The following is a 98,965-nucleotide window of genomic DNA, read 5'->3' as shown; positions in this document are numbered from 1 at the left end:
GTATCCATCCGGTGTGAGCCGCGGCGGTCTCGGTTTGCTGTGTTATCCTGACCGCGTGGAGATCGATAACGACAAGATCGATGATGCTGTCCTGGCACTTTTGTGGTTGACGCTGCACGGCAATCGGCGTGCCTGGAAGAGTTTTGACTGGGAAGTGACCGACCGTTTGCATCGGAAGGGAATGATCACTGACCCGGCGAACAAGGCAAAATCGGTGATGCTAACGGATGAGGGTCATCGGCGATCGGAAGACCTTTTCCGGGAGCTGTTTACGCGGCCGACGCCATGATCTCCTGACGGGGTGGCCAGTTCCAGGGCAGGAGTTCGTGGAGCCGAGTTTGGGGGATGTCGGCGATGCGCGCGAGGACGTCGGCGAGCCAGGCCTGCGGATCGATATCGTTCAGCTTGGCCGTCGCAATCAGCGTCAGCATGAAGGCGCAGCGATCGGCGCCGCGATCGGAACCGGCAAAGAGCCATGACTTGCGGCCGAGAGCCAGGCCGCGGATCGCGCGTTCCGCCGCGTTGTTCGTCAGGCAGATCCGGCCGTCGATGGTGAAGCGGGCAAAGCTGTCCCAGCGTGTCAGCATGTAGTCCATGGCCTTGGCGACCGGCGCGTGGCGCGACAGGCGCGCCCGCTCGATGCGCATCCAGTCCTCCAGATCGGCCAGAACGGCCACGCTTCGCTCCTGCCGGACAGCCAGGCGCTCTTTGGCAGGGCAGCCGTTCACCTCGCGTTCGATGTCGAACAGCGCGTCAATGCGCTTGACCGCTTCCAGTGCCAGCGGCGAGATCGGCGCTGCGTTCTTTCCTCGCCGGGCGCTTTTGGCGATGTCGGCGAGTTCGAAGAACTTCCGTCTCGAATGAGCCCAACAGAGCGCTTCCGTCACCGGAGTGGGACTTCGGCTTGCCTCATAAAGCCGGCCATAGCCGGGATAGGCGTCGGCCTGGAGGATCCCGCCATAGCCGGTGAGATGGCGTTCGGGATGCTCGGCCGTGCGGTCGCGCGAGGCGTAAAACAGGGCCGCCGGCGGTGCCTGTCCGCCGAAAGGCCGATCGTCGCGAACATAGACCCAGACCCGACCGGTCGCTGTCTTGCCCTTGGCCAGGATCGGCACGGTGGTATCGTCGCCATGCAGCCGCTCGGCGGCAAGAATGTGCCGCTCGATGAGGTCGTGAAGCGGGCGCAGGGCATCGACGCAAGCGCCGACCTGATCGGCGAGCGTCGACAGGCTGAGGTCGATCCCCTCGCGGGCGTAGCGGTCGGACTGGCGGTTCAGCGGCTGATGTTGCCCGAACTTCTCGAACAGGATCATCGCCAGGAGGTTTGGTCCGAGGAAGCCCCGCGGCGTCGTGTGGAACGGCGCTGGCGGCTGGGTGATCGTCTCGCACTCCCGGCAGGTGAACTTCTCGCGGACGGTCTGGATCACCTTCCATTGGCGTGGGATCACCTCCAGCGTCTCGGTGACGTCCTCGCCGAGCTTCGACAGCTTTGCCGAGCCGCAGCACGGACACGAAGTTGGCGCCTCGATCACCACCCGCTCCCTCGGCAGATGCTCGGGGAAAGGCTTCTTCGAGGGGCGCTTGCGGTTGAAGGCCTGAACGTTCGTCGTCTTCGCCGCGGCCCGTTCGGCGGCAAGCTCGTCCTCGGTGGCAGTGGCCTGGGCATCCTCGAGCTGCATCTCGAGCTGGTCGAGGAGACGGGCCTTGCGCTCCGAACGCGTCCCATAGAGTTCGCGCTTGAGCTTCTCGATCTCAAGCGTCAGATGCGCGATCAGGGCTTCGGCGTCCGAGGCCTTCGCCTTTCTGCGGGCCACTTCGGCTTCCGCCCGATCGGCACGCCGTTCGGCCGCCGCGAGGGCGGCCTTCAAAGCGGCGATATCATCTGGCGCGGCGGCCATGGCGGAAAATCCGAAGCAGTTCGTGACAAAGCCGATTCTGCCACAGACCCCCTGCAACACAAGGAGTTTATGCTATCCGACCGCGCTCGGGCGCCAGGTTCTCTGGGGATGGCGCCAGTCGATCCCTTCAAGCAGGTAGCCGAGCTGCGCCGGTGAGATCGTCACCGTTCCGTCGGCCGGTGACGGCCAGATAAAGCGCCCCCGTTCGAGCCGCTTCGTGAACAGACAGGCGCCCTGTCCGTCGTGCCAGATCACCTTGATCAGATCGCCGCGGCGACCGCGAAAGACCACGACATGGCCGTCGTTTGGATCCCGCTTCAGCGTCTCCTGGACCAACAGCGACAATCCGGGAAAGCCCTTGCGCATGTCGGTATGGCCAGTCGCCAGCCATACCCGAACGCCGCTCGGAACCGGGATCATCGACGACGGTCCACGACATCGAGAATGCGGCCGAGCGCCTCAACATCGATACCTGCGTCAACACGGATCGTGCGACCGCCGGAAAGCTCGATCTCGATCCGGTCCGACGCACGGCGCCGTCCCGTCTTCGCCCGTGCCGGAAAGTCGTGAGACGGTGCGGACGTCGGCGTCGGAATGGCAACTGTCACCGGAACCAACGCAGGCGGTTGAGGCCTCCGCGTCTCACAGAGCTGCTTTCTCCACCGAAATAGCTGGCTCGTATGGAGACCCGCCGAACGAGCCACTTGCGATGCCGTCACACCGGGCTCGAACGATGCCGCGACCAGCCGCTCCTTCTCCTCACGGCTCCAACGACGGCGGCTTCCGCCCCCGCCGGTAATCACCTCGAACTTTGCTATCGTCATAGTGCTGCTCCTAGGATTATTCCTAGGACTTCACCGATACGGCGAACGCTGTGAAGGCGGTACACCGCGTGGGCTTACACTATCCCGGTACTGGCAATGGCTGCACCGTCGGCATGAGGTTGAGGCGAATGTTTGGAAGGGGGTTGTACTCCCAGAGCCGAGGGTATCGGACGTCGAGAAGGAGCGGCCATTCACCGAGGCCGAGCTGCAGACGCTGCTGTCGGGGCCAGCCACCGAACGGATGCACGATCTGATGCGGATGGGCGCACTAACCGGCAGCCGCATCGACCCGATAGTTTGTCTCCGCGTCAAAGACTGTGAGAACGATACGTTTCGGTTCAAACCGCAGAAAAGGGAACCCGGACCGCGACTATGCCCCATTCACCCCGACCTGCAACGTATCGTGGCTCGGAGGTGTGAGGGAAAGCACCCCGATGATGATCTTTTCCCTGAATGGCCGTATCTGAACTCCAAGGATGGCCAGCGAGAAAAGTCATCAAAGGCATCTGAGGAGTTCACACGCTATCGGCGACGTGTGGGAGTGGATGACGTGATACCGGGCAATCGACGCGCTCGGGTGAACTTCCACTCATTCCGTCGATGGTTTGCGACAGAAGCTGAACGTGCGGACCAACCTCCCCACATCATCTCAGCCGTTATCGGTCATAGGGACGGACGCGCCGGGACGACGCTTAGCGTCTACTCATCTGGCCCAAAGCTTGAACAAGCACGGCGGTGCGTCGAGGCAGTGCGGTTGCCCAGCTCGTAAAAACCTCCGATAGCCTCCACGAAAGGCGCTTCAGGCCTGTGCCGTTGCAAGGGCATGTTCATTCTGAACACTAAAGGCTCGAACCGCCTAACCTGCAGGGCTTTGCCGGCCGGTAGCTAGGGCTCAGAAGGGGTCTTCCTCCCACCCGACCGTCTCCTTCATCCGGCTGACGATGCCTTCAGCCTCACGGATGATCGTCTCTCGATCCTCTGGATCACTGGTGGCTTGAAAAGCCGTAGTGAGCCGCTCCATACCATCCCTCGCCGAGGCGATCTGGGAAGAGACCTTCGGAGCTGGCTCGAGACCGCCACGGCCACCCGGTCCACCGGACATCTTCCCGGCTACCTGGGGAAAGTCCTTGCGCATCCAGTTGTAGATCGTGCCGACGGGCTTCCCGATGTCGCTTGAGATGTCGCGGTAAGACTTGTAGCGCCGCTTCGGCGTCCTGTGGTTTCCAGCTTTCACGTACGCGCGGAACACTTGCCGCATCTCCGTGGGTTTCAGCGGGACCCCATGCGTCAGGTTCGCCTGCGCTGCCATCCAAAGGGCCTGCGTGCGGGTCACATGCCGCACGTCAGCTTGCACCTGATGCCGCCCTAGGTTCTCTAGAGCCTGCAGCCGGTGCCAGCCGTCAACGAGCAGGAACGTCTCATCTACGCGAGCGACCACCACTGGAGGCATATCGCGATCCAGCTTGTACTGCTCAGAGTACCGCTTCACAGCCCCAGCATCGAGCTTTCGGCGCATCTGGAACTGCGGGTCTCGCACGATCTCAGCGATGCTCAGCTCAGTCACGATCGCCTCCTCATGCCGCGCCATCACTTCAGCTCCTCAAGGGCATCTCGAAGTTCCTTCTGCCGGCACTGCAGGGCCTCGAGGTCGCGTTCCTCTAACTCTGCAAGCCGAAGCCCGGCCATCCCGAAGGCCTCCACGATCCACACCCGCAAAACCGACGATGCCTGAGGGGATAGCTCGCGATACACATGACGGACCTTCCCGGCGTTCTGATCCCACCGTCGGCCGGCGCTGACACCCGCGACGCCTCGCACCCGCCGCACGAGCTGGGTCCAAAACGCCCGATCCGAGCGGAACCGGTGCGGCTCCATCTCCTGCATGACGAACATCGCGAGCGCGGCATCGATGATGTCCCGAGCTGCGGCCCCGTCGGCTAGACGTATCAGCTCTGTAGCGGCCCTCAGCTCGCTTCGGTTCACGGGCCGGCCGTCCGCAGCCTTACTCAAGATCGCCCGTGAGTGGGCTTCTATGGCCTCCCATCGGACCTCTAGCTGGCCCCAGATCGGGTTCTCGGGGTTCTTCTCCCGCCTAGCCGCGACACGGCGCAGATACGGGGCGAAGTCCGCCTTCCCGATACCACGCTGATCAACGCTGCCATGGCGGCGCAGGCGCGTCTTATGGGTGGGGCAGTAGGCACTGTAGCGTGATGCTGTTTCGTTCGTACATCCAATCACTCGACACGTCCGAGGCATGCTTCTCCATCAAGTTTAGCAACCGTCCCCAGAGGAACAGGAACGCTTTCATTCTTACATCAGCCAACCAACCCAGGAAGCGGTGAGAACGCCATCACACCGACCTCTCCGGAAGTCGATATGTAGTGGCTTTCGGCGGCTGCCCTTACCCCATCGTTCACCCGTCGCACAAATGAGGCCGGCGCTTCATAGAACCCGTTCTCCGCCTTATGAGCTATGACCACGCAAGTGGTTGGTGAGATCGGCATGGTCAACTCTATCGTTGGCGAGGCTGGTGCAATTCCCCAGAATGACCCCCGGGGCCTGGCCGGGTCGTAGAGAAGTACTGGATTATCTGACGTGATATATTGCATACCGGACGGCGCTCGCAGGAAGGAGAAGTTTCGATCTGCGTATATGGGAGTTAGAATGTCGATCGCAGTGGGGAGCAGTACATCCAAGGGCTGATCGACTACTGCCTGAAGCTCGTCGATGCCAATGGCGCTGCTATCGGCGCTGGAAATGCCTGTGGCCATTCCATCATGGTAACCACCATCCCGTACCCGCTCCTCAAGGCGTCTCGCCCTGCCTAGTAACTGTCCGAATTGACGCTGATGGTGGTCCTTTTGCCGAGCGGTCCGGTTCATCATCGCTACTACAAACGCACTAAGGTATACTTTTTCTTCCGCCGTGATCAAAAGACCCGGTGCGATAAAACGACGGCGTACTAGCTCGAACTTCGTCTCAAGCTGGGACAAGCCATGTTCTAAGTGCAGTAACCGCTCATCTCCTACCATCACCGTGTACATGTCCGTCTGCGTGAAGACGTTTCCGGGAGACCGACGCTCGGGCTGGCTTCCGACCTTTTTCCAGACCCACACATACGGTTCCCAGCCCTTAGGCGTCTGTGGATCACACCAAGCAGCAAGATACGACCGCGGTATAACATGCTGCTTTTTATGTGTATTCCTCGCCATTTTGTCCCCCAGCCTCAACAGAATTGCCACTAGCTCGCATCCGGAACTGTCTCTCGGCAATCACCTTCTGCACAGTCGCTTTCGAGAAACCGACCTTCGCCGCAATCTGTCGAATGCTGTTACCCTCCTCACGCAACCCCATGATGGACGCACGGATCTCGCCAGTAAGCTTGGGCGGACGGCCGCCGATCCGGCCTTCGGCCTTCGCCCTCGCGATGCCTTCCATCTGCCGCTCCTTCCTGATCTCCGTCTCGAACTCAGCGATCAACGCGAGGATGCCCATGACGAGCTTGCCGGTGCGCGTGGTCGTATCAACGGCGCTATCGTCCAACACCTTGAAGGCGACGCCTTTCGCTTGAAGCTCCGTCACGGTGCGATAGAGATCGGCGGTGGATCGGGCCAGCCTGTCGAGCTTGGTGACGAGGAGCGTGTCGCCCTCTCGAACGAACTCAAGGCACCGGGCCAACTCGGGGCGCTCGCTATCGAGGCCGGACCGCTTCTCGTGGAAGACCTTCTCAGCACCCGCCTCCTTCAGGCGATCCACCTGCGTCTGGTAGTCCTGTTGGCCGGTGGAGACGCGAGCGTAGGCAACAACGGTCATGTCCGGTATCCTCTTAGACGTTGGTGGACACACGGTTAATGGACGCGAAGTGTACGGTCAAGAGGGGTGGGCCAGAAAGGTATACGTTTGTGGACAAAGCGGTCGCTCAGGGAAGCTCGTGACTGGAAGGGTAGCGCTCAGGTGGACGGCGTTCTATCGTCCACAACCTAACCCGGCAGGAAACGATGCACTACGATCTGATCTCTGAAGACGACTATGCAACACTTCCAGATGACCCAGAGCTGAAGTTCGTGGCGGTGGAGGCTGTCTGTCGTCGAAACATGAACAGGCTGATCGACCAAGACACACAGGTCGAATTCGACCACCTAGTCCGAGCCCAGTACATGACGATTGTAGCTGCAGCTGCTGAAGAGCTTGGGATAGCGCGTGTGGAGTTCCCGGACTACGCCGACGAACCGGCGACCGAGTTCAATCGTTTCCTTCGAGCAACAAGCGCAGCTGTCGCCCGAATTCGACTGAAGTCAGGCGGAAGGAACGACCCGCTTTCCGTACGGCTCGCCACTGTGACACGCGGGAAGATTGAACGTGAGATCCAAAGACTGCGGAACATGATCGACGAGAGCGACCTCCCGAAGGCGCGTAAGGCTGCTCTACAAGGGAAGCTTGATGATCTATCTTCGGAGTTGCGCAATCAACGCGTCGGCTTCGGCAAGACGCTTGCCATCCTTGCCCACGTCGGAGCGCTGATGGTGGGGACGGTTGCCGTCTTCGCTGACGCACCAGATGCGATAGCAACGATCACCAAGCTCCTCGGCGACGACAAGATCGCGGAAGATGCTGAGGCTCAGCGGCTTGGGGCTCCCCCAGTCCAGCAGGCTCTTCCCGCGCCCGCCAAGAGGCAGGAACTGGATGACGAGATACCTTTCTGAAGAAGATGGCGCGGTTTGTGTGCGAAGTCACGCAACGGCTGATCGGCTAAACGTCCCCCCCAAGGGGGAACTCTTGCGCGTTCGTATATATGAAATGGGGGCTCGTGAGTTCACCCCAAACGTTCGCACCTCAGTGAGACCGGTTCGCGATGCGCCGTCTTGAGAAAGGTACGCAGCGTGGGTACGAACCTGGGTACGAAAAAAGCGCTAGAGGGCATCTAAGATGCTGAACTCTCACGCCTTTTGCCTATGACGGAGAGATTGGTGGAGCCAAGCGGGATCGAACCGCTGACCTCTACAATGCCATTGTAGCGCTCTCCCAGCTGAGCTATGGCCCCACGCCGCCGGTTGACCGGCGAATGTCGGAGCCCGTCTGGTGGTCGGGCTCGCGTTGTGTGGGCGGGGTTTAATCAAGCCCGCCGCGAGGGTCAAGTGGTTTTCCCTCGTCAGGATGCGATGCCGGCAAATTTTCCGGAACCGCCTGTTTTCGCAACGGTCCCGCCGGCCGGTCGGCCGACGGTTGTGCGCCTTGAAGACCGGATCAGTCCTCGTCGTCGTCGCGACCGCCGCCGATGATGTCGGAGACGTCGTCGTCGTCATCCTCGTCGTCCGGCAGATAGGCGGCGTCGTCGTCGTCGTCGTCGGTGGCGTCTTCGTCGTCGGTCTCGTCGACATCCGGCTTGGCCTTGGCGGTGCCGGCGCCCTCTTCTTCCTCGACGTCGTTGAGCGACACGGTGTTGTCGGTCTGCTCGATCTCCACCGTATCGTCCTCATCCTCCTCTTCCTCGTCGGCCGCCTGCTTGGCGGCCGCTGCCTTGGCCTTCGCCTTGGCGGCAGCGGCGGAGGAGCGCGAAACCTCGACGGTCTCGAAGAACGACAGCGGATAGGTCTTGCCGGTGAAGGGCGAGACGATCGGATCGCGGTTCAGGTCGTAGAACTTCTTCCCGGTCTCGGGATCGGTCCGCTTGGTACCAAGTTCGGGTTTCGCCATTATCGCCTCGTGATGATCGGGATGGTCGCCTGACGCGTCCAACTGGTTGATCGGGGTCCGGGTTGCATGCGGCGGTCGATGTCCGCCGATCCGCGGCCCAGGCCGGAACAGGCAGACCGGGCCGCCGAGCGCTGCGACGAAGCCGCCGGCCCCGCCGCGGCAAGCCCGTGACGCGGCCGGTATCTGGCGCTTTCGCGACGCTGTGCCGGTCCGTTGAAAATCGGTTGGTCCCATACGGCCTAGACCGGCCCTTGTCAAAGCCCGATTCGGGCGACAGAAAGGGCCGCCGTCCCGGCCGCCGATTTCCACCCCGGCAGGCGGGACGACAGGGTGGCCGCCGCGCGGCCCCGATGCCGCCGACCGGGCCCTTCGCCCGCCGCGCCACGACGCCAGGCCACCCGTGCGGGGCCAGAGAGAACCGGGAAGAACGTCACATGCATGGAAGCGCAGCCAACCCCCGGCCGATCGCCGCTCGCCATTCGGCCGCGCTGACCGGCACGGTCACGGTTCCCGGCGACAAGTCGATCTCGCATCGCGCCTTCCTGTTCGGCGGCATCGCAGCCGGAACAACCCGCGTCACCGGGCTTCTGGAAGGCGAGGACGTGATCGCCACCGGCAATGCCATGCGCGCGATGGGCGCGCAGATCCGCAAGGAGGGCGAGACCTGGGTGGTCGAGGGCGTCGGCAATGGCTGCCTCCTGGAGCCCGAGGGCATCATCGATTTCGGCAATGCCGGCACCGGCGTGCGCCTGACCATGGGGCTGGTCGGCTCCTATGATTTCGGCGCCACCTTCGTCGGCGACGCCTCGCTCTCCAAGCGCCCGATGGGCCGGGTCCTGGATCCGCTGCGGCTGATGGGCACCCAGGTCGTGGCGCGTTCGGGCGACCGTCTGCCGCTGTCGCTGCACGGGCCGCGCGTCGCCGCGCCGATCGAGTACCGGGTGCCGATGGCGTCGGCGCAGGTCAAATCGGCCGTGCTGCTCGCCGGCCTCAACGCACCCGGCATCACCACCGTCGTCGAACCGGTGATGACACGCGACCACACCGAGAAGATGCTGCAGGGCTTCGGCGCCGCGCTGGAAGTGGAGACCGACGCCGAGGGCGTGCGCCATATCCGGCTCGAGGGTCAGGGCGACCTCAAGGGCGTCGCCGACTTCACCGTGCCGGGCGATCCGTCCTCGGCGGGCTTCCCGGTCGTCGCCGCGCTGATCGTGCCGGGCTCCGACGTGACGGTGGAGAACGTCCTGATGAACCCGACCCGCAGCGGCCTCGTCGAGACGCTGATCGAGATGGGCGGGTCGATCGAGATCCTGAACCGGCGCGTGGCCGGCGGCGAGGACGTCGCCGATTTGCGCGTGCGCCATTCGGAGCTGACGGCGGTCGAGGTGCCGGCCGAGCGCGCGCCGTCGATGATCGACGAATATCCGGTGCTGGCCATGGCCGCCGCCTTCGCCAGGGGCACCACGGTCATGCGCGGCCTCGACGAGCTGCGGGTCAAGGAGAGCGACCGCCTCGCCGCCGTTGCCGCCGGGCTCGCCGTCAACGGCATCGTCCACGAGGAGGGCGCCGACTGGCTGACCGTGACCGGCAATCCGGACGGCCGCGGCCCGGACGGCGCCTATGGCGGCGGCACGGTGGCCACCCATCTCGACCACCGCATCGCCATGAGCTTCCTGGTGCTGGGCATGGCCTGCGAGCGCGCCGTCACCGTCGATGACGGCCGGATGATCGCGACCAGCTTCCCGGCGTTCCAGGCGATGATGGCCGGCCTCGGCGCCGATCTGTCCGACGGAGCATGATTTGACGGCGTTTCTGGCGCTCCTGTTCTTCTCGCCGCTGGCCTTCATCTACGGGCGTTATCGCGCCCGCCAGCTGCGGGCCGCGCCGGGAACCCTGAAGGGCCGCCTCGCCGCACTGCTTCCCATGCCGCTCTTCGTCGCCGGCTGCGTCGTCCTGGCCGTCCTCCATGCCAATGCGCCGCTCGGCGCGGGCGACGCGGTGCTGGCCACCGGCAACGGCGTCATCGACTTCGTCATCGGCGCAGCCCGCAAGATCGGCGAACTGGCGCTGATCCTGTTCATGGTGGCGATCCCCTATCTCCTCGGCGCGGTGATCGCCGCCGTGCTGCTGGTTCTCGACGCCCGCGGTGTCACCACCCTTGCCACTCCGACGCCCGAACCGGATGCGTCGGCCAATACGGATTGACCCCATGACCACGGCGCTCACCATCGCGATCGACGGCCCTGCGGCGGCCGGCAAGGGCACGCTGGCCAAGCGCGTCGCGGCGCATTACGGCCTGCCCTATCTCGACACCGGGCTGCTCTACCGCGCCGTCGGCAAGCTCGCCGACGATCGCGGCGTCGATCTCGACGATGCGCAAGCGACCGGCGCGATCGCCACGGAGCTCGACACCAGCCATCTCGACGACGGATCGCTGCGCGGCCGCGAGGCCGGTGAACTCGCCTCGCGCGTCGCCGTGCACGGCGCGGTCCGCACGGCGCTCACCGAATTCCAGCGCAGCTTCGCCGCCCGCGCCGAGGGTGCGGTGCTGGATGGCCGCGACATCGGCACGGTGATCTGCCCGCAGGCGCGGGTGAAGATCTTCGTCACGGCTTCCGCCGAGGTGAGGGCGCGCCGGCGCACTGACGAACTCGCCGCCAAGGGCCGCGACGTGGATTACGAGCGGATTCTCGCCGAAGTGCGCGAGCGGGACGCCCGCGATGCCGGCCGTGCCATCGCGCCGCTGCGGCCGGCGCCCGATGCACACTTGCTGGACACCAGCGAATTGGGTATAGAAGCGGCGTTCCAGGCGGCCTGCGCGGTCATCGATCGCGCCCTGGCCTGACGGAACGGAGTTTGCGGGGCGGGTTCAGAACTGGACCACGTCCTTTTCGGCTATCGGCCTGCGCGTATCTGCCGGCCCTGCCCAGAGCTTCGATATCACCTGTCCGGCCGCGGTCCCGCGCGCCGCACGAATGCCGACCCGCCTAGAGGCGGTCGTCCTTCGGGCCCCTCCCCGCCGTCAACGCCGGGATGGGCCGGACCGCGATCCCGGACGTTTGCAACGTCTGACCCGGGGCCTCGCCCCACGGCGCGCTGCTCTCTCGACCAGACCGAGAGAGTCCCCAAGGAGTAGGAATGTCCAACGTATCCCCGCGCGAAGATTTCGCCTCACTGCTCGAAGCCTCGTTCCATGAGCAGGACGTCGCCGAAGGCATGGTCGTCAAGGGCACCGTCGTCGCGATCGAGAAAGACATGGCCGTCATCGACGCCGGCCTGAAGGTCGAGGGTCGTGTCGCCCTCAAGGAATTCGGCGCCAAGGGCGCAGACGGTGGTCTCCAGGTCGGCGACGTCGTCGAGATCTATGTCGAGCGCATCGAGAACGCCCTCGGCGAAGCCGTCCTGTCGCGCGACAAGGCGCGCCGCGAGGAGAGCTGGGTTCGCCTCGAGGAGAAGTTCAACAACAACGAGAAGGTCGAAGGCCAGATCTTCAACCAGGTCAAGGGCGGCTTCACGGTCGACCTCGACGGGGCCGTGGCCTTCCTGCCGCGCTCGCAGGTCGACATCCGTCCGATCCGCGACGTCGGCCCGCTGATGAACACGCCGCAGCCGTTCCAGATCCTGAAGATGGACAAGCGTCGCGGCAACATCGTCGTGTCGCGCCGGACCGTGCTCGAAGAGAGCCGTGCGGAGCAGCGTTCGGAGATCGTCCAGAACCTCGAAGAGGGTCAGGTCGTCGACGGTATCGTCAAGAACATCACCGATTACGGCGCCTTCGTCGACCTTGGTGGCATCGACGGTCTGCTGCATGTGACCGACATGGCATGGCGCCGCGTCAACCATCCGACCGAGATCCTGCAGATCGGTCAGACGGTGAAGGTCCAGATCATCCGCATCAACCAGGAGACGCATCGCATCTCGCTGGGCATGAAGCAGCTCGAGGCCGATCCCTGGGATGGCATCGGCGTCAAGTACCCGATGGGCGTCAAGGTCACCGGCCGCGTCACGAACATCACCGACTACGGTGCGTTCGTCGAGCTGGAGCCGGGCATCGAAGGCCTCATCCACGTCTCCGAGATGTCCTGGACGAAGAAGAACGTCCATCCGGGCAAGATCCTCTCCACCTCCCAGGAGGTCGAGGTCGTCGTTCTCGAGGTCGACCCGAACAAGCGCCGCATCTCGCTGGGTCTCAAGCAGACGCTCGCCAATCCGTGGGAGAGCTTCCGCGACCAGTTCCCGATCGGCACGATCGTCGAGGGCGAGGTCAAGAACAAGACCGAGTTCGGCCTGTTCATCGGTCTGGACGGCGACGTGGACGGCATGGTCCACCTGTCGGATCTCGACTGGAACCGTCCGGGCGAGCAGGTCATCGAGGAGTTCAACAAGGGCGACCTCGTCAAGGCCCAGGTGCTCGACGTCGACATCGACAAGGAGCGCATCTCGCTCGGCATGAAGCAGGTCGGTGGCGATCCGTTCGTCGAGGCGGCTGAAGCCGGTGACGTGCGTCGCGGCGCCGTGGTCACCTGCGAGGTCACGGAAGTGAAGGATGGCGGCCTGGAAGTGAAGATCGTCGATACCGATCTGACCTCCTTCATCCGTCGCTCCGACATCGCCCGCGATCGCGACGAGCAGCGCCCCGAGCGTTACTCGGTCGGCCAGAAGATCGACGCCCGCGTCACGCAGTTCGACAAGAAGGCGCGCCGCGTCGGCGTGTCGATCAAGGCGCTGCAGATCGCCGAAGAGAAGGAAGCCGTCGCACAGTTCGGTTCGTCCGACTCCGGCGCGTCGCTGGGCGACATCCTCGGCGCGGCCCTGAAGGGTCGTGGCGACGAAGAATAGGCCCTAGGGCCTTCGCATTCCGCGCCGCTTCAGGTGGCGCGGAATGTTTCACGTGAATCAAAAAGGCCCGCGGCGAGAGCTCTCCGCGGGCCTTTTCTCGTCAGCTTCTCCAGACACAGAGCGCACCGCCATGCAGCTTCCCGACGGCTTCACCGCCATCCCGCCCGGCAAGATCGCCGCCATCGCCACGGTGCTGGAGATGACCGCGCCGCCGGCCGGGCTCGAGCCGCTGCCGGGCGAGGCGAACTGGCAGTTCCAGCGCGTCACCGAGCCCGATCCGGCCTGGTACGAGGCGCTGTATCGCCGCATCGGCGGCAATCATCTGTGGTATTCGCGGCTGGCGCTGACCGCAGAAGAGCTGGCCGCGACGATCCGGCATCCGGATGTGGCGATCCACACGCTCGACGTGGACGGGGTGCCGCAGGGGCTGGTGGAGCTGGATTTCCGCGAGGACGGCGCCTGCGAGCTGGTGTTCTTCGGCGTGACCGAGGTGCTGATCGGCACCCGCGCGGCGCGCTTCATGATGGGCCGCGCCATCGCCGCCGCCTTCGCCCGGTCGATCGACAAGCTCTGGCTGCACACCAACACGATGGACCATCCCAAGGCGATGGCCTTCTACCGGCGCTCGGGTTTCACGCCGGTGCGCCAGATGGTGGAGGTCGCCGACGATCCGCGCCTCATTGGCCTGTTCGACCGGCAGGCGGCACCGCATTTCCCGATGATCGGAGAGCGCGCGGCGGACTGATCCGCGATTGCTTTGCCGGCGCTGGTCGCCGGCGTATCATGGCTGGCGGGTATAAAAGGGGGACGCCTCGCGACGCCCCCGAATTGTCATGCGGTCTCGTCGAGGCTTTCGACGACGACATTGTCGTTGGTGTAGATGCAGATCTCGCCGGCGATCTTCATGGCGCGGCGGGCGATCTCCTCGGCGTCGTAATCCGTATCCGCAAGCGCCCGCGCCGCGGCCAGCGCGTAATTGCCCCCCGAGCCGATGGCGATCACACCGTGCTCGGGCTCGAGAACGTCGCCATTGCCGGTGAGCGTCAGCGTCACCTGCCGGTCGGCGACGATCATCATCGCCTCCAGACGGCGCAGATAGCGGTCCGTGCGCCAGTCCTTGGCGAGTTCAACGCAGGCGCGCATGAGCTGGTCGGGATATTGCTCGAGCTTGGCCTCCAGCCGCTCCAAGAGGGTGAAGGCGTCGGCGGTCGCGCCCGCGAAGCCGGCGATGACATCGCCCTTCTTGCCGATCCGGCGCACCTTGCGGGCATTGCCCTTCATCACCGTATTGCCGAGCGACACCTGCCCGTCGCCGGCGATGACCACCTTGCCGCCCTTGCGCACGGTGACGATGGTGGTGCCGTAGATCGTGGCGGGGTCGTGGTTTTCCATGCTCATCGCACTGTCCTTTTCCATCCAGCAGGCCGCTGCGCCGTTCGAGGCCGCAGGAACCGCCGATCCGGGCCCCATGTGGGCCTTCGGGCCGGCCTTGCCAAGGAAGCGGCCTGCGAGGTGACATCTGCCATGGGGCGGTGGTAAGAGCGCCGGGACATTCCCCGCGAAGGTGACAGCGATGGGCCAGACTGCCGGGCGGCGTGATGCCGTCGTCGAGAGACAGACCAACGAGACCGCGATCCGCGTGCGCGTCGACCTTGACGGCAGCGGCCGTTCGACCATCGATACCGGCGTCGGCTTCTTCGACCACATGCTCGAACAGCTGTCGCGGCATTCGCTGATCGACATGGACATCTCGGCCAAGGGCGATCACCACATCGACGACCACCACACGGTCGAGGACACCGGCATCGCGCTTGGCCAGGCGATCCGGCAGGCTCTGGGCGAGCGCCGCGGCATCCGTCGCTACGCCTCGCTCGACCTTGCCATGGACGAGTGCCTGACCCGCGCTGCGATCGACGTGTCGGGCCGGCCGTTCCTCGTCTTCAAGGCCGAGTTCTCGCGCCACAAGATCGGCAGCTTCGACACCGAGCTGGTGCAGGAATTCTTCCAGGCGCTGGCGCAGAATGCCGGCGTGACGCTGCATCTGACCAATCTCTATGGCAGCAACGCCCACCATGTCGCCGAGACCTGCTTCAAGGCGGTGGCACGGGTGCTGGGCGACGCCGTGGCGATCGATCCGCGCCAGGCCGACCTCGTGCCCTCCACCAAGGGCACGCTGGCGTGACCGGGCGGGCGGCGGGACGGCCATGGGCCTGAAGCGCTTCATCGCCTTCGAGCCCGGCGAGACCGCCGCCGGGGCGCGCTCCGACGGCGTGGTCTTCGTGCGCGACGGCTTCTCCTTCTGGGCGTTCCTGTTCACCGTCCTGTGGCTGTGGCGGTACCGGCTCTGGCTGGAAGGTCTCGCGACGCTGCTCGTGCTCGTCGCCATCAGCCTGTGGGGCGAGGCCAGCGGCCATTCCTTCGCGGCCTCGCTTCTGCAGCTTCTCGTCGGCCTTCTCGTCGCGCTGGAGGGCCCGAGCCTGCGCGCCTGGCGCTATCGCCGCAAGGGATGGCGCGAGAGCGCCGCCTTCCTGGCCAGCGACCGGGCCGAAGCCGAGCTCACCTATTTTTCCACGGCCGGACGGCCCGCCGATCCCGCGAGCGCCACCGCGCCGTGGCCGGCGCCGGGGCCGATGTCGCGCCGACGCGGAACCTCGACCCGCAGCGCCGGGTTCTTCGGTGCCATGGAGCAACGATAGACACATGCAGACCGTCGCCATCGTCGATTACGGTTCGGGCAATCTGCGCTCGGCCACCAAGGCCTTCGAGCGCGCCGCCCGAGAGAGCAATGCCAATGCCGAGATCGTCCTCACCGACGATCCGCAGGTGGTGCTGGCCGCCGACCGCATCGTCCTGCCGGGCGTGGGCGCCTATGCCGATTGCCGTGCCGGCCTCGATGCCGTCCCCGGCATGACCGAGGCGCTGCGCGAAGCCGTCGAGACCAGGGCCCGGCCCTTTCTCGGCATCTGCGTCGGCATGCAGCTGATGTCGTCCTATGGCCGCGAGAAGGCGGTCACGGAAGGCCTCGGCTGGATCCCGGGCGACGTCGTGCGGATCGAGCCGGCGGACCCGACGCTGAAGGTGCCGCAGATCGGCTGGAACACCATTCACGTGAATCACGACCACGCGCTGCTGGCTGGCATCCCCACCGAGGAAGGCGGGCTGCACGCCTATTTCGTGCATTCCTACCATCTGGTGGCGCGTAACCCGGACGACGTCGTCGCCACTGCCGATTACGGCGGTCCGGTCACGGCGATCGTCGCCAATGGCAACAAGGCCGGCACCCAGTTCCATCCGGAAAAGAGCCAGACGCTGGGCCTCGGCCTGATCGCCAATTTCCTGTCGTGGAACCCCTGATCCGGCCGCACGCGGCCACCTGAAAGCCTGGACGCCATGCCCATTCTCTTCCCCGCCATCGACCTCAAGGACGGCGCCTGCGTGCGCCTGAAGCTCGGCCTGATGGACCAGGCGACGGTCTACAATGCCGACCCGGCCGCCCAGGCGCGCGAGTTCCGTGACGCCGGCTTCGACCATCTGCATGTGGTCGACCTCAACGGCGCCTTTGCCGGCCGCGCGATCAACGACGCCGCCGTCGACGCCATTCTGGCGGCAGTCGGCTCGCAGATGAAGGTGCAGCTTGGCGGTGGCATCCGCTCCATGGAGGATATCGAGCGCTGGCTGGACAAGGGCCTGGCCCGGGTCATCCTCGGCACGGTCGCCGTGCGCGATCCCGACCTCGTCCGCGCGGCGGCCCGGCGGTTCCCCGGCCAGATCGCCGTTGGCATCGACGCCAAGGGCGGCAAGGTCGCCGTCGAGGGCTGGGCCGAGACCTCCGAGCTGACCGTGGTCGATCTCGCCCGCCAGTTCGAGGATGCCGGCGTGGCGGCGGTCATCTACACCGATGTCGATCGCGACGGCATCCTGACCGGCATCAACTGGGACGCCACCATCGATCTGGCCGAACAGGTCTCGATCCCGGTGATCGCGTCCGGCGGCCTCGCCTCGCTGGCCGATGTCGTGCGCCTGACCATGCCCGACGCCAGACGCCTCGAAGGCGCGATCTCCGGCCGGGCGCTCTATGACGGCCGCATCGACCCGAAGGAAGCGCTGGACGTCCTGTCCGGCAAGGGCTGAGCCAAGAGGCTGCCGTGAGGCGTCAAACACCGTGGCGGTCTTCATCGCCGTGCGGGTCCGGGTTATGATGCGCGTATGAACATCCATGCCGGTGCCATCAGGACGGCCGATGATTTCCTGCGCTGGAACGAAGGGCGCGAGGGAAAGCGTGAATTCGTGCGGGGAAGGATCGTCGAGATGATGGTCAACGTCTCCCGCAACCACGCGAAGCTCGCTGCGAGGCTGACGGCAATTCTCATCGGCGCACTGGACGAGACCGCCTACGATATCGGCACGGCGGATTTCGCCATCCGCACGCCGGGCGGCATCCGCTATCCCGATGTCTTCGTCGACCGGGCCGGCGGCAGCGGCCAGGATCTCGCCGCGCGCGAACCCGTCTTCCTGGCGGAGATTCTTTCGCCATCGTCGCTGGCGGTCGATTTCGGCGAGAAGGCGGAGGAATACACGGCCATCCCCTCGCTCGCCCATTATCTCGTCCTGTCCCAGGACGAGGCGCGGGTCTGGCTCTGGCGTCGCGGTGACGACGGCGCCTTCCAGCGGCCGGAAATGACGGTCGGCAGCGCGGCGGAGGTTGCCCTTGACGGGCTTGGAATCACGCTGGCTCTTGCCCACCTCTATCGCGGCATCGCATAAGGCGGAAAATTCGCCGTTTCCGCCCATCCGGACATTGCCCGTGCCCTCCCGACCCATCCCCTGCCCCGCCGACGAGAAGGCCACCCTTCCATGAGCCTCAAGGCACGCATCATTCCCTGCCTCGACGTCAAGGACGGCCGGGTGGTCAAGGGCGTCAATTTCGAGGGTCTGGTCGACGCCGGCGATCCGGTGGAGGCGGCGCGGGCCTATGACAGCGCCGGGGCCGACGAGCTCTGCTTCCTCGACATCACCGCCTCGTCGGACGACCGCGACACGATCTTCGACGTCGTCGCGCGCACCGCCGAGCAGTGCTTCATGCCGGTGACCGTCGGCGGCGGCGTGCGCACGGTCGCCGACGTTCGCAAGCTGCTCCTGGCCGGTGCCGACAAGGTGTCGATCAACACCGCGGCGGTGAAGCGGCCGGAATTCGTCGCGGAAGCCGCCGACAAGTTCGGCGACCAGTGCATCGTCGTCGCCATCGACGCGCGCCGGGTGGCCGAGGAGGGCGCCGCGCCGCGCTGGGAGATCTTCACCCATGGCGGCCGCACCGCCACCGGCATCGACGCCGTCGACTTCGCCCGCCAGGTCGTGGGGCTGGGCGCAGGCGAGATCCTGCTCACCTCCATGGACAAGGACGGCACCAAGTCCGGGTTCGACATCGAGCTGACCCGGGCGGTCGCCGATGCCGTCCACGTGCCGGTGATCGCGTCGGGCGGCGTCGGCACGCTGGATCATCTCGTTGCCGGCGTGCGCGACGGCCATGCGACGGCGGTTCTGGCCGCCTCGATTTTTCACTTCGGCACTTATACGATCGCGGAAGCCAAGGCCCATATGGCCGCCGCCGGCATCCCGATGCGGCTCGACCCGCCGGACTGACCGAAGCCTCGGCGGATCCGCGCAGCGAGCGCCGGCCTACGAAAGGGCATCATGACCGATTTCACGCTTGCCGACCTGGAGACCATCGTCGCCGCCCGCGCGACCTCCGACGACGCCGGCTCCTACACCGCGTCGCTCGCGGCCAAGGGCATTGGCCATGTCGCCAAGAAGCTCGGCGAGGAAGCGACGGAGACGGTGATCGCTGCCGTCTCCCAGGATGATGCGCGGGTGACCAGCGAGGCCGCCGACCTTCTCTACCACCTGCTCGTGACGCTGCATCTGCGCCACGTGCCGGTATCGGCGGTGATGGCCGAGCTCGGCAGGCGCACGGCCCAGACCGGCCTGCAGGAAAAGGCGGGGCGGCCCGACAGTTCGGCCGGATGATGGACCAGCTCGCCCCGTCGCGTTTCTCGCCCTACCGCATCTTTCCGGCGGCCGAATGGGCGAAGTTTCGCGCCGACGCGCCGCTGACGCTGACCGCCGATGAAGTTCGCCGGCTCCGCTCGATCGGCGACCCCGTCGATCTCGACGAAGTCGCGCGGATCTACCTTGCCGTCTCGCGCCTGCTCTATGCCCATGTCGAGGCCTCGCAGCTGCTGTTCGGGCAGCGCCAGAGCTTTCTCGCCGAGGATTCGGGGCAGAAGACGCCGTTCATCATCGGCATCGCCGGCTCGGTCGCGGTCGGCAAGTCGACCACGGCGCGCGTCCTGAAGGAGCTGCTCGCCCGCTGGCCGTCCTCGCCCAAGGTGGACCTGATCACCACCGACGGGTTTCTCTACCCGAACGCGGTGCTGCAGGCCGAGGGGCTGATGCAGCGCAAGGGGTTTCCCGAGAGCTACGACATCGGCGCGATCCTGCGCTTCCTGTCGGAGATCAAGGCCGGCGTGCCGCGGGTCGAGGCGCCGGTCTATTCGCATTTCTACTATGACGTGGTGCCGGGCCAGAGGGTCACCATCGACCGGCCGGACATCCTGATCTTCGAGGGTCTCAACGTCCTGCAGGTGCGCGACATGCCGGCCGACGGCACGGCGGTGCCCTTCGTGTCGGACTTCTTCGATCATTCGATCTACATCGATGCCGACGAGGCCGACATCAAGCGCTGGTACATCGAGCGCTTCATGCGGCTGCGCGAGACGGCGTTCCGCGAGACCGGCTCGTTCTTCCACCGCTACTCGCAGATCTCGCCCGAGGAAGCGCTGACCATCGCCCAGGGCCTATGGTCGAACATCAACGAGATCAATCTCCACGCCAACATCCTGCCGACGCGGCCGCGCGCCGACCTGATCCTGCGCAAGGGGCCGGATCACCTCATCGAGCAGGTCGCGCTGCGCAAGCTCTGAGCCGGGCGCAGGCTCGCGGCATTCGGTTGGCTTGACTGCCGGCCGCGTAGCGCGTCGGACGGGCGCGGAGGCCGCAACCTTGCGCATATCTTCCGTTACGTTATCCTGCCTCTTTCCTCGTGCCGCTGCGCCGGCCCGTTCGCCGGTCCTCAGCAGGACGCCGATCGAGGTGGGACCGATGAAGTTCCGGCCGATAAAGTTCCGACGGCTGCAGGATCGCATTCTCGTCCGCCCCGTGGCGCCACCCGAGCAATCGTCCGGCCGCGTCCTGCCGGATAGTGCAGCGAACAAGCCGACCGAAGGGGAGATCGTCGCTGTGGGCCCCGGACGGCGGCGCAAGGGGCGGATCGCTTCGATGAACATGGCGGTGGGGGACCATGTGCTCTTCGCGCCAACGGCCGGCAGGCAGCGCAAGGTATCGGGCCAGGATCTCCTGGTTGTCCGCATGTCGGAGCTTCTCGGCGTGATGAACCGTTCCGCCCTTCCCGGCGAGCCGACCACGGGTCCGGCCCCGCCGACGCGTAAAGCGGAGCCGGATAAGGGGCCGGGGGATCGCGCGCGCGGCGTTGCGGGCAGGGTGCGGCGGCAGGTCGGCCCGCCGGGGCACGATCAGATGGAGCGGATGGGGCTGCCCGGTGAGCCGACGATCGGGCCGGGCCGGCCGCGGCCCGGCTCCGACGAGCCCGACGATACCTTCTAGTCCGCCGGGAGCCGCAGCATGGTCGCCAATCTCGCCAAGCTGGCCGATCGATCGTTCATTGTCGGCTTCCTGTTTCCGGCGCTGGTCTTCTACAGTTGCGCGCTGCTGCTGATCGTCGAACCGGTCAATCCGGCGCTCTACACGACACTGACCGAGTCCGTGACGCTGGGCGACGTTCTCTACAATGCCCTGCTCGTCTGGACGCTGGCGATCTTCCTGATGCTCGGCAACGATCCTCTCTACAAGCTGCTCGAGGGCTACTGGCCTCCCGTGTCCTGGATCAAGCCACTGAAGGCGCGTGAAGAACGGAAGCTCGACGCCATCGACAGCGAGATCGCGGCCCTGCGGGCCCGGTGGATCGCCGAGGGCGATGCCTTTCCCGCAAGTGATATCGCGCGCTACACCGAACTCATCAGGCAGCGGGTGGACCGGTACCCGGAGAAACCCGAATCCGTCCTGCCGACCCGCTTCGGCAACGCCATCCGGGCCTTCGAGACCTATTCGAGCGCCGTCTACCGGGTCGATTCGATCCCGCTCTGGATTCACCTCTCGACGGTCTTCTCGGATGATTTTCGCGAGGCGGTCGAGGATGTCCGCACGGCGGTGAACTGCGCGATGAATTTCGTCTTCCTGGCAGGCCTTCTGGCCATCGGCCTGATCGTCGTCTTCGCCATGAGCTTCGACTATGCGCTGCGGATTTCGCAGGTCCGCCCGTTTCTGGACTCCGGCGAGTACGGGCTGCTTCTGGCGGCGGTTGTGAGCCTCGGCGTCGCCTGGGGAAGCTATGAACTCGCCATCGATCGGGCCGTGGGATGGGGCCGTGTGGTGCGGGCCGGCTTCGACTGCTATCTGCCGGCGCTGGCAAAGCAGCTCGGCTACAAGCTGCCGGACGACCCGGCGGTCCAGGGGGAGTTCTGGGAAGCCGTCAGCCGCCGGGCGATCTACAACCAGACATTCCCGCCAGAGCTGCTTGCCAAGTTGCAGCCGCCCGAAGCCGGGAAGACCGAGCCGGCGGAATGATCAGGTGCCCGCATGGGCCGTCACGCGGCGCAGGGTCAGGTTGATCCGGCCGCCCTTCTTCAGGAGCGTCGAGGTCGCGGGGTAGATCCGGTCGACGCCGTGATAGGCCAGACGCCCCTCGCCGCCGAGCACGACCACGTCGCCCGAATGCAGCCGGATCGAGGTCGTGCGGCCGCCGCGGGTGGTCTCGCCGACACGGAACAGGCAGTCGTCGCCGAGCGAGACGGAGACGACCGGTGCCGACAGATCGGTCTCGTCCTTGTCCTGGTGCAGGCCCATCTTGGCGGTGTCCTCGTAGAAATTCACGAGGCAGGCCTGCGGCGGATGATCGAAGGCGGCGAGGTCCTGCCAGATCTCCAGAAGCTCCGGGGGGATCGCCGGCCAGGGCGTGCCGGTCACCGGATGCGTGGGCTGGTAGCGATAGCCGGACCGGTCGGTCACCCAGCCCAGATCGCCGCAATTGGTCATGCGCACCGACAGGGGCTTTCCGGTCCGCGGCATTTCCGGCCGGTACAGCGGCGCGGCGGCCACCACCTCGCGCACCGCATCGACCAGCGCGACCTGTTCGCCGCGGGAGAGATGGCCCGGAATGTGCCGGACGCCTTTGGGCAGGACGTTCATGGGCGGTCATCTAGAGCAGCGTCGAAGATTCCCAGCTCCGACGCTCGAACGGACCCTGAACGAGCACAGCTGACGTGCTGCAGGCTGCTTCAGGACAGATAGCCGAGCTGGGCGGCGAGGGCGACCGCGTGGGTGCGGTTGGAGGCGTCGAGCTTGCGCTGGGCGGCCGTCAGATATTGCGAGATGGTGTATTCGGACAGGCTCAGGATGATGCCGATTTCGGATGACGTCTTGCCGAGCATGGCGAGCTTCAGGCAGTCGCGCTCGCGCACCGACAGGGGATTGTTGCGCCGGTTCTCCTCGAAGCGCGCCGCCGCCAGCATGCCGAACAGGGCGAAGGCGAAGAGATGCAGCTCGCGGATCGCCTCCGCCGGGAGGGCGCAGCTGCGTCCGGCGAAGGACAGGGCACCGTTGAAGGCGGTGAGCCCGTGCACCGGGAAGAAGGCGCCGGCGAGGTACTCCGCTTCCAGCAGCATGCGGGCCGCCGGCGAGGGATCGGGTTCATCGGCGCCGTAGAGCGTGTCGATGTCCCAGACGAAGGGCATGGGATCGGTCTTCAGGGCGCCGACGACCAGCTTGGAGCGGTGCAGGCCGAGCTGTTCATAGGCCTGGCCGAAGCTCTCCGACCAGTTGGACAGGAGAAGCCGCGTCGCCGTCCCGCCATCGTCCGTCGAGGGGACCGACAGAACCGCGGCATGGGAGAAGCCGAAATCCGTCGCCACGTCGCCGAGAAGCTGGGTCAGCGCGATTTCGTCCCAGGGCGGTGCGAGCCGGTTGAGACGGTCGAGCGCGCCGCTCATGGGGGCGCCCGGCACGGCCGCGCCGACATCCGCCTGGCCGCTTGCGCCGGGCAGTCTGTCGCTCAGGGCCGGGGCGCCCGCGGGGGCGCTCGTCGAACCGTTCGAAGATGGCATGATGGCACAGCCTCTCGCGATCTCTGAGATCCGCCTCGCGCGCCTCCGCCGCGAATCGGACAAGGCTCATACTGGCCCCTCCGGGCCGAGGATTGAAGTCTTGACATGACGATCGGATGGTTTGCGTTTCCGGCTGCCGCGGGCGACCCGTCGCCAAGGGTGGCAGGATGGCGCCGCCACCCCCATCTAGCGGCGAGTTGCCATGGTGGCCGGCCCGGCCGACCCCCATCGATGCCAGCGTGTGTCGGCGCGGCCCGCCGGCCTGGAAAGAGATATCCATGACAGATTTTTCCCCCCGCGAGATCGTCTCCGAGCTCGACCGCCACATCATCGGCCAGAAGGACGCCAAGCGCGCCGTTGCCGTCGCGCTGCGCAATCGCTGGCGGCGCCAGCAGCTGGAGGGGAGCCTGCGCGAAGAGGTGATGCCCAAGAACATCCTGATGATCGGACCCACCGGCGTCGGCAAGACCGAGATCTCGCGCCGCCTGGCGCGGCTCGCCGGCGCACCCTTCATCAAGGTCGAGGCCACCAAGTTCACCGAGGTCGGCTATGTCGGCCGCGACGTCGAGCAGATCATCCGCGATCTCGTCGAGATCGGCATCGGGCTGGTGCGCGAGAAGAAGCGCGAAGAGGTGAAGGCCAAGGCCCATCAGGGCGCCGAAGAACGGGTGCTGGACGCCCTGGTCGGCAAGACCGCCTCGCCGGCCACCCGCGATTCCTTCCGCAAGAAGCTGCGTTCGGGCGAGCTCGACGACAAGGAGATCGACGTCGAGGTCTCCGACACGTCCAACCCGATGGGCGGCATGGACATTCCCGGCATGCCGGGCGCCAATATCGGCGTCCTCAACCTGTCGGAGATGTTCGGCAAGATGGGCCAGCGCACCAAGCAGCGCCGGACGTCGGTGCGCGAGAGCTACGATCTGCTGATCGGCGAGGAATCCGACAAGCTGCTGGATCAGGAACAGCTGGTGCGCGAGGCGATCTCGTCGGTCGAGAACAACGGCATCGTCTTCCTCGACGAGATCGACAAGGTCGCCAACAAGGAAGGCCAGAGCGGCGCCGGCGTCTCGCGCGAGGGCGTGCAGCGCGACCTGCTGCCGCTGGTCGAGGGCACCACGGTGGCGACCAAGCACGGCTCGGTGAAGACCGACCACATCCTGTTCATCGCCTCGGGCGCCTTCCACGTATCGAAGCCGTCGGACCTCCTGCCGGAGCTGCAGGGCCGGCTGCCGATCCGCGTCGAGCTGCGGGCGCTGACCCGGGAGGATTTCCGCCGCATCCTGACCGAGACCGAAGCCTCGCTGATCAAGCAGTATATCGCCCTGATGAAGACCGAGAATGTCGATCTGATCATCACCGACGATGCGATCGACGCGCTGGCGGACACGGCGGTGACGCTGAACGGCTCGATCGAGAATATCGGCGCGCGGCGGCTGCAGACGGTGATGGAGCGCGTCCTCGACGACATCTCCTTCGAGGCGCCGGACAAGTCCGGCGAGAGCTACACGGTCGATGCCGCCTATGTGCACAAGGCGCTGGACGGCATTGCCGGCGACACCGACCTGTCGCGCTTCATTCTCTGAGGCGCGCTGCCCTCAGGCGGCGGCACGGTCCGGCAGGCGGGGACAGAACGCCTGGCTGCGCATCGTGCCGTCGCGGCGGATGGTCAGGACCGTGTCCGCGGCGACCATCGTCCAGCGCTCGGCGTCGTCGCAGGGCTCGGAGGCAATGACGACGCCCTCGCCTTCCCTGCGCCAGTAAAGCGAGGGCGGCGGGCCGTCGCTGGCCCAACGATAGGCCCAGAGTGTTTCGCCATCGGTGTGGATCGCGGCGAAGCGGATTGGTGCCGCCTCGCCGGTTCGTGCGGCTGTCGCCTCGATCTCGGCGAGCGTCGCGGCAATGGCGCCGACCGGATCGGCGGCGAGACCCCGCCCGAGAGCCGACAGGAAGATCGCCTCGGAATCGCTGGTGCCCCGCCGCCGCGGATAGAGCGCGTCCGGGATCAGGGCGTCGATCTGGCGGCGCAGACGGGCATAGCCGCCGACCTGGCCATTGTGCAGGAACAGGTGCCGGCCGTCGGCGAAGGGATGGCAATTGGCCGTCGAGACCTCGCCATAGGTCGCCGAGCGCACATGGGCGACGAAGAGCGGCGCGCGGATCTGACGGCACAGGGACACGAGATTGGCGTCCGACCAGGCCGGCAGGATGGCGCGATAAACGCCGGGCTCCGGCCGCTCGCCATACCAGCCGATGCCGCAGCCATCGCCGTTGACGACGGTCTTGGCCTCACGGGCGGCCAGCGACTGCGAGATCAGCGAGGCACGCGGCTCGATCAGCAGGCGATCGAGAAAGACCGGCGGACCGGCATAGGCGAGAAGGCGGCACATCGGACGGCGACACCACTGGACATGGGACGCCGCAGCAGCGCCCTTGCCCGCAGTCTCCGGCCAGTATGGTAAACAAAGGCTTAAGTCCGACACCTGCCCTGTTTCACGTGAGTCTCCCGTCCGTGCCGGCGTTCAGCGACGGCGGCGACGGGCCCGCAGGGCTTCTTCGGCCCGGGTGGCAGCCTCTTCCAGCTCGGCACGCAGGCGCTTCAGATCCGCTTCGGGCAGGATGGCGATGGTTTCGGCCAGCCGGTTGGCAAGCGCTGTCGCGTCGGGGCCAAGGCCGGCGGTCTCGACGGTCACCTTGGGATGCGAGAGTTCGGCGAGACGCTCCAGCTCCTCCGCATCGTCCCAGATGACGTTGAGGTAGCCGATGATCCGCTGCAGGAGATCCCAGGTCGGTCGGCCGCGACGGCCGTGCTCCAGCGCCGAGAGATAGGCGCTGGAGACCCCCAGCGCCGCCGCCATCTGGCTCTGGGTGACGCCGCGCTCCTTGCGGAATGCCCGGACCTTTTCGCCGAACGGGGTCATCCGAACCGCCTGACGCGCACATAGAGCGCCCCGTCGCCGCCATGATGGCGCTCGGCGCTGTCGAAGCCGGAGACGAGCGGGCGGAACTCCGGGCTGCCGAACCACATGGGCACGACCCGGCGCAGGACGCCGCGGGAGCCGAAATGTCCGCCCGATCCGCCTCGCCCGGTGATCACCAGCACATGGCGCAGGCCCATGGCCTGGGACTGGCGCAGGAAGCCGACCAGCGCGTCATGGGCGACGCCCTGGGTCATCTCGTGCAGGTCGATCCGCGCCTCGATGGGCAGTCGCCCCTTGGAGATCTTGCGACGGGTCGGACGTTCGATCGGGTGCTGCGTAAGTCGCGACTGCGGCGCCGGCTGCTGGATCGGCGCCGGCAGGGCGGGCGCCGCCGCCTTCGACCCCTTGCGACCGACCGGTGGCGGCGCAGACGCGGGTTGTGGCGCGTCCTCGGGCGGCATCTGCGGATGCGACTTGCCCTTCAGCGGCACCGCCGAGCGGGCGACGCTCGCCCACAGGCGCGCGTCCTCGACGCTGAGCGTGCGATGACGGCGCTTCATCGGGCGAGGCGTGCCGCCAGCGCCGGCGGCACGAGAATGGTGAAGTCGGCAGCATGGCGGATTCGCCCGGCGATCCGGCCGGCCGCGTCGCCCGAGCCGACGAAGATGTCGGCGCGGGCCGGGCCAAGAATGGCCGAGCCGGTGTCCTGCGCCACCATCAGGCGGCGGAACGGTGCGCCGTCCATGACAAGATCCGGCGCCGCGATGAAATAGGGCACGCCGAAGGTCGCGAGTTCGCGGTCGACGGCGATGGAGGCCAGCGGCGTCAGCGGCACCTTGGCGGCGCCGACGGGACCGAGCTCCGGGTCCTCCACCGGCGTCTCGCGGAAAAAGATGAAGGAGCGGTTGCGGTCGAACAGGCTGCGCACGCGGTCCGGATGCGCCGCCAGCCACGCCCGGATGCCGTCCATGTCGGCTTCGGCGAGGGTCAGTTCGCCCTCGTCCACCAGGATGCGGCCGATGGCGGTGAAGCGGTGCCCGGTCTTGGCGGCATAGCCGACGCGGACCTGCCGGCCATCATCATAGGCAAGGCGCGCCGAGCCCTGGATATGGATGAAGAACGCGTCGACCGGATCGGCCAGCCAGGCAATCTCGAGGCCCATCCCATCCAGCGAACCTGCCTCGATGGCGGCGCGGTCGGCATATTCCTCCAGAAGGCCGCAGGGCTTGCGGCGCGCAAAGCGGAAATAGGGATCGAGCCCGGGTGGCCGCGAGACGTCGTCGATCTTCACCAGATCCGGCGGCGGCGCATACAGGGGAAAGCGATAGCGCTCGGTGCGCACCGGCGAGCCGGCGACGACAGGCTCGTAATAGCCGGTGACGAAGCCGGACAGCGCCATGTCGGCGTCGTCGGGACGGATATGCAGCGGCTCGAAATGGCGTTCGAAGAAGGTGCGGGCCTCGACCTGGCCGAGCGCACCGGCCGGCTGCAGCGCGGCGCGGGCGGCCTCGGCAAAGGCCTCGGCGTCGATCCCGAGCGAACCGGTGGGAAAGCTGCCCTGTTCGAGCCGGGCGGCGCCGGCGCGAAAGGCCGACAGCGCCGCTGCATGATCAGCGCCGTCCCAGCCTTCCAGATCGGACCATTGCCGGCGAACGAATGCCGTCATCGTCGCCGCTCCGGCTCACGCGTCTTCGGACTCGGTCCCGGCCAGCTTCCAGTTCGGATCGCGCGAGCGCGTGTCGCGGGCGAAGGTCCACACGTCCTTGACCTCGACCACCGTTTCCGGATCGCCGTCGACAACGGTGTCGTCGGGCTTGACGACGGCCGAGATGATCTGCGCGACGATGCGCACGGTGACCATCGCCTCACGGTCCTTCTGCTCGGCGGAGACGATGGTGGCATCGTCGATACCGACGAAGGAGAACTGCATGCGCTCTTCGCGCTGCTCGCGCTCGCTGATCGCCTGCTCGAAGCCCTGGTAGACATCCGGCGACAACAGGTTCTTCAGGAGCTTGCGGTCGCCATCGGCAAAGCCGGTCACGATCATTTCATAGGCGACCTTGGCGCCGTCGAGGAATTCCTTCGGATCGAAGGAAGGATCGGCGTCGCGGATCCGGCGCAGCTCGGCATTGACCGGGGTGCCCGGCTTGGCGACCTTGTCGATCGACTCGTAGGGCGTGGCCGCCGGGGCCGCCTCGCCTTCGATCTCGGTGCCGCCGCGGCGGTTGGGCAGCGTCACGACATTGTCGTTGCGGGCCGCGTCGTCGCGCGGCGCATCCCGGCGCGAATAGGGGTCGAAGGGCGGGCGCTCGTTGCCCGTACGCTTGCCCAGAACGCTTCGCAGCTGAAACAGGACGATCGCCGCAACAATGATAAAGAAGATCGTCCCAAAACTCATTGCGCGTCGTCACCCCTAATGGCCGGTCAAGTCATTCGCCGTCATATAGAGACGAGGGGCGGCGCATTCAAATTTGTTTCCACAGTTCCTATGTCCCGAGGCGGCGGCCAAACCGCACATGTCCGGCCACGGGCCCGCAAAGGCGGGTTTCGGCCATCGAACGGCCGCGCAAGGAGAAGACGGACCATGCCCTTCGCCCTGATACCCTTTCTGCTGCTCGCCATCCCGATCCTGGAGATCGCGGTGTTCATCCTGGTAGGCAACGCCATCGGGCTGTGGCCGACGCTGGGTCTCGTCATCCTGACCGCCGTGATCGGCTCGATCCTCTTGAAACAGCAGGGCATCTCGACGCTGGCCCGCATCCAGGCGGAAATCGGCGCCGGCCGGGTGCCGGGCCGCGATCTTGTCAGCGGCGTGATGATCGCCATGGCCGGCGTCCTTCTGCTGACCCCGGGCCTCGTCACCGACGCGCTCGGCTTCCTGCTGTTCGTGCCGGGCGTCCGCTCGCGCATCTTCGACTTCCTGAAGTCCCGCGTCGTCGTCGTCGGCCAGAACAGCTTCCGGTCCGGCATGGGCGGGCAGCCGCGCCGCGAACCGCCTTACTCGGCGGGTCCCGACGTCGTCGATCTGTCGGGCGAGGAGTTTCGCCGCGGGCCCGATCCGGCGTCGCCCTGGCACGAGCCGGAGGATGGCGACGGCGAGACCAATGGCCGCCGCCTGCATTGAGCGGGTGGCGCGGTGCCGGGCCGCTCGCGCCCGGCCGCGGATCGTCTTGTTCTGATGCCCCCCGCGTGATAGCGCTCGCCCCCGTGTTTTTCCTGCCGGACGGACCGTCGGCCCCTCCGGCTCTTCACCCGGCACGAGCGCGCGAACAGGCGCCGGCCCTGCCGGGTCATCAGCGATACGGGAGCAGACCATGTCCGAGACCAACGATCTGAATGCGACGAATGGCGGCAATGGCGCCGGCGGCGACGAGAACGCCAACCCGCCCCGCATCAACATCCTGACGCAGTATATTCGCGACCTTTCCTTCGAGAGCCCGAATGCACCGGGCGTCCTGCGCGGCCAGACCAAGGCGCCGAACATCAATATCGGCGTCAATGTCGGTGCCAACCCGATCCAGGGTTCGGACGGCGACTACGACGTGCGCCTGACGCTGAACGCCAAGGCCGGCGAAGGCGAAGAGATGATGTTCGCCGTCGAGCTGGAATATGGCGGCGTCTTCAAGCTGCAGAACTTCCCGCAGGAGCATCTCCTGCCGGTGCTGTTCATCGAGTGCCCGCGCCTGCTGTTCCCCTTCGCGCGCCAGGTGATGGCCGACATCACCCGCAATGGCGGCTTCCCGCCGCTGATGATCGACCCGATCGACTTCGCCCAGCTGTTCCAGCAGCGCATGGCCGAAGAGCGCGCCCGCCAGCAGGTTCAGCCGAGCTAAGCTGCGGTTTCAGAACGCAAGACAGCGCCGGCAGCCCATCGGGTTTGCCGGCGTTTTTCATGGCAGCGCTTTCGAAGGAATGCGGCCGGGCTCAGCCCGCGGACGCCTCGGCCTCCGGCCGTTCCAGATAGTTCCACCAGATCGCCTCGTCGCCAAGGGTCGAGACGAAGGCACGGTGCCGGGCGATCTCGTCCTGCGACAGGCGCGGCGGCAGCGGCACGGGCCGCGGCGCGATCCGCCAGACATTGCCGTCGGCGTCCTCGTGGGCATCTTCCTCGACCGCCAGGCCCAGTGCCGCCTGCCGGCCGCCGATCAGCTCGATATAGACTTCCGCCAGAAGCTCGGAATCGAGCAGGGCGCCATGCTTGTCGCGGCGCGAGGTATCGACCGAAAAGCGCGAGCAGAGCGCGTCCAGCGTTGCCGGCGCCATGGGGAACTTGCGCCGCGCCATGGGCAGGGTGTCGATCACGACGCTCGGGTCGATCGGCGGCTGGTCGATGCGCTTCAGTTCGGCATTGAGGAAACGCACGTCGAAGGCGGCGTTATGGGCGATCAGCTTGGCGCCGGAAAAGAACTCCAGGAACTCGTCGGCGATCTCGGAGAACAGCGGCTTGTCGGCCAGGAAGTCGTCGGAAATGCCGTGCACGTCGAAGGCGGCCGGATCGACCTTGCGCCCGGCCGGACGGATGAAGGCGTGGTAGTTCTTGCCGGTCGGAATATGGTTCCACAATTCCACCCCGCCGATCTCGATGACCCGCTCGACATCCGGATCGAGGCCGGTGGTTTCGGTATCGAAGACGATTTCGCGCATGAAGGCTCCCGCTGACCGCCCCTTTTCCGTGACTGGAAGAGCCGAGACAAGAGCTCACCGGCATCCGTTCGAAGTATCCCCGAGCTTCGCTGTATGTTCACTTTTCGTTCTTACTAGGCGAAGTCTATGCCGAACGTGCCGAGGCGATCCTCGGCATCGGTCTGCGCGTCGACCGGCCCTCGCAAGACCCGCGCAAGTCGCAGCGTCTTAGCGTCAGTTGCGAAATGCAATCAGGGGAGAACGGGCATTGGATGTGGCAGTCAGCCTGCACGCGGTCATTTTCGGGGTCGTCGCCTCGCTCGCGCTCCTCTGCGGTCTGATCTATCTGGGCCTGCGCGGCCAGTCGGCGCTGGTGTGGCTCGCTGCTGGCCTCGCCTGCGGCGCCGTTGAAACCGTCGTCCTGGGGATCGATGGCGGCTCGCTTGCCGCCATGGCGGCGGTGACAATGCTGATCCCGGCCGCCTATCTCTGTGTCACCCAATCGGTCCGGCGGGCGCTCGGCCTTGGCCTGTCGCCCCGGCCCCTGTGGATGGCGACCGCCGGCCTGACGGCGATGTCGCTCTTGCTCCTCGCCGGGAATGCCACCCCGATCCTTCAAACCCTGCCCTTCCAGTTCGCGGCACTGCTGGCGCTGGGCGACGCGATCCTCTGCCTCTGGCGCCTCAAGGGCCGCGGCGTCGTCGAGACCGGCCTCCTCGTCGCGCTTGCGGGGATGGCTGTCCTCTTGATCGTGCGGATGCCGCTGTTCCCGCTGCTCTTCGAGGGAACGACGCCGGTCGCGAACATCGCCCAGAGCGATCTGGAGCGGGCACTGATGCTGGTTTCGGGACTGCTGGCTCCCGCCGCGGTGCTGCTCATCATCGCCCGGATCGTCGGCAATGTGATCCGGCGCTATCGCATCCGCAGCGAGCGCGACGACCTCACCGATCTCCTCAACCGGGCCGCCTTCGAGCGCGTGGCCACCCAGGCCGCCCCTGCTGGCGCCGCGATCATCGTCTGCGACATCGATCACTTCAAGACGGTCAACGACCGCTACGGCCATCCGGTCGGCGATCGCGTCATCCAGGGATTTGCCGAGATCCTCTCGCGGACCGAGGGAACGGCCGGCCGGCTGGGCGGCGAGGAATTCGCGCTGCTGCTGCCCGGCGCGACCCTCGACGCCGCGGCTAGCGCGGCCGAGGCGATCCGGCTGGCCTTCCATGCCTGGCGGGATCCCGCGCTCGACGACGGGCACGCTCTGAGCGCAAGCTTCGGGGTGGCGATGCTGCAGGGCGCCGAACCGGCGCAGGATGCCATCGCGCGGGCGGACGACGCGCTCTACCGGGCCAAGCGCGAGGGGCGCAACCGTGTGTCTGTCCATGCCGCGGCCGCAAAGCCGGCCCGTCTCGTCGCGGCTGCCTGACGGAGCTGCGAGCGCAAACGGCGTCAGCCGGCGGCGTGGCGCATGATGATCGCCGTCACCGCGAGGCGCGCGGCCTCCATGCCGTTGCCGGTGTCGATGACATAGTCGGCGCGTTCGCGCTTGTCGGCGTCGGGCATCTGGCGGGCCATCAGCGCCGCGAACTTGGCCTCGCTCATCTCCGGCCGGGCAAGCACGCGCTCACGCTGGATCTCCGGGCTGGCGGTTACGACCAATGTCTTGTCGCACCGCGTGTCGGCGCCGGTTTCGAACAGCAGCGGAATATCAAGGACCGCCAGCGCCGCGCCGGACTGGCGGGCGCCGTCGAGGAAGGCGCGCTCCTCTTCACCGACCAGCGGATGGACGATCGCCTCCAGGCGGCGCATCGCCTCCGGATCGTCGACGACGCTCGCCGACAGCGCCTTGCGATCAACCACCCCGTCGACGACGGTGCCGGGAAAGGCAGCTTCGATCAGCGGCGCGGCGCGTCCGGCATAGAGGCGGTGGACGGCGGCGTCGGCATCGTGAACGGGCACGCCCTGTTCCGCGAACATTGCCGCGGTGGTGGACTTGCCCATGCCGATGGAGCCGGTAAGGCCGAGCACGATCATCGGCAGCACCACAGGCGCGCTAAACCGCATGTCGGTCGATGTGTATGAATCGCAGAATTTCTGCTCATACGCCGTTTTCGATGTCGGTGACGATCCTGGCGCGCAGGCTCTCGGAGACCTCGGGCCGCTGGCCGAACCAGCGTTCGAAACCGGGCACCGCCTGATGCAGCAGCATGCCGAGACCGTCGCAATGGCGCAACCCCCGCTCCGCCGCGGCGGCGAGAATCGGAGTCATCAGAGGCACATAGACGATATCGGTCACGAGGGCACCGTCGCGGAGGGCCGACAAATCCGGCAGCCGCGGCTCGAACCAGTCGGGCGTCTCGTCGTCCGGATCGGGCGCCGGGATCGGCACCGTATTGACCAGAAGGTCGGCGGCGGCGAGCTGCGCCTTGCGTTCGGATTCGGCATGGGCGGAGACGCGCGGGCCGAAGCGGGCGGCGAGTTCCTCGGCCCGTTCGATGGTGCGGTTGACGACCCGCACCTGTTTCACGCCACGCTTCAGAAGCGCGAAGATCACCGCCCGGGAGGCGCCGCCGGCCCCCAGCACGGTGGCGACCTCCGCATCGGCCCAGCCCGGCAGCCTTTCGTCGAGATTGGCCGCGAAGCCGTAGGCATCGGTGTTGCCGCCGACCATGCGGCCGGACTTCTCGAACCAGATCGTGTTGACCGCACCGATCGCCTCGGCCGCGGCGTCGCGGCGGGACACGGCTTCCAGCGCCGCCAGCTTGTGGGGAATGGTGACGTTGCCGCCGACATAGCCCTGGCGGCGCAGCGTCTTGAGGAATTCGCCGATCTCCTCGGGCGACACCCCCACCCGCTCGTAGGAACCGGGCAAGCCGAATTCCTTCAGCCAGCTGCGATGGATGGCCGGAGAGCGGGAATGCCAGACCGGCCAGCCGGTGACGAAGGCACGCGGGCCATCGGTCCTGGCGGGCGTGACGTTCGGATCGAAGATCGAGCCTTCGCCGCGCGGGCGCTCGGCGCCGCTGACATAGGGTTTCGGCGTCCAGTCCGCATCAGCCATCGATTTCGCCGCGCTCCCGCAATTCCTTCAGCAAGGGCAACAGCGGCAGCCCGATGATGGTGAAATAGTCACCCTCGATCCGCTCCATCAGCTGGATGCCTTCCTTCTCGATCTGGTAGGCGCCGACGCTGGTGGTCGCCTTGCGGCCGGCCTGGGCGAGATAGCGGCCGACGAAACCGGGGTCGAGCGCGCGCAGGGTGATCGTCGCCGTGGCGACGTGCCGCCAGGTGACCTTGCCGCCCTCCACCAGCACCACGGCGCTGTTGAGCTGGTGGGTGCGGCCGGACAGTTTCAGAAGCGTGCGCCGCGCCTCTTCCATATTGGCCGGCTTGTGCAGGACCTCGTCGCCCAGCGACAGCGTCTGGTCCGCCCCGATGACGATCTCGTTCGGATGGCGCTCGGACACGTCCGTCGCCTTGGCCTCGGCGAGGATCGCCGCGACGTCCTCAGGCCCGACACCGGATTCCAGGAGCGGCGCCTCGATGGCGCGCTCGTCGAGATCGCTGGATTCGGCGGTGAAATCGATGCCGGCGTTCTTCAGTAGCTCGCGGCGGTGGACGCTGCTCGAGGCGAGTACGATGCCCTTGGACATGTGAATCCCATTGTACCGGTTTCGTCACGTACGGCCCGACTGATAGCCGCTGACCGGCAGAATTGCCATGGAGGGCGCCGGACTCGATTCTCCCCGTCGGCACAAGGGCGAAGCCGATTCCCTCCCGGGATTCTTCGCAGCCTGTGGGTTGTGCGGGAGTAGTCGACTGGTCTGAGGCGCCATCCGTCGGGCCGGTGACAAACCCCCCTCTTGTCCACAATCGGCAACAGGATCCGCTTGGGCATGACGATTGCGGAAGACTGGGGACAAAAGCGATTCGTCCCCCGCCATCCCAAACTCATCCCCAGGGGGGGCGTCCATCGCCGTGGGCGCAAGCTGCTGATAGACCGATCGGATCCGGCGATCGTCCCCGGGATTGTCCCCTGACGACACGATGCGGCATTCCGGCCTGTGGACGATCCTGCTAAGGGCTCCATCTAGGCGGGACCCTGTGAATTCCTGCAATCCACCGAGTCATAGAATCAAAAGACTCATCTGAAAGAAATCTTTCTTTTTTAATGGGAGCCCTGACCTGATGAAGACGCGCAAGCTTGTCCGTGTCCTGGAAGGCGAACGCATCTTCCCCCCTCCGGTGTGGTTGATGCGGCAAGCCGGTCGCTATCTCCCGGAATATCGGGCCACCCGTCAGACGGCCGGGGGCTTCCTCGAGCTCTGCTACAATCCAGACTTTGCGACGGAAGTGACGCTTCAGCCGATCCGACGCTTCGGATTCGACGCGGCGATCCTGTTCTCCGACATTCTGGTCATCCCGGATGCGCTCGATCGCGGTCTGCATTTCGTGCAGGGAGAGGGACCGAAGCTGACGCCGATCCGCCCCGACGAGATCGCCCGCCTCGATCCGAGCCGTGCCGACACGCATCTGGCGCCGGTCATCGCGACGGTGGCGCGGCTGCGCAAGGAACTGCCGGAAGAGACGTCGCTGATCGGCTTCTGCGGCGCACCCTGGACGGTGGCGACCTACATGATCGCCGGCCACGGCACGCCCGACCAGGCGCCGGCACGGCTGTTCGGCTATCGCCATCCCGACGAGATGGAGCAGCTTCTGTATCTCCTCGCCGAGATGGGCGCCGACTATCTGATCCGGCAGCTCCAGGCCGGTGCCGACTGCGTCCAGATCTTCGATTCCTGGGCCGGCGTTCTGGATGAGGCGTCCTTCGAGGCCTATGCGGTCAAGCCCGTCGCGCGGATGGTCGAAAAGGTCCGCGCCGCGGTGCCGGACGCCAAGATCATCGGCTTTGCCAAGGGCGCGGGTTCGCTGCTGAACGGCTATCGCCAGAAGACCGGCGTCAATGCCGTCGGTCTCGACTGGACGGTGCCGATGGACCAGGCGCGCGCGCTGCAGACCGAAGGCGCGATCCAGGGCAATCTCGATCCGCTGCGGCTGATTGCCGGCGGCAAGGCGCTGGACGAGGGTGTCGACCGGATCCTGGAAGGGCTCGGCGACGGGCCGCTGATCTTCAATCTCGGCCACGGCATCACCCCGGATGCGCCGATCGCCCATGTCGAGGCGCTGTTGAAGCGCATCCGCGGGTAAGCCCTTCGCTGTGCGAGCATGCGCCACGCGCCGGACTTGGAAGCCTGCCGGCTTCGGGTTATGTCGCGGGGCGCTCTGCCGCCGGTCTCTCGTCCCGGGCGTCATTCAGTGAAGGCGCGCTGCATCAGCCTCGAAGGATCGTTGCATGAAGAAGGCCATTATCGCCCTCGCCGTCATGGCCGCCGTGATCACCGCCGTGTTCTGGCTGGTGCCGGTGGAAGCCCTGTTGTGGATGAAGACGCTGCACATCCTGGCGGTGATCGCCTGGATGGCGGGCATGCTCTATCTGCCGCGGCTGTTCGTCTATCACGCCGACGCTGCGACCGGCACGCCCCAGTCCGAGACCTTCAAGATCATGGAGCGGCGGCTGCTCAAGGCGATCATCAACCCGGCGATGATCGTCACCTGGGTCGCCGGCCTCTGGCTGGCGGTGAGGGGCGGCTGGTTTTCCGGCGGCAATGGCTGGCTGCACGCCAAGATCGCTCTGGTCGTTCTGATGTCCGGCGTTCACGGCTATTTCTCGGCTTCGGTGCGCCGCTTTGCCAATGACGCCAACACCAAGCCGTCGCGCCATTGGCGGATCATGAACGAGGTGCCGACCGTCCTGTTGATCGTGATCGTCATCCTCGTCGTAGTGAAACCGTTCTGATCCCTGTCTTATGCTGCCGCGCAGGACGCATTCTTCTCAACACCCGTGCGAAACGGGTCGTCGCAATCGTATCGCGTGCCGCGACGCCGACCGTGCCCCGAGGGATCGATGACTGATACGCAGATGGACCGGGCAACGTGCCTCGTGGTGATGGGACCCGCCGGCGTCGGCAAGACGACCACCGCCGCGGGCCTCGCCGAAATGCTGGCCTGGCCCTATGCCGAGGCGGACGAGTTTCACCCCGCCGCCAATATTGCCAAGATGGAATCCGGCACACCGCTCGACGACGCCGACCGGGCACCCTGGCTGGCGTCCATTCGCGACTGGATCAGCGCTGAGGCCCATGCCGGGCGGTCCACTGTCGTCACCTGTTCGGCCCTGAAGCGCAGCTATCGCGATCTCCTGCGCGAAGCCGATGCGCGCGTGCGCTTCGTCTGCCTGACCGCCACTCCCGATCTGGTCGGCCGGCGCATGGCGACCCGGCAGGGCCATTTCATGCCGGTGTCCCTGTTGAAATCGCAGTTCGACACGCTCGAGCCGCTGCAGGTCGACGAGGATGGCATCGTGGTGTCCGTGGATCTGCCGGCGGACGAGGTCGTGGCAACGGCGCTGCGGGCGCTGCGGCTGAAGCCGGCTCCAGAGGCAGGCTGATCCGCCCGCGCTGCCGCCGCCGCTGATCCGTTGCTGCGTCCGACACGGACCGCCTGCGGCAGGCCCCTCGCCCGAACGCCCTCGCCGCGGCCACCACACGTCGCCGAACGCCTTGCGCTGCCGGGATTGTCGGTCTATGTGTAGCGCCTACATCCCGCCTTTGGGCGATGCGCGACGTTTCCGCCGCGTCGATCCCCCGCCGCAGACCAGTTCGCGTTTCCGGCCCAGCGTTTTCCCATCTCCGCCTTGATTGTCTGGAAGAACTTTCCGGACGAACCCCGTAAAGAGCCTTTCCCGAATGAAACTTCAGGACCTGAAGAACAAGAGCGCGCCGGAACTGATCGCGTTCGCCGAAGAGAACGACGTCGAGAACGCCTCCGTGCTGCGCAAGCAGGAATTGCTGTTTGCGATTCTCAAGCAGCTTGCGGCGCAGGAAGTCGAGATCATCGGCGAAGGCGTCGTCGAGATCCTGCAGGACGGTTTCGCGTTCCTGCGCTCGCCCGAGGCGAACTATCTTCCCGGCCCCGACGACATCTATGTCTCGCCGTCGCAGATCCGCAAGTTTCAGTTGAAGACCGGCGATACTGTCGAAGGTCCGATCCGTAGTCCCAAGGAAGGCGAGCGTTACTTCGCTCTTCTGAAGGTCAACACGATCAACTTCGACAATCCGGAGAAGATCCGCTACAAGAGCCATTTCGACAACCTGACGCCGCTCTATCCCGACGAGCGGTTCAAGATGGAGCTCGACGAGCCCACCGGCAAGAAGGACATGTCGGCCCGGGTGATCGATCTGGTCGCCCCGCTCGGCAAGGGCCAGCGCGGGCTGATCGTCGCGCCGCCGCGCACCGGCAAGACGGTGCTGCTCCAGAACATCGCCCATTCGATCACGGCCAACCATCCCGAGTGCTACCTCATCGTTCTGTTGATCGACGAGCGGCCCGAGGAAGTCACCGACATGCAGCGCTCGGTGCGCGGCGAGGTCGTCTCTTCGACCTTCGACGAACCGGCGCAGCGCCACGTGGCCGTTGCCGAAATGGTCATCGAGAAGGCCAAGCGCCTGGTCGAGCACGGCCGCGACGTGGTCATTCTCCTCGATTCCATCACCCGTCTCGGCCGCGCCTACAACACGGTCGTCCCGTCCTCCGGCAAGGTGCTCACCGGCGGTGTCGACGCCAACGCCCTGCAGCGGCCGAAGCGCTTCTTCGGCGCGGCGCGCAATATCGAGGAAGGCGGCTCGCTGACGATCATCGCGACGGCGCTGATCGATACAGGCAGCCGCATGGACGAGGTCATCTTCGAAGAGTTCAAGGGCACGGGCAATTCGGAAATCGTCCTCGACCGCAAGGTCGCCGACAAGCGGATCTACCCGGCCATGGACATCCTCAAGTCCGGCACCCGCAAGGAGGACCTCCTGGTCCCGAAGGCGGATCTGCAGAAGATCTTCGTGCTGCGCCGTATCCTCTCGCCGATGGGCACGACCGACGCGATCGAGTTCCTCAATGACAAGCTCAAGCAGACCAAGACCAATGCCGATTTCTTCGATCAGATGAACACCTGATCGAACGCCGAGGGGCATGATTCACGTGAAACGGCGACCCCTAGCGGTCGCCGTTTTCGTATGGAGCGCGCGTCAGCACGGAGCCACGCGAGAGGCCTCTTGATTCCGCTCCGCGCCGGCCCGAAAACGGCAGGACGCATCGGGGGGAGGATGAGAATGGGCGAGAAACCGGCAGCCGTGGCACGGGTCGAGGCGGCGGCAATCGACAAGGGACTGAAGATTTCCGTCATCGAGACAAGCAGCTCCGCGCGCTCGGCCGAGGAGGCGGCCCAGGCGGTCGGCGCCAGTGTAGGCCAGATCGTCAAGTCGTTGGTCTTCCGCGGCAAGGACACTGGCAAGGCCTATCTGCTGCTGGTATCCGGCGCCAATCGCGTCGACGAGGCGCTGGCGGTCCAGACCATCGGCGAGGCCCTCGAGCGCCCCGACGCTGATTTCGTCCGCTCTGCGACGGGCTTTTCCATCGGCGGCGTCTCGCCGCTCGGTGCAACCGCGGAACTCTCCGTCTATATGGACGAGGACCTCTTCCAGCATGCGACTGTGTGGGCCGCTGCCGGTACGCCGAAACATGTCTTCGAAGTCGTGCCGCTGCAATTGCGCAGCGCGACCGGCGCGGTGATCTGTCGGGTAGCCTAACGGCCTCTGTCCAGCCCCGGCCGCCATTGAACCCGCAGCCATCTGAATCGAGCCTATCGAGGCCCTGCTTGACCCATAGCGACACCATCGCCGCCCTTTCCTCAGGCGCCCTGCCCACCGGGGTCGCCGTCGTGCGCGTCAGCGGTCCGGCTGCGCGGGAGGTCATGGAGCGCCTGGCGGGATCGGTGCCACCGGAGCGCCGCGCCAGCCTGCGCCGCTTCCGCGACGCTGCCGACCGGACGATCGATCGGGGCATCGCGCTGTTCTTCCCGGGCCCGGGCAGCGTTACCGGCGAGGATCTGGCGGAATTCCACCTGCATGGTGGCCGCGCCGTCGTATCGGCCTTCCTGGAGGCAGCGACAACCATCCCCGGCGTGCGTCTGGCCGTGGCAGGCGAGTTCACCCGGCGCGGTTTCGAGAATGGTCGGATCGACCTGACCGAAGCCGAAGGCCTTGCCGACCTCCTGGCGGCCAGCACCGAAGCCCAGCGCCGTATGGCCGTCGCCCAGGCCGGCGGTGCCCTGCGGGCCCTCTACGAAGGCTGGATGCGCGATCTTACCAATGCCCGGGCGATGATCGAGGCGTCCTTCGACTTTGCCGACGAAGGCGATGTGGACGACGACGTCGCCAGCGGCGTCGAACGCCAAGTCGCCGTGGTCGCCGAGGCCATGCGGACGCATCTCGCCAAGGCCGACCGCGGCGAGATCCTGCGCGAAGGCTTCAAGGTGGCGATCGTCGGCGCGCCCAATGCCGGCAAGTCCAGCCTTCTGAATGCGCTGGCCGACCGGGAAGTCGCCATCGTCACGGAAATCCCCGGCACCACGCGAGACGTCATCGAGGCAACCTTGGACCTCGGCGGCATCCCCGTGCGCTTCTCGGACACGGCAGGCATCCGCGAGACGGCCGACCGGATCGAGGCGATGGGCATCGAGCGGGCGCGCGCGGTGATGGATGAGGCCGATCTCGTCCTGGCGCTGGTGGACCCGCATGCCGGCGCGACGACGCTGGAATGGCTGAGCGGACTGCTGACTCACGTGAAACACCCGCTGATGCTCGCCGGACAGGAACCAGCACCGGACGAGACGCCCGAAGATCAGCCCGCATCCACCCGGCCGATCCTCACCATCCGCACCAAGATCGATCAGGACGAATTGACCGGCGGCGCTCCTCCCCACGACCCCGGCTGCGATCTCGCGATCTCCACTCGCACCGGTGAAGGGCTCGCTGACCTGGTCGACCGGATCGCGAATATCGCCGCGATAGCCGTGGGCGATCCCGACGATGTCGTCCCCGCCCGCACGCGCCACCGGGAACTGATCAACGATGCGTTGCGGCTTCTGACCGAGTTCCAGGCGGCGCCCGATATGCCGGCGGAAGTCCGCGCCGAGACCCTGCGCCGGACGAGCCATCGGCTTGGCGCGCTCACCGGTCAGGTCGGCGTCGAGGATCTGCTCGAGGTGATCTTTTCCGAGTTCTGCATCGGCAAATGATTCACGTGGAACACCGGGTCAGTGTCCACAGGTCGCACTGAACCCGGTTTCGTTACGTGGCAACGTCGCCCGGATTGACAGATCCGCACGGCGCGGTCTTTACCCATCGCCATGGAACACTCTTTCGATGTCGTCGTCATTGGCGGCGGTCATGCGGGCTGCGAAGCGGCCAGCGCGGCCGCGCGCGCCGGTGCCCGCACTGCTCTCGTCACCCACCGCTTCGATACGATCGGGGCGATGAGTTGCAATCCCGCCATTGGCGGGATCGGCAAGGGCCATCTCGTCCGCGAGATCGATGCGCTTGGCGGATTGATGGGTCAGGTCGCCGATGCTGCCGGCATCCAGTTCCGCTTGCTCAACCGCCGCAAGGGACCGGCCGTGCGCGGCCCCCGCACCCAGGCCGATCGCCGCCTCTATCGCGAGGCGATGCAGGCCGCCATTCGCGCCCAGTCGGGCCTCGAGGTGATCGAGGGCGATGTCGCCGATCTCACCCTCGACTATACGAACCGTGTCACCGGGATCGTTCTCGGCGACGGCCGGACCATGACCTGCCGCGCCGTTGTCCTGACCACCGGGACCTTTCTCTCGGGGCTGATCCATATCGGCGACCAAAAGATACCCGCCGGTCGGATGGGCGAAGATCCCTCATCCGGCCTGTCGGGAACGCTCGCCCGTCTGGGGCTGACGCTCGGCCGTTTGAAGACCGGCACGCCGGCGCGGCTCGATGGCCGCACCATCGACTGGGCCGGTCTCGACCGCCAGGCGCCGGACGATGTGCCCGTGCCCTTCTCCTATCTGACGAGGACCATCGCCAACCGCCAGATCGACTGCGGGATCACGCGGACGACGCCGGAAACCCACGCTATCATCCGCGACAATCTCGGACGTTCGGCGCTGTACTCCGGACAGATCTCTGGCAACGGTCCGCGCTACTGCCCGTCGATCGAGGACAAGATCGTCAAGTTCGGCGATCGCGACGGTCATCAGATCTTCCTGGAGCCAGAGGGTCTGGACGACGACACCATCTATCCCAATGGCCTGTCGACCTCGTTGCCGGAGGACGTTCAGACACTCTTCCTGCGGTCGATCCCCGGCCTTGAGCGGGTCGAGCTGCGCAAGCCCGGCTATGCCATCGAATACGACCATGTCGATCCGCGCGAACTTGACCGCCGCCTGGCCGTGCGCCGTGCCGAGGGGCTGTTCCTGGCCGGCCAGATCAACGGCACGACCGGCTATGAGGAAGCTGCCGCACAGGGCCTGATCGCCGGCCTGAACGCCGCCCTGCTGGCCGCTGGCAGCGAGGCCGTCACCATCGGCCGGGCCGACGCCTATATCGGCGTGATGATCGACGATCTCACCCGCACCGGTGTCTCCGAGCCCTATCGCATGTTCACGTCGCGGGCCGAGTTCCGGCTGTCGCTGCGCGCCGACAATGCCGACCGGCGGCTGACCCCGCTTGGGCTGTCGCTGGGCATCATCGACGCCGAGCGCCGCACGGTCTTCGAGGCGAGCGAAGCCGCGCTGGAAGCAGCGCGCACAAAGTTGGAAGCATCGACCCTGACGCCGTCGGAAGCCCAGCGCCATGGGCTGCCGGTCAATCTCGACGGGCGTCGGCGGTCGGCCTGGCAACTCCTGTCCCAGACCGATGTCGATCTCGATCGGCTCGCCATTGTCTGGCCCGAGCTTGCCGAATTTTCCGGTCCGATCCGGGAACGGATCGAGATCGAGGCAGCCTACGACGTCTATCTCGACCGTCAGCGCAAGGATCAGGAGCGGCTGCGCCGGGACGAGAAGCGGGCACTTCCGGCCGATCTGAACTATATGGCGATGGTCGGCCTTTCCAACGAGCTGCGCCAGAAGCTGATGGACCGGCGCCCGGCGTCGATCGCCGAGGCCGAAGCCATCGACGGGATGACCCCCGCCGCCCTGGCGATCATTCTGGTCGCGTTGCGCCGGGTGGAGATCTCCCATGCGGCGTGATCGCGATTCGGAAAAGCCGGCGAGGCCTTACGTTCGCCCGGTAACCAAGACGCGTTCGGCCCCGAAGCCGCGTCCGGCAGAAGTGGCGGCGGCGCAGGAGCGCGGACGGGCGGAGTTCCTGTCCACACATAATGTTTCACGTGAAACGCTCGAGCGACTAGACCGCTACGTTGCATTGCTGACCGAATGGCAGACCCGGATGAACCTCGTCGCGCCGGCGACGATCGGCGATGTCTGGTCACGGCACATCGCTGATTCGCTGGCGCTCGAGCGGCTTCTTCCTGAAGCGACGCTCTGCGCGGATCTGGGGTCGGGCGCGGGCCTGCCCGGACTGGTAATCGCCGCCGCGCGCCCCGGCCTCAGCGTCGATCTCGTCGAGGCGAACAGCAAGAAGATCGCCTTCCTTCGGGCGGTCCAGCGCGATCTGGGCCTCACCGGAACGGCCCATGCGGCGCGGATCGAGGATTGCGGAAGCGTGCTCGCCAAGGCGGATATCGTGACCGCCCGGGCGCTGGCGTCGCTGACGGAGCTCTTCGCCCTCGTGGCGCCGCATATCCGGGCCGATACGCGCTGCTTCTTCCAGAAGGGGCGCAACCATGAACAGGAAATTAACGCGGCGACTGCCCATTGGCGATTCAGCATGATAAAGCATGAATCGAGCCTCGATGACGGATCTGTCGTCCTCGAGATCGACGAGATCGCGCCGCGCTGAGCGGCGGCAGCCCAGGCGGAGACGGGACCGGTCCTCTCCGGTCGGCAGCCGACACCGCTCGATGGCGGAGCGGGAGCGGATCGATGGATGCGATGAGCGGACAGCCGATGCGGATCATCACGATTGCAAATCAGAAGGGCGGGGTCGGCAAGACGACGACCGCCATCAACCTTGCGACGGCACTGGCCGCGATCGGCAAGCGTGCGCTGCTGATCGACCTCGATCCCCAGGGCAATGCCTCGACCGGGCTGGGCGTCGATCGCGACAATCGCGAAGTGTCGTCCTACGACGTGCTGACCGAAGCCTCCTCGATCACCGAGGCCGCCATGCCGACGGCCGTGCCCAATCTCAGCCTGATCCCTTCGACGCTGGACCTTCTCGGCCTCGAGATGGAGATCGCAGGCGCGACCGGCCGCGCCTACCGGCTGCGCGACGCGCTGCATTTCCACCAGGTCGAGACGCCGCAATTCGACTTCGTGCTGATTGACTGCCCGCCGTCGCTGAACCTCCTGACCATCAACGCCATGGCCGCGGCCGATTCCATCCTGGTGCCGCTGCAGTGCGAGTTCTTCGCACTCGAAGGCCTCAGCCAGCTCCTGCAGACGGTCGAGCAGGTGCGGGATTCGCTGAACCCGACGCTCGACCTGCATGGCATCGTGCTGACCATGTATGACGGTCGCAACAATCTGGCGGCTCAGGTGGTGCGGGACGTGCGGTCCTATATGGGCGACCATGTCTACGAGACGATCATCCCGCGCAATGTGCGGGTTTCCGAAGCGCCGTCCTTCGGCAAGCCGGCGATCCTCTACGACATGAAATGTCCGGGCAGCCAGGCCTATATCCGGCTGGCCTCGGAAATCATCCAGCGCGAACGCGGGCTGCAGGCAGCATGAACAACCGATATGGCGATCACGGAAGGGCGGGCGAAGACCCCGATGCAACGGACGGGGATGGCGCGGGCGCGCCGAGGAATGGGGAGACCAAGATGAACGAAGACAAGTCGCGCCAGCGTCTCGGGCGTGGACTCGCCTCGCTGATCGGGGCCGGTGGATCGGCCCCTGCCCGTCCCGGCCAGGGTTTCGGCGCCCAGGCCGAGCAGCCGGCACCGCCGGCCATCCCGGCCGAGCGGCATATTCCGATCGACGCGATTTCGCCAAATCCGAACAATCCGCGGCGCACCTTCCACGAGGCCGATCTCGACGATCTGACCGCGTCGGTGCGCAATCATGGCGTCGTGCAGCCGTTGCTGGTGCGGCCGCGCCCTGGCGTGCCGGACGGTTTCGAGATCGTCGCCGGCGAGCGCCGCTGGCGGGCCGCGCGCGCGGCGGGCCTCACCGAAGTGCCGGTGGTCATGCGCGAGATCGGCGACCGCCAGTCGCTGGAAATCGCCATCATCGAGAACGTCCAGCGCGCCGACCTCAATGCGGTTGAGGAAGCGCTGGGCTACGAGATGCTGATCAACGAGCATGGCTATACCCAGGCCGATCTCGCCGATGTGCTGGGCAAAAGCCGCAGCCATGTGGCGAATACGCTGCGGCTTCTGAAGCTTCCCGAGGAAGTCCGCACAATGGTGGCCAGCGGGACGCTGTCGCCGGGCGCGGCGCGCACGGTCGTCACGGCCGAGGACCCGGTGTCCGTGGCCAAGCAGATCGTCTCGCGCGGCCTCAGCGTGCGCGAGGCCGAGGAGCTGGCGCGCCAGCCCGCAGCGGGCGAGGCCGCGAAGCCGAAGAAGGCGTCCGGCGGCAAGAGCCGGCCGAAGGCCGCACTGGCCCTCGAGAAGGATTCCGACGCGCTGGCTCTGGAGCGGCTGCTGGCGGAGCTTCTGGGCATGCCGGTCGAGATCGACGTCAAGGGCGAAGGCGGATCGATCCGGATCGAATATGCCGATCTGGAGCAGCTCGACGAGATCTGCGGCCTGCTCCAGACGCGGGTCCAGCGCGTCTCCGAGACGGCGCGGACGCGCGATCTCTGACAGGGCGCGAGCGCTCCGTTTCACGTGAAACATTCCGCGTATAGCTGCTGCGTACGCGAATAAGCCGCTGTCGCAGCTGGCTATTTCGCCACGATGATCCGTGAATCAGTGGCGCGTGCGCAGACGGGCGGCTTCGACGGCGACGTCGAGCAGGGTTTGCCGGGTGATGGTCAGGGCCAGCCCGCCTTCCTTGCGGCTGGCCAGGATATCGGCATCGATCCGCTGCAGGATCATGGTGATCGCGTCGAGCGGCCAGGCCGAGAGCGCAACCTCCATGGCGTGCTTGCGCCGGAAGTGCGGGCGACGTCGCTCCACCACCCGGCCGACGGGCTCGCCCCCCTTCTCGACCATCTCCCGCATGGTCTGCAATTGCTGGAAATAGCGCAAGAGCTGCTGGTGGAGCTGGAAGGTGGCGGTGCCCGCCGAGACCAGCCGGTCGATCAGATGCGGCAATCGCCGCACCTCGCCGCTGGCCGCGGCATCGATGGTCTCTTCCAGCGTGTCGGCCGAGACGTCGCCGACGATGGCGCGCACGTCTTCTTCCGTTACTGACGACGTTCCCAGCGCGTAGAGGCAGAGCTTGCGGATCTCGCCGCGTGAGGCGATGCGGTTGGCGCCGAGGCGCGCGCGCAATTCGTCCCGCGCCGCGCGGCCGATGGTCAGGCCGCTCTCGCGCATCTCCTCGTCGATCATCCTGTCGATCGCCCGCCCCTCGTCCTGGTAGCAGGGCAAGGCGATGGCGAACTTGCCGCGCTCGGCATTGGTGCGCAGGGCCGAGCTCTTCTTCAGGTCGCCGGCTTCCAGAATGACGATGGCACCGTCGAGCTTCTTTGCGGAGAGCTCCGCCACGGCTTCGGCCAGGGACTTGCCGTTGCCCGCGCCGCGCACGCGGATGAGGCGGGTGCCGCCGAACATCGAGACGGTCTGCGCCTCGTCGTAGAGGCGGCCAATGTCCTTCTCCAGCTCGTCGGCGGCCAGCGTTACGGCGGCGAAGGGATCGCTGCGGTCGACGCCGGAGAGCTCGGCGACCTTCTCGGAACGCTCGGAGACGAGGCCGGGATCGGGGCCGTAGAGGAGGATGACCGGATAGGAGAAGTCGGGCCGCGACAGGAACGCCTCGACCTCGCCAGGTTTCTTCTGCGCCATGAAAAGGTCCCTGTTGCGCCGGCAAGGGGCCGCCTGGACCGCCTACCCTGCCGGCGTTTCGCCTGGGGACGTGTCTACACGCCGGCCTTGGTTAGCGCACGGGCGATTTCCAGCTCGATCTGTCCGGCGACGGCCTTGCCGGCCCGGTCGCGCGCGTCGATCACTGCCCGCTGGCTCTGGTAGAGCTGGCCGGTCCGGTCGAAGGGCACCGTCTCGGTACGCGTGCCGGTCGCCAGCACGGTGCCGTCGGAGTTCCGGGTCAGGGTGTAGCTGGCGCTCATGTAGTAGAGCGACGCCGCGGCCTGCCCGCCCGGCTCGACCGCGATGCCGATCTCGCTGCCGCTGCCACTGAGGGCGACGGTATAGAGCGGCTCACTCACCCGCGTGCCCTGGTTCAACCGGAACAACAGCGCGTTGCGGACGATCTGGATGGTGCGATTGCCGGCTTCTGAGACGGCGATCCGGCCGCGCAGGGAGACGAGCTGCCCGTCCGGCGCCATGACATCGGTGGTCAGGCCGCCGGCATAGAGCGGCCGTCCGGTGCAGCCCGACAGGGCAAGGCCGCCGGCAAGGAGACAGAGCGCCGCGAGAGCGCGAGGCCGGCCCGCATCAAAGAACGACATTGACGATTCTCCCGGGGACGACCACGACGCGCTTCGGCGAATTGCCGGCCAACGCTGCCTGCACGACGTCGAGCGCCAGCGCCGCCTGTTCGATATCAGGTTTGCCGGCCGAAGCCGGTACGGTCAAGTCGCCGCGCTTCTTGCCGTTGATCTGGACCGGCATGGTGATGCTGTCGTCCTTCAGGAGCGCCGAGTCGACGTCCGGCCAGGGGGCCGCTGCGGCAAGGCCGTCCATGCCCAGGGTCGTCCAGCATTCCTCGGCCAGATGCGGCATCATCGGCGCGATCAGACGCACCAGGATGGTCAGCGCTTCGCGAGCTGCGGCCTTCAGGGCCGGGTCGCTGTCGGCCGAGACACCAGCGACCGACGCCGCCAGCGTGTTGACCAATTCGTAGATGCGGGCGACGGCCTTGTTGAAGCCGAGGCGCTCGATGTCGTCGGCGACGCCGGCCGCGGCGCGGTGGGCGGCACGGCGGATGGTCAGCACCGCCTCGTCCTCGCTCTGCGGGCTGGCGTCGGCACCGGCGATGCGCGGCGCGGTCTCGGAGACGAGGCGCCACAGGCGCTGGACGAAGCGGTGGGCGCCCTCGACGCCGGCCTCGGTCCAGATCACGTCGCGGTCCGGCGGCGAATCCGACAGCATGAACCAGCGGGCCGTGTCGGCGCCGTAGGAGGCGATGATGTCGTCCGGATCGACGACGTTCTTCTTCGACTTCGACATCTTCTCGATGCCGCCGATCTCGATCGGGCTGCCGGTCGACAGGCGCGTCGCGGTGCGGGTCCCCTCGCCTTCGGCGATCGCCACGTCCACCGGAGCGACCCATTCGCGGCCGTCGCGATAGGTCTCGTGGACCACCATGCCCTGCGTGAACAGGCCCTTGAAGGGCTCGTCGAGGGCGACATGGCCGCATTCGCGCATCGCCCGCACGAAGAAGCGCGAATAGAGCAGGTGCAGGATCGCGTGCTCGATGCCGCCGATATACTGGTCGACCGGCAGCCAGGCATTGGCGGCCTGTGGATCGGTCGGCTCATGCGCCTGCGGCGCCGTGAAACGGGCGAAATACCACGAGGAATCGACGAAGGTGTCCATCGTGTCGGTCTCGCGCTTCGCCGTGCCGCCGCATTGCGGGCAGGTGGCGTCGCGCCAGGTCGGATGACGGTCCAGCGGATTGCCGGGCTTTTCGAAATCGATGTCGTCCGGCAGCTTCACCGGCAGGTTCTCGCGAGCCTCCGGCACGACGCCGCAGGCCTCGCAATGCAGGACCGGGATCGGGCAGCCCCAGTAGCGCTGGCGCGAAATGCCCCAGTCGCGCAGGCGGAAATTGACCTGACGCTCGGCCTGGGGCCGGCCGTTCAGCGTGGTGGCTTCCAGCCGCTCGGCGACGGCGTCGAAGGCGGCATCCGGCGACAGGCCGTCGAGGAAATCCGAGCGGCAGATCGTGCCGTCGCCGACATAGGCCTCGGTTCCGACGTCGAAGGTCTCCGCATCGGCGCCCTGCGGCAAGACGACGGCGCGCACCGGCAAATCGTATTTGCGGGCAAAGTCGAGGTCGCGCTGGTCATGGGCCGGGCAGCCGAAGACCGCGCCGGTGCCGTAATCCATCAGCACGAAATTGGCGACATAGACCGGCAGCTTCCATTCCGGGTCGAAGGGATGGGTGGCGGAGATCCCCGTCGGCATGCCCTTCTTCTCGGCCGTCTCCAGCGCCGCGGCGGAGGTGCCCTGACGCCGGCATTCGGCGATGAAGCCCTGCAGTTCGGGATCGGTCTCGGCGGCCCTGGCGGCCAGCGGATGGTCGGCGGCGACGGCCACGAAGGAGGCGCCGAACAGCGTGTCGGGCCGCGTCGTGAACACGGTGACGTCGTCGAAGCCCTCGGGCTTCGTTGCGGCGTCCAGCGCCCAGCGCACCAGCAGGCCCTCGGACTTGCCGATCCAGTTCTTCTGCATCAGCCGGACCTTCTCCGGCCAGCCCGGCAGATGGTCGAGGGCCGACAGCAGGTCGTCGGCAAAATCGGTGATGCGGAAGAACCACTGGGTCAGTTCGCGCTGCTCGACATCGGCGCCCGAACGCCAGCCCTTGCCGTCGATCACCTGCTCGTTGGCGAGCACGGTCATGTCGACCGGATCCCAGTTGACCTTGGACTTCTTGCGATAGGCCAGGCCCTTGGCCAGGAAGTCGAGGAACAGCATCTGCTGGCGGTGGTAGTATTCGACGTCGCAGGTCGCGAATTCACGCGACCAGTCCAGCGACAGGCCCATCGACTTCAGCTGGCCGCGCATGGTCGCGATGTTCTGGTAGGTCCATTCGCGCGGATGCACCTTGTTCTGCATCGCGGCGTTCTCGGCCGGCATGCCGAAGGCGTCCCAGCCCATCGGATGCAGCACGTTGAACCCCTTGGCCCGGCGGTAGCGCGCGACCACGTCGCCCATGGCATAATTGCGCACATGGCCCATATGGATGCGGCCCGAGGGATAGGGAAACATCTCGAGGACGTAGTACTTTTCGCCCGGCGCGTCGGTCTGGGTCTCGAACAGCTTCGCCTCGTTCCAGGCGGTCTGCCAGCGAGGTTCGGATGCGCGGGGATTGTAGCGTTCTGTGGTCATGCGGCCGATCGGGATGCTGGTCCCGCCGGATCTCGACCGGCAGGCGAATGGGGGATGCGGCTTGACTTACTCTGTTGTCACGCCTGCGTTCAACATGACGGGGCGGAAATTCCGCCGATTGCGGCGATAGTGATGCAGGTGCGGCGCTGACGGCCCCACAGGAAGGAGACGACATGAACGAAGCGCTGCTGGAGCGGCTGGAGACGGTGCGGCAGGCGATTGCGCAGGCGTCGCGGGAGGCGGGGCGCGCGGATGATGCGGTGGCCCTCGTGGCGGTGTCCAAGACCCATGACGCCGAGACGATCCTGCCGGTGCTGGAAGCCGGCCAGCGGATCTTCGGCGAGAACAAGGTGCAGGAGGCCAAGGCCAAATGGCCGGCGCTGCGCGAACGCTTCCCCGACATCGAATTGCGGCTGATCGGGCCGCTGCAGTCGAACAAGGCCGGCGACGCGGTGGCGCTGTTCGACGTGATCGAGAGCGTCGACCGCGAAAAGATCGCGAAAGAACTCGCCAAGGAGATGGCCAAGCAGGACCGCCATCCCCGCCTCTATGTGCAGGTCAACACCGGCGAGGAAGACCAGAAGGCCGGGATCGCGCCGAGGGAGGCGGTCGCCTTCGTCGAGCGCTGTCGCAGCGAGCATGGCCTGACGATCGAAGGGCTGATGTGCATTCCGCCGGCCGAGGAGAAGCCGGGGCCGCATTTCGCGCTGCTGGAAAAGATCGCGGCCGAGGCCGGGGTGGAGAAGCGGTCGATGGGCATGTCGGGCGACTACGAGATCGCCATCGGCTTCGGCGCCACCTCCGTGCGCGTCGGCTCGGCGATCTTTGGCGCCCGCGATTATGGCTGAGGTTCGGGGCGCCCTGTCTTCGCCGGCTTGGGTCCGCCACGCGAACCGGCGAGCGGCGTTGTCGTAGCCGCCGCATGAAACCGCCGGCGGCTTCGCTCGTTACGGGCAGGATTGCCAAGGCCAGCGAAGGATCACGCCATGGGATTTTCCAACTTCAGCCCGCTCGGCGTGCTGATCGCCGCCCTCCTCGCGTTTGCCTTCGGTTTCGGCTGGCACCGTGCTCTCGAAAAATCCTGGATGACGGCCAGCGGCTATGAGGGCCGGCCGGCGCTGAAACCCGGTCCGCTGGCGATCGTCTTCATCGCCGAACTGGTGATGGCCGGCGTCTTGGCGGGGCTGGTTGGTCATATCGGTCCGGTCACCGTCGGCAACGCGCTGATCACCGGCATCCTCGCCTGGGCCGGTTTCGTTCTCACCGCGATGGTCGTTAATCACTCCTACGAAGCGCGTCCGCGCCGGCTAACCTATCTGAATGCCGGTCACTGGCTCGGCGTCCTGATCATCATGAGCGTGACCATCGGCCTGTTCGGCTAGGGCGGTGCGCCGCGTGCCCTTGCCCCGCGAAAGTATGACAGCGGCGAACTGGACCCTTCCGGCGCTTTCACCCTAGATTGCCTCCAAATGCCGGACCTGTTTCGGCGATACTGCGGGAGGCGAAAGCATGAGCACGATCCACGTCAAGGACGAGTGGAAGGCGCGGGCGAAGCTGACGGACGATCAGTACCAGGACTGGTACCGTCGCAGCGTCGAGGACCCGGACGGCTTCTGGGGCGAGCACGGCAAGCGCCTCGACTGGATCAAGCCCTATGAGCGGGTGAAGAACACCTCTTTCGCACCCGGCAATATCGACATCCGCTGGTTCGTGGACGGCACGCTCAACGTCGCCGCCAATTGCATTGACCGGCATCTGGAAACCCGCGGCGACCAGACGGCCATCCTCTGGGAGGGGGACGACCCGGCCGATTCCAAGGCGATCACCTACCGGCGGCTCCACGAGGAGGTGTCGCGCATGGCCAATGTCCTGAAGGATCGCGGCGTCAAGAAAGGCGACCGGGTCACCATCTACATGCCGATGGTGCCCGAGGCGGCCTATGCCATGCTGGCCTGTGCCCGGATCGGGGCGATCCATTCGGTGGTGTTCGGCGGGTTCTCGCCGGACGCGCTGGGCGGCCGGATCGAGGGCGCGCAATCGGATGTGCTGATCACCGCCGACGAGGGTCTGCGCGGCGGCCGCAAGGTGCCGCTGAAGAAGAATGCCGACCGGGCCTGCGAGATTGCCGAGAAGGCCGGCCAGACGGTGAAGACCATGCTGGTGATCCAGCGCACCGGCGGCGAGGTGGCCTGGCAGGACGGGCGCGACGTGTGGTGGCACCAGGCGCGCGAGACGGTCTCCGCCGATTGCCCGCCGGCCGAGATGCAGGCCGAGGACCCGCTGTTCATCCTCTACACGTCAGGCTCGACCGGCAAGCCGAAGGGCGTGTTGCACACGTCGGGCGGCTATCTCGTCTACGCCTCGATGACCCACGAATACGTCTTCGACTACCATGACGGCGACGTCTACTGGTGCACGGCGGATGTCGGCTGGGTGACCGGCCACAGCTACATCGTCTACGGGCCGCTCGCCAACGGCGCGACGACGCTGATGTTCGAGGGCGTGCCCAACTACCCGGACGCCTCGCGCTTCTGGCAGGTGATCGACAAGCACAAGGTCAACATCTTCTACACCGCGCCGACGGCGATCCGCTCGCTGATGGGGGCCGGCGACGAGATGGTCACCAAGACCTCGCGCGCCAGCCTGAAGGTGCTGGGCACGGTCGGCGAGCCGATCAATCCGGAGGTCTGGAGCTGGTACTACCGGGTTGTGGGCGACGAGCGCTCGCCGGTGGTCGATACCTGGTGGCAGACCGAGACCGGCGGCATCCTGATCACGCCGCTGCCCGGCGCCACGGACCTGAAGCCCGGCTCGGCGACGCGGCCGTTCTTCGGCGTCCAGCCGCAGCTCGTCGACAATGTCGGCACGGTGCTGGACGGCGCCAATGACGGCAATCTGTGCATCACCGATTCCTGGCCCGGCCAGATGCGCACGGTCTATGGCGACCACGAGCGCTTCGAGCAGACCTATTTCTCGACCTATCCGAACAAGTACTTCACCGGTGACGGGGCGCGGCGCGACGCCGACGGCTATTGGTGGATCACCGGCCGCGTGGACGACGTGATCAATGTCTCCGGCCACCGCATGGGCACGGCCGAAGTGGAATCGGCGCTGGTCTCCCACGCCAAGGTCTCGGAAGCCGCCGTCGTCGGCTATCCGCACGACATCAAGGGGCAGGGCATCTACTGCTATGTCACGCTGATGGAAGGCGAGGAGCCGTCCGAGGCGCTGCAGAAGGAGCTCGTCGCCCATGTGCGCAACGAGATCGGCCCGATCGCCTCGCCGGACAAGATCCAGTTCGCACCGGGCCTGCCGAAGACCCGTTCCGGCAAGATCATGCGCCGCATCCTGCGCAAGATCGCCGAGGACGATTTCGGCGCTCTGGGCGATACCTCGACCCTCGCCGATCCCGGCGTCGTCGACGACCTTGTCGAGCACCGCCAGAACCGCAAGGGGTGACTGCCAGGTCGGCCGGCAGCGATGCCGGCCGACGCGCCATTCGGCGTTTTGACTTAGCGTAAGCGCGTGGTATGTTTCGTCAGGACAGAAGAACTGACTGCATCGATCGCGTATTCAATGAATTCGTCGCGGCCGAACACTTATTCAGTGATTGTTTTGTCTGGCAGCCACAGATATCGGCATCATCGGCGTTCCGCGCAATCGATCCGTTGACCTTCTGATCCGAGGCCATTTGCTCGGAGACGACGGACATGACCCATATCATCAAGATGTTGCATGGTCGCGGGACGCGCGAGATGAGCGCCCGTTCGCTCCAGGCGCTGGACGGGCATGCCGATCCCGGCAAGTTCGGCCGGATGTTTCCCAAGCTCGAGCCGCTGATCATCGACGACGATCCGCTGTTCGAGCTCGCAACGACCATGAAGGACGCGGCGCCGACCGACGTCGCCGGCGACAATCCCGACATTCCCGGCGGCTTCACCTATCTCGGGCAATTCGTCGATCACGACATCACCCTCGATCTGACGCCGCTGGACCAGCAGACTGCGGATCCGCTGGCCACCCAGAATTTCCGCACGCCGGCGCTCGATCTCGATTCTCTCTACGGGCCGGGACCGGCGCTCGCGCCCTTCATGTATCAGCGCGACCTGCGTGGCCGGCAGACGCCGAAACTGCTGATCGGCAAGGCAACGGAGTCCTTCGACCCCGATGGCGGCAACATAGGGGAGCTGCCGAACGACCTGCCCCGAAACACGGTCGGTCGGGCGCTGATCGGCGACGAACGCAACGACGAGAACCTGCTGGTCGCCCAGACCCATCTGGCTTTCCTGAAATTCCACAATGCGATCGTCGACTGGCTCGGGCAGACACGGCCGGGTCTCGATGGCGGCGAGACCTTCGAGGAGGCGCGGCGTCTGGCGCAATGGCACTACCAGTGGATCGTTCTCTACGATCTGGTGGAGCGCCTTACCGAGAAGGGACTGATCGACAAGATCCGCGAGCGGGGGCGGCGCTTCTACCGCTTCAAGACACGGCCCTACATCCCGGCCGAGTTCGGAGCCGCCGCCTATCGTCTCGGGCACTCGATGGTGCGCGAGACCTACGACCACAATCGCGTCTTCCGCGACGGTGGCGTGGCGCCGGGAAGCCTCGGATTGCTGTTCACCTTCACCGGCAAATCCGGCGCGATCATCGGCGATCTCGCCGCCCAGGCCGATCCGGCCGATTTTCCCAACGCGCCGGGCGGTGCACAGGCCCATCTGCCGTCCAACTGGGTCATCGACTGGCGGCGGTTCTACGACTTCGGGACGCCGCCCGAGCCGAACTTCAAGGTCAACCAGACCCGCAGGCTCGACCCGTTCATCGTTCCGGCCCTGCATTCCCTGCCGGGGGAGCAAGGCCGGCATGCGCAACTGGCGTTCCGCAACCTCAAGCGCGGGGTGCAGGTGCTGCTGCCGAGCGGTCAGGACATCGCCCGCGCGATGGGGGCGGACCTGCTGTCTCCGTCCGACATCGCGAACAGCGGGGACGATGGTGCGGCCGCCGCCGCGCACGGCATGCACAAGGCATCGCCGCTCTGGTACTACATCCTAAAGGAGGCGAGCGTCATGCATGACGGGCGTCGCCTCGGCCCCGTCGGCAGCACGATCATCGCCGAGACCTTCCTCGGCCTCGTCCATGGCGACCACGAATCCTTCATGTGGCTGCGGTCGAACTGGAAGCCGGAGCTGCCATCGGCCAATCCGGGCGAGTTCACGATGGTGGATCTTCTGAACTTCGTGGGAGACGTGAACCCGGTCGGCTGACCTCAGGCTTGCGCGAACCATGCCGGGGGGAGGCGGGGGCGAAAAACCCTCTTGCGCCCAAGGCGTTGGGTTCCCATACTCCCTCCTGTGTTCAACGAAGTGGAAGGAGGTGATCCAATGTCGAGTGATAATCTGAAGCCGGTTGGGTCTATGATTCTCGGTGGTTCGACGGAGCAGCCTCCTCGCTTCGCCTGAGAATTGCGGATGCCGTAAAGCGGTCTTCGACGACCGCCGGCTGACGTTCATCACGGGGCCGCTTCCGAAAGGGAGCGGCCTTTTGATTGTCTGCTGTCCGGTTGCGGCGAGGGGCGGTGCCATTCCGGCTTTGAAACCCGACGTCGCAACGCAAAAGGCCCGCACCAATCGGTACGGGCCTTCTGTCTATCTGCGGCTATGCTGGACGGCCCGGTACAGCTTTATCCTGGCGGATTACTGGGCCGCCGGAGCGTCGCCGGCCGGCGCCATCGTGCCATCGGCAGCGCCGCCATCGGCTTCCGCCATGCCGTCATCGGCCTCTTCCGGCTCGTTGTAGGCCGGAGCCTGCTCGAGCTGCTCACGCGAGACATTGAGGACGATACGGTCCGGCAGATTGTCCTCGCCGACGACCGGGGTCACCGGTTCGGCCGACGCGTCCGTGCTGGCGGTCGACATGTTGGCGTCGCCCGTACCCATGCCCGTGCCGCCGGCAGCCGGATCGGCCGCCATGCCGGTGCCACCCGTGGCCGGCGCCGCGGCGCTCGCCTGGGCGTTGGCCTCTTCCTCGGTCGGCAGACCTTCGGTCTTGCCCGGGCCGAATTCCAGCGCGCTCATCGAGACGGCGACATCCTTTTCGCCGATGCCCAGGAAGCCGCCGACGCCGACCAGAACGGCCATCACGTCGCCTTCCTCGGAGACCAGCACGTCGGTGATCGAGCCGATGCTCTCGCCGGCCGTGTCATAGACGTCCTTGCCGTCGAGATCGGTCACGCGCCAGGCGCCGGACGGCGGGACGGTCACGAAGGGGCCATCGGCACCCGCGCTGGCAGTGGCCATGTCGCCATTTTCAGCCGGCTCCTCGGCGGCCATGTCGGCAGGTTCCTCGGTGGTGCCGGCCGGGCTCTCCGCAGTGTCGGTCGGCGCGTCGGTGGCCGACGGTGCGGTGTCGGTCTCAGCCGAGGCGTCGCCGGTCGGAGCAGCCGGGTCCATCGTGCTGCTCGGTGCCGCGGCGTCGGAGCTGTCCGACGGCATGGCGCTGTCGGTGGCGGCCGGCGGGGTGTCCGTCGGAGCCGCGGGCTGGGCGTCCTGCGCGAAAGCCGCGAAGGGCATGACGGCGCCGGCGAGAAGGGCGGTATAGAAGGACTTTTTCATCGTGCTTACTCCCGATTACAGATAGCCGCACAATGACCGGCTCCGACAGGTGGTTCCGCGAAAGACGCAAATAACCGCACTTTTTAGACTTGCGGCTTTTCTGTGGCGAAAAGCTCACGGGCTGTTGCAAGCGGTAACGGCAGGGTGTTTGCTGCACCGCATGCAAGTGGGCATGAGGCGTCTGCTTGCAGCTAACCCATTGATCCCTGAACCTTACGGACCATAAGGACGCCTCGGGGAGTAGCGTTGCGGGGTGACAGCGAAGGGGGGAGTGTGGCGGTGGCGAAGGGATTTTCGCCGGTGTGTTTCTGTCTGGGTAGGGCGCCCATTAGACGGAACCCATGGGTCGTGCCGCGCAGTGGAGATCCGGCCGGAGCAATGGAAACCCCGCGGAAGGCGCAACCTCTCGGCCGGAAGGCAGAGCTTTGCGGAAGCAAGCGCTGCGGGTGCCGGGCTAGTCGTAGAGGTCGCGACGGGTGGGCGGCAGCTCGGCCGGACCCTTGGCCCGTCTGGAGGCCAGTGTCTGGTAGATCAGAAGACCGCCGCGCTGGAAGCCGAGGGATACGCCGGCGAGATACAGAAGCCACAGCCGGGCGCGGGGTTCGCCAGCGATGCGGCTGGCCTCCGGCATCGCGGCGAGCAGGCGGTCGTGCCACAGCCGGCAGGTGCGGCCATAGTGCTCGCGCCAGTTCTCCACGTCGTGGACCTCGAAGCGGTGCGCCTCCAGAAGCTGGGCCGAATGGCCGACATGGTCGAGTTCGGCGCCCGGGAAGATGTAGCGGATGATCGCCGCATATTCCCGCGTCCCCTTGCGAAACTTGGCATCGCTGGTCTTGGCCGGCCGGGTGATCGCATGGTGCAGATAGAGCCCGTTCGGGCGCAGCAGCTTGCGTACCGCGGTCAGGTAGGTCGCGTGGTTGTCCCAGCCGACATGCTCGAACATGCCGATCGAGGCGATCTTGTCGAAGCGCCCGTCGAGCTCCTCGAAAGGCTTCAGTTCGATCGTCACGCGGTCTTCGAGCCCCTTGGCGACGATCCGCTCGCGGGCGAGGTCGTATTGGGCCTGGCTCAGGGTCACGCCGTGGCCGGTGACGCCATAATGCTCGGCCGCATGGATCAGCAAGGCACCCCAGCCGCAGCCGATGTCGAGAAAGCGCTCGCCCTGCTTGAGGCGCAGCTTGCGGCAGATCATGTCCAGCTTGTCGTGCTGCGCCTTGTCGATGTCGTCGTGCCAGCCATCGAAATAGGCGCAGGAATACAGCATGCGCTCATCGAGGAAGAGGCGGTAGAAATCGTTCGAGATGTCGTAGTGGAACTGGATTGCGGCCTTGGACGAGCCGCTGGCGCCGGCGCCCGTGCCGCTCTGGGGCGCCGACCGGGCCGCCTTCCGGCCGCGCCGTGCCAGCGTATAGAGGGCGGGCAGGGCGGTGGCGATGGCCAGCCGGTCGATCTTCTTCATCGCGTCCCGCGTCCGGATGTCGGAGCGCGCCGTCGCCACGTCGAAGATCGTGCCGTCCTCGACATCGATCGCCTTGGACATCCACAGTTCGACTGCCGTCACGATTCGCGGGCTGAGGGCCAGCCGGGCGATCGCCGCCGGATCGTTCAGCGCCAGGACCGGACCGTCGGCGGGGCCAATGCGTTCACCCGTCCACAGCCGCACGGCGATCTTTGGCTGGAACGCGGCGATCGCCTGACGGACGATAGCCTCGAGTCGCGCTTCCCCGGCTGTCATGGAGCATCCTGTTTCACGTGAAACGGTATCGTCGGCTGTACGGCACGCTACGGCCGGGTGTCTGGTTCAGGAGTATCGGACGCCAGGTCTGCGATGGGCAAGGGGCATTGGAAGATGCCGCCGTCGGCGTCTGCGCGCGGGTCAGCCCTTACGCCGGCCGCCGGTGTCCACGGCGCTCAGATCGGCGGGGAGGGTGCCGTCGCACCAGTCGCGGCGCTTGCCGCCTTCGTAGCGGACCACGAGGCCCTCGCGCAGAAGGACGCGGCCGAGATCGGGCTGGCCGGGCACTGACAGTGTCGCCAGCACGCGCCCGAAATATTTGTCGCCGGAGATGCCGGTGAGGGTGACGTTGCCCGATCCGATCAGGGCGACCAGCCGGTCTCTCGCGATCTCCGCGGCGGCTTTCTCGGCTTCGCAGCGTCCGCGTTTCTCCGGTGCGTCGATCCCCTTCAGTCGGACCGCGACCTGAACCGCCTGCATCGGCCAGACGAAGGCCTCGACCTCGATCGTGTCGCCGTCGCGGACCTTCAGGACGCGCGCCTCGACCGGGCCGGAGATTGCCCGCGGGTAGTCGTCGTCATCCGCGTGCGCGGCGCCGGCCGGGATGGCGAGCAACAGCGCGAGCATACAACTGCAGATGGTTCGACGGGAATGCGTCACGACAACGGCCAACGAATCGGAGACGGTCTCCGGACAATATTCCTATGCAGGTGAGAGATCAAGCGGCGACCTGGGAGCCCGCAATATTGCGCATTCCTGACGCAGCGGAAGATTGACGCGGGCTCGCGGTGCGGGTGTCTAGGACGATGGGCCCACAATCATCGCGGGAAGCCGTTGCGCGCCTCAGGCACGGGCAGAATGACAGGCTGCAACGGGAACTGGCTTCAGAAGTCCGAGATCAGGCCGTTCTTCTCCCAGTCGCCATAGCGGATCGGTTCGGGCCCCTTGGGTCCGTTGATCTCCCTGGCCTGGGATGCTGAGGCCTCCGCGTCCGCCTGACGGCGGCGTTCCTCGGCTTCGGCGAGGGCACGGCGGGCGGCGGCCGGCAGTTCGCGCTCGGCCGGCGCGCCATCGCCCGGCGCTGCCAGTGCCGGATCCCTTGCCTCGCTGTCGCTCATTGCTCGTCTGCCCCTTGCTGCGGCCGGTGCCATGTTGCGGTTCGTCACCATCAGATAAGGGCAGGGACGAAGGCTTGAAACCCTTGCCGGTGTCGCAGCCTGCCCGGGCCGCTGCAGCCGCGGTGGTTTCCCGGCAATATTGAAGCGGAACCCCGCAATCCCCATTTTCCCGGGCGATTGGCGCGGGTGGACCGCGCAAACTCCTTGGTGGTGGAACCTGCGATGAACATGATCAAGACGGCGATGCTCATCGCCTTCATGACCGCCCTCTTCATGGGGCTCGGCTTCATGATCGGCGGCCGCGCCGGCATGATGATCGCCTTCGTCTTCGCGGCCGGCATGAACCTGTTTTCCTACTGGAACTCCGACAAGATGGTGCTGAAGATGCACCATGCGCAGGAGGTCGACGCGCGCAGCGCGCCGGAATACTACCGCATCGTGGAAGGTCTGGCCGGACGGGCCGGCCTGCCGATGCCGAAGGTCTATGTCATCAACAATGCCCAGCCGAACGCCTTCGCCACCGGGCGCAATCCCGAGAATGCGGCCGTGGCCGCGACGACTGGGCTCCTGGAGCGCCTGACGCCCGAAGAGGTCGCCGCCGTCATGGCGCATGAGCTCGCCCATGTGCAGAATCGCGACACGCTGATCATGACGATCACCGCGACGCTGGCCGGTGCGATCTCGATGCTGGGCAATTTCGCCTTCTTCTTCGGCGGCAACCGCGACAACAACAATCCCCTCGGCTTCATCGGCGTGATCGCGGCGATCATCGTCGCGCCTCTGGCCGCGATGATCGTGCAGATGGCGATCAGCCGGACGCGCGAATATGCCGCCGACCGGCGGGGCGCGGAAATCTGTGGTAATCCGGGCTGGCTCGCCTCGGCGCTCGGCAAGATCGCCAGCGCAGCCGGGCGTACGGTGAACCAGGACGCCGAGCGCAATCCGGCGACGGCCCACATGTTCATCATCAATCCCCTGTCCGGCCAGCGCATGGACAATCTCTTCTCCACCCATCCGGACACCGCCAACCGGATCGCGGCACTGAAACAGATGGCGCTGGAGATGGACGGTGGCGACGGCGGCTTCGTTGCTGCCGCGCCGCAGGCCGGGATCGACCGGACCCGTTCGGGCCCGTGGGGCAGGGGCGATCGCCCCTCCGCCGGCGGCCGCAAGCGGGGACCGTGGGGTTGAGCGCTGGATCGGACGGCCGCAAGACCCGCCGCGGCGGCAATTTCGATGCCTCCCGCTCTGCGCCGCGCAAGCGGCCCTTGCCGGGCAAGGCGCCCCGGCGCGATGACGGCGCCGGCAACGGCCCGCGAATTTCCGACGGCGCCGACGGTTTCGTGCCCGACGGCTACTCGGCGAACGACCGCCCCGGCCTTGGCGCCCGGCTGGTGGCGACGAAGCTCCTGTCGGCGATCGTCGATGCCCGCACCTCGGCGGATGGTCTTCTCGATGCGGCCGGCGGGCATCCCGGCTTCCGTGCGCTGGAAGGCCGCGACCAGGGGCTGGTCAAGGCGATCATCCTTTCCGCGCTCAGGTTCCGCGGCACCATCGGCCGTGCCCTCGACGCCTGTCTCGACCGGCCGTTGCCGCCCAACGCAGCGGCGCTGAAGCACATCCTGCATGTCGGCGCGACGCAGATCCTGTTCCTCGACGTGCCGGATTCGGCCGCTGTCGACCTTGCCGTCGCGGCGGCGAATGTGGATTCGCGCAGCCGTCGTTTCGCCGGCATGATCAATGCCGTGCTGCGCCGCCTGTCGCGGGAGAAGGAGGCCTTGCGCGAGGTCGCCACGGCAACGGAGAACATGCCGGACTGGCTGGCCGCGCGCATGGTGGCGGCCTACGGGCCCGAGCGCACCGAGGCGATCGCGCGGGCGCATCTGACGCCGGCCCCGCTCGACCTCACCGTCAAGAGCGACCCTGCGGGCTGGGCCGCGAAGCTGGGCGGCGTCGCCCTGCCGAACGGCACCGTGCGGCTCGGCAGCTTCGACGGACCGGTGACGGCGCTCGAGGGCTTTGCCGAGGGCGAATGGTGGGTGCAGGACGCCGCCGCGGCGCTGCCGGCGCAATTGTTCGGTGATCTGACGGGCAAGCGCGTCGCCGATCTCTGCGCCGCGCCGGGTGGCAAGACGGCGCAGCTGATCGCCGCCGGCGGCGCCGTAACCGCCCTCGACATCAACGCCAACCGGATGAAGCGGCTGAAGGCCAATCTGGCGCGCCTGTCGCTGGAGGCCGAGACCGTGGTGGGCGACATCGCCGCCTTCGAGCCGGCCGAACCCTTCGACGCCATACTCCTCGACGCGCCGTGCTCGTCCACCGGCACGATCCGCCGGCATCCGGACGTGCCCTACACCAAGGACGCGGAGGAAATCGCCAAGCTGGCCGGTGTGCAGGCGCGCCTGCTCGGCGAGGCGGTGCGGCTTCTGGCGCCGGGCGGCCGGCTGGTCTTCTCCAATTGCTCGCTGGACCCGGCCGAGGGCGAGGCGATCGTCGCGGCCCTCCTCGCCGACCGTTCGGACATCGTGCGCGATCCCGTGCAGCCGGACGAGCTGCCGGGCATGGAGTTCGCGCTCACCCCGGAGGGCGATCTGCGCACCACGCCGGACATGATGGGCGGTGCCGCGGATGCAGCCGCGACCGGCGGACTCGACGGCTTCTACGCCGCGCGGCTGAAGCGGATCTGAGCGGGCCGCGCCCGGCCAAAAGGGCGCGGTCCCGCTTTCGCCGCAAGTCTTAGCGAAGTTTTTACCACATTCGGAGAAAGTGATGGCTGTTGCGCTGACCCGCTGATCCTGCCCCAATGGGGTCGGAGACGGGTTTCGCGAAGGATATCAACCAGTCGAACGGGCGCGTTGCCCGCAGTGGGGTCCGGGAGTGACGACGAGCTTGGCAGGTCAACCGCTCCTCGCTGTCCTGACGCTACGTGAAGTGTGGCGCCGGGCGCGGCGGCGGCTGCGGACCGGTCCGCTGCACCGCTGGCGTTTTGCCGGTGGCCGCGCCGGCAAGCTCCTGGTCGTGCCGCCCTCGTTGCGCCATGGCGACCCGATGATCGCCGAGGCGATCTATGCCGGCCGTTTCTTCTTCGCCGGACAATTGCTCGAACCCGGCCGCACCTCGATCTTTCAGGCGACGCTGCCGTCGGAAGCCTATGCGGCCGAACTCCACGGTTTCGACTGGCTGCGCCACCATGCCGAGGCCGGTGACGCCCTGGCCGTGCAGAACGCCCGCACCCTCGTCGACGACTGGATCCGCCAGAAGGGCGGCACGCTGGCCGATCCCGCCTTCGAGCCCGCGGTGGCCGCGCGCCGGATGATCGCCTGGCTGAGCCATGCCGACATGCTGCTGGCCGAGGCCGATGCCGGCTTCCACAAGCGCTTTCTGCGCAGCCTGTCGTCGCAGGCCCGCTATCTGCGCTCCGTCGCCCAGGAGGCGCCCGAGGGCACGCCCCGCCTGCAGGTGCGCACGGCGCTCGCCTTCGTCTCGCTCTGCCTGCCGGCCGCCAGCGGTCGCATCAAGATCGCGGCGCGGCATCTGGCCGAGGAACTCGACCGCCAGGTGTTTCCCGATGGCGGCCACATCTCGCGCGATCCGGCCGCGCCGGTGGCGATCCTCGCCGATCTGATCCCGCTGCGGCAGACCTATCTGCGCCAGGGCCAGGCGCTGCCGCGGGGGCTCTATTCGGCGATCGACCGGATGCTGCCGGCGGTGCGCTTCTTCCGCCATTCCGACGGCTCGCTGGCGCTGTTCAACGGCTCCGGCGCCTCCGACATCCATCTAATGACGGTGCTCCTGCGCTACGACGAGACGCTGGGCGAGCCGATCACCCATGCACGGCAGTCCGGCTACCACCGGCTGGCCGCCGGCTCGAGCGTCATCGTCGCCGATACCGGCTGCCCGCCGCCGGCGCTGGTCTCGCGCAATGCCCATGCCGGCACGCTGGGCTTCGAGCTCTCCTGCGAGGCGAACCGCATCGTGGTCAATTGCGGCCGCCCGCTGACCGCCGACGCCGAATGGCGCCGCCTGTCGCGCTCGACCGCCGCCCATTCGACGGTGACGCTCGACGATCGCTCGTCGTCGCATTTCGCCCGGTCCGAAAGCCTCGACCGGTTTCTCGGCACGCCGCTGGTGCCGGGGCCGACGGAGGTCCTGTCGGGCGAACTCGGCGATCCGGTGCGCGGCTTCGAGGCGACCCACAATGGCTATGAGCGCCAGTCCGGCCTGCTGCATCGCCGTCAGGTGAGCCTGGCCGAAGACGGCTGGACGGTGGACGGCCACGACAGCTTCCAGCGCAGCGCCACGGTTCGCACCGGCAGCGACGCCGGCAAGGCGACGGCCCGCTTCCACCTGCATCCTTCGGTCAGCGTCGAGGTGATCGGCGACGGCGTCAGGCTGGCGGTGCGCGGGCAGCGCTGGCTGTTCCGGGCCGATGCCCGGGTCGAGATCGAGGATTCGATCTTCTTCGCCGATGCCGGCGGCGCGCGGCGTACGCTGCAACTGGCCGTGCCCTTCGACGCCTACGATCCGGCCGGCATCGCCTGGCGCTTCGAGCGCGAAGCCTGACGGGAACGGGCGCAGCCCGTTTCCCACCGAGGATTGGATGAGGGTGAGACCGGGCAGGCCGTCACGCCGCGCATGACTGGGCTGGATTGCGCCGCTCCGCTCCCCATCTCCCGGTCATGACCCGGATCGCACTTTTCTCGCTCTGCCTTGCGCTTCTTGCCGGTTGTGGCGGCATGAACCGCGCCGTCGGCGTCCTGCCGAACACGCTGGACGATCTGGAGGCGCGCTCGGCCGCGGCGCGCGACGCCCCCGACGACATGGTCAATTCCGGCACCGCGGCGACGCCTGCGCCAGTGCGATAGCGGCTCTGACCGCCGACCACCATTGTGGGAAGCGGCGCGGCTGACTATCAGGGGCGGACCCCTCCCATCCGTGCCACGCAGGAAAAGCCGATGTCTCTCAAAGCCAATGCCACGCAGGCCCCCGATCGCGTGCGGGTTCGCCGCGCGCTGCTGTCGGTCTTCGACAAGGCCGGCCTCGTCGATTTCGCCCGTGAACTGGCGGCGCTCGATGTCGAGCTGGTCTCCACCGGCGGCACCTACCGGGCGCTGAGCGAGGCGGGCCTTGCCGTTCACGACGTCTCCGAGCTGACCGGCTTTCCCGAGATCATGGACGGGCGGGTGAAGACCCTGCATCCGGGCGTCCATGGCGGCCTGCTGGGCATTCGCGACGATGCCGAGCATGCCAAGGCCATGGAGACCCACGGCATTGCCGGCATCGATATGCTGGTCTCCAACCTCTACCCCTTCGAGGAGACGCTGGCCGGCGGCGCCGACACCGCGACGATCGTCGAGAATATCGACATCGGGGGACCGGCGATGATCCGCGCCGGCGCCAAGAACCATGGCTATGTCACCGTGGTGGTCGATCCGGCCGAATACGACACGGTGCTTCAGGCGCTGAAGTCCGCGAATGGCGAGACCGACTTCGCCCTGCGCCAGCGTCTGGCCGCGGCGGCCTTTGCCCGCACCGCGGCCTATGACGCGGCGGTGTCGACATGGTTTGCCGGCGTAGTGGGTGATGCAATGCCCCAGCGCGTCAGCGTGTCGGGCACGTTGTCGGAAGCGCTGCGCTACGGCGAGAACCCGCATCAGAGCGCCGGCTTCTACCGGACCGGCGAGAGCCGCGCCGGTGTCGCCACGGCGCGGCAGCTGCAGGGCAAGGCGCTCTCCTACAACAACATCAACGACACCGACGCGGCCTTCGAGCTGGTCGGCGAGTTCGATCCGGCCCGCACCGCCGCGGTTGCCATCATCAAGCATGCCAACCCCTGCGGCGTGGCGGAAGGCTCCGACCTTCTCGACGCCTATCGGAAGGCGCTGGCCTGCGATCCGGTCTCGGCTTTCGGCGGCATCGTCGCGCTCAACCGCAAGCTCGACCGGGCGGCGGCGGAAGCGATCGTGCAGGTCTTCACCGAAGTGATCATCGCGCCGGAGGCCGACGAGGACGCCATCGCGATCGTCGCCGGCAAGAAGAATCTGCGCCTGCTTTTGACCGGCGGCCTTCCCGATCCGCGCGCCGCCGGGCGCACGGTCAAGTCGGTTGCCGGCGGCCTGCTCGTCCAGTCGCGCGATGCGGGCGTGGTCGACGATCTCGACCTGAAGGTGGTCACCCGGCGTGCGCCCAGCGAGACCGAGCTGGCCGACCTGAAATTCGCCTTCCGGGTCGCCAAGCACGTCAAGTCCAACGCCATCGTCTATGCCCGTGACCTCGCCACGGTCGGCGTCGGGGCCGGTCAGATGAGCCGGGTGGATTCGGCCCGCATCGCGGCGCGCAAGGCCGAAGACGCGGCGGCTGCTGCCGGCCATGGCGAGCCGCTGACGCGCGGCGCGGTGGTTGCGTCCGACGCCTTTTTCCCCTTCGCCGACGGCCTGCTGTCGGCCGTCGCGGCGGGCGCCACCGCGGTGATCCAGCCGGGCGGTTCCATGCGCGACGACGAGGTCATCAAGGCCGCCGACGACAACGACATCGCCATGGTGATGACCGGCATGCGCCACTTCCGGCACTAGGCCAGTGCCGGCCGGCCTATGCGGCCGGCTGGCGCTCTCCGCCGGCATCCTGGCCCCTGCCGACCGCGCGGGGGCCCGGCGTTCCCAGAAGGATCGCCAGCCCGACGACGAAGAACAGGATCAGCGCCGACATGCCGATGCGCGACGCGGTCGCCGGGTCCGTCAGGCCGGCAGCGACCGCGGTGAAGGCCGCGACGGCCGCCGTGCCGAGGAAGGACGTCGCGCGGCCGGTGAGGGCGTAGAAGCCGAAATAGCGGCCGGCCTCGTCGGCGGTGACCGATTGCGCCAGCCAAGAGCGCGACGAGGCCTGGACCGGGCCGAAGGCCAGCCCGATCAGCAGGCCGAAGACGATGTAGCTCTTCTCCGCCGGCGTGGCGAAGAGGCCCGTCGCCTCGGACGGCGCGAAGGTCAAAAGCCCGAACAGGGTGGAGTCCGGCGCCGTCGAGATGATCCCGATCGTCGCCGTCATCAGGCAGAGGATCGAGGCGACGATGACCGCCTTGGAGCCCAGCCGCGCGTCGAGAACGCTGGCGCCGACGCAGCCGAGAATGGCCGTGACGTTGAGAATGACGCCGAACAGGCCGCTCTCGGTGATCGACCAGCCGAACATGCCGGCGGCGAAGGCGCCGCCGAGGACGAGCAGCGCATTGACGCCGTCCTGGTAGATCATCCGCGCGATCAGAAAGCGGAACAGCGTGCCGCGCACCCGGATCTCGCGATAGGTCGCCTTCAGGTCCTTCAGCCCGTCCCGTGCGGCGACGCGGATCGGCTCGGCCTTCTTGCGATCGGGCGTCAGCAGGAACATCGGCAGGACGAAGACCAGGTACCAGAGGGCCGAGAGCGGGCCGGTCGCCCGTGCGCCTTCGCCCTCGGCCGGGTCGAGGCCGAACCAGGGCTCGAGGCCAAGCAGGGTCAGGCCGCTCTCTGGCGATCCCGCCAGGAAGGCGAGGGTGACGAACAGGAAGACGATCCCGCCGACATAGCCGAGACCCCAGGCGAGGTTGGACACCCGCCCGATGGAATCGCGATGGACGAGGCGGGGGATCATGGCGTCGTTGAAGACGATGGAGAATTCCGCTGCCACCATGGCGAAGACGATGAGCGCGGCAGCGAAGATCAGCGGCGTGCCGGGCGCGGCGAACCACAGGAGCAGCAGCGCGAGGATCTTCACGACGGCGAAGCTGGCGATCCACGGCTTGCGGGGCCCGGCCCGGTCGGCGATCGAGCCGAGAAAGGGCGACAGGATCGCCACGCAGATGCCGACGAGGGTCACCGCGCCACTCCACCAGGCCTGGCCGGTGGCCGGATCGGAGGCGAGCTGGGAGACGAAATAGGGCCCGAAGACGAAGGTGATGACGACGGTGAAGAAGGGCTGGGCGGCGAAGTCGAAGGTCATCCAGCCCCAGACGGCGCGCTGGCGCAGCGGGACCCGGTAGGGCAGCCCGGCGACGGTCGGTGCGAGTTCGGTCATCGATCGGCGCCGCGGCCCGATGCGTCGCGCACGGCGGGTGCGCCACCGCGCCGGGCGACGACCTCCACCGGGTCGCCGGGGCGGATCACGGCCGGACCGCGCGGCACCGCGTTCCAGCCGAACAGCAGGCCGGGCACGCGCGGCGTTGCCGAGAACCGGATGCGGCGCATGGCGTCCATCGGCTGGGTGCCGGCGATCATGCCGGTCGTCTGGTCCACGGTCGTGACGATGCAGCGGGCGCAGGGTTTGACCAGATCGATCACCGCCTCGCCAACGCGGATGGTGGCCCAGTCGTCCTCGGCCCAGGCCTCGGCGCCGTCGATGACCAGGTTCGGCCGGAAGCGGCTCATCGGCACGGCGTCCCCGTCCTGGCGGACGATGTCGCCGTTGAGCGCGCGCAGCGAGGCCGGATTGGCGATCAGCAGCGGGAAGCCATCGGCAAAGGCGACGGGCGGAACACCGTCGGTGCTCTCTGGCGCCCAGACCGGATCGATATGGCGGGCATCCGTCCGGTCGAGATGGACGAGCCGGACTGGCCGCTGCAGCCATTGCGACAGCGCCGCGTTGGTGGCGTCGTCGGCGAGGGCGGCATCGACCGCGTCGCCCCAGATGGTGACGGTCAGCCGGTCGTCGCCCTCCGGTACGGGAACGAAGCGCTCGCCGATTTCCTCGTAGGACAGGATAAGCCCGTCGACATCCGGCTGGGCGTCGAGCAGCGCCAGCGGCGGATGCTCGCGCTGGGAGAGGAACCGGCCCGTCTCGTCGACCAGCATCCAGCGGCGGTCGCCCTCGAGGCCCCACACCTCCAGTGCATTTTCGTCGCGTTCGATCGACCGTCCGGCTTTCACCGGATGGATGTGGATGGATCCGAGTTCCATCACTCCCCCTTATTCGCTGGGCGTGACATCCGAAAGATGCCATCCCCCACGACGTCCCCCACGTGCTATTCTGTCAGCGGATCAATCAGGATTCCACAAAGGATACGATCATGGCCAAGGGTCAGGTGCGCGGCAACAAGGAAGTCCGAAAGCCGAAGGCGGACAAGACGAAGGCAGCGGTGCCAGTGACGGTGCCCGGCAAGTTCGCGGCGGCCCGGCCCGACGCCAAGAAGGGCTGAGGCCCGGCCCGGTCCCTCATGCGCCGGCCAGCCTTGCTGGCCGGCCACCAGCCGCCCTCGCGCGGCACTTCCATTTCCCCCTCTGCCGGCGTCTAGCCGGCCAGATCCGACAACAGGCCCGCGGCGACCGTCAGCCGCGCCACCGAGGTGCCGCCCGATCCGGCGAGGGCGCCGATCTGCCCCCCGATCCGCTCGACCGCCGTCCGTCGGCTTTCCGCCCAGGCCGCGGCCGGGTCTTTCTCCGCGCCGAAGTCTCGCAGGGCCGTCGCCGTCAGCTTGCGCCGGGCACCGGCGATCTGGCTGCCGGCCCGCTCCAGGGCCAGCGTCTCGTAGTAATCGTCCGTCTGCAACGCGAAGAGCGCGGCTTCGAGCCGGCCAATCTCGAACTGCCGGGTGATGCCGAAATAGCAGCCGATGGTCGCTTCGAGCCCCGTCGATGTTTCACGTGAGACAGAGGCGATATCCGGCACCAGCGAGAGGAGCGGCAGCAGTGCGATCGCTTCGGCCACATCCTCCGGCACGCCCTTCTCGACGAAAGCCTCGGCGCGCGACTGGGCCTCGGCCCGGCCGGCCTCGGTGGCCAGCTCGACGAGCTGCGGTTTGAGCTTGTCCAGCGCGTCGCGGCTGGCGACGACCGCGCCGGTCAGGCCGCCCTCGAAGCTTTCGTTCTGGACATACCAGCGGGTCGTGCGGATCAGGAACCGGCCGATCTCCGCATAGAGCGCGTTCTGGGTCTCGCCATGCAGCGTGCCGTCCAGCGCGTCCACCCGTTCGTAGAGCGAGCGCACGTCGAGGCCGTCGCGCGCCGCAATGAAGGCCTGCACGATCTGGGCCGGCGAGGCACCGGAGGATTCACGCAGCACCGTGACGAAGGTCGGGCCGGTGCGGTTGACCACCTCGTTGGCCAGCACCGTAGAGATGATCTCGCGGCCGAGGCGATGGCCCTCGATGTCCCGCGCGAAGTCCCGCTGCATCGGCACCGGAAAATAGTCGTTCAGGCGGTCTTCCAGATACGGGTCGTCGGGCAGGTCGCTGGCGACGAGCTGGTCGAACAGGGTGATCTTGGCATAGGCGATCAGCACCGCGATCTCGGGCCGGGTGAGGCCCCGACCGGTCGCCCGCAGATCGGCGATGGCGGCTTCCGACGGCAGCGTCTCCACCGCCCGGTCGAGCTCGCCGGCATCTTCCAGAACGCTCATGAACCGCGCCTGCAGGGCAAGCGCCGAGGCCCCGGCCCGCTCTTCCAGCGACAGGGCGAGCGTCTGTTCGTAATTGTTGGCGAGGACGAGCTCGGCGACCTCGTCGGTCATGTCGGCCAAAAGCGCGTTGCGCTCCTCGCGGGTGAGGCGGCCGGATTCCATCGCGCTCTTCAGGGCGATCTTGATGTTCACCTCGACGTCGGAGGTGTTCACGCCGGCCGAATTGTCGATGGCGTCGGAATTGATCCGTCCGCCGGCGGCCGCGAACTCGATGCGCCCGCGCTGGGTGACGCCGAGATTGGCGCCCTCGCCGACGACCCGGGCCCTGACTTCGGCGGCGGCAACGCGCACCGGATCGTTGGCGCGGTCACCGACATCGGCGTTGGATTCGTTGCCGGCGCGCACATAGGTGCCGATGCCGCCGAACCAGAGCAGGTCGGCCGGCGCCTTGAGGATCGCGCTGATGATCTCGGCGGGCGTGCCCGAGCGCTTGTCCCAGCCGATCGCGTCGGCGGCTTCCTGCGACAGATGCACCATCTTGTCGCGCCGCGAGAACACCCCGCCGCCCTGCGAGATCGTGGCGCGGTCGTAGTCGTTCCAGGACGAGCGCGGCGTCTCGAACAGACGCTGGCGCTCGGCAAAGGAGGTCGCCGGATCGGGATCGGGGTCGATGAAGATGTCGCGGTGGTCGAAGGCCGCGATCAGCCGCGTCGTCTTCGACAGGAGCATGCCGTTGCCGAAGACGTCGCCCGACATGTCGCCGCAACCGACGACGGTGAAGGGCTCCGACTGGATGTCGCGGTCCATCTCGCGGAAGTGGCGCTTGACCGCCTCCCAGGCGCCGCGTGCGGTGATGCCCATGGCCTTGTGGTCGTAGCCGGCCGAGCCGCCGCTGGCGAAGGCGTCGTCGAGCCAGAACTCGTTCGACTGGGCGATGGCGTTGGCGGTGTCGGAGAAGGTCGCCGTGCCCTTGTCGGCGGCGACGACGAAATAGGGATCGTCGCCGTCATAGCGGGTGACGTTGGGTGGTGTGACCACATCCTCGCCGACGATGTTGTCGGTGATCGACAGGAGGGAAGCGATGAAGACGACATAGGCCGAGCGGCCGGCGGCAAACCAGGCGTCGCGGTCGGACGGGTCGGGCAGGCGCTTGGGGTAGAAGCCGCCCTTGGCGCCGACCGGCACGATCACCGCGTTCTTGACCTGCTGCGCCTTGACTAGACCCAGCACCTCGGTGCGGTAGTCCTGGGCGCGGTCCGACCAGCGCAGGCCGCCGCGGGCGACCGGGCCGAAGCGCAGATGGACGCCCTCGACGCGGGCGTCGAAGACGAAGATCTCGCGATAGGGGACCGGGGCCGGCAGGCCCTCGACGGCGGCGGATTCGAACTTGAAGGCGAGCGCCGGGGCGACCGCGCCGGGTTCGGAAACCGGCTCGGCGGAGATGCCGTCGACGGCGTAGTAATTGGTCCGCAGCGTGGCGAGGATGGCGCCCATGAAGCGGCGCACGATGCGGTCGTCGTCGATGGAATCGACGTCTTCCAGGGCTTCGCAGATCGCCGCATGGATCTCGCCGGCGCCCCGCGCCTTTGCGCGGCGGGCCTGCCGCGCATCCGGCTCGCTCTCGCCGTCTTCGGATGCCGCATCGGTTTCGGCCGGGGCCGGGTGCTCGGGATCGAAGCTTGCCGCGAAGAGATCCCACAGCAGGCGGGCGATCTGTGGCTGGCGCATCAGGGCGGCGCCGAGATAGTCGGGCGAATAGGCGAGGCCCGTCTGGCGCAGATAGCGCGAATAGGCGCGCAGCACATTGGCCTGGCGCAGGTCCAGCCCGGCCTCCAGCACTAGCGCGTTGAACCCGTCATTTTCGATGCGGCCGGCCCAGACATTGGCGAAGGTCGCTTCCAGCGCGGCGCCGTCGTCGTCGAGCGCGATGTCGCCGCCGCGGCTGCGCTTCAGGTCCATGTCGTGGATATGCACCGTCTCGCCGTCGGGCCGCACGATCCGGTAGGTGCGTTCGGAGACGGCGGAGAAGCCCATGTTCTCGAGGATCGGCACGCGGGTCGAGAGCGCGAGGGCCGCGCCCAGATGATAGATCTTCAGCCGCAGGAGGTCGGGCGCATCGTTCTCGCGGCGATGGAAGGTGACGCGTACCTCCTCGCCTTCTGAGAGCGCCATGATGATCCCTGCGTCGTCCACGGCCTCGGTCGGGGAGACGACGTCGCGATAGCTTTCCGGCAGGCCCGGCGCGAGGCGACCGTATTCGCCGGCATGGCCGGCGGCCGACAGGGCGGCGGTGAACTCGTCCTCCCAGTTCTTGGCCATCTCGACGACGCGCGCTTCCAGCTGCGCCGTGTCGACCTCGGGCGTGGTGCCGCCGGCGCGTCCGATGATGAAGTGGACGCGGGCGAGCGGCCCTTCGGGGAAGGCTGGGTAATAGGCCGAGACATGACCGTCATAGGCCTCGGCAAGCATCAGGCCGATCCGTTCGCGCAGGCGAGAATCGTAGCGCTCGCGCGGCACGAAGACGAGGATGGAGACGAAACGGTGGAAGCGGTCGACGCGCGACAGGATTTTTACCCGCGGGCGTTCGCCGAGCTCCACGATGGTCGAGGCGTAGCGCTCCAGCAGCGCCACGTCGATCTGGAAGACCTCGTCGCGGGAATAGGATTCCAGCGCGTTGAGCAGCGCCTTGGCCGAGTGCGAACCGGGGCGCAGGCCCGAGCGGCTGATCACCGTTTCGGCCTTCAGCCGCAGATAGGGAATGGTCAGGATCGAGCGCGTGTAGGCGCTGGAGGTGAACAGGCCGACAATGCGCAGCTCGCCGACGAAATTGCCGTCGGCGTCGAACTGCTTGACCCCGACATAGTCCATATAGGCGCGGCGATGGACCAGTGAGCGGGCATTGGCCTTGGTGACGATCAGCGGGGTCGGCGCTTCCAGAAAGGCGCGGATCTCCGGCGTCGTCGTCATGCGGCGGCCGGGCCGACCGAGAATGCGCACGTCGGGATCGGCCAGGATGCCGAGCCCGGCATCGTCGCGCCGTTCCAGCGCCTCGCCCTCGCTGCCGGGCAGATAGTCGTATTCGCGGCAGCCGAGGAAGATGAAATTGTCGTCGCGCAGCCATTCGAGCAGCCGGGCGGCTTCCTCGAAGGTGGTCTTCAGATCGGCGTCGTCGAGGCGCGAGGCCTGGCGGTGCAGCGCCTCGACGGATTCGCTGGCGCGGTTGCGCATGGCATCGAAATCGGCATTGGCGTTGGCGACCTGGCCGAGGATCGCCTCGAGCCGGGACTTGAGCGCCGTGTTCGCGTCACCGTCGCCCAGGGGATCGACGGCGAACTGGATCAGGCTGGTCCGGTCGGCTTCGCCCAGCACCATGTCGCGGGGATGGGAGGCCGAGAAGCTGGTGACCTCGCCGGCCGCGCCGCGCAGCACGTCGAGGATCGGATGGGAGATGTAGCGGATGCCGACGGCGGAATCGGCGATCTCGGCGGTCACCGAGTCGAACAGGAACGGCATGTCGTCGCTGACGACGGTGATCAGTTCCAGCTTGCGCCCGTCGCGCAGGACGAATCCGTCCGGCTGTTCGATGCGCACCAGATGCGCGCCCCGGCGGTGATCGCACAGCGCCTCGAAGCCGGCGCGGGCCGCCAGCGCCAGCGCCTCGGGCGTGAACTCGGCCAGATCCTCGGCCGGCGGGCGGGAAAAGAGCAGCGGGGCGAGGGTGGCTTCGGCGCCATCCTCCCCGATGGCCGCCTCGATCACAGACAGGATCTCCGTCTTGGTCGTTGCGGGATGGTCCATGGGGTGCCCTCCGATGCGACTGCTTGTCGTGTCCGACACCCTATCATAGGAATCCCGCCACGACCTTCGAGGGCAAGTGGTGTCCCGGGCGTCGCTGGAACGTGGGAGGAAGCATGACGCAGCAACAGGACAGGCCCGTGACAGCACTCGGCCTGGCGATGGCCGAGCCCCTGTCGGAGCGCACCCGGGCGTTCTTCGCCAAATGCCAGGAAAAGCTCGGCCTCGTGCCGAACGTCCTCCTCGCCTACGCCTTCGACGAGCGCAAGCTGGAGGCTTTCTCCACCTTCTACAACGATCTGATGCTGGGGGAGAGCGAGCTGTCGAAGCTCGACCGCGAGATCATCGCCGTCGTCGTCTCCTCGATCAATCACTGCCATTATTGCCTGACCGCCCATGGTGCCGCCGTGCGCCAGCTTTCCGGCGACCCCGGCTTCGGCGAGGCGATCGCCCAGAACTGGCGCGCCGCCGGGCTCGACGACCAGCGCGCCGCGATGCTGGATTTCGTCGTCCAGCTGACCGAGCGGCCGGACACCATCGTCGAGGCGGACCGGCAGGCGCTGCGCGACGCGGGTTATACGAACCGGGGCATCTTCGACATCGCCGCGGTGGCGGCGTTTTTCGCCATGTCCAACCGCGTCGCCTCGGCCACCGACATGCGCCCCAATGACGACTATCACGCCATGGCGCGGTAGCGCGGGGTGATGGGGGCGCCGGCGTTCGTGAGGTGCGATGGCGCTGGGTGCTGCGAAGGTGCCGGTGCGGCGAGGCACACGCGGTGGCAGCGGTCCGGGCCGCTAGATTGTTGGCTCGGGCCGCGACCGTTTGTGCAGTGGCGGCGGTTTGGCATGGGGCCTCGGGTCAAGCCCGAGGATGACACCTGAGTTGGGTGATGCGGTTCCCCGTCCATCGCCGTGTCGAGGGCGATCGGTCGAAAAACGCAGGCGTTGCTTCGTGCGCCGGCAAACGCTCCTACCCCACCGCGCGTCATCCTCGGGCTTGACCCGAGAACCCATGCCTCGACCGTGCCGGCATCCTCTGCGGTGCAGAAGCCGCACGGCGCGGATCATGACGCACGTCTTGGGTGAGGCAACTCCCCGTCATCCGCTGCACCGTGCCGCGATCGGTACGACTATGGGCGCCACTTTGTCCTCCGAGACGAGCGCCCACCCATCCCCCGCGCGCTATCCTCGGGCTTGACCCGAGGACCCATGCCTCGACCGTGCCGGCATCCTCTCTGCTGCAGAAGACCCGCACAAGCGGACCGCACGTCGAGATGGTCCGGGCAACGACAGTCGGCCCTCGCCACCCACCACCCACCCGCATCACGCCCGCTAGCCGCCGGTGTGCTCCGCGAACCGGCGCTTCGCCATCCCGGCCAGTCGCCCGTCGATGGCGGCGAGGCCGGTGCCGATCAGGGCCATGCCGGCGAGGTGCTGCAGTTCCAGGACTTCGCCGAGGACCAGCGAGCCGAGAATGATGGCGCTGACCGGGACGAGGATCGTCACGAGCAGGATGTTGGTGGCGCCGGCCGTCGCCAGGATGCGGAAATAGAGGACATAGGCCAGCGCGGTGGACAGGGCGGCGATGCCGAGGATGGCGCCCCATGTCGCCGGGCCCGGCATGGCGATGGTCCAGGGGCGGTCCACCAGAAGGGCGAGGGGGAGAAGCATCGCGGTCGAGGCGGTTACCTGGCCCGTCGCCGTCGCCATGGGCGCCACGCCCATGCGCCGGAAGCGGCGTCCGAAGACACCGGCCAGTGCATAGGAGAAGGCCGCGGCGAGGCAAGCAAGCTGGGCGGCGATGTCGCTGCCGACGGTGCGGAGGGCCCCGGGCCCGAGCATCACCACGACTCCTGCGAAGCCGAGCACCACCCCGGCCAGCCGGTGGCCGGTCACCTTCTCGTCGCGCGTCAGGATATGGGCGACCACCACCCCGAAGAGCGGCGTCGTCGCATTGAGGATCGAGGCGAGGCCCGAGCCGATCTGCGTCTGACCCCAAACGATCAGGCTGAACGGGACGAGATTGTTGAGGAAGCCCATGCCGACGAAGGCGGCCCAGATCCGCCGGTCACGCGGCATGGCGTGGCCGAGGACGCGCATGACCGCCCACAGGATCATCGCCGCCAGTCCGACGCGCAGGACGACGATGGTGAAGGGCGGCAGTTCGCGCACCGCAACGCCGGTGAAGAAGAAGGACCCGCCCCACAGGACGGACAGCGCCAGCAGCATCGCCCATTCGGCCGACGTCATGCTGCGATTGGCGGGGTGTGTCTGGATGGCGCGCACGGTCTGCTCCTCGGCTGAGGACGTTAGTGGGGGCCGTCGGGGGCGCCCACCCGATTTCCGGGCGGCGACGGTTGGGGGGATGTCCGTTGTGGGCAGCGGCGGCGGCAACGGTTTGGCGTGGGTCCTCGGGTCAAGCCCGAGGATGACGCGCGGTGATGGGGAATGATCATCCTGAGACGGCGCGGTGCTTCAGTCCGGCCCGGCCCGGTCCGGCTCAGCATGAGGGTGACGGCGAGCCGCAACATCCAACCTCGGCGTCATCCTCGGGCTTGACCCGAGGACCCATGCCTCGCCGGTTCGGCCATCCGCTCCGCTGGCGACCATCCACCCGCTGCCGGCCATCCGCTCCGCTGCCGGATGCGCCCCGCCGCCCCTCAGATCTCCACGAGCCGGTCGGGGATCTCGTTGGTATTGCGGTGGTCGCCGGGGAAGTGCGCGGTGAGGATGGCGCCTGCGGCGTGGGCGGCGGCGACGTAGCCGTCGGCCAGGCGATCCTCGGCGGCGGCGGTGACGAGGTCTGCGACGATGGCGTCCCAGCTCTCCTGCGGGACCTTGGCGGCGATGGCGTCGTCGGCGACGATCTCGGCAAAGCGCTCGGCTTCGGAGACGAAGATCAGGATGCCGGTGCGCCCCGCCGTGGTGTGGAGGTTATGGGCGAAGAACTGCTGCAGGGCCGACCGGTGCGCCCGGCGTTCGGCAATGGCGCGGGGCACGAAGGCCATGCGCAGGGTCCGGGACAGGGCGAAGGCCGCCAGCATGGCGAGGACGATGACGATCTGCCCGCCCAAGAGCGCCGCGGCCGAGACCGTGACGCCGAAGAGCGGCGCCAGCAGCAGGGTGACGCCGGCCACCAGCAGCGCGATGGCGAGGGCGGCCGTGGCGGAGACGAAATGATAGCCGTCGCTCGCCCGGGCGAAGACCGCGTATATCTCGCCGGTCGTAGCGATCTCGGCCTCGCGGATCGCCGAGGCAATGCGGGCATGATCGGCTTCGGTGAAGGTCAGTCTTGCCATGGTCACCAGCTCCCCGACGATCCGCCGCCGCCAAACGATCCTCCGCCGCCGGAAAAGCCACCGCCCCCCGAAAAGCCGCCACCGCCGCCGAAGCCACCCCCGAAGCCGCTGCGCGATCCCGACATGCGGCTCGCCTGGCCGAGCGTCCAGACGATCCCGAGCCAGCGATAGCGGTTGCGACCGATCTTCTTGCCGAAGCGGCGGGCAAGGCCCGTCATCGCAAAGGCGCCGAGAACGAGAATCCAGACCCCGGCGAACATCAGGGTGAAGGCGATGCCGGCAAAATCCTCGCCGCTCCAGTCCTGGTTGCGTTCGGCCCGGGCCTGAAGCTCGGCCGCGTCGCCGGAGAGCACCTGGATGATGCCGTCGACGCCGCGGCTGATGCCGCCGGGATAATCGCCGCTGCGAAACGCCGGCAGGATGTCGTTCTGGATGATCAGCGAGGAGAGGGCGTCGGTGAGGGTGCCTTCGAGCCCGTAGCCAACCTCGATGCGCACCTCGCGGTCGTCGCGGCTGACCAGGAGGACGACGCCGTTGTTTTCCTCCGCCTGGCCGATGCCCCATTCGCGGCCGAGCCGGTTGGCGTAGTCGGCAATCTCGGCGCCCTGCAGGTCCGGAACGGTGACGACGACGACCTGGTCGCTGCCCTGTGCCTCGAAGGCCGCCAGCTTCTCGGTCAGTGCGGTCTCGGTCGCCGGATCGAGAAGATCCGCCGTGTCGACCACCCGTCCGGTGAGGGGCGGGAACTCCTGCGCGGCGGCAGGCGCGACCAGCGCAAGGACGGCCGCCAGCACCAGAAGGCGGCCCAGCGCGGCGAGCGCGCCGCGTCCACCTGCCATCGACATTTGCCGGATCCGATCCATGGGCGCGGGCCTTTCGGTCAGTTGGCTGCCAGCCGGCTCACTGGCCGAAATCCACCTTCGGCGGCGTCGCCGAGCCGGCGGTCGCGGTGAAGGGCTCCATCGGCTGGGCCTCCGGATAGAAGAAGGAGGCGATCCAGCGGCCGGGGATCGTCCGCAGCTCGGTGTTATAGACCCGCACCGCCTCGATATAGTCGCGGCGGGCAACGGATATCCGGTTCTCGGTGCCCTCGAGCTGGCTCTGCAGGGCAAGGAAGTTCTGGTTGGACTTGAGGTCCGGATAGGCTTCGACGGTCGCCAGCAGCCGCGACAGGGCGCCGCCGAGCTGGTCCTGCGCCGCCTGGAATTTCTGCACCATGGCCGGGTCGCTGAGCTGGTCGGCGTCGACGGTGATCTGGGTCGCCTTGGCCCGTGCCTCGACCACCGCCGTCAGAACTTCGCGCTCCTGGGCGGCAAAGCCCTTCACGGTCTCGATCAGGTTGGGGATCAGATCGGCCCGGCGCTGATACTGGTTCTCGACCTGCGACCACGCCGCGCGCGCCTGCTCCTGATAGGTGGGAATGGCGTTGATCCCGCAGGCCGACAGCATCGGCGCCATGAGCGCCACGACGAGGGCGGTCAGATACGGGCGGAGCCGGAGCGGCGGAAGGATCTTGGCAGCGGACAGCATCAACGGTCTCCGGTCAAAAGGGCTTGTCCGGCATGTCTAGCGCATCCGGCCGTAGCGCAGAAGACAATCGTTGCGTCCGGGCTGTTGCCCTCGCGGGGGTTTTGCGACAGAGCTTTCCCATGACCCGGCCTCACGACGACGACGCGCAGCAACGCGAAGCCAAGGCGATCCTGGAACGCATCCGGCAGGAAACGGAGCCGCAGATCGGTGCCCATACCTTCTCGCTCCTGTTCCGCACCCGCGACCATTTCATGGCGACCGATGCCGACCCGAACGACCGCATCGAGGTCATCGGCACGCGGATCGGCCGGCTGGCGGGCATTGTCGGCTTCATCGTGTTCGGGCTTATGCTCGCCGATTTCCTCATGCGTTCCTGAACATCCGACATGTCGATAGCCGCGTCTTCCGCCCATCACGACCGTCCGGCGGTCATCTGCGTCTCCAGCCATGTGGCGCGCGGCACGGTGGGCAACCGGGCCGCCGTCTTCGCGCTGGAATCGCTGGGGTTCCCGGTGTGGTCGGTGCCCACCGTGACGCTGCCCTGGCATCCGGGGCATGGGCCGGCGACGCGGATCGTGCCGCCGGCCGGCGATTTCGCCGCGCTGATGGATGATTTGGCCGGATCGCCCTGGCTCGGCGAGGTCGGGGCCGTGCTGACCGGCTATTTCGGCGATGGCGAACAGGTCGAGCCGACGGCGCGGCTGGTGGAGGCGGTCAAGCGCGCCAATCCCGGCGCCACCTATATCTGCGACCCGGTGCTCGGCGATCGCGGGCGCATGTACCAGTCGCAGGCGACGGTCGACGCGATCCGCGACCGGTTGATCCCGCTGGCCGACATCGCGACGCCGAACCGCTTCGAGCTGGAATTCCTCACCGGGCTGGAATTCACCGACAATTCCCATCTGATCGAGGCGGCGGCGACGCTCGGGCCCGAGGCCGTCGTGGTGACCTCGGCCTTCCCGATGCTGCGCGGCGGGATCGGCAATCTTCTGGTGCGTGACTTCCAGGCCATTCTCGCCGAACACCGGGTGGTGGAGAATGCGCCCCACGGGCTCGGCGACCTGACGGCGGCGGTGTTCCTTGCCCGCACCCTGTCGGGCGCCAAGGGCGAGAAGGCGCTGCAGAGCGCAACGGCGACGGTGGTCGAGATCCTGGCGCGGACGACCAAGCGGGGGGCCGACGAGCTGACGCTGGAGACCGATACGGACAGCCTCAAGCATCCGATGGCGATGGTGCAGATGCGCCGTCTGGCCTATCCGGGCGGCGGCCGGCGCGCCTGAACTGCGTGGCCGCGTGGATTTCACGTGAAACATCGCTTGCCGTCGGCGCTGCCTGTATCTAGTTCGAGGAACGCGTCCCCGCGACGACAGCGGGGCGGGCCCGGCCTGATTGATTGCGCCGGGGCAAGCCGGTAGTGATCTGATCATGACGAAGTATCTTCCCGACCATCTCCTCAACGGCTATCGCGCCTTCCTGGCGAACCGCCTGCCGCAGGAGCGCGACCGCCTGCGCGACCTGGCCGAGCAGGGCCAGCATCCCAAGACCATGGTGATCGCCTGCTGCGACTCCCGCGCCGCGCCGGAAACCCTGTTCGACGCCGCACCGGGCGAGATTTTCGTGGTGCGCAACGTCGCCAATCTGGTGCCGCCCTACGAGCCGGACGGCGAGTATCACGCGACCTCGGCAGCGCTGGAATTCGCGCTGCACGCCCTGAAGGTCGAGCATGTCGTGGTCCTCGGCCATGGCGGCTGCGGCGGCATCCACGCCGCGCTGTCGCCCTCGGCAGAGCCGCTGTCGCCGGGCGATTTCATCGGCAAGTGGATGAGCCTGCTCGATCCCGTGTCGAAGGCCGTCGGCGCCAACGACCACATGACGGCGCGCGAGCGCCAGGCGGCGCTGGAGCGCATCGCCATCCGCTATTCGATCGCCAATCTGCGCACCTTCCCGACGGTCGAGGCGCTGGTGAAGGAAGGCAAGCTGTCGCTGCACGGCGCCTGGGTGGACATCGCCTCGGGCGAGCTCTGGGCGATGGACCCGGATACCGGCGATTTCCAGCGACCGCTGGCCGGCGAGTGATCAGGTCGTTTGCTGCGCCGCACCGGGCGATTTGCGTGTGACAATGGCCACAATCACGTGCTTGCGTTACGTTTTGGCACAATGGCATCTTGCGAAATGATCGCAGGGTTCGATCTATGGATGCGACGGACCGGCCGGCAGGTCGGATTGGCGAGGGACAGACATGCCGGGGAAAGTCTTCAATGACGCATAAGATGAAAGCCGGAGCGGCCGTCGTGGCACTGCTCCTCGTGGCGGGCTGCTCGCGGTCGATGCCGGAGATGGGACGCGACACCGGGCCGGCTCCGCTGCCGCCGGCACCTGCGGGCCGCGTGTCGGCCGACCAGCTGCCGCCACCCCCGCCGCCGCCGCCGCCCGGCGCCAGCACCAACGCCTCGGCCGACTTCAACGCTTCGGCCGGGAACGACGGCGACGCGACGGCCGATGCCGGTGGGAACACCCAGGTCGCCTCGACCAGCTCCGAGCCGCTGTCGCGCACCAGCATGACCGGTTTTTACCAGGTCTCGGCCAGCGGCGGGAACTGCCGGGTCGGCCTGACGCTGACCCAGTATGACGAGAACTACAACGCCGCCTCGATGGGCTGCCCGGGCCGGCTGGCGGATGTGCGCCGCTGGTCCACCACCGGCAACCAGCTGCAGCTCAAGGATACGTCGGCGAACGTGATCGCCACCCTGACCTCGTCGGGCAAGAACCGCTTCACCGGCCAGACCACCACGGGCGTGCCGGTCGAGCTGTACCGCTAGAACGACCTAGAGACGATCGACGCCGGCCAGCGTGACGCGGCCGGCGTCGCCGTATCGGCCGTTTTCCAGTCGTTGAGTCGTGAAGGCGTGTCAGTGGCCGTGAATGCCAGGGAAAAGTCGCGCGGGCCGGTCCGGTCGGCGCTGGAACGCCTGATCGTCTCGGGCGAGATCGAGGCGGATTCGATCCAGCGCAGGCTGGCCGACAAGCTCGACCATCTCGACCAGGTCCTGTCGGCCGACATGGTCGCCTCCAAGAAGAGCGCGCTCGGCTGGCTGTTCGGCAAGAAGCGCGAAGCCGATCCCATCCGCGGGCTCTACATCTACGGCGATGTCGGCCGCGGCAAGACCATGATCATGGACATGTTCTTCCGCAGCGCCTCGGTCGCGGCCAAGCGCCGGGTGCATTTCCACGCCTTCATGGCCGACGTGCACGAACGGATCGGCGCGCACCGGGCGGCGGTCAAGGCGGGCACCGCCAAGGGCGACGACCCGATCCCGCCCGTGGCGCGGCAGATCGCCGACGAAGCGCGGCTTCTGTGCTTCGACGAGTTCACCGTCACCGACATCGCCGACGCGATGATACTGTCGCGGCTGTTCAAGGCGCTGTTCGACAACGGCATCGTCCTCGTCGCCACCTCCAACGTCGCGCCGGACGATCTGTATCGCGACGGGCTGAACCGCGGCCTGTTCCTGCCCTTCGTCGATACGCTGAAAGAGCATGTCGAGATCTTCGAGCTCGACGGGGCCGACGATTACCGTCTCGCGGTGCTGGGACGGGACGATCTCTATGTGACGCCCCTCGGCGAGGCCGCCGATGCACAACTCGACACGATCTGGACCCGGCTCCTCGACGGCACGAAGGAGGCGTCGGCCTCGCTCTCGGTGAAGGGCCGCACCATCGCGGTGCCGCGGGCCGGCAACGGCGCCGCGCGTTTCGCCTTCGAGGACCTCCTGACCCGCGCGCTCGGCGCGCAGGACTTTTTGGCTCTGGCACGGCGCTACCACACGCTGGTTCTCGACCGGGTTCCGGTCATGGCCGAAGCCGAGCGGAACGAGGCCAAGCGGTTCATCACCCTGGTCGACGCGCTTTATGACGGCGGCCGCCGCCTGGTGATCTCGGCCGAGGCGCCGGCCGACCAGCTCTACCGCGCCCGCTCGGGCACCGAGAAGTTCGAGTTCGACCGTACCATCTCGCGGCTGCACGAAATGCGCAGCGCGGAATATCTCGAACGCAACGCGGTTCCGGGCGCCTAGGCCAGCCGGCGATTGCAGGGCTGCGGCCGGTTTGTGCATCCGGTTGCGGCTGGATCGGGGGTCCTGGCCCCGGCTTGACCGTCGCCCGTTTCGGCGGTTCGGTGGCCCATGAGGCCCTGCGAGGCCTGCAATTGGCCCTGCGGACGAATGTTTCTGCGCCGACACGGACTTCTTGCGCTCTGGCGCTTCCGCCTTGATCGGGCTTGCCAATTGCTTTTACGTTTACGTAACCCCCAATGCATCTAACCGTTTGAATTCCTTGAGGCCCGTTTTCGCCGGTTGCATAAGCTACCGGTGCGGTCTATTGCCATGCCGCAACGGGGGCACCGTTGCGATGTCTTTCGTCCACTCGCTCGCGCGCGCGGAAGAACTCGCTGCGGCTGTCCCGGACAAGGTCGGATTCGGCGAGACGGGCGACACTCTCCCTTTTGCTGTGTTCGAAGACCATCCAGGCGGTTGCCGGTGCCGTTGCGGCCCGGCCTGCAGCAGAAGGATCAGCCCGTGGCACGCAAGAAGATCGCACTCATCGGTTCCGGCATGATCGGCGGCACGCTGGCGCATCTCGCCAGCCTGAAGGACCTCGGCGATGTCGTCCTTTTCGACATCTCCGAGGGGACGCCGCAGGGCAAGGCCCTCGACATCGCCCAGTCCGGCCCGGTCGAGGGCTTCGACGGCCATCTGTCGGGCGCCAACGACTATGCGGCCATCGAGGGCGCCGATGTCTGCATCGTCACCGCCGGCGTGCCGCGCAAGCCGGGCATGAGCCGCGACGATCTTCTCGGCATCAACCTCAAGGTCATGGAGCAGGTCGGCGCCGGCATCGCGAAATACGCGCCCGACGCCTTCGTCATCTGCATCACCAACCCGCTCGACGCGATGGTCTGGGCGCTGCAGAAGTTCTCGGGCCTGCCGAAGTCCAAGGTCGTCGGCATGGCCGGCGTTCTGGATTCCTCGCGCTTCCGCACCTTCCTCGCCGACGAGTTCAAGGTTTCGGTCGAGGACGTCACCGCCTTCGTTCTGGGCGGCCATGGCGACACGATGGTGCCGCTGACCCGCTATTCCACCGTGGCCGGCATCCCGCTGCCGGATCTGGTCAAGATGGGCTGGTGCTCGGCCGAGCGGCTCGAGGAGATCGTCCAGCGCACCCGCGACGGCGGCGCCGAGATCGTCGGCCTGCTGAAGACCGGCTCGGCCTATTACGCGCCGGCCTCCTCGGCGATCCAGATGGCCGAGAGCTTCCTGAAGGACAAGAAGCGCGTCCTGCCCTGCGCCGCCGCCCTCAAGGGCGAGTACGGCCTGAAGGACATGTATGTGGGCGTGCCCTGCGTCATCGGCGCCGACGGCGTCGAGCGGGTGATCGAGATCGAGCTGGATTCCGACGAGAAGGGCCAGTTCGAAAAGTCGGTTGCCTCGGTGCAGGGGCTCATGGAAGCCTGTCAGGGCATCGCGCCCAATCTCAAGTAAGCCAGTGACCGGATCCGTGTCCTCCTCTCTCTCGCTGATGGGCGGCGTCCTCGCCGCCCTGACGGTGCCGGTCGCGGCACTGGCGGGCGAGAGCGTCTACACGGATCTGGATCTCGACGTCTGCGAGACCGTCGCCATCGCCGCCGAAGACGGCGGCTCGGGCGAGTGGATCTGTCCCGGCATCGAGGGCCGTGCGGTCTTCGTCTCCGAGGGCGATCTGCGCGTCTCGATCGGCTTCGGCGCGGTGCCGGAATTCCAGAGCTTCGCCCCGTTCAATTCGCTCGGATCGACGATCGAGTGGCGGGTGGACGAGCGCGGCGCGCCCTATGCGGCGATCGTGCGCTATCATCTCGACGGCGCCGAGGTCGGCGAGACGAGCGACGTGCTCCTCGTCTCGCGCGTCGGCAACGGCGAGACACCCGGCTGTGCGGTAGCCGTGCTCGATGCTGGCAACGAACAGGCGAACGGCATGGCGCGCGGCGCCGCCGATCTCAGCACCATCTTCCAATGCGGACGCGACCGGCCGGTGCTCATCGGCACGGCCGGCGGTCCCGCCTCATCCTTCGGCGGTCTGCAATGACCGTTTCTCCCATCATGCCGGATCGTTCCCGCCGGCAGGCTTCTCAAAAGGAAGGCACTTCATGAACATCCACGAGTATCAAGCCAAGGAAGTCCTCAAGGGCTTCGGCGCGCCGGTCGCCAGCGGTGTGCCGATCACGCAGGTCTCCGAGGCGGAGGCCGCCGCCCGGCAGCTGCCCGGTCCCCTCTATGTCGTGAAGAGCCAGATCCACGCCGGCGGCCGCGGCAAGGGCAAGTTCAAGGAACTCGGCCCGGACGCCAAGGGCGGCGTGCGCCTCGCCAAGTCGGTCGAGGAAGTCGTCCAGCATGCCACCGAGATGCTCGGCAACACGCTGGTCACCGCCCAGACGGGCGATGCCGGCAAGCAGGTGAACCGCCTCTATATCGAGGACGGCGCGGATATCGACCGTGAGCTCTATCTCTCGATCCTCGTCGACCGCGCGGTCGGCCGGGTGGCCTTCGTCGCCTCCACCGAGGGCGGCATGGACATCGAGACCGTCGCCCACGAGACGCCGGAGAAGATCATCACCGTCGCCATCGACCCGCTCGAGGGCGTGACCGAGGCGGATGCCGGCAAGCTCTGCGATGCGCTGGAGCTCAACGGCCAGGCTCGCCAGGACGGCATGTCGCTGTTCCCGATCCTCTACAAGGCGTTCACCGAGAAGGACATGAGCCTTCTGGAGATCAACCCGCTGATCGTCATGACCGACGGCCGGCTGCGCGTCCTCGACGCCAAGGTCTCCTTCGACGGCAACGCGCTGTTCCGCCACGACGACATCAAGGCGCTGCGCGACGAGAGCGAGGAAGACGCCAAGGAAATCGAGGCGTCGAAATACGACCTCGCCTATGTCGCCCTCGACGGCGACATCGGCTGCATGGTCAACGGCGCCGGCCTCGCCATGGCGACGATGGACATCATCAAGCTCTACGGCAAGGAGCCGGCGAACTTTCTCGACGTGGGCGGCGGCGCCGACAAGGCGAAGGTGACGGCGGCGTTCAAGATCATCACCGCCGATCCGGCCGTGAAGGGCATCCTCGTCAACATCTTCGGCGGCATCATGAAATGCGACGTCATCGCCGAGGGCGTGGTCGCAGCCGTCAAGGAAGTCGGGCTGAAGGTGCCGCTGGTCGTGCGCCTGGAAGGCACCAATGTCGACAAGGGCAAGGCGATCCTCAACGACAGCGGCCTCGCCATCACCGCGGCCGACGATCTCGACGACGCAGCCAAGAAAATCGTTGCGGCGGTCGGCTGATGCGATCCGGCCGCCCGATCGGCGCGGCCGCCATCCCGACTGCTGACTGACCCTCTACGGAGTTCCCCAGAACCCATGTCCATTCTCGTCGACAAGAACACCAAGGTCATCGTCCAGGGCCTGACCGGCAAGACCGGTTCCTTCCACACCGAGCAGGCGCTGGCCTATTACGGCACGCAGATGGTCGGCGGCACCCATCCCAAGAAGGGCGGCGAGATGTGGGAGGGGCAGTCCGACGGACGCACCGTCCAGCTGCCGATCTTCTCGTCCGTCGTCGAAGCCCGCGACAAGACCGGCGCCACCGCTTCGGTCATCTACGTGCCGCCGGCCGGCGCAGCCGCCGCCATCGAGGAGGCGATCGACGCCGAGATCGGCCTGATCGTCTGCATCACCGAGGGCATTCCGGTGTCCGACATGGTCCGGGTGAAGGCCAAGCTCGACAAGTCGAAGTCGCGCCTGCTCGGCCCCAACTGCCCGGGCGTGCTGACGCCGGAGCAGTGCAAGATCGGCATCATGCCGGGCAACATCTTCAAGACCGGCAATGTCGGGATCGTCTCGCGCTCGGGCACGTTGACCTACGAGGCGGTCTTCCAGACCACCAATGAAGGGCTCGGCCAGACCACGGCTGTCGGCATCGGCGGCGACCCGGTCAAGGGCACCGAGTTCATCGACATGCTGGAGATGTTCCTAGCCGACGACGAAACCAAGTCGATGATCATGATCGGCGAGATCGGCGGTTCGGCCGAAGAGGAAGCCGCGCAGTTCCTCAAGGACGAGGCCAAGAAGGGCCGCTCCAAGCCGACCGTCGGCTTCATCGCCGGCCGCACGGCGCCCAAGGGCCGCACCATGGGCCATGCCGGCGCGGTCGTCTCCGGCGGCAAGGGCGGTGCCGAGGACAAGATCGCGGCGATGGAATCGGCCGGCATCCGCGTGTCGCCGTCGCCGGCACAGCTCGGCAAGACGCTGGTCGAGCTGCTCAAGGGCTGATCGTCCGGCTCATGTCGGACAGGCGGGGCGTCCAGGCGATGCCCCGCGACAGGAACGGGTTCCCGCGTCACGGCAATGCCCGAAACGCGGGGAAGAAGGATCGAAACACGGGTGCCGGCCGCGATTCGCGCGTCCGGCATCATCGATGAATCGCTGATAGGAGACGGCCCCCGAACGGTGGTCGCAACGATACGATGGCACGCAATCAGGCGAACGAAACCTTCGCGCTCACCTCGTTCCTGTACGGCGGCAACGCCGACTATATCGAGGATCTTCACGCTCGCTACGAGACCGATCCATCCTCGGTCCCGGCCGAATGGAGCGACTTCTTCAAGGAGCTGAAGGACGATCGCGACGACGTCATCAAGAGCGCGGAAGGTCCCTCCTGGGAGCGGGCCAACTGGCCGATCGCCGCCAATGGCGATCTGGTCTCGGCGCTCGACGGCGACTGGGGCCCGACGGCCCAGAAGATCGAGGCCAAGGTCAAGCAGAAGGCGCAGGAATCGGGCGTCGACCTGTCCAGCGCGGCCGTCCAGCAGGCTGCGCAGGATTCGGTCCGCGCGATCATGCTGATCCGGGCCTACCGCGTGCGCGGCCATCTGCACGCCAAGCTCGACCCGCTCGGCATCGCCAAGCCGGCGGACGACGACTACAACGAATTGTCGCCCCAGGCCTACGGCTTCACCGAGGCCGATTTCGACCGCAAGATCTTCATCGACAAGGTGCTCGGCCTCGAGTTCGCGTCGATCCGCGAGATGGTCGACATCCTCGAGCGGACCTATTGCACGACGCTCGGCGTCGAGTTCACCCACATCTCCAATCCGGAGGAGAAGGGCTGGCTGCAGGAGCGGATCGAGGGCCCGGACAAGGGCATCGCCTTCACCGAGCAGGGCAAGAAGGCGATTCTCAACAAGCTGATCGAGGCCGAGGGCTTCGAGAAGTTCCTCGACGTCAAGTACAAGGGCACCAAGCGCTTCGGCCTCGACGGCGGCGAATCGCTGATCCCGGCGCTCGAGCAGATCATCAAGCGCGGCGGCCAGCTCGGCCTCAAGGAGATCGTCTTCGGCATGGCCCATCGCGGCCGCCTGAACGTTCTCAGCCAGGTCATGGCCAAGCCGCACCGGGCGATCTTCCACGAGTTCAAGGGCGGCTCCTACAAGCCCGAGGACGTGGAGGGCTCGGGCGACGTGAAGTACCATCTGGGTGCCTCGTCGGATCGCGAGTTCGACCAGAACAAGGTGCATCTGTCGCTGACCGCCAACCCGTCGCATCTGGAGATCGTCGATCCCGTCGTGATGGGCAAGGCGCGCGCCAAGCAGGACGCCATTGCCGGGCGCACGCGCACCGAGCTCGTGCCGCTCGACACCCGCTCCAAGATCATGCCGCTGCTGATTCACGGCGACGCGGCCTTCGCCGGCCAAGGCGTCGTCGCCGAGTGCTTCGGCCTGTCCAGCCTGCGCGGCCACCGGGTCGCCGGCTCGCTGCACTTCATCATCAACAACCAGATCGGCTTCACCACCAATCCGCGGCTGTCGCGCTCCTCGCCCTATCCGTCCGACGTGGCGAAGATGGTCGAAGCGCCGATCTTCCACGTCAATGGCGATGATCCGGAAGCCGTGGTCTACGCGGTGAAGGTGGCGACCGAATACCGGATGAAGTTCCACAAGCCGGTCGTCATCGACATGTTCTGCTACCGCCGCTACGGCCACAACGAGGGCGACGAGCCGGCGTTCACCCAGCCGATCATGTACAAGGCGATCCGCCAGCATCCCACGACGCTGGAGATCTACACCAAGAAGCTGATCGCCGAGGGTGTCGTCTCCGAGGCGGATGTTGAGGAGCGCAAGGCCGAGTGGCGCAAGACGCTGGAGGCCGAGTTCGAGGCCGGCCAGTCCTATCTGCCCAACAAGGCCGACTGGCTGGACGGCGCCTGGGCCGGCCTGCGCAAGGCCGAGGAAGTCGACGAGCCGCGCCGCGGCGTGACCGGCGTGCCGCTGAAGACGCTGAAGGAGATCGGCGCCAAGCTGTCGGCCGTGCCGAAGGGCTTCAACGTCCACCGCACCGTCAAGCGCTTCCTCGACAACCGCTCCAAGATGATCGAGAGCGGCGAGGGCATCGACTGGGCGACCGGCGAGGCCCTGGCCTTCGGCACGCTGGTGACGGAAGGCCATCCGGTCCGCCTGTCGGGCCAGGATTCGGAGCGCGGCACCTTCTCGCAGCGCCATTCGGTGCTCTACGACCAGGAGGACGAGACCCGCTACGTGCCGCTCGCCCATCTGGCCAAGGGGCAGGCGATCTACGAGGTCATCAACTCGATGCTCTCGGAAGAGGCGGTGCTGGGCTACGAATACGGCTATTCGCTCTCCGAACCGAATGCCCTGACCCTCTGGGAGGCCCAGTTCGGCGACTTCGCCAATGGCGCGCAGGTGGTCTTCGACCAGTTCATCTCGTCGGGCGAGCGCAAATGGCTGCGCATGTCGGGCCTCGTCTGCCTGCTGCCGCATGGCTACGAGGGGCAGGGGCCGGAGCATTCCTCGGCCCGGCTGGAGCGCTTCCTGCAGATGTGCGCCGAGGACAACATGCAGGTCGCCAACGTCACGACGCCGGCAAACTATTTCCACATCCTGCGCCGGCAGCTGAAGCGCGACTTCCGCAAGCCGCTGATCCTGATGACGCCGAAGTCGCTGCTGCGCCACAAGCGGGCGGTGTCCGACCTGTCGGAAATGTCCGGCGACACCTCGTTCCATCGCCTGCTCTGGGACGATGCCGAGATGCGCAAGGATTCGCCGATCAAGCTGGTCAAGGACGACAAGATCCGGCGCGTCGTGATGTGCACCGGCAAGGTCTATTACGACCTTCTGGAAGAGCGCGAGAAGCGCGGCACCAACGACGTGTACCTGCTGCGTCTCGAGCAGCTCTACCCGTTCCCGGCCAAGGCGCTGATCCACGAGCTCGCCCGCTTCAAGCAGGCCGAGATGGTCTGGTGCCAGGAAGAGCCCAAGAACATGGGTGCCTGGTCCTTCGTTGACCCCTATCTGGAATGGGTGCTGGAACATATCGGTGCCGAGAAGCGTCGCGTCCGCTATACCGGTCGCAACCCCGCCGCCTCGCCGGCGGCCGGCACCATGTCGACGCATCAGGCGCAGCTGGCGGCCTTCCTCGAAGACGCCCTCGGCTGAGCCACCCAGACGCCGCGCTGAAACAAGGTCGTCCCGACCGAACCCGACCAGAAGAGATCTGAAGAGCGATGAGCACCGAAATCAAAGTCCCGACGCTGGGTGAATCCGTTACCGAGGCCACCATCGGCCAGTGGTTCAAGAAGCCCGGCGACCGGGTCGAGATGGACGAGACGCTGGCCGAGCTGGAAACCGACAAGGTGACGGTCGAGGTGCCGGCTCCCGCCGCCGGCGTGCTCCAGGACATCGCCGTACCGGAAGGCGAGACCGTCGCGGTCGGCACGGTCATCGGATCGATCGGCGAGGGCTCGGGTTCGGATGCCGGCACCACGGCGCCGACGGAGAAGCCGAAGAGCCAGGAAGCCAGGGCGGATGCCGGCGGCGAGACCAAGGCCGATTACGGCGGCGGCGCGAAGGGTGATGCCGCATCGCCCGCGCAGGAGGCCGGCAAGGGTTCCGGCGAGATGCCGGCGGCGCCGTCGGCCCGCAAGATGATGGAAGAGAAGGGCCTGTCCGACGGCGACGTCGCCGGCTCCGGCAAGCGCGGCCAGGTCCTCAAGGGCGACGTCCTCGAGACCATCGCCCGCGGCGCGCCGTCTAGCCCGCAGGAAAAGCCGCAGGTTCCCGCTGCCCGTGCGCCGTCCGCCGGTGACGACGAGAGCCGCGAGGAGCGGGTCAGGATGACCCGCCTGCGCCAGACCATCGCCCGGCGCCTGAAGGACGCGCAGGACACGGCCGCCATGCTGACCACCTTCAACGAGGTGGACATGACCGCGGTCATGGAGATGCGCAAGAAGTACAAGGACCTGTTCGAGAAGAAGCACGGCGTGAAGCTCGGCTTCATGGGCTTCTTCACCAAGGCGGTCTGCCACGCGCTGAAGGAAGTCCCGGCGGTCAATGCCGAGATCGACGGCACCGACCTGATCTACAAGAACTACGCCCATATCGGCGTCGCCGTCGGCACAGCCAAGGGCCTCGTCGTGCCGGTGGTGCGCGATGCCGACCAGATGTCGATTGCCGAGGTCGAGAAGGAGATCGGCCGGCTCGGCCTGATGGCCCGCGACGGCAAGCTCGGCGTGTCCGACATGCAGGGCGGCACCTTCACCATCTCCAATGGGGGCGTCTACGGTTCGCTGATGTCGACGCCGATCCTGAATGCACCGCAGTCGGGCATTCTCGGCATGCACAAGATCCAGGAGCGGCCGATGGCCATTGGCGGCCAGGTGGTGATCCGGCCGATGATGTATCTGGCGCTCAGCTACGACCACCGGATCGTCGACGGCAAGGAGGCCGTAACCTTCCTCGTGCGGGTCAAGGAGAGCCTGGAAGATCCCGAGCGTCTGGTCCTCGACCTCTAGGCGTTTGGCGAAGAACACATGCGTCTGGCCGGGATGGACCCGGCCGGTCCCGAGTTTGAGTAAGGGAGTACGGCCTGATGGCTGACGGAGTGATGATCGTGACCGGCGGCTCGCGCGGGATCGGCGCGGCGACCGCAAAGGCCGGTGCCAAGGCCGGCTATGCGGTCGTGGTCAATTACGCGTCCAACGAAGCCGCCGCCAACGCCGTCGTCGCCGACATCGAGGCCGCCGGTGGCAAGGCCGTCGCGGTCAAGGGCGATGTCGGTGTCGAGGCCCACATCCTGGCGATCTTCGAGGCGGCCGACCGGCTCGGCCCGCTGACCGCGCTGATCAACAATGCCGGCATTGTCGACGAGGCCGGGACGCTGGCCGAGATGACGGTCGAGCGGCTGGAGCGCATGTTCCGCATCAACATCACCGGCAGCATCCTGTGCGCCCGCGAAGCGGCAAAGCGCATGGGCAAGAGCCATGGCGGCAAGGGCGGCGCGATCGTCAATCTGTCGTCGGTCGCGGCCAAGCTCGGCGGACCGGGCCAGTATCTCGACTATGCCGCCTCCAAGGGCGCCATCGACACGTTGACCGTCGGTCTCGCCAAGGAGCTGATCGACGACGGCATCCGCGTCTGCGCGGTGCGTCCGGGCATCATCGACACCGACATCCACGCCTCGGGGGGCCAGCCGGACCGGGTGGCCCAGCTCGGGCCCGGCCTGCCGATGAAGCGCGCGGGCACGGCGCAGGAAGTCGCCGGCGCCATCCTGTGGCTCGCCTCCGACGCGGCCAGCTATTCGACCGGCGCGATCCTCGACGTGTCCGGCGCACGCTCGATCTGGCCGTGATCCAACGATCCGCGCTGCGCGTAATCGCAGCGTAGCGGCTTCCATCAACGCATGGCCACGATCGCAGAGGACGGGCCGGCAGAAGGACGCGCAGCATGGAAACCGAGATCGCCGCGACGTTCGCCGCAACGCCGATGGAGCTGACGCTCCTCGTCTGGTCGGTGATCCTGGGGCTTGTCATGCTGGCCGTCCACATCGTGACGGCGATCCCCGCCATCGGCCCGAAGACCGCCGCCTCGTCGCGCGAGGGTGACCCGCGGCCGACCGGCGGACTGGCCGGCCGCGCCCGGCGCGCCTTCACCAATTACATGGAAACCTACCCGTTCTTCGCCGCGGCGATCCTCGGCCTGATCGTGTCCGGCCAGACCGGCGGGCTCGGGCTGACCGGCGCCCAGCTCTGGTTCTGGGCCCGCGTCGCCTATGCGCCGATCTATTATGCGGGCATCCCCGTCATCCGCACCCTCGCTTTCGTGATCTCGATCTTCGGGCTGATCCTGATGGTCTATGATCTCCTCGCCTGACGTTGGCTTCCGCCGACCTTATCTTCAAGACACCGGGCCACGGCCCGCACCGCACGAACAGGACTGGACATGGCTGAACCCTTCGACCTCGTCGTCATCGGATCGGGACCCGGCGGATATGTCTGCGCCATCAAGGCGGCGCAGCTCGGCCTCAAGGTCGCCGTCGTCGAAAAGCGCAAGACCTATGGCGGCACCTGCCTGAATGTCGGCTGCATTCCGTCCAAGGCGCTGCTCTACGCGTCGGAGATGTTCGCCGAGGCCAATCACAGCTTCGGCGAGCTCGGCATCGCCGTCGAGCCGAAGCTCGAACTGTCGAAGATGCTGGCCCACAAGGACAAGACGGTGAAGTCGAATGTCGACGGCATCGCCTTCCTGTTCAAGAAGAACAAGATCACCGGCGTCATCGGCACGGGCCGCATCAAGTCGGCCTCCGAGGTGGAGGTGGCGAAGGAAGACGGCACCACCGAGACCCTGTCGGCGAAGAACATCTGCATCGCCACCGGTTCGGACGTCGCCGGCATTCCCGGCGTCGAGGTCGCCTTCGATACGGACACGATCGTGTCCTCGGACGATGCCATCGCCCTGCAGAAGGTCCCGGAGACGATGGTCGTCGTCGGCGGCGGCGTGATCGGGCTGGAGCTCGGCTCGGTCTGGGCCCGCCTCGGCGCCAAGGTCACCGTGGTCGAGTATTTCGACAAGGTGCTCGGCCCGATGGACAGCGAGGTCTCCACCGCCTTCCAGAAGCTGATGGTCAAGCAGGGCCTCACCTTCAAGCTCGGCGCCAAGGTCACCGCGGTGACGAAATCGGACAAGGGCGCCTCCGTGAGCTTCGAGCCGGCCAAGGGCGGCGAGGCGGAGACGCTGGACGCCGACGTCGTGCTCGTGGCCACGGGGCGCAAGCCGTTCACGGCAGGTCTCGGTCTCGAAGAGGCCGGCGTTGCGCTGGACGATCGCGGCCGGGTCGAGATCGACGCGCATTTCAAGACAAATGTCGACGGGATCTATGCCATCGGCGACGTGGTGAAGGGGGCGATGCTCGCCCACAAGGCCGAGGACGAGGGCGTCGCGCTGGCCGAGATCCTCGCCGGCCAGGCCGGCCACGTGAATTACGACGCGATCCCGTCGGTGGTCTACACCTCGCCGGAAGTCGCCTCGGTCGGCAAGACCGAGGAAGAGCTGAAGCAGGCGGGCGTCGCCTACCGGGTCGGCAAGTTCCCTTTCATGGCGAATGGCCGCGCCCGCGCCATGCTGCAGACCGACGGCTTCGTGAAGTTCCTGGTGGATGCCGAGACCGATCGGGTGCTGGGCTGCCACATCCTCGGCGCCGATGCCGGCGACCTCATTGCCGAGGCGGGGCTGCTGATGGAGTTCGGCGGATCGTCCGAGGATCTCGCACGGACCTCGCATGCCCATCCGACCCTGTCGGAAGCCATGCGCGAGGCGGCCCTCGCGGCCTTCGCCAAGCCGATCCATATCTGACCGGAGCGCCGGGCGGGATCGCCCGCCGGCGTTTCACGTGAATCATTGCGCGCCATGAAAAAGGCCCGGCTGCCAGAAGCAGCCGGGCCTTTTCTCGTTTGGGAGCGCGCGATCAGCTCTTCTTGTCGGGCGTCGCGACCGGTGCGGTGTCGGTGCCGCTCGTGTCGGCGGTGACGATCGGGGTCATCGGCGCGTCGGCCGTGACATGCGACGCGCAGGCGGCGACCGCTCCGGTGGAGGCGGCGGCCAGCAGGCCGGCGCCCAGCGTGACAGCGAGAAAGGATTTCATGCGGCATGTCTCCTTGGCTGTTGCGATCCGCAAAGCTTAAGGTCGCCACGCCCGCTCCGGCCAGCGGCGAAATGCCGGGCGTCTTCACGTTTCGGTGCAGTCGGGTCCGGGAATGCCGGGCTGCCCCCGGTTCTCTGCACAGGCTCAGTCGGCCCGGGTCACGGTCCAGCCGGCCTCGCGCAGCAGGGCGACGATGCCCTCTTCGCCCGGCAGATGCAGGGCGCCCACGGCGACGAAGGCGGCGCCCGCCGTCAGCATCGGCTGCATGCGTTCCGCCATGCGGCGGTTGCGATCGGTCACGATGCGCTCTTCGAACTCGGCATAGCCGTCGCCGGCGCCGACCAGCACACCGCCATTGGGGATCGCCGCCTCGATCGTCGGCATGATCATGGCGATTCGCCCGTCGACATAGAGCGAGACCATGGTCTCCATGACGTCGGGCAGGTGCTCTGCCAGATCGACCGTGGCGACGAGACCTTCGAGCTGCAGCTCGATCGGCAGGGAGGCGAGGGCCGCCAGCTGCTCGGCCGACGTCTCGAGGCCCTCCACCGGCTTGCCCGCAGCCATGGCGCGCTGCGCAAGGGCCGCGTCGAGCACCGCCGCGCCTTTGGCGCGATGCGCCATCTCGCAGGCCGGCAGCATCAGGCTGATCGACAGGAACCAGGGCTGCAGGGTGCGCACGGCATGGAACGGCATGCCGCGGGCGTCGAGGGCGGCCCTGATTCGCGCCTCCTCCTCGTCGGAGAGAAGATCGGCGAGGGTCTGGCCCTTGGGCAGATTGATCAGATCGGGATGAGCGAGAAACGCGGCGGCGGCCTTTGCCGGCTCGAGGACGTCGGTGGTCTCGATCACCAGGCGCCGGGCATCGGTCAGCGCGGCCTCGGCCGTCTCCCCGAGCGCCAGCACACGCGCATCGGCGAGATGCATGGTGCCGAGAAGAAAGGAGGGCGGCACACCCGGCTTCTCGATGCGGAACAGCTTGCCCTCGCCATTGACGGTCCGGGCCGCTTCCGCCTCGACCGCGGCAAGCCTGCCATCGGCTTCGAGCGTCGCCAGGAGATCGGTCGCCTTGCAGGTCCCGGCGTCGGCCGCCTGCGCCGCGGCGATGCCGGCAAACAGCAGGGCGAGAAGCGCAAGCGGCACCATGAGGCACAGGCGTTCGAGACGGCGCAGGGCCGTGTGGGACGGGGGCAGGCGATCGGGGGCGGCGACGGCGGAAATCAGGTGCAGCATGGCGCGAGCCTAGGCGGCAATTGCGACCAAAGACCTAAGCACCGGGGGGCGAATCAGCCGGCGCGCCGGCGCCGGGCGCGGGGATGGGCGTCCTCGTAAATCGACATCAGCCGGGCCTGATCCACCGCCGTATAGTTCTGGGTGGTCGACAGGCTGGCATGGCCGAGGAGATCCTGGATGGTGCGCAGGTCGCCGCCACCGGCCAGGAGATGCGTCGCGAAGGAATGGCGCAGAGCATGGGGCGTCGCGCTCTCGGGCAGGCCGAGAACGCCGCGCAGCCGCGCCATGGCGCGCTGAACGATCTGCGGCTGCAACGGTCCGCCGCGCGCGCCGCGAAACAGCGCGTTGTGGGCGTTGAGCGGATAGGGGCAGAGACGGCGATATTCGGCGACCGCCTGCAGCACGGCCGGGAGCAGCGGCACCAGCCGGGTCTTGCCGCCCTTGCCGGCGACCGGCATCGAACGGGCCGTTGCGTCGCATAGCGCATCGCCGGGCAGCGACAGGGCTTCGGAAATGCGCAGGCCGCAGCCATAGAGCAGGGTGAGGATAGCGACGTCGCGGGCCGCGATCCAGGCCTCGGCGGCAAAGGCGCCGGCCTCTTCCGTCACCGCCATCGCGTCGCCGACGGTCAGGGGGCGCGGCAGCGATTTCGGCTGTTTGGGCGCCCGCATCGCCTTGGCCCCGGCCGAGGAGGCAAGGCCCTTGCGCTCCAGATGGCGGATGAAGGACCTGACGCCGGCAAGCCCCCGGCCCATGGTCTTGGCGCCCGCCCCGTCACGGCGCCGCGCGGCGAGGAAGCCGCGCAGATCGGCCGTCTTCAGATCGGCGAGATCGGCAAGCTGCGCCGGGCGGGCATGATAGTCGGTGAGGAAGACCAGGAACTGGCGCAGATCGCGCTCATAGGCCTCGATCGTGTGGGGGCTGCTGCGCCGCTCGTCGGCAAGGATCGTCAGCCAGGCCGCCTTCTCGTCGAGAAGCGGCCGGGTCGCGTGGATGAGCGTCGTCTGCGTCAACGCGGTGTCTCCTGCTGCCGCCGGTCCCGCGGCGTGCGCGCGGGCCCGGCCAGCCTATCGCCGCCTTGGTGAACGCATCGTGTTCGCCGGAACTGTTGCGGGCGCCGACGGTTGTTGCGGCAAGGCGGGCCGACCTCCCATTCGGCCGCTGCCACAAACGCAGCGGCCCGGTCGGCGCCAGATCAAGGAGATTCTCATGAAACGGCATGCAACGGCAATCTGGAAGGGCGCACTCGGGGACGGAACCGGCGCGATCACCACGCAGTCGGGCGCGCTGTCCGAACATGGCTATTCCTTCAAGGCGCGCTTCGAGGACGAGAGCGGCAAGTCGGGCACCAATCCGGAGGAGTTGCTGGCCGCAGCCCATGCCGGCTGCTTCGCGATGCAGCTGTCGCATTTCCTCGCCGAAAACGGCACGCCGGCGCAGGAGCTGAAGGCCACCGCCACGGTGAATGTCGAGCAGGTCGAGGCCGGCTTCGAGATCAAGTCCAGCGCCATCGTCCTGGAAGCGACGGTCCTGGGGATCGAGCAGGGCAAGTTCGACGAACTCGCCAACACCGCCAAGGAAGGCTGCCCGGTGTCCAAGGCCCTCGGCGCGATCAGCGTGACGCTCGACGCCAGGCTGGTCTGAGCCGGCCCGCGTCGCGACGAACACTGGAACGAATCGGCCCGTGCTCGAGAGGACGCGGGCCGATTCGCGTCGGGCGTCTCCCCGCGTGAGGGGCGGTCAGTCCGGCCGGCGCTTGCGGCCGTAGAGTTCGAGCCGGTGCGAGACGATCTCGTAGCCGAGCTCGCGGGCGATCTCTTCCTGCAGCTTCTCGATGCGATCGGAGCGGAACTCGACGACCTCGCCCGATTCGATATCGATGAGATGGTCGTGGTGATCGCCGTCGGCGCGCTCGAATCGCGACGGGCCGCCCTCGAAGACATGGCGCTGGATCGCGCCCTTCTCCTCCAGGAGCTTCATGGTGCGGTAGACGGTGGAGAGCGAGATCGAGGGATCGATTGCCGCGGTGCGCCGGAAGATCTCCAGCGCGTCGGGATGGTCGCCGCCATCGGCGAGAATCGTGAGGATGATCCGCCGCGGCCGGGTGATGCGGACACCGGCGTCACGCAGGATGCGTTCGTAACGGCCCGGCGGGTTCGCCTCGGTCCTGTCGCCCATCTGCCTGTCCCCGTGCCATCCCCGTCGCGCCTCTGCAGGCCTGTCGTTCCGGCCTAATACCAAACGGCGCGAAAGGAAAATCTCGCACGCCGGGCCAGGGTCAGGCAGAAGCCGACAGCCGTGCGGCCGCGCCGGGTGTCGCCTCCCTCCTGCGTCGAAGCTGACGACGGCACCAAGGGGATGGCTCCTGCAGGGCCCCATAGGGCGATCCCGGTGCGCTGTGGGCTTCCACGCGCCGGGACGCTTTGTGAATCCGCGATGACGCCGGGGAAGCCTGTGGGGCAGGCGATCCGGCCTGTTTCGGAAAAAGTTCGCTTCCGTCGTTTTTTCCAGAAAGCCGTGTTGACTTCGAAAGCGGGGAGGGCCTATAAGCCACTCATCGACGGCGAGGGCGCCGCCGGCGAGCCCTTCGGTTCGCTCTGGTTTTGGCCCCGCCGCAGACATCCAGAAGAGTTCGCCGGAAACGGCTGGTCTTCGACAGGGTCCAGGGGATGGAAGTCCCGACCGGCCCGCCGCCATCGTTTGTTCGGTGTCGTGCTCTTTGAAAACTGAAGATTGAGAAGAAAGAGAAGCGTGGGCGGCGGATTGTTTGCCTGGAGCTTCGTGTCGGTTTCCTTTCCGATTGCGAGGCATCCATGAGAGAACGATCGATCGTTATCACGTTTCGGTATGAGAGTGTACGGCTTGAGCCTGACTGCTGCGGTCTTCGGATTGCGGTGTGAGGTTTGAGCAGGCTGGATCTTTTTGCACTGGTTGGCAGCGATGCCGACTGGTGATTGTGCGTTTGGTTTCGGCCGAGCGGGCAGGGGGTCTGGTTTTAAAAGTATCTCTCGTC

At 67.0% G+C, this 98,965-nt stretch carries 97 protein-coding genes and 1 tRNA gene; 58 read left to right on the top strand and 40 right to left on the bottom strand.

Going from position 1 to position 98,965, the window contains the following annotated elements:
• Positions 1-55: 55 nt before the first annotated feature.
• Positions 56-289: a DUF6429 family protein gene (locus H536_RS23940; protein ID WP_035695345.1), complete on the top strand. Its 234-nt coding sequence runs from the start codon at positions 56-58 to the stop codon at positions 287-289.
• On the opposite strand, the gene tnpC is transcribed toward H536_RS23940, so the two are convergent.
• The 3 genes from tnpC to tnpA all read right to left on the bottom strand — a co-directional run bounded on the left by tnpC (position 270) and on the right by tnpA (position 2,722).
• Positions 270-1,898, bottom strand: a complete 1,629-nt coding sequence (gene tnpC, locus H536_RS0120630) for an IS66 family transposase (RefSeq protein WP_024350967.1) — start codon at positions 1,896-1,898, stop codon at positions 270-272. The two genes, H536_RS23940 and tnpC, sit on opposite strands and share 20 nt — an antisense overlap.
• Before the next feature lie 72 nt (positions 1,899-1,970).
• Positions 1,971-2,318 (bottom strand): IS66 family insertion sequence element accessory protein TnpB, encoded by a 348-nt coding sequence (tnpB, locus tag H536_RS0120625; RefSeq protein ID WP_024350968.1) that lies wholly within the window; start codon positions 2,316-2,318, stop codon positions 1,971-1,973.
• Positions 2,315-2,722 carry an IS66-like element accessory protein TnpA gene (gene tnpA, locus H536_RS23935; protein ID WP_081651925.1) on the bottom strand — a complete coding sequence of 136 codons (408 nt, stop codon included), beginning with the start codon at positions 2,720-2,722 and terminating at the stop codon, positions 2,315-2,317. The genes tnpB and tnpA overlap by 4 nt, the downstream gene beginning before the upstream one ends.
• 1 nt (position 2,723) lies before the next feature.
• Here tnpA and H536_RS25220 point away from each other — a divergent pair, with 1 nt between their 5' ends.
• Complete coding sequence (locus H536_RS25220) at positions 2,724-3,491, top strand: tyrosine-type recombinase/integrase (RefSeq protein WP_280512690.1); 768 nt, start codon at positions 2,724-2,726, stop codon at positions 3,489-3,491.
• Between the two features lie 123 nt (positions 3,492-3,614).
• Here H536_RS25220 and H536_RS0120620 read toward each other — a convergent pair whose 3' ends face one another.
• The 4 genes from H536_RS0120620 to H536_RS0120610 all read right to left on the bottom strand — a co-directional run bounded on the left by H536_RS0120620 (position 3,615) and on the right by H536_RS0120610 (position 6,535).
• The gene (locus tag H536_RS0120620) at positions 3,615-4,310 is read right to left on the bottom strand and encodes a ParB N-terminal domain-containing protein (protein ID WP_024352255.1); all 696 of its coding nucleotides are present in this window, start codon (positions 4,308-4,310) and stop codon (positions 3,615-3,617) included.
• Positions 4,310-4,960 carry a hypothetical protein gene (locus H536_RS0120615; RefSeq protein WP_051141668.1) on the bottom strand — a complete coding sequence of 217 codons (651 nt, stop codon included), beginning with the start codon at positions 4,958-4,960 and terminating at the stop codon, positions 4,310-4,312. Before H536_RS0120615 ends, H536_RS0120620 begins: the two co-directional genes overlap by 1 nt.
• Positions 4,961-5,037: 77 nt before the next feature.
• Positions 5,038-5,934: a DUF4238 domain-containing protein gene (locus H536_RS23925; protein WP_081652014.1), complete on the bottom strand. Its 897-nt coding sequence runs from the start codon at positions 5,932-5,934 to the stop codon at positions 5,038-5,040.
• Complete coding sequence (locus H536_RS0120610) at positions 5,915-6,535, bottom strand: recombinase family protein (RefSeq protein ID WP_024352253.1); 621 nt, start codon at positions 6,533-6,535, stop codon at positions 5,915-5,917. The genes H536_RS23925 and H536_RS0120610 overlap by 20 nt, the downstream gene beginning before the upstream one ends.
• Before the next feature lie 185 nt (positions 6,536-6,720).
• Here H536_RS0120610 and H536_RS0120605 point away from each other — a divergent pair, with 185 nt between their 5' ends.
• Entirely contained in the window at positions 6,721-7,425 is a 705-nt protein-coding gene (locus H536_RS0120605; RefSeq protein WP_024352252.1) for a hypothetical protein, read from the top strand.
• 262 nt (positions 7,426-7,687) lie between these two features.
• Here the strand turns inward: H536_RS0120605 and H536_RS0120600 are convergent.
• Positions 7,688-7,763, bottom strand: a tRNA-Ala gene (locus H536_RS0120600).
• A gap of 203 nt (positions 7,764-7,966) precedes the next feature.
• Positions 7,967-8,416: a TIGR02300 family protein gene (locus H536_RS0120595; RefSeq protein WP_024352251.1), complete on the bottom strand. Its 450-nt coding sequence runs from the start codon at positions 8,414-8,416 to the stop codon at positions 7,967-7,969.
• A 434-nt stretch (positions 8,417-8,850) separates the two neighbouring features.
• Between H536_RS0120595 and aroA the strand changes: the two genes are divergently transcribed.
• The 5 genes from aroA to H536_RS0120570 all read left to right on the top strand — a co-directional run bounded on the left by aroA (position 8,851) and on the right by H536_RS0120570 (position 14,000).
• On the top strand, positions 8,851-10,215 hold the full coding sequence (gene aroA / locus H536_RS0120590) for a 3-phosphoshikimate 1-carboxyvinyltransferase (protein ID WP_024352250.1): 1,365 nt from the start codon (positions 8,851-8,853) through the stop codon (positions 10,213-10,215).
• A gap of 1 nt (position 10,216) precedes the next feature.
• Positions 10,217-10,621, top strand: coding sequence for a hypothetical protein (locus H536_RS0120585; protein ID WP_024352249.1), 405 nt, complete (start codon positions 10,217-10,219; stop codon positions 10,619-10,621).
• Positions 10,622-10,625: 4 nt separating this feature from the next.
• On the top strand, positions 10,626-11,261 hold the full coding sequence (cmk, locus tag H536_RS0120580; RefSeq protein WP_024352248.1) for a (d)CMP kinase: 636 nt from the start codon (positions 10,626-10,628) through the stop codon (positions 11,259-11,261).
• A gap of 293 nt (positions 11,262-11,554) precedes the next feature.
• The gene (rpsA, locus tag H536_RS0120575; protein ID WP_024352247.1) at positions 11,555-13,255 is read left to right on the top strand and encodes a 30S ribosomal protein S1; all 1,701 of its coding nucleotides are present in this window, start codon (positions 11,555-11,557) and stop codon (positions 13,253-13,255) included.
• A 130-nt stretch (positions 13,256-13,385) separates the two neighbouring features.
• A complete protein-coding gene (locus tag H536_RS0120570) occupies positions 13,386-14,000 on the top strand; it encodes a GNAT family N-acetyltransferase (protein WP_024352246.1) in 615 nt (204 codons plus the stop codon).
• 86 nt (positions 14,001-14,086) lie between these two features.
• Here the strand turns inward: H536_RS0120570 and hslV are convergent, their stop codons facing one another.
• Positions 14,087-14,647 carry an ATP-dependent protease subunit HslV gene (gene hslV / locus H536_RS0120565; protein ID WP_024352245.1) on the bottom strand — a complete coding sequence of 187 codons (561 nt, stop codon included), beginning with the start codon at positions 14,645-14,647 and terminating at the stop codon, positions 14,087-14,089.
• Between the two features lie 181 nt (positions 14,648-14,828).
• On the opposite strand from hslV, the gene hisB reads away from it, so the two are divergent.
• The 10 genes from hisB to H536_RS0120515 all read left to right on the top strand — a co-directional run bounded on the left by hisB (position 14,829) and on the right by H536_RS0120515 (position 21,955).
• A complete protein-coding gene (hisB, locus tag H536_RS0120560; protein WP_024352244.1) occupies positions 14,829-15,437 on the top strand; it encodes an imidazoleglycerol-phosphate dehydratase HisB in 609 nt (202 codons plus the stop codon).
• Positions 15,438-15,459: 22 nt separating this feature from the next.
• Positions 15,460-15,951 carry a DUF2628 domain-containing protein gene (locus H536_RS0120555; RefSeq protein WP_024352243.1) on the top strand — a complete coding sequence of 164 codons (492 nt, stop codon included), beginning with the start codon at positions 15,460-15,462 and terminating at the stop codon, positions 15,949-15,951.
• Between the two features lie 4 nt (positions 15,952-15,955).
• Positions 15,956-16,609, top strand: coding sequence for an imidazole glycerol phosphate synthase subunit HisH (gene hisH / locus H536_RS0120550; RefSeq protein ID WP_024352242.1), 654 nt, complete (start codon positions 15,956-15,958; stop codon positions 16,607-16,609).
• Between the two features lie 36 nt (positions 16,610-16,645).
• Entirely contained in the window at positions 16,646-17,386 is a 741-nt protein-coding gene (gene hisA / locus H536_RS0120545; RefSeq protein ID WP_024352241.1) for a 1-(5-phosphoribosyl)-5-[(5-phosphoribosylamino)methylideneamino]imidazole-4-carboxamide isomerase, read from the top strand.
• 75 nt (positions 17,387-17,461) lie between these two features.
• On the top strand, positions 17,462-18,019 hold the full coding sequence (locus tag H536_RS23455; protein WP_024352240.1) for a Uma2 family endonuclease: 558 nt from the start codon (positions 17,462-17,464) through the stop codon (positions 18,017-18,019).
• 90 nt (positions 18,020-18,109) lie between these two features.
• Complete coding sequence (hisF, locus tag H536_RS0120535) at positions 18,110-18,895, top strand: imidazole glycerol phosphate synthase subunit HisF (RefSeq protein ID WP_024352239.1); 786 nt, start codon at positions 18,110-18,112, stop codon at positions 18,893-18,895.
• A gap of 51 nt (positions 18,896-18,946) precedes the next feature.
• Positions 18,947-19,279, top strand: coding sequence for a phosphoribosyl-ATP diphosphatase (locus H536_RS0120530; protein WP_024352238.1), 333 nt, complete (start codon positions 18,947-18,949; stop codon positions 19,277-19,279).
• Positions 19,279-20,235, top strand: a complete 957-nt coding sequence (gene coaA / locus H536_RS0120525) for a type I pantothenate kinase (RefSeq protein WP_024352237.1) — start codon at positions 19,279-19,281, stop codon at positions 20,233-20,235. The genes H536_RS0120530 and coaA overlap by 1 nt, the downstream gene beginning before the upstream one ends.
• 178 nt (positions 20,236-20,413) lie before the next feature.
• Positions 20,414-20,935, top strand: a complete 522-nt coding sequence (locus H536_RS25045; RefSeq protein ID WP_202814828.1) for a co-chaperone GroES — start codon at positions 20,414-20,416, stop codon at positions 20,933-20,935.
• Positions 20,936-20,953: 18 nt separating this feature from the next.
• Positions 20,954-21,955 (top strand): hypothetical protein, encoded by a 1,002-nt coding sequence (locus H536_RS0120515; RefSeq protein WP_024352235.1) that lies wholly within the window; start codon positions 20,954-20,956, stop codon positions 21,953-21,955.
• On the opposite strand, the gene H536_RS0120510 is transcribed toward H536_RS0120515, so the two are convergent.
• Together H536_RS0120510 and H536_RS0120505 are read right to left on the bottom strand one after the other, a co-directional pair.
• The gene (locus H536_RS0120510) at positions 21,956-22,576 is read right to left on the bottom strand and encodes an alpha-ketoglutarate-dependent dioxygenase AlkB family protein (protein WP_024352234.1); all 621 of its coding nucleotides are present in this window, start codon (positions 22,574-22,576) and stop codon (positions 21,956-21,958) included.
• Positions 22,577-22,665: 89 nt separating this feature from the next.
• A complete protein-coding gene (locus tag H536_RS0120505) occupies positions 22,666-23,490 on the bottom strand; it encodes a helix-turn-helix transcriptional regulator (RefSeq protein ID WP_244495485.1) in 825 nt (274 codons plus the stop codon).
• 278 nt (positions 23,491-23,768) lie between these two features.
• Here H536_RS0120505 and hslU point away from each other — a divergent pair, with 278 nt between their 5' ends.
• Positions 23,769-25,073 (top strand): ATP-dependent protease ATPase subunit HslU, encoded by a 1,305-nt coding sequence (hslU, locus tag H536_RS0120500; RefSeq protein WP_024352231.1) that lies wholly within the window; start codon positions 23,769-23,771, stop codon positions 25,071-25,073.
• A 12-nt stretch (positions 25,074-25,085) separates the two neighbouring features.
• Here hslU and H536_RS0120495 read toward each other — a convergent pair whose 3' ends face one another.
• The 5 genes from H536_RS0120495 to H536_RS0120475 all read right to left on the bottom strand — a co-directional run bounded on the left by H536_RS0120495 (position 25,086) and on the right by H536_RS0120475 (position 28,806).
• Positions 25,086-25,877, bottom strand: coding sequence for a class II glutamine amidotransferase (locus H536_RS0120495; protein ID WP_024352230.1), 792 nt, complete (start codon positions 25,875-25,877; stop codon positions 25,086-25,088).
• 132 nt (positions 25,878-26,009) lie between these two features.
• Complete coding sequence (locus H536_RS0120490) at positions 26,010-26,408, bottom strand: helix-turn-helix domain-containing protein (RefSeq protein WP_024352229.1); 399 nt, start codon at positions 26,406-26,408, stop codon at positions 26,010-26,012.
• Positions 26,405-26,968, bottom strand: coding sequence for a Smr/MutS family protein (locus H536_RS0120485; protein WP_024352228.1), 564 nt, complete (start codon positions 26,966-26,968; stop codon positions 26,405-26,407). The genes H536_RS0120490 and H536_RS0120485 overlap by 4 nt, the downstream gene beginning before the upstream one ends.
• Entirely contained in the window at positions 26,965-28,074 is a 1,110-nt protein-coding gene (gene mltA, locus H536_RS0120480; protein WP_024352227.1) for a murein transglycosylase A, read from the bottom strand. The genes H536_RS0120485 and mltA overlap by 4 nt, the downstream gene beginning before the upstream one ends.
• A 15-nt stretch (positions 28,075-28,089) precedes the next feature.
• Positions 28,090-28,806 (bottom strand): Tim44/TimA family putative adaptor protein, encoded by a 717-nt coding sequence (locus H536_RS0120475; protein WP_024352226.1) that lies wholly within the window; start codon positions 28,804-28,806, stop codon positions 28,090-28,092.
• Positions 28,807-28,992: 186 nt separating this feature from the next.
• On the opposite strand from H536_RS0120475, the gene H536_RS0120470 reads away from it, so the two are divergent.
• Together H536_RS0120470 and secB are read left to right on the top strand one after the other, a co-directional pair.
• The gene (locus H536_RS0120470) at positions 28,993-29,532 is read left to right on the top strand and encodes an FxsA family protein (RefSeq protein ID WP_024352225.1); all 540 of its coding nucleotides are present in this window, start codon (positions 28,993-28,995) and stop codon (positions 29,530-29,532) included.
• 190 nt (positions 29,533-29,722) lie between these two features.
• A complete protein-coding gene (secB, locus tag H536_RS0120465; RefSeq protein ID WP_024352224.1) occupies positions 29,723-30,241 on the top strand; it encodes a protein-export chaperone SecB in 519 nt (172 codons plus the stop codon).
• Positions 30,242-30,332: 91 nt separating this feature from the next.
• On the opposite strand, the gene dnaQ is transcribed toward secB, so the two are convergent.
• Positions 30,333-31,052: a DNA polymerase III subunit epsilon gene (gene dnaQ / locus H536_RS0120460; protein WP_024352223.1), complete on the bottom strand. Its 720-nt coding sequence runs from the start codon at positions 31,050-31,052 to the stop codon at positions 30,333-30,335.
• 253 nt (positions 31,053-31,305) lie between these two features.
• On the opposite strand from dnaQ, the gene H536_RS0120455 reads away from it, so the two are divergent.
• Entirely contained in the window at positions 31,306-32,454 is a 1,149-nt protein-coding gene (locus H536_RS0120455) for a GGDEF domain-containing protein (protein ID WP_244495486.1), read from the top strand.
• Positions 32,455-32,477: 23 nt separating this feature from the next.
• On the opposite strand, the gene coaE is transcribed toward H536_RS0120455, so the two are convergent.
• From coaE to H536_RS0120440, 3 genes are all read right to left on the bottom strand, one after another.
• Positions 32,478-33,062: a dephospho-CoA kinase gene (coaE, locus tag H536_RS0120450; RefSeq protein ID WP_024352221.1), complete on the bottom strand. Its 585-nt coding sequence runs from the start codon at positions 33,060-33,062 to the stop codon at positions 32,478-32,480.
• A gap of 64 nt (positions 33,063-33,126) precedes the next feature.
• A complete protein-coding gene (locus H536_RS0120445) occupies positions 33,127-34,089 on the bottom strand; it encodes a shikimate dehydrogenase (protein WP_024352220.1) in 963 nt (320 codons plus the stop codon).
• Positions 34,082-34,681 (bottom strand): Maf-like protein, encoded by a 600-nt coding sequence (locus tag H536_RS0120440; protein WP_009211377.1) that lies wholly within the window; start codon positions 34,679-34,681, stop codon positions 34,082-34,084. Before H536_RS0120440 ends, H536_RS0120445 begins: the two co-directional genes overlap by 8 nt.
• Before the next feature lie 535 nt (positions 34,682-35,216).
• Here H536_RS0120440 and hemE point away from each other — a divergent pair.
• The 10 genes from hemE to H536_RS0120390 all read left to right on the top strand — a co-directional run bounded on the left by hemE (position 35,217) and on the right by H536_RS0120390 (position 45,881).
• On the top strand, positions 35,217-36,236 hold the full coding sequence (gene hemE / locus H536_RS0120435) for a uroporphyrinogen decarboxylase (protein ID WP_024352219.1): 1,020 nt from the start codon (positions 35,217-35,219) through the stop codon (positions 36,234-36,236).
• A gap of 145 nt (positions 36,237-36,381) precedes the next feature.
• Positions 36,382-36,885: a protoporphyrinogen oxidase HemJ gene (gene hemJ / locus H536_RS0120430; protein ID WP_024352218.1), complete on the top strand. Its 504-nt coding sequence runs from the start codon at positions 36,382-36,384 to the stop codon at positions 36,883-36,885.
• Between the two features lie 108 nt (positions 36,886-36,993).
• Complete coding sequence (locus tag H536_RS0120425; protein ID WP_024352217.1) at positions 36,994-37,536, top strand: gluconokinase; 543 nt, start codon at positions 36,994-36,996, stop codon at positions 37,534-37,536.
• A gap of 298 nt (positions 37,537-37,834) precedes the next feature.
• The gene (gene rho / locus H536_RS0120420) at positions 37,835-39,094 is read left to right on the top strand and encodes a transcription termination factor Rho (protein ID WP_024352216.1); all 1,260 of its coding nucleotides are present in this window, start codon (positions 37,835-37,837) and stop codon (positions 39,092-39,094) included.
• 156 nt (positions 39,095-39,250) lie between these two features.
• Positions 39,251-39,727: a YbaK/EbsC family protein gene (locus H536_RS0120415; RefSeq protein WP_024352215.1), complete on the top strand. Its 477-nt coding sequence runs from the start codon at positions 39,251-39,253 to the stop codon at positions 39,725-39,727.
• 68 nt (positions 39,728-39,795) lie between these two features.
• Positions 39,796-41,217, top strand: a complete 1,422-nt coding sequence (mnmE, locus tag H536_RS0120410; RefSeq protein ID WP_024352214.1) for a tRNA uridine-5-carboxymethylaminomethyl(34) synthesis GTPase MnmE — start codon at positions 39,796-39,798, stop codon at positions 41,215-41,217.
• Positions 41,218-41,328: 111 nt separating this feature from the next.
• Positions 41,329-43,197, top strand: coding sequence for a tRNA uridine-5-carboxymethylaminomethyl(34) synthesis enzyme MnmG (gene mnmG / locus H536_RS0120405; RefSeq protein WP_024352213.1), 1,869 nt, complete (start codon positions 41,329-41,331; stop codon positions 43,195-43,197).
• A complete protein-coding gene (rsmG, locus tag H536_RS0120400; protein WP_024352212.1) occupies positions 43,187-43,909 on the top strand; it encodes a 16S rRNA (guanine(527)-N(7))-methyltransferase RsmG in 723 nt (240 codons plus the stop codon). The genes mnmG and rsmG overlap by 11 nt, the downstream gene beginning before the upstream one ends.
• 107 nt (positions 43,910-44,016) lie before the next feature.
• Positions 44,017-44,802, top strand: coding sequence for a ParA family protein (locus H536_RS0120395; protein ID WP_373279299.1), 786 nt, complete (start codon positions 44,017-44,019; stop codon positions 44,800-44,802).
• Positions 44,803-44,894: 92 nt separating this feature from the next.
• Positions 44,895-45,881, top strand: coding sequence for a ParB/RepB/Spo0J family partition protein (locus tag H536_RS0120390; RefSeq protein ID WP_024352210.1), 987 nt, complete (start codon positions 44,895-44,897; stop codon positions 45,879-45,881).
• 105 nt (positions 45,882-45,986) lie between these two features.
• Here H536_RS0120390 and holA read toward each other — a convergent pair whose 3' ends face one another.
• The 3 genes from holA to leuS form a co-directional block, all read right to left on the bottom strand.
• Entirely contained in the window at positions 45,987-47,027 is a 1,041-nt protein-coding gene (gene holA, locus H536_RS0120385) for a DNA polymerase III subunit delta (RefSeq protein ID WP_024352209.1), read from the bottom strand.
• A 74-nt stretch (positions 47,028-47,101) separates the two neighbouring features.
• On the bottom strand, positions 47,102-47,650 hold the full coding sequence (locus H536_RS0120380; protein ID WP_024352208.1) for a hypothetical protein: 549 nt from the start codon (positions 47,648-47,650) through the stop codon (positions 47,102-47,104).
• Positions 47,637-50,255 (bottom strand): leucine--tRNA ligase, encoded by a 2,619-nt coding sequence (gene leuS, locus H536_RS0120375; RefSeq protein ID WP_024352207.1) that lies wholly within the window; start codon positions 50,253-50,255, stop codon positions 47,637-47,639. Before leuS ends, H536_RS0120380 begins: the two co-directional genes overlap by 14 nt.
• 173 nt (positions 50,256-50,428) lie before the next feature.
• Between leuS and H536_RS0120370 the strand changes: the two genes are divergently transcribed.
• From H536_RS0120370 to H536_RS0120355, 4 genes are all read left to right on the top strand, one after another.
• Positions 50,429-51,103 (top strand): YggS family pyridoxal phosphate-dependent enzyme, encoded by a 675-nt coding sequence (locus H536_RS0120370; protein ID WP_024352206.1) that lies wholly within the window; start codon positions 50,429-50,431, stop codon positions 51,101-51,103.
• A 138-nt stretch (positions 51,104-51,241) separates the two neighbouring features.
• Positions 51,242-51,637 carry a DUF1761 domain-containing protein gene (locus H536_RS0120365; protein ID WP_024352205.1) on the top strand — a complete coding sequence of 132 codons (396 nt, stop codon included), beginning with the start codon at positions 51,242-51,244 and terminating at the stop codon, positions 51,635-51,637.
• Positions 51,638-51,764: 127 nt separating this feature from the next.
• Positions 51,765-53,714: an acetate--CoA ligase gene (gene acs / locus H536_RS0120360; RefSeq protein ID WP_024352204.1), complete on the top strand. Its 1,950-nt coding sequence runs from the start codon at positions 51,765-51,767 to the stop codon at positions 53,712-53,714.
• A 251-nt stretch (positions 53,715-53,965) separates the two neighbouring features.
• Positions 53,966-55,519: a peroxidase family protein gene (locus H536_RS0120355; RefSeq protein ID WP_024352203.1), complete on the top strand. Its 1,554-nt coding sequence runs from the start codon at positions 53,966-53,968 to the stop codon at positions 55,517-55,519.
• A gap of 429 nt (positions 55,520-55,948) precedes the next feature.
• Here H536_RS0120355 and H536_RS23450 read toward each other — a convergent pair whose 3' ends face one another.
• From H536_RS23450 to H536_RS0120335, 4 genes are all read right to left on the bottom strand, one after another.
• Complete coding sequence (locus H536_RS23450) at positions 55,949-56,866, bottom strand: PRC-barrel domain-containing protein (RefSeq protein WP_024352202.1); 918 nt, start codon at positions 56,864-56,866, stop codon at positions 55,949-55,951.
• A 454-nt stretch (positions 56,867-57,320) separates the two neighbouring features.
• Positions 57,321-58,601, bottom strand: coding sequence for an SAM-dependent methyltransferase (locus tag H536_RS0120345; protein ID WP_024352201.1), 1,281 nt, complete (start codon positions 58,599-58,601; stop codon positions 57,321-57,323).
• A 141-nt stretch (positions 58,602-58,742) separates the two neighbouring features.
• The gene (locus H536_RS0120340) at positions 58,743-59,228 is read right to left on the bottom strand and encodes a thermonuclease family protein (protein ID WP_024352200.1); all 486 of its coding nucleotides are present in this window, start codon (positions 59,226-59,228) and stop codon (positions 58,743-58,745) included.
• Between the two features lie 257 nt (positions 59,229-59,485).
• Positions 59,486-59,719, bottom strand: coding sequence for a DUF1674 domain-containing protein (locus tag H536_RS0120335; protein ID WP_024352199.1), 234 nt, complete (start codon positions 59,717-59,719; stop codon positions 59,486-59,488).
• Between the two features lie 222 nt (positions 59,720-59,941).
• Between H536_RS0120335 and htpX the strand changes: the two genes are divergently transcribed.
• The 5 genes from htpX to purH all read left to right on the top strand — a co-directional run bounded on the left by htpX (position 59,942) and on the right by purH (position 66,291).
• Positions 59,942-60,910 (top strand): zinc metalloprotease HtpX, encoded by a 969-nt coding sequence (gene htpX / locus H536_RS0120330; protein WP_024352198.1) that lies wholly within the window; start codon positions 59,942-59,944, stop codon positions 60,908-60,910.
• Positions 60,911-60,987: 77 nt separating this feature from the next.
• A complete protein-coding gene (locus tag H536_RS0120325) occupies positions 60,988-62,406 on the top strand; it encodes an RsmB/NOP family class I SAM-dependent RNA methyltransferase (protein WP_029703790.1) in 1,419 nt (472 codons plus the stop codon).
• A 202-nt stretch (positions 62,407-62,608) separates the two neighbouring features.
• Positions 62,609-64,282 (top strand): heparinase II/III family protein, encoded by a 1,674-nt coding sequence (locus H536_RS0120320; RefSeq protein WP_155898575.1) that lies wholly within the window; start codon positions 62,609-62,611, stop codon positions 64,280-64,282.
• A 173-nt stretch (positions 64,283-64,455) separates the two neighbouring features.
• Entirely contained in the window at positions 64,456-64,584 is a 129-nt protein-coding gene (locus H536_RS25395) for a hypothetical protein (protein WP_280137483.1), read from the top strand.
• Between the two features lie 90 nt (positions 64,585-64,674).
• A complete protein-coding gene (gene purH, locus H536_RS0120310; protein WP_024352194.1) occupies positions 64,675-66,291 on the top strand; it encodes a bifunctional phosphoribosylaminoimidazolecarboxamide formyltransferase/IMP cyclohydrolase in 1,617 nt (538 codons plus the stop codon).
• A gap of 16 nt (positions 66,292-66,307) precedes the next feature.
• Here the strand turns inward: purH and H536_RS0120305 are convergent, their stop codons facing one another.
• Both H536_RS0120305 and H536_RS0120300 read right to left on the bottom strand, forming a co-directional pair.
• Complete coding sequence (locus tag H536_RS0120305) at positions 66,308-67,762, bottom strand: MFS transporter (RefSeq protein WP_024352193.1); 1,455 nt, start codon at positions 67,760-67,762, stop codon at positions 66,308-66,310.
• On the bottom strand, positions 67,759-68,640 hold the full coding sequence (locus H536_RS0120300; RefSeq protein WP_024352192.1) for an MOSC domain-containing protein: 882 nt from the start codon (positions 68,638-68,640) through the stop codon (positions 67,759-67,761). Before H536_RS0120300 ends, H536_RS0120305 begins: the two co-directional genes overlap by 4 nt.
• Before the next feature lie 110 nt (positions 68,641-68,750).
• Between H536_RS0120300 and H536_RS25390 the strand changes: the two genes are divergently transcribed.
• Positions 68,751-68,879, top strand: coding sequence for a hypothetical protein (locus H536_RS25390; RefSeq protein ID WP_266102198.1), 129 nt, complete (start codon positions 68,751-68,753; stop codon positions 68,877-68,879).
• A 92-nt stretch (positions 68,880-68,971) separates the two neighbouring features.
• On the opposite strand, the gene H536_RS0120290 is transcribed toward H536_RS25390, so the two are convergent.
• Complete coding sequence (locus H536_RS0120290; protein ID WP_024352191.1) at positions 68,972-73,876, bottom strand: NAD-glutamate dehydrogenase; 4,905 nt, start codon at positions 73,874-73,876, stop codon at positions 68,972-68,974.
• Between the two features lie 113 nt (positions 73,877-73,989).
• On the opposite strand from H536_RS0120290, the gene H536_RS0120285 reads away from it, so the two are divergent.
• The gene (locus H536_RS0120285; RefSeq protein WP_029703786.1) at positions 73,990-74,568 is read left to right on the top strand and encodes a peroxidase-related enzyme; all 579 of its coding nucleotides are present in this window, start codon (positions 73,990-73,992) and stop codon (positions 74,566-74,568) included.
• A 639-nt stretch (positions 74,569-75,207) separates the two neighbouring features.
• Here H536_RS0120285 and H536_RS0120280 read toward each other — a convergent pair.
• The 4 genes from H536_RS0120280 to H536_RS0120265 form a co-directional block, all read right to left on the bottom strand.
• Positions 75,208-76,125, bottom strand: coding sequence for a DMT family transporter (locus H536_RS0120280; protein ID WP_035695281.1), 918 nt, complete (start codon positions 76,123-76,125; stop codon positions 75,208-75,210).
• Positions 76,126-76,535: 410 nt separating this feature from the next.
• The gene (locus H536_RS0120275; RefSeq protein ID WP_024352188.1) at positions 76,536-77,174 is read right to left on the bottom strand and encodes a TPM domain-containing protein; all 639 of its coding nucleotides are present in this window, start codon (positions 77,172-77,174) and stop codon (positions 76,536-76,538) included.
• A 2-nt stretch (positions 77,175-77,176) separates the two neighbouring features.
• On the bottom strand, positions 77,177-78,019 hold the full coding sequence (locus tag H536_RS0120270; RefSeq protein WP_035695280.1) for a TPM domain-containing protein: 843 nt from the start codon (positions 78,017-78,019) through the stop codon (positions 77,177-77,179).
• A gap of 55 nt (positions 78,020-78,074) precedes the next feature.
• Positions 78,075-78,704, bottom strand: a complete 630-nt coding sequence (locus H536_RS0120265) for a LemA family protein (protein ID WP_024352186.1) — start codon at positions 78,702-78,704, stop codon at positions 78,075-78,077.
• A gap of 119 nt (positions 78,705-78,823) precedes the next feature.
• Here H536_RS0120265 and H536_RS0120260 point away from each other — a divergent pair, with 119 nt between their 5' ends.
• The 14 genes from H536_RS0120260 to lpdA all read left to right on the top strand — a co-directional run bounded on the left by H536_RS0120260 (position 78,824) and on the right by lpdA (position 94,430).
• Positions 78,824-79,081 carry a hypothetical protein gene (locus H536_RS0120260; RefSeq protein WP_024352185.1) on the top strand — a complete coding sequence of 86 codons (258 nt, stop codon included), beginning with the start codon at positions 78,824-78,826 and terminating at the stop codon, positions 79,079-79,081.
• 9 nt (positions 79,082-79,090) lie between these two features.
• Positions 79,091-79,984 carry a pyridoxal kinase PdxY gene (gene pdxY, locus H536_RS0120255; protein ID WP_024352184.1) on the top strand — a complete coding sequence of 298 codons (894 nt, stop codon included), beginning with the start codon at positions 79,091-79,093 and terminating at the stop codon, positions 79,982-79,984.
• A 145-nt stretch (positions 79,985-80,129) separates the two neighbouring features.
• A complete protein-coding gene (locus H536_RS0120250; RefSeq protein WP_024352183.1) occupies positions 80,130-80,780 on the top strand; it encodes a carbonic anhydrase in 651 nt (216 codons plus the stop codon).
• 194 nt (positions 80,781-80,974) lie between these two features.
• A complete protein-coding gene (locus tag H536_RS0120245) occupies positions 80,975-81,523 on the top strand; it encodes an AprI/Inh family metalloprotease inhibitor (protein WP_156421811.1) in 549 nt (182 codons plus the stop codon).
• 93 nt (positions 81,524-81,616) lie between these two features.
• Positions 81,617-82,777, top strand: coding sequence for a cell division protein ZapE (gene zapE / locus H536_RS0120240; RefSeq protein WP_024352181.1), 1,161 nt, complete (start codon positions 81,617-81,619; stop codon positions 82,775-82,777).
• 501 nt (positions 82,778-83,278) lie between these two features.
• Positions 83,279-84,241 carry a malate dehydrogenase gene (mdh, locus tag H536_RS0120235; protein WP_024352180.1) on the top strand — a complete coding sequence of 321 codons (963 nt, stop codon included), beginning with the start codon at positions 83,279-83,281 and terminating at the stop codon, positions 84,239-84,241.
• A 16-nt stretch (positions 84,242-84,257) separates the two neighbouring features.
• A complete protein-coding gene (locus H536_RS0120230; RefSeq protein ID WP_155898574.1) occupies positions 84,258-84,821 on the top strand; it encodes a hypothetical protein in 564 nt (187 codons plus the stop codon).
• A 61-nt stretch (positions 84,822-84,882) separates the two neighbouring features.
• Positions 84,883-86,073 carry an ADP-forming succinate--CoA ligase subunit beta gene (gene sucC / locus H536_RS0120225; RefSeq protein ID WP_024352178.1) on the top strand — a complete coding sequence of 397 codons (1,191 nt, stop codon included), beginning with the start codon at positions 84,883-84,885 and terminating at the stop codon, positions 86,071-86,073.
• Positions 86,074-86,148: 75 nt separating this feature from the next.
• Positions 86,149-87,060: a succinate--CoA ligase subunit alpha gene (gene sucD / locus H536_RS0120220; RefSeq protein WP_024352177.1), complete on the top strand. Its 912-nt coding sequence runs from the start codon at positions 86,149-86,151 to the stop codon at positions 87,058-87,060.
• Positions 87,061-87,254: 194 nt separating this feature from the next.
• Positions 87,255-90,239, top strand: coding sequence for a 2-oxoglutarate dehydrogenase E1 component (locus H536_RS0120215; protein ID WP_024352176.1), 2,985 nt, complete (start codon positions 87,255-87,257; stop codon positions 90,237-90,239).
• Positions 90,240-90,307: 68 nt separating this feature from the next.
• Entirely contained in the window at positions 90,308-91,594 is a 1,287-nt protein-coding gene (odhB, locus tag H536_RS0120210) for a 2-oxoglutarate dehydrogenase complex dihydrolipoyllysine-residue succinyltransferase (RefSeq protein WP_024352175.1), read from the top strand.
• Between the two features lie 77 nt (positions 91,595-91,671).
• Positions 91,672-92,430 (top strand): SDR family oxidoreductase, encoded by a 759-nt coding sequence (locus tag H536_RS0120205; protein ID WP_024352174.1) that lies wholly within the window; start codon positions 91,672-91,674, stop codon positions 92,428-92,430.
• 95 nt (positions 92,431-92,525) lie between these two features.
• On the top strand, positions 92,526-92,951 hold the full coding sequence (locus H536_RS0120200; RefSeq protein WP_051141666.1) for an MAPEG family protein: 426 nt from the start codon (positions 92,526-92,528) through the stop codon (positions 92,949-92,951).
• 69 nt (positions 92,952-93,020) lie between these two features.
• The gene (gene lpdA / locus H536_RS0120195) at positions 93,021-94,430 is read left to right on the top strand and encodes a dihydrolipoyl dehydrogenase (RefSeq protein WP_024352172.1); all 1,410 of its coding nucleotides are present in this window, start codon (positions 93,021-93,023) and stop codon (positions 94,428-94,430) included.
• A gap of 112 nt (positions 94,431-94,542) precedes the next feature.
• On the opposite strand, the gene H536_RS24585 is transcribed toward lpdA, so the two are convergent.
• The 3 genes from H536_RS24585 to H536_RS0120180 form a co-directional block, all read right to left on the bottom strand.
• The gene (locus tag H536_RS24585; RefSeq protein ID WP_155898573.1) at positions 94,543-94,719 is read right to left on the bottom strand and encodes a hypothetical protein; all 177 of its coding nucleotides are present in this window, start codon (positions 94,717-94,719) and stop codon (positions 94,543-94,545) included.
• Positions 94,720-94,863: 144 nt separating this feature from the next.
• On the bottom strand, positions 94,864-95,952 hold the full coding sequence (locus H536_RS0120185; RefSeq protein ID WP_024352171.1) for a TraB/GumN family protein: 1,089 nt from the start codon (positions 95,950-95,952) through the stop codon (positions 94,864-94,866).
• Between the two features lie 53 nt (positions 95,953-96,005).
• Positions 96,006-96,965, bottom strand: a complete 960-nt coding sequence (locus H536_RS0120180; protein WP_024352170.1) for a tyrosine recombinase XerC — start codon at positions 96,963-96,965, stop codon at positions 96,006-96,008.
• 196 nt (positions 96,966-97,161) lie between these two features.
• On the opposite strand from H536_RS0120180, the gene H536_RS0120175 reads away from it, so the two are divergent.
• Positions 97,162-97,596 carry an OsmC family protein gene (locus H536_RS0120175; RefSeq protein ID WP_029703776.1) on the top strand — a complete coding sequence of 145 codons (435 nt, stop codon included), beginning with the start codon at positions 97,162-97,164 and terminating at the stop codon, positions 97,594-97,596.
• 96 nt (positions 97,597-97,692) lie between these two features.
• On the opposite strand, the gene H536_RS0120170 is transcribed toward H536_RS0120175, so the two are convergent.
• Positions 97,693-98,130, bottom strand: coding sequence for a Fur family transcriptional regulator (locus tag H536_RS0120170; protein WP_024352168.1), 438 nt, complete (start codon positions 98,128-98,130; stop codon positions 97,693-97,695).
• 365 nt (positions 98,131-98,495) lie between these two features.
• A partial coding sequence (locus H536_RS25040) for a hypothetical protein (protein WP_205620017.1) occupies positions 98,496-98,965 on the bottom strand: 470 nt, incomplete at its 5' end.

This window comes from Aurantimonas coralicida DSM 14790 (assembly GCF_000421645.1).
Lineage (GTDB): Bacteria > Pseudomonadota > Alphaproteobacteria > Rhizobiales > Rhizobiaceae > Aurantimonas > Aurantimonas coralicida.
This window is presented reverse-complemented; position numbering and strand designations above follow the sequence as displayed.

Coding starts and splice junctions, on each gene's coding strand:
- tnpC (WP_024350967.1), bottom strand. CDS start 1,898: ATGGCCGCCGCGCCAGATGATATCGCCGCTTTGAAGGCCGCCCTCGCG.
- tnpB (WP_024350968.1), bottom strand. CDS start 2,318: ATGATCCCGGTTCCGAGCGGCGTTCGGGTATGGCTGGCGACTGGCCAT.
- tnpA (WP_081651925.1), bottom strand. CDS start 2,722: ATGACGATAGCAAAGTTCGAGGTGATTACCGGCGGGGGCGGAAGCCGC.
- H536_RS0120620 (WP_024352255.1), bottom strand. CDS start 4,310: ATGGCGCGGCATGAGGAGGCGATCGTGACTGAGCTGAGCATCGCTGAG.
- H536_RS23925 (WP_081652014.1), bottom strand. CDS start 5,934: ATGGCGAGGAATACACATAAAAAGCAGCATGTTATACCGCGGTCGTAT.
- H536_RS0120610 (WP_024352253.1), bottom strand. CDS start 6,535: ATGACCGTTGTTGCCTACGCTCGCGTCTCCACCGGCCAACAGGACTAC.
- H536_RS0120605 (WP_024352252.1), top strand. CDS start 6,721: ATGCACTACGATCTGATCTCTGAAGACGACTATGCAACACTTCCAGAT.
- H536_RS0120595 (WP_024352251.1), bottom strand. CDS start 8,416: ATGGCGAAACCCGAACTTGGTACCAAGCGGACCGATCCCGAGACCGGG.
- aroA (WP_024352250.1), top strand. CDS start 8,851: ATGCATGGAAGCGCAGCCAACCCCCGGCCGATCGCCGCTCGCCATTCG.
- cmk (WP_024352248.1), top strand. CDS start 10,626: ATGACCACGGCGCTCACCATCGCGATCGACGGCCCTGCGGCGGCCGGC.
- rpsA (WP_024352247.1), top strand. CDS start 11,555: ATGTCCAACGTATCCCCGCGCGAAGATTTCGCCTCACTGCTCGAAGCC.
- H536_RS0120570 (WP_024352246.1), top strand. CDS start 13,386: ATGCAGCTTCCCGACGGCTTCACCGCCATCCCGCCCGGCAAGATCGCC.
- hslV (WP_024352245.1), bottom strand. CDS start 14,647: ATGGAAAACCACGACCCCGCCACGATCTACGGCACCACCATCGTCACC.
- hisB (WP_024352244.1), top strand. CDS start 14,829: ATGGGCCAGACTGCCGGGCGGCGTGATGCCGTCGTCGAGAGACAGACC.
- H536_RS0120555 (WP_024352243.1), top strand. CDS start 15,460: ATGGGCCTGAAGCGCTTCATCGCCTTCGAGCCCGGCGAGACCGCCGCC.
- hisH (WP_024352242.1), top strand. CDS start 15,956: ATGCAGACCGTCGCCATCGTCGATTACGGTTCGGGCAATCTGCGCTCG.
- hisA (WP_024352241.1), top strand. CDS start 16,646: ATGCCCATTCTCTTCCCCGCCATCGACCTCAAGGACGGCGCCTGCGTG.
- H536_RS23455 (WP_024352240.1), top strand. CDS start 17,462: ATGAACATCCATGCCGGTGCCATCAGGACGGCCGATGATTTCCTGCGC.
- hisF (WP_024352239.1), top strand. CDS start 18,110: ATGAGCCTCAAGGCACGCATCATTCCCTGCCTCGACGTCAAGGACGGC.
- H536_RS0120530 (WP_024352238.1), top strand. CDS start 18,947: ATGACCGATTTCACGCTTGCCGACCTGGAGACCATCGTCGCCGCCCGC.
- coaA (WP_024352237.1), top strand. CDS start 19,279: ATGGACCAGCTCGCCCCGTCGCGTTTCTCGCCCTACCGCATCTTTCCG.
- H536_RS25045 (WP_202814828.1), top strand. CDS start 20,414: ATGAAGTTCCGGCCGATAAAGTTCCGACGGCTGCAGGATCGCATTCTC.
- H536_RS0120515 (WP_024352235.1), top strand. CDS start 20,954: ATGGTCGCCAATCTCGCCAAGCTGGCCGATCGATCGTTCATTGTCGGC.
- H536_RS0120510 (WP_024352234.1), bottom strand. CDS start 22,576: ATGAACGTCCTGCCCAAAGGCGTCCGGCACATTCCGGGCCATCTCTCC.
- H536_RS0120505 (WP_244495485.1), bottom strand. CDS start 23,490: ATGCCATCTTCGAACGGTTCGACGAGCGCCCCCGCGGGCGCCCCGGCC.
- hslU (WP_024352231.1), top strand. CDS start 23,769: ATGACAGATTTTTCCCCCCGCGAGATCGTCTCCGAGCTCGACCGCCAC.
- H536_RS0120495 (WP_024352230.1), bottom strand. CDS start 25,877: ATGTGCCGCCTTCTCGCCTATGCCGGTCCGCCGGTCTTTCTCGATCGC.
- H536_RS0120490 (WP_024352229.1), bottom strand. CDS start 26,408: ATGACCCCGTTCGGCGAAAAGGTCCGGGCATTCCGCAAGGAGCGCGGC.
- H536_RS0120485 (WP_024352228.1), bottom strand. CDS start 26,968: ATGAAGCGCCGTCATCGCACGCTCAGCGTCGAGGACGCGCGCCTGTGG.
- mltA (WP_024352227.1), bottom strand. CDS start 28,074: ATGACGGCATTCGTTCGCCGGCAATGGTCCGATCTGGAAGGCTGGGAC.
- H536_RS0120475 (WP_024352226.1), bottom strand. CDS start 28,806: ATGAGTTTTGGGACGATCTTCTTTATCATTGTTGCGGCGATCGTCCTG.
- H536_RS0120470 (WP_024352225.1), top strand. CDS start 28,993: ATGCCCTTCGCCCTGATACCCTTTCTGCTGCTCGCCATCCCGATCCTG.
- secB (WP_024352224.1), top strand. CDS start 29,723: ATGTCCGAGACCAACGATCTGAATGCGACGAATGGCGGCAATGGCGCC.
- dnaQ (WP_024352223.1), bottom strand. CDS start 31,052: ATGCGCGAAATCGTCTTCGATACCGAAACCACCGGCCTCGATCCGGAT.
- coaE (WP_024352221.1), bottom strand. CDS start 33,062: ATGATCGTGCTCGGCCTTACCGGCTCCATCGGCATGGGCAAGTCCACC.
- H536_RS0120445 (WP_024352220.1), bottom strand. CDS start 34,089: ATGGCTGATGCGGACTGGACGCCGAAACCCTATGTCAGCGGCGCCGAG.
- H536_RS0120440 (WP_009211377.1), bottom strand. CDS start 34,681: ATGTCCAAGGGCATCGTACTCGCCTCGAGCAGCGTCCACCGCCGCGAG.
- hemE (WP_024352219.1), top strand. CDS start 35,217: ATGAAGACGCGCAAGCTTGTCCGTGTCCTGGAAGGCGAACGCATCTTC.
- hemJ (WP_024352218.1), top strand. CDS start 36,382: ATGAAGAAGGCCATTATCGCCCTCGCCGTCATGGCCGCCGTGATCACC.
- H536_RS0120425 (WP_024352217.1), top strand. CDS start 36,994: ATGACTGATACGCAGATGGACCGGGCAACGTGCCTCGTGGTGATGGGA.
- rho (WP_024352216.1), top strand. CDS start 37,835: ATGAAACTTCAGGACCTGAAGAACAAGAGCGCGCCGGAACTGATCGCG.
- H536_RS0120415 (WP_024352215.1), top strand. CDS start 39,251: ATGGGCGAGAAACCGGCAGCCGTGGCACGGGTCGAGGCGGCGGCAATC.
- mnmG (WP_024352213.1), top strand. CDS start 41,329: ATGGAACACTCTTTCGATGTCGTCGTCATTGGCGGCGGTCATGCGGGC.
- rsmG (WP_024352212.1), top strand. CDS start 43,187: ATGCGGCGTGATCGCGATTCGGAAAAGCCGGCGAGGCCTTACGTTCGC.
- H536_RS0120395 (WP_373279299.1), top strand. CDS start 44,017: ATGCGGATCATCACGATTGCAAATCAGAAGGGCGGGGTCGGCAAGACG.
- H536_RS0120390 (WP_024352210.1), top strand. CDS start 44,895: ATGAACGAAGACAAGTCGCGCCAGCGTCTCGGGCGTGGACTCGCCTCG.
- holA (WP_024352209.1), bottom strand. CDS start 47,027: ATGGCGCAGAAGAAACCTGGCGAGGTCGAGGCGTTCCTGTCGCGGCCC.
- H536_RS0120380 (WP_024352208.1), bottom strand. CDS start 47,650: ATGTCGTTCTTTGATGCGGGCCGGCCTCGCGCTCTCGCGGCGCTCTGT.
- leuS (WP_024352207.1), bottom strand. CDS start 50,255: ATGACCACAGAACGCTACAATCCCCGCGCATCCGAACCTCGCTGGCAG.
- H536_RS0120370 (WP_024352206.1), top strand. CDS start 50,429: ATGAACGAAGCGCTGCTGGAGCGGCTGGAGACGGTGCGGCAGGCGATT.
- H536_RS0120365 (WP_024352205.1), top strand. CDS start 51,242: ATGGGATTTTCCAACTTCAGCCCGCTCGGCGTGCTGATCGCCGCCCTC.
- acs (WP_024352204.1), top strand. CDS start 51,765: ATGAGCACGATCCACGTCAAGGACGAGTGGAAGGCGCGGGCGAAGCTG.
- H536_RS0120355 (WP_024352203.1), top strand. CDS start 53,966: ATGACCCATATCATCAAGATGTTGCATGGTCGCGGGACGCGCGAGATG.
- H536_RS23450 (WP_024352202.1), bottom strand. CDS start 56,866: ATGAAAAAGTCCTTCTATACCGCCCTTCTCGCCGGCGCCGTCATGCCC.
- H536_RS0120345 (WP_024352201.1), bottom strand. CDS start 58,601: ATGACAGCCGGGGAAGCGCGACTCGAGGCTATCGTCCGTCAGGCGATC.
- H536_RS0120340 (WP_024352200.1), bottom strand. CDS start 59,228: ATGCTCGCGCTGTTGCTCGCCATCCCGGCCGGCGCCGCGCACGCGGAT.
- H536_RS0120335 (WP_024352199.1), bottom strand. CDS start 59,719: ATGAGCGACAGCGAGGCAAGGGATCCGGCACTGGCAGCGCCGGGCGAT.
- htpX (WP_024352198.1), top strand. CDS start 59,942: ATGAACATGATCAAGACGGCGATGCTCATCGCCTTCATGACCGCCCTC.
- H536_RS25395 (WP_280137483.1), top strand. CDS start 64,456: ATGAACCGCGCCGTCGGCGTCCTGCCGAACACGCTGGACGATCTGGAG.
- purH (WP_024352194.1), top strand. CDS start 64,675: ATGTCTCTCAAAGCCAATGCCACGCAGGCCCCCGATCGCGTGCGGGTT.
- H536_RS0120305 (WP_024352193.1), bottom strand. CDS start 67,762: ATGACCGAACTCGCACCGACCGTCGCCGGGCTGCCCTACCGGGTCCCG.
- H536_RS0120300 (WP_024352192.1), bottom strand. CDS start 68,640: ATGGAACTCGGATCCATCCACATCCATCCGGTGAAAGCCGGACGGTCG.
- H536_RS25390 (WP_266102198.1), top strand. CDS start 68,751: ATGGCCAAGGGTCAGGTGCGCGGCAACAAGGAAGTCCGAAAGCCGAAG.
- H536_RS0120290 (WP_024352191.1), bottom strand. CDS start 73,876: ATGGACCATCCCGCAACGACCAAGACGGAGATCCTGTCTGTGATCGAG.
- H536_RS0120285 (WP_029703786.1), top strand. CDS start 73,990: ATGACGCAGCAACAGGACAGGCCCGTGACAGCACTCGGCCTGGCGATG.
- H536_RS0120280 (WP_035695281.1), bottom strand. CDS start 76,125: ATGACGTCGGCCGAATGGGCGATGCTGCTGGCGCTGTCCGTCCTGTGG.
- H536_RS0120275 (WP_024352188.1), bottom strand. CDS start 77,174: ATGGCAAGACTGACCTTCACCGAAGCCGATCATGCCCGCATTGCCTCG.
- H536_RS0120270 (WP_035695280.1), bottom strand. CDS start 78,019: ATGTCGATGGCAGGTGGACGCGGCGCGCTCGCCGCGCTGGGCCGCCTT.
- H536_RS0120265 (WP_024352186.1), bottom strand. CDS start 78,704: ATGCTGTCCGCTGCCAAGATCCTTCCGCCGCTCCGGCTCCGCCCGTAT.
- H536_RS0120260 (WP_024352185.1), top strand. CDS start 78,824: ATGACCCGGCCTCACGACGACGACGCGCAGCAACGCGAAGCCAAGGCG.
- pdxY (WP_024352184.1), top strand. CDS start 79,091: ATGTCGATAGCCGCGTCTTCCGCCCATCACGACCGTCCGGCGGTCATC.
- H536_RS0120250 (WP_024352183.1), top strand. CDS start 80,130: ATGACGAAGTATCTTCCCGACCATCTCCTCAACGGCTATCGCGCCTTC.
- H536_RS0120245 (WP_156421811.1), top strand. CDS start 80,975: ATGAAAGCCGGAGCGGCCGTCGTGGCACTGCTCCTCGTGGCGGGCTGC.
- sucC (WP_024352178.1), top strand. CDS start 84,883: ATGAACATCCACGAGTATCAAGCCAAGGAAGTCCTCAAGGGCTTCGGC.
- sucD (WP_024352177.1), top strand. CDS start 86,149: ATGTCCATTCTCGTCGACAAGAACACCAAGGTCATCGTCCAGGGCCTG.
- H536_RS0120215 (WP_024352176.1), top strand. CDS start 87,255: ATGGCACGCAATCAGGCGAACGAAACCTTCGCGCTCACCTCGTTCCTG.
- odhB (WP_024352175.1), top strand. CDS start 90,308: ATGAGCACCGAAATCAAAGTCCCGACGCTGGGTGAATCCGTTACCGAG.
- H536_RS0120205 (WP_024352174.1), top strand. CDS start 91,672: ATGGCTGACGGAGTGATGATCGTGACCGGCGGCTCGCGCGGGATCGGC.
- H536_RS0120200 (WP_051141666.1), top strand. CDS start 92,526: ATGGAAACCGAGATCGCCGCGACGTTCGCCGCAACGCCGATGGAGCTG.
- lpdA (WP_024352172.1), top strand. CDS start 93,021: ATGGCTGAACCCTTCGACCTCGTCGTCATCGGATCGGGACCCGGCGGA.
- H536_RS24585 (WP_155898573.1), bottom strand. CDS start 94,719: ATGAAATCCTTTCTCGCTGTCACGCTGGGCGCCGGCCTGCTGGCCGCC.
- H536_RS0120185 (WP_024352171.1), bottom strand. CDS start 95,952: ATGCTGCACCTGATTTCCGCCGTCGCCGCCCCCGATCGCCTGCCCCCG.
- H536_RS0120175 (WP_029703776.1), top strand. CDS start 97,162: ATGAAACGGCATGCAACGGCAATCTGGAAGGGCGCACTCGGGGACGGA.
- H536_RS0120170 (WP_024352168.1), bottom strand. CDS start 98,130: ATGGGCGACAGGACCGAGGCGAACCCGCCGGGCCGTTACGAACGCATC.